Origin of the sequence: Billgrantia antri (assembly GCF_019430905.1) — a bacterium.
GTDB lineage: Bacteria > Pseudomonadota > Gammaproteobacteria > Pseudomonadales > Halomonadaceae > Halomonas > Halomonas antri.
The window spans coordinates 57,672-167,413 of record NZ_JAHYCA010000003.1 but is presented as its reverse complement, the minus strand read 5'-3'; the positions used below and the strand labels follow the sequence as shown (position 1 = coordinate 167,413).

The 109,742-nt window shown below is 64.0% G+C and carries 110 protein-coding genes and 2 tRNA genes (1 of these 112 only partly in view); 76 read left to right on the top strand and 36 right to left on the bottom strand.

Annotated features, from left to right (window positions below):
* Positions 1–42 precede the first annotated feature (42 nt).
* The 11 genes from KPL81_RS08855 to KPL81_RS08805 all read left to right on the top strand — a co-directional run bounded on the left by KPL81_RS08855 (position 43) and on the right by KPL81_RS08805 (position 9,918).
* Positions 43–327, top strand: coding sequence for a hypothetical protein (locus KPL81_RS08855; protein ID WP_209472318.1), 285 nt, complete (start codon positions 43–45; stop codon positions 325–327).
* Positions 328–408: 81 nt separating this feature from the next.
* Positions 409–1,188 (top strand): helix-turn-helix domain-containing protein, encoded by a 780-nt coding sequence (locus KPL81_RS08850; protein WP_219791515.1) that lies wholly within the window; start codon positions 409–411, stop codon positions 1,186–1,188.
* Between the two features lie 100 nt (positions 1,189–1,288).
* Complete coding sequence (dctP, locus tag KPL81_RS08845) at positions 1,289–2,362, top strand: TRAP transporter substrate-binding protein DctP (protein WP_219791514.1); 1,074 nt, start codon at positions 1,289–1,291, stop codon at positions 2,360–2,362.
* 73 nt (positions 2,363–2,435) lie between these two features.
* Positions 2,436–2,996: a TRAP transporter small permease gene (locus KPL81_RS08840; protein WP_209472315.1), complete on the top strand. Its 561-nt coding sequence runs from the start codon at positions 2,436–2,438 to the stop codon at positions 2,994–2,996.
* Positions 2,993–4,270, top strand: coding sequence for a TRAP transporter large permease (locus KPL81_RS08835; RefSeq protein WP_219791513.1), 1,278 nt, complete (start codon positions 2,993–2,995; stop codon positions 4,268–4,270). Before KPL81_RS08840 ends, KPL81_RS08835 begins: the two co-directional genes overlap by 4 nt.
* 26 nt (positions 4,271–4,296) lie before the next feature.
* Complete coding sequence (locus tag KPL81_RS08830; protein ID WP_219791512.1) at positions 4,297–5,331, top strand: histone deacetylase family protein; 1,035 nt, start codon at positions 4,297–4,299, stop codon at positions 5,329–5,331.
* Positions 5,332–5,395: 64 nt separating this feature from the next.
* Entirely contained in the window at positions 5,396–5,752 is a 357-nt protein-coding gene (locus KPL81_RS08825) for a RidA family protein (RefSeq protein WP_219791511.1), read from the top strand.
* 1 nt (position 5,753) lies between these two features.
* A complete protein-coding gene (lhpI, locus tag KPL81_RS08820; RefSeq protein WP_219791510.1) occupies positions 5,754–6,695 on the top strand; it encodes a bifunctional Delta(1)-pyrroline-2-carboxylate/Delta(1)-piperideine-2-carboxylate reductase in 942 nt (313 codons plus the stop codon).
* Positions 6,696–6,700: 5 nt separating this feature from the next.
* Positions 6,701–7,810: a class II histone deacetylase gene (locus tag KPL81_RS08815; protein ID WP_219792176.1), complete on the top strand. Its 1,110-nt coding sequence runs from the start codon at positions 6,701–6,703 to the stop codon at positions 7,808–7,810.
* Between the two features lie 29 nt (positions 7,811–7,839).
* A complete protein-coding gene (locus tag KPL81_RS08810) occupies positions 7,840–8,808 on the top strand; it encodes a branched-chain amino acid transaminase (RefSeq protein WP_219791509.1) in 969 nt (322 codons plus the stop codon).
* 90 nt (positions 8,809–8,898) lie between these two features.
* Positions 8,899–9,918 carry an Lnb N-terminal periplasmic domain-containing protein gene (locus KPL81_RS08805; RefSeq protein ID WP_219791508.1) on the top strand — a complete coding sequence of 340 codons (1,020 nt, stop codon included), beginning with the start codon at positions 8,899–8,901 and terminating at the stop codon, positions 9,916–9,918.
* Between the two features lie 226 nt (positions 9,919–10,144).
* On the opposite strand, the gene KPL81_RS08800 is transcribed toward KPL81_RS08805, so the two are convergent.
* From KPL81_RS08800 to KPL81_RS08785, 4 genes are all read right to left on the bottom strand, one after another.
* The gene (locus tag KPL81_RS08800; protein ID WP_219791507.1) at positions 10,145–10,879 is read right to left on the bottom strand and encodes an RNA methyltransferase; all 735 of its coding nucleotides are present in this window, start codon (positions 10,877–10,879) and stop codon (positions 10,145–10,147) included.
* Positions 10,880–10,990: 111 nt separating this feature from the next.
* Complete coding sequence (gene groL / locus KPL81_RS08795; protein WP_219791506.1) at positions 10,991–12,634, bottom strand: chaperonin GroEL; 1,644 nt, start codon at positions 12,632–12,634, stop codon at positions 10,991–10,993.
* Between the two features lie 58 nt (positions 12,635–12,692).
* Entirely contained in the window at positions 12,693–12,986 is a 294-nt protein-coding gene (locus KPL81_RS08790; RefSeq protein ID WP_104204123.1) for a co-chaperone GroES, read from the bottom strand.
* Between the two features lie 222 nt (positions 12,987–13,208).
* Entirely contained in the window at positions 13,209–13,727 is a 519-nt protein-coding gene (locus KPL81_RS08785; protein ID WP_219791505.1) for an FxsA family protein, read from the bottom strand.
* 236 nt (positions 13,728–13,963) lie between these two features.
* Here KPL81_RS08785 and KPL81_RS08780 point away from each other — a divergent pair, with 236 nt between their 5' ends.
* A complete protein-coding gene (locus KPL81_RS08780; protein WP_219791504.1) occupies positions 13,964–14,725 on the top strand; it encodes an SDR family oxidoreductase in 762 nt (253 codons plus the stop codon).
* An 87-nt stretch (positions 14,726–14,812) separates the two neighbouring features.
* Here KPL81_RS08780 and KPL81_RS08775 read toward each other — a convergent pair whose 3' ends face one another.
* The 3 genes from KPL81_RS08775 to phhA all read right to left on the bottom strand — a co-directional run bounded on the left by KPL81_RS08775 (position 14,813) and on the right by phhA (position 16,548).
* Positions 14,813–15,079, bottom strand: coding sequence for a ComEA family DNA-binding protein (locus tag KPL81_RS08775; RefSeq protein ID WP_219791503.1), 267 nt, complete (start codon positions 15,077–15,079; stop codon positions 14,813–14,815).
* A 245-nt stretch (positions 15,080–15,324) separates the two neighbouring features.
* On the bottom strand, positions 15,325–15,669 hold the full coding sequence (locus KPL81_RS08770; RefSeq protein ID WP_219791502.1) for a 4a-hydroxytetrahydrobiopterin dehydratase: 345 nt from the start codon (positions 15,667–15,669) through the stop codon (positions 15,325–15,327).
* Between the two features lie 45 nt (positions 15,670–15,714).
* Positions 15,715–16,548, bottom strand: coding sequence for a phenylalanine 4-monooxygenase (gene phhA, locus KPL81_RS08765; RefSeq protein ID WP_219791501.1), 834 nt, complete (start codon positions 16,546–16,548; stop codon positions 15,715–15,717).
* A 309-nt stretch (positions 16,549–16,857) separates the two neighbouring features.
* On the opposite strand from phhA, the gene KPL81_RS08760 reads away from it, so the two are divergent.
* Positions 16,858–18,420: a sigma-54-dependent transcriptional regulator gene (locus tag KPL81_RS08760; protein ID WP_219791500.1), complete on the top strand. Its 1,563-nt coding sequence runs from the start codon at positions 16,858–16,860 to the stop codon at positions 18,418–18,420.
* Here KPL81_RS08760 and KPL81_RS08755 read toward each other — a convergent pair.
* Positions 18,393–20,393: a RecQ family ATP-dependent DNA helicase gene (locus KPL81_RS08755; protein ID WP_219791499.1), complete on the bottom strand. Its 2,001-nt coding sequence runs from the start codon at positions 20,391–20,393 to the stop codon at positions 18,393–18,395. The two genes, KPL81_RS08760 and KPL81_RS08755, sit on opposite strands and share 28 nt — an antisense overlap.
* Before the next feature lie 60 nt (positions 20,394–20,453).
* Here KPL81_RS08755 and KPL81_RS08750 point away from each other — a divergent pair, with 60 nt between their 5' ends.
* The 6 genes from KPL81_RS08750 to KPL81_RS08725 all read left to right on the top strand — a co-directional run bounded on the left by KPL81_RS08750 (position 20,454) and on the right by KPL81_RS08725 (position 28,875).
* Positions 20,454–21,029, top strand: a complete 576-nt coding sequence (locus KPL81_RS08750) for an endonuclease dU (protein WP_219791498.1) — start codon at positions 20,454–20,456, stop codon at positions 21,027–21,029.
* Between the two features lie 78 nt (positions 21,030–21,107).
* Positions 21,108–21,263 (top strand): hypothetical protein, encoded by a 156-nt coding sequence (locus KPL81_RS08745; RefSeq protein WP_219791497.1) that lies wholly within the window; start codon positions 21,108–21,110, stop codon positions 21,261–21,263.
* A gap of 133 nt (positions 21,264–21,396) precedes the next feature.
* A complete protein-coding gene (locus KPL81_RS08740; RefSeq protein ID WP_219791496.1) occupies positions 21,397–22,788 on the top strand; it encodes a hypothetical protein in 1,392 nt (463 codons plus the stop codon).
* Positions 22,785–23,621, top strand: coding sequence for a hypothetical protein (locus KPL81_RS08735; protein ID WP_219791495.1), 837 nt, complete (start codon positions 22,785–22,787; stop codon positions 23,619–23,621). The genes KPL81_RS08740 and KPL81_RS08735 overlap by 4 nt, the downstream gene beginning before the upstream one ends.
* On the top strand, positions 23,618–28,531 hold the full coding sequence (locus tag KPL81_RS08730; protein ID WP_219791494.1) for a coiled-coil domain-containing protein: 4,914 nt from the start codon (positions 23,618–23,620) through the stop codon (positions 28,529–28,531). Before KPL81_RS08735 ends, KPL81_RS08730 begins: the two co-directional genes overlap by 4 nt.
* A 38-nt stretch (positions 28,532–28,569) precedes the next feature.
* Complete coding sequence (locus tag KPL81_RS08725) at positions 28,570–28,875, top strand: MTH1187 family thiamine-binding protein (RefSeq protein ID WP_219791493.1); 306 nt, start codon at positions 28,570–28,572, stop codon at positions 28,873–28,875.
* A gap of 5 nt (positions 28,876–28,880) precedes the next feature.
* Here the strand turns inward: KPL81_RS08725 and KPL81_RS08720 are convergent, their stop codons facing one another.
* Positions 28,881–29,816 (bottom strand): LysR family transcriptional regulator ArgP, encoded by a 936-nt coding sequence (locus KPL81_RS08720; protein WP_219791492.1) that lies wholly within the window; start codon positions 29,814–29,816, stop codon positions 28,881–28,883.
* A gap of 96 nt (positions 29,817–29,912) precedes the next feature.
* Between KPL81_RS08720 and KPL81_RS08715 the strand changes: the two genes are divergently transcribed.
* The 4 genes from KPL81_RS08715 to KPL81_RS08700 all read left to right on the top strand — a co-directional run bounded on the left by KPL81_RS08715 (position 29,913) and on the right by KPL81_RS08700 (position 34,042).
* Positions 29,913–30,521 carry a LysE/ArgO family amino acid transporter gene (locus KPL81_RS08715; RefSeq protein WP_219791491.1) on the top strand — a complete coding sequence of 203 codons (609 nt, stop codon included), beginning with the start codon at positions 29,913–29,915 and terminating at the stop codon, positions 30,519–30,521.
* A 280-nt stretch (positions 30,522–30,801) separates the two neighbouring features.
* Positions 30,802–31,902 carry a 4-hydroxyphenylpyruvate dioxygenase gene (gene hppD, locus KPL81_RS08710; RefSeq protein WP_209472292.1) on the top strand — a complete coding sequence of 367 codons (1,101 nt, stop codon included), beginning with the start codon at positions 30,802–30,804 and terminating at the stop codon, positions 31,900–31,902.
* A 162-nt stretch (positions 31,903–32,064) separates the two neighbouring features.
* The gene (locus KPL81_RS08705) at positions 32,065–33,525 is read left to right on the top strand and encodes a sodium-dependent transporter (RefSeq protein ID WP_219791490.1); all 1,461 of its coding nucleotides are present in this window, start codon (positions 32,065–32,067) and stop codon (positions 33,523–33,525) included.
* A gap of 139 nt (positions 33,526–33,664) precedes the next feature.
* Entirely contained in the window at positions 33,665–34,042 is a 378-nt protein-coding gene (locus KPL81_RS08700; protein ID WP_240549147.1) for a septal ring lytic transglycosylase RlpA family protein, read from the top strand.
* A gap of 13 nt (positions 34,043–34,055) precedes the next feature.
* Here the strand turns inward: KPL81_RS08700 and KPL81_RS08695 are convergent, their stop codons facing one another.
* The 4 genes from KPL81_RS08695 to KPL81_RS08680 are packed head-to-tail and all read right to left on the bottom strand — an operon-like array spanning position 34,056 to position 37,766.
* Entirely contained in the window at positions 34,056–35,129 is a 1,074-nt protein-coding gene (locus KPL81_RS08695) for an ABC transporter substrate-binding protein (RefSeq protein WP_219791488.1), read from the bottom strand.
* Positions 35,126–36,499 carry a sensor histidine kinase gene (locus tag KPL81_RS08690; RefSeq protein ID WP_219791487.1) on the bottom strand — a complete coding sequence of 458 codons (1,374 nt, stop codon included), beginning with the start codon at positions 36,497–36,499 and terminating at the stop codon, positions 35,126–35,128. Before KPL81_RS08690 ends, KPL81_RS08695 begins: the two co-directional genes overlap by 4 nt.
* Positions 36,496–37,158, bottom strand: coding sequence for a response regulator transcription factor (locus KPL81_RS08685; protein ID WP_209472287.1), 663 nt, complete (start codon positions 37,156–37,158; stop codon positions 36,496–36,498). The genes KPL81_RS08690 and KPL81_RS08685 overlap by 4 nt, the downstream gene beginning before the upstream one ends.
* Positions 37,155–37,766: an IclR family transcriptional regulator gene (locus KPL81_RS08680; RefSeq protein WP_219791486.1), complete on the bottom strand. Its 612-nt coding sequence runs from the start codon at positions 37,764–37,766 to the stop codon at positions 37,155–37,157. Before KPL81_RS08680 ends, KPL81_RS08685 begins: the two co-directional genes overlap by 4 nt.
* Before the next feature lie 189 nt (positions 37,767–37,955).
* Here KPL81_RS08680 and KPL81_RS08675 point away from each other — a divergent pair, with 189 nt between their 5' ends.
* From KPL81_RS08675 to KPL81_RS08595, 17 genes are all read left to right on the top strand, one after another.
* Positions 37,956–38,942 carry a Bug family tripartite tricarboxylate transporter substrate binding protein gene (locus KPL81_RS08675; protein ID WP_219791485.1) on the top strand — a complete coding sequence of 329 codons (987 nt, stop codon included), beginning with the start codon at positions 37,956–37,958 and terminating at the stop codon, positions 38,940–38,942.
* Complete coding sequence (locus tag KPL81_RS08670; RefSeq protein ID WP_219791484.1) at positions 38,942–39,394, top strand: tripartite tricarboxylate transporter TctB family protein; 453 nt, start codon at positions 38,942–38,944, stop codon at positions 39,392–39,394. The genes KPL81_RS08675 and KPL81_RS08670 overlap by 1 nt, the downstream gene beginning before the upstream one ends.
* The gene (locus KPL81_RS08665) at positions 39,394–40,926 is read left to right on the top strand and encodes a tripartite tricarboxylate transporter permease (RefSeq protein WP_209472283.1); all 1,533 of its coding nucleotides are present in this window, start codon (positions 39,394–39,396) and stop codon (positions 40,924–40,926) included. Before KPL81_RS08670 ends, KPL81_RS08665 begins: the two co-directional genes overlap by 1 nt.
* A 386-nt stretch (positions 40,927–41,312) precedes the next feature.
* Entirely contained in the window at positions 41,313–42,638 is a 1,326-nt protein-coding gene (gene urtA / locus KPL81_RS08660) for an urea ABC transporter substrate-binding protein (protein ID WP_219792174.1), read from the top strand.
* A 175-nt stretch (positions 42,639–42,813) separates the two neighbouring features.
* Positions 42,814–44,415, top strand: coding sequence for an urea ABC transporter permease subunit UrtB (gene urtB / locus KPL81_RS08655; RefSeq protein ID WP_240549146.1), 1,602 nt, complete (start codon positions 42,814–42,816; stop codon positions 44,413–44,415).
* Between the two features lie 3 nt (positions 44,416–44,418).
* The gene (gene urtC / locus KPL81_RS08650; protein WP_219791483.1) at positions 44,419–45,558 is read left to right on the top strand and encodes an urea ABC transporter permease subunit UrtC; all 1,140 of its coding nucleotides are present in this window, start codon (positions 44,419–44,421) and stop codon (positions 45,556–45,558) included.
* Positions 45,555–46,391 carry an urea ABC transporter ATP-binding protein UrtD gene (gene urtD / locus KPL81_RS08645; protein WP_219791482.1) on the top strand — a complete coding sequence of 279 codons (837 nt, stop codon included), beginning with the start codon at positions 45,555–45,557 and terminating at the stop codon, positions 46,389–46,391. The genes urtC and urtD overlap by 4 nt, the downstream gene beginning before the upstream one ends.
* The gene (gene urtE / locus KPL81_RS08640; RefSeq protein ID WP_219791481.1) at positions 46,391–47,089 is read left to right on the top strand and encodes an urea ABC transporter ATP-binding subunit UrtE; all 699 of its coding nucleotides are present in this window, start codon (positions 46,391–46,393) and stop codon (positions 47,087–47,089) included. Before urtD ends, urtE begins: the two co-directional genes overlap by 1 nt.
* A gap of 270 nt (positions 47,090–47,359) precedes the next feature.
* On the top strand, positions 47,360–48,253 hold the full coding sequence (locus KPL81_RS08635) for an urease accessory protein UreD (protein ID WP_219791480.1): 894 nt from the start codon (positions 47,360–47,362) through the stop codon (positions 48,251–48,253).
* An 18-nt stretch (positions 48,254–48,271) separates the two neighbouring features.
* Positions 48,272–48,574 carry an urease subunit gamma gene (gene ureA, locus KPL81_RS08630; RefSeq protein WP_219791479.1) on the top strand — a complete coding sequence of 101 codons (303 nt, stop codon included), beginning with the start codon at positions 48,272–48,274 and terminating at the stop codon, positions 48,572–48,574.
* A 172-nt stretch (positions 48,575–48,746) separates the two neighbouring features.
* Positions 48,747–49,067: an urease subunit beta gene (locus tag KPL81_RS08625; protein WP_219791478.1), complete on the top strand. Its 321-nt coding sequence runs from the start codon at positions 48,747–48,749 to the stop codon at positions 49,065–49,067.
* Entirely contained in the window at positions 49,064–50,785 is a 1,722-nt protein-coding gene (gene ureC / locus KPL81_RS08620) for an urease subunit alpha (protein WP_219791477.1), read from the top strand. Before KPL81_RS08625 ends, ureC begins: the two co-directional genes overlap by 4 nt.
* Before the next feature lie 224 nt (positions 50,786–51,009).
* On the top strand, positions 51,010–51,534 hold the full coding sequence (ureE, locus tag KPL81_RS08615; protein ID WP_219791476.1) for an urease accessory protein UreE: 525 nt from the start codon (positions 51,010–51,012) through the stop codon (positions 51,532–51,534).
* Positions 51,524–52,246, top strand: a complete 723-nt coding sequence (locus KPL81_RS08610) for an urease accessory protein UreF (RefSeq protein WP_219791475.1) — start codon at positions 51,524–51,526, stop codon at positions 52,244–52,246. Before ureE ends, KPL81_RS08610 begins: the two co-directional genes overlap by 11 nt.
* Before the next feature lie 115 nt (positions 52,247–52,361).
* Positions 52,362–53,000 (top strand): urease accessory protein UreG, encoded by a 639-nt coding sequence (gene ureG, locus KPL81_RS08605; RefSeq protein ID WP_219791474.1) that lies wholly within the window; start codon positions 52,362–52,364, stop codon positions 52,998–53,000.
* A 40-nt stretch (positions 53,001–53,040) separates the two neighbouring features.
* On the top strand, positions 53,041–53,643 hold the full coding sequence (locus KPL81_RS08600) for a HupE/UreJ family protein (protein WP_219791473.1): 603 nt from the start codon (positions 53,041–53,043) through the stop codon (positions 53,641–53,643).
* Positions 53,644–53,782: 139 nt separating this feature from the next.
* Entirely contained in the window at positions 53,783–54,001 is a 219-nt protein-coding gene (locus KPL81_RS08595) for a lipopolysaccharide assembly protein LapA domain-containing protein (protein WP_209472272.1), read from the top strand.
* A gap of 8 nt (positions 54,002–54,009) precedes the next feature.
* Here KPL81_RS08595 and KPL81_RS08590 read toward each other — a convergent pair whose 3' ends face one another.
* Complete coding sequence (locus tag KPL81_RS08590; protein ID WP_219791472.1) at positions 54,010–54,933, bottom strand: YihY/virulence factor BrkB family protein; 924 nt, start codon at positions 54,931–54,933, stop codon at positions 54,010–54,012.
* Between the two features lie 335 nt (positions 54,934–55,268).
* On the opposite strand from KPL81_RS08590, the gene KPL81_RS08585 reads away from it, so the two are divergent.
* The 4 genes from KPL81_RS08585 (at position 55,269) to dcd (ending at position 58,815) form a co-directional block, all read left to right on the top strand.
* The gene (locus tag KPL81_RS08585; RefSeq protein WP_219791471.1) at positions 55,269–55,868 is read left to right on the top strand and encodes a hypothetical protein; all 600 of its coding nucleotides are present in this window, start codon (positions 55,269–55,271) and stop codon (positions 55,866–55,868) included.
* Positions 55,869–56,038: 170 nt separating this feature from the next.
* A complete protein-coding gene (locus KPL81_RS08580; protein WP_219791470.1) occupies positions 56,039–57,184 on the top strand; it encodes a coiled-coil domain-containing protein in 1,146 nt (381 codons plus the stop codon).
* A 160-nt stretch (positions 57,185–57,344) separates the two neighbouring features.
* Entirely contained in the window at positions 57,345–58,148 is an 804-nt protein-coding gene (gene apbC, locus KPL81_RS08575; RefSeq protein WP_219792170.1) for an iron-sulfur cluster carrier protein ApbC, read from the top strand.
* Positions 58,149–58,248: 100 nt separating this feature from the next.
* Positions 58,249–58,815, top strand: coding sequence for a dCTP deaminase (dcd, locus tag KPL81_RS08570; RefSeq protein ID WP_219791469.1), 567 nt, complete (start codon positions 58,249–58,251; stop codon positions 58,813–58,815).
* A gap of 166 nt (positions 58,816–58,981) precedes the next feature.
* Here the strand turns inward: dcd and purN are convergent, their stop codons facing one another.
* Positions 58,982–59,719, bottom strand: a complete 738-nt coding sequence (purN, locus tag KPL81_RS08565) for a phosphoribosylglycinamide formyltransferase (protein WP_219791468.1) — start codon at positions 59,717–59,719, stop codon at positions 58,982–58,984.
* Positions 59,716–60,792, bottom strand: a complete 1,077-nt coding sequence (gene purM, locus KPL81_RS08560) for a phosphoribosylformylglycinamidine cyclo-ligase (RefSeq protein WP_219791467.1) — start codon at positions 60,790–60,792, stop codon at positions 59,716–59,718. Before purM ends, purN begins: the two co-directional genes overlap by 4 nt.
* A gap of 165 nt (positions 60,793–60,957) precedes the next feature.
* Between purM and KPL81_RS08555 the strand changes: the two genes are divergently transcribed.
* Positions 60,958–62,034 (top strand): AI-2E family transporter, encoded by a 1,077-nt coding sequence (locus tag KPL81_RS08555; protein ID WP_219791466.1) that lies wholly within the window; start codon positions 60,958–60,960, stop codon positions 62,032–62,034.
* Complete coding sequence (gene hda / locus KPL81_RS08550) at positions 62,031–62,732, top strand: DnaA regulatory inactivator Hda (protein WP_219791465.1); 702 nt, start codon at positions 62,031–62,033, stop codon at positions 62,730–62,732. Before KPL81_RS08555 ends, hda begins: the two co-directional genes overlap by 4 nt.
* 6 nt (positions 62,733–62,738) lie before the next feature.
* Here the strand turns inward: hda and KPL81_RS08545 are convergent, their stop codons facing one another.
* From KPL81_RS08545 to KPL81_RS08535, 3 genes are all read right to left on the bottom strand, one after another.
* On the bottom strand, positions 62,739–63,293 hold the full coding sequence (locus KPL81_RS08545; RefSeq protein WP_219791464.1) for a carboxypeptidase-like regulatory domain-containing protein: 555 nt from the start codon (positions 63,291–63,293) through the stop codon (positions 62,739–62,741).
* A gap of 137 nt (positions 63,294–63,430) precedes the next feature.
* A complete protein-coding gene (locus tag KPL81_RS08540) occupies positions 63,431–63,895 on the bottom strand; it encodes a phasin family protein (RefSeq protein WP_338035599.1) in 465 nt (154 codons plus the stop codon).
* Positions 63,896–63,932: 37 nt separating this feature from the next.
* Positions 63,933–64,934, bottom strand: a complete 1,002-nt coding sequence (locus KPL81_RS08535) for a sensor domain-containing diguanylate cyclase (RefSeq protein ID WP_219791463.1) — start codon at positions 64,932–64,934, stop codon at positions 63,933–63,935.
* A gap of 230 nt (positions 64,935–65,164) precedes the next feature.
* Here KPL81_RS08535 and KPL81_RS08530 point away from each other — a divergent pair, with 230 nt between their 5' ends.
* Positions 65,165–65,914, top strand: coding sequence for a helix-turn-helix domain-containing protein (locus tag KPL81_RS08530; protein WP_219791462.1), 750 nt, complete (start codon positions 65,165–65,167; stop codon positions 65,912–65,914).
* A 10-nt stretch (positions 65,915–65,924) separates the two neighbouring features.
* Here KPL81_RS08530 and KPL81_RS08525 read toward each other — a convergent pair whose 3' ends face one another.
* The gene (locus tag KPL81_RS08525) at positions 65,925–66,419 is read right to left on the bottom strand and encodes a hypothetical protein (protein WP_219791461.1); all 495 of its coding nucleotides are present in this window, start codon (positions 66,417–66,419) and stop codon (positions 65,925–65,927) included.
* A gap of 267 nt (positions 66,420–66,686) precedes the next feature.
* Between KPL81_RS08525 and KPL81_RS08520 the strand changes: the two genes are divergently transcribed.
* Positions 66,687–68,066: a class II fumarate hydratase gene (locus KPL81_RS08520; RefSeq protein WP_219791460.1), complete on the top strand. Its 1,380-nt coding sequence runs from the start codon at positions 66,687–66,689 to the stop codon at positions 68,064–68,066.
* A 9-nt stretch (positions 68,067–68,075) separates the two neighbouring features.
* Here KPL81_RS08520 and KPL81_RS08515 read toward each other — a convergent pair whose 3' ends face one another.
* The 3 genes from KPL81_RS08515 to KPL81_RS08505 all read right to left on the bottom strand — a co-directional run bounded on the left by KPL81_RS08515 (position 68,076) and on the right by KPL81_RS08505 (position 71,626).
* Entirely contained in the window at positions 68,076–69,146 is a 1,071-nt protein-coding gene (locus KPL81_RS08515) for an endonuclease/exonuclease/phosphatase family protein (RefSeq protein WP_219791459.1), read from the bottom strand.
* 64 nt (positions 69,147–69,210) lie between these two features.
* Positions 69,211–70,713, bottom strand: coding sequence for a glycerol-3-phosphate dehydrogenase (gene glpD, locus KPL81_RS08510; protein WP_219791458.1), 1,503 nt, complete (start codon positions 70,711–70,713; stop codon positions 69,211–69,213).
* 154 nt (positions 70,714–70,867) lie between these two features.
* Positions 70,868–71,626, bottom strand: coding sequence for a DeoR/GlpR family transcriptional regulator (locus KPL81_RS08505; protein WP_209472256.1), 759 nt, complete (start codon positions 71,624–71,626; stop codon positions 70,868–70,870).
* Positions 71,627–71,776: 150 nt separating this feature from the next.
* Here KPL81_RS08505 and glpK point away from each other — a divergent pair, with 150 nt between their 5' ends.
* The 3 genes from glpK to KPL81_RS08490 all read left to right on the top strand — a co-directional run bounded on the left by glpK (position 71,777) and on the right by KPL81_RS08490 (position 73,513).
* Positions 71,777–73,264 carry a glycerol kinase GlpK gene (gene glpK / locus KPL81_RS08500; protein WP_219791457.1) on the top strand — a complete coding sequence of 496 codons (1,488 nt, stop codon included), beginning with the start codon at positions 71,777–71,779 and terminating at the stop codon, positions 73,262–73,264.
* Positions 73,265–73,343: 79 nt separating this feature from the next.
* Positions 73,344–73,420, top strand: a tRNA-Val gene (locus KPL81_RS08495).
* A 16-nt stretch (positions 73,421–73,436) separates the two neighbouring features.
* Positions 73,437–73,513: transfer RNA gene (locus KPL81_RS08490), tRNA-Val, on the top strand.
* 79 nt (positions 73,514–73,592) lie between these two features.
* Here KPL81_RS08490 and KPL81_RS08485 read toward each other — a convergent pair.
* On the bottom strand, positions 73,593–74,078 hold the full coding sequence (locus KPL81_RS08485; protein ID WP_219791456.1) for a GAF domain-containing protein: 486 nt from the start codon (positions 74,076–74,078) through the stop codon (positions 73,593–73,595).
* 92 nt (positions 74,079–74,170) lie between these two features.
* Between KPL81_RS08485 and KPL81_RS08480 the strand changes: the two genes are divergently transcribed.
* Positions 74,171–74,470, top strand: a complete 300-nt coding sequence (locus KPL81_RS08480) for an MTH1187 family thiamine-binding protein (protein WP_209472253.1) — start codon at positions 74,171–74,173, stop codon at positions 74,468–74,470.
* Between the two features lie 77 nt (positions 74,471–74,547).
* Here KPL81_RS08480 and KPL81_RS08475 read toward each other — a convergent pair whose 3' ends face one another.
* Genes KPL81_RS08475 through KPL81_RS08465 form a run of 3 tightly spaced genes read right to left on the bottom strand, consistent with a single transcriptional unit; the run spans position 74,548 to position 77,120 of the window.
* Entirely contained in the window at positions 74,548–75,369 is an 822-nt protein-coding gene (locus tag KPL81_RS08475; protein WP_219791455.1) for a MetQ/NlpA family ABC transporter substrate-binding protein, read from the bottom strand.
* Positions 75,370–75,394: 25 nt separating this feature from the next.
* Positions 75,395–76,048: a methionine ABC transporter permease gene (locus tag KPL81_RS08470; protein WP_219791454.1), complete on the bottom strand. Its 654-nt coding sequence runs from the start codon at positions 76,046–76,048 to the stop codon at positions 75,395–75,397.
* On the bottom strand, positions 76,029–77,120 hold the full coding sequence (locus KPL81_RS08465) for a methionine ABC transporter ATP-binding protein (protein ID WP_219791453.1): 1,092 nt from the start codon (positions 77,118–77,120) through the stop codon (positions 76,029–76,031). Before KPL81_RS08465 ends, KPL81_RS08470 begins: the two co-directional genes overlap by 20 nt.
* A gap of 436 nt (positions 77,121–77,556) precedes the next feature.
* Here KPL81_RS08465 and KPL81_RS08460 point away from each other — a divergent pair, with 436 nt between their 5' ends.
* The 7 genes from KPL81_RS08460 to KPL81_RS08430 all read left to right on the top strand — a co-directional run bounded on the left by KPL81_RS08460 (position 77,557) and on the right by KPL81_RS08430 (position 83,534).
* On the top strand, positions 77,557–78,186 hold the full coding sequence (locus KPL81_RS08460; RefSeq protein WP_219791452.1) for a riboflavin synthase subunit alpha: 630 nt from the start codon (positions 77,557–77,559) through the stop codon (positions 78,184–78,186).
* Positions 78,187–78,386: 200 nt separating this feature from the next.
* Positions 78,387–79,688 carry an NCS2 family permease gene (locus tag KPL81_RS08455; protein WP_219791451.1) on the top strand — a complete coding sequence of 434 codons (1,302 nt, stop codon included), beginning with the start codon at positions 78,387–78,389 and terminating at the stop codon, positions 79,686–79,688.
* Positions 79,689–79,710: 22 nt separating this feature from the next.
* Positions 79,711–80,256 (top strand): adenine phosphoribosyltransferase, encoded by a 546-nt coding sequence (locus KPL81_RS08450; RefSeq protein WP_209472247.1) that lies wholly within the window; start codon positions 79,711–79,713, stop codon positions 80,254–80,256.
* Between the two features lie 7 nt (positions 80,257–80,263).
* Positions 80,264–80,743 carry a xanthine phosphoribosyltransferase gene (gpt, locus tag KPL81_RS08445; protein ID WP_209472246.1) on the top strand — a complete coding sequence of 160 codons (480 nt, stop codon included), beginning with the start codon at positions 80,264–80,266 and terminating at the stop codon, positions 80,741–80,743.
* A 16-nt stretch (positions 80,744–80,759) separates the two neighbouring features.
* Positions 80,760–81,458 (top strand): uracil-DNA glycosylase, encoded by a 699-nt coding sequence (gene ung, locus KPL81_RS08440; RefSeq protein WP_219791450.1) that lies wholly within the window; start codon positions 80,760–80,762, stop codon positions 81,456–81,458.
* Between the two features lie 99 nt (positions 81,459–81,557).
* Entirely contained in the window at positions 81,558–82,187 is a 630-nt protein-coding gene (gene upp / locus KPL81_RS08435) for a uracil phosphoribosyltransferase (protein ID WP_219791449.1), read from the top strand.
* 105 nt (positions 82,188–82,292) lie between these two features.
* Positions 82,293–83,534: a uracil-xanthine permease family protein gene (locus KPL81_RS08430; RefSeq protein ID WP_219791448.1), complete on the top strand. Its 1,242-nt coding sequence runs from the start codon at positions 82,293–82,295 to the stop codon at positions 83,532–83,534.
* Positions 83,535–83,592: 58 nt separating this feature from the next.
* Here KPL81_RS08430 and KPL81_RS08425 read toward each other — a convergent pair whose 3' ends face one another.
* Complete coding sequence (locus tag KPL81_RS08425) at positions 83,593–84,174, bottom strand: cupin domain-containing protein (protein ID WP_219791447.1); 582 nt, start codon at positions 84,172–84,174, stop codon at positions 83,593–83,595.
* A gap of 143 nt (positions 84,175–84,317) precedes the next feature.
* Between KPL81_RS08425 and mobA the strand changes: the two genes are divergently transcribed.
* The 6 genes from mobA (at position 84,318) to KPL81_RS08395 (ending at position 88,312) form a co-directional block, all read left to right on the top strand.
* Positions 84,318–84,953, top strand: a complete 636-nt coding sequence (mobA, locus tag KPL81_RS08420; protein ID WP_219791446.1) for a molybdenum cofactor guanylyltransferase MobA — start codon at positions 84,318–84,320, stop codon at positions 84,951–84,953.
* Positions 84,953–85,531 (top strand): molybdopterin-guanine dinucleotide biosynthesis protein B, encoded by a 579-nt coding sequence (gene mobB, locus KPL81_RS08415; protein WP_219791445.1) that lies wholly within the window; start codon positions 84,953–84,955, stop codon positions 85,529–85,531. Before mobA ends, mobB begins: the two co-directional genes overlap by 1 nt.
* Before the next feature lie 56 nt (positions 85,532–85,587).
* Positions 85,588–86,397, top strand: a complete 810-nt coding sequence (gene moaC, locus KPL81_RS08410) for a cyclic pyranopterin monophosphate synthase MoaC (RefSeq protein WP_219791444.1) — start codon at positions 85,588–85,590, stop codon at positions 86,395–86,397.
* A 5-nt stretch (positions 86,398–86,402) separates the two neighbouring features.
* Positions 86,403–86,870, top strand: coding sequence for a molybdopterin synthase catalytic subunit MoaE (gene moaE / locus KPL81_RS08405; protein WP_219791443.1), 468 nt, complete (start codon positions 86,403–86,405; stop codon positions 86,868–86,870).
* On the top strand, positions 86,854–87,867 hold the full coding sequence (moaA, locus tag KPL81_RS08400) for a GTP 3',8-cyclase MoaA (RefSeq protein ID WP_240549145.1): 1,014 nt from the start codon (positions 86,854–86,856) through the stop codon (positions 87,865–87,867). The genes moaE and moaA overlap by 17 nt, the downstream gene beginning before the upstream one ends.
* Positions 87,868–88,021: 154 nt before the next feature.
* Positions 88,022–88,312 carry an H-NS family histone-like protein gene (locus KPL81_RS08395; protein WP_209472237.1) on the top strand — a complete coding sequence of 97 codons (291 nt, stop codon included), beginning with the start codon at positions 88,022–88,024 and terminating at the stop codon, positions 88,310–88,312.
* 119 nt (positions 88,313–88,431) lie between these two features.
* Here KPL81_RS08395 and KPL81_RS08390 read toward each other — a convergent pair whose 3' ends face one another.
* Positions 88,432–90,015, bottom strand: a complete 1,584-nt coding sequence (locus KPL81_RS08390; protein ID WP_219792166.1) for a ribonuclease J — start codon at positions 90,013–90,015, stop codon at positions 88,432–88,434.
* Positions 90,016–90,259: 244 nt separating this feature from the next.
* On the opposite strand from KPL81_RS08390, the gene purU reads away from it, so the two are divergent.
* Positions 90,260–91,114 carry a formyltetrahydrofolate deformylase gene (gene purU / locus KPL81_RS08385; RefSeq protein WP_219791442.1) on the top strand — a complete coding sequence of 285 codons (855 nt, stop codon included), beginning with the start codon at positions 90,260–90,262 and terminating at the stop codon, positions 91,112–91,114.
* A 20-nt stretch (positions 91,115–91,134) separates the two neighbouring features.
* On the top strand, positions 91,135–91,806 hold the full coding sequence (locus KPL81_RS08380) for an energy-coupling factor ABC transporter permease (protein ID WP_219791441.1): 672 nt from the start codon (positions 91,135–91,137) through the stop codon (positions 91,804–91,806).
* Positions 91,807–91,810: 4 nt separating this feature from the next.
* On the opposite strand, the gene dinB is transcribed toward KPL81_RS08380, so the two are convergent.
* Positions 91,811–92,860, bottom strand: coding sequence for a DNA polymerase IV (gene dinB, locus KPL81_RS08375; RefSeq protein WP_209472234.1), 1,050 nt, complete (start codon positions 92,858–92,860; stop codon positions 91,811–91,813).
* A 16-nt stretch (positions 92,861–92,876) separates the two neighbouring features.
* Positions 92,877–93,524, bottom strand: coding sequence for a transcriptional repressor LexA (gene lexA / locus KPL81_RS08370; protein ID WP_209472233.1), 648 nt, complete (start codon positions 93,522–93,524; stop codon positions 92,877–92,879).
* A gap of 200 nt (positions 93,525–93,724) precedes the next feature.
* Here lexA and KPL81_RS08365 point away from each other — a divergent pair, with 200 nt between their 5' ends.
* The 6 genes from KPL81_RS08365 (at position 93,725) to hglS (ending at position 99,539) form a co-directional block, all read left to right on the top strand.
* Positions 93,725–94,393: a TetR/AcrR family transcriptional regulator gene (locus KPL81_RS08365; RefSeq protein WP_219791440.1), complete on the top strand. Its 669-nt coding sequence runs from the start codon at positions 93,725–93,727 to the stop codon at positions 94,391–94,393.
* Between the two features lies 1 nt (position 94,394).
* Entirely contained in the window at positions 94,395–94,913 is a 519-nt protein-coding gene (locus tag KPL81_RS08360) for a L,D-transpeptidase (protein ID WP_219791439.1), read from the top strand.
* Positions 94,914–95,026: 113 nt separating this feature from the next.
* On the top strand, positions 95,027–96,040 hold the full coding sequence (gene nagZ, locus KPL81_RS08355; protein WP_209472230.1) for a beta-N-acetylhexosaminidase: 1,014 nt from the start codon (positions 95,027–95,029) through the stop codon (positions 96,038–96,040).
* A 51-nt stretch (positions 96,041–96,091) separates the two neighbouring features.
* Positions 96,092–96,670 carry a hypoxanthine-guanine phosphoribosyltransferase gene (locus tag KPL81_RS08350; protein ID WP_209472229.1) on the top strand — a complete coding sequence of 193 codons (579 nt, stop codon included), beginning with the start codon at positions 96,092–96,094 and terminating at the stop codon, positions 96,668–96,670.
* A gap of 204 nt (positions 96,671–96,874) precedes the next feature.
* Positions 96,875–98,146, top strand: coding sequence for a 2-aminoadipate transaminase (locus KPL81_RS08345; protein WP_219791438.1), 1,272 nt, complete (start codon positions 96,875–96,877; stop codon positions 98,144–98,146).
* A gap of 1 nt (position 98,147) precedes the next feature.
* The gene (gene hglS, locus KPL81_RS08340; RefSeq protein WP_219791437.1) at positions 98,148–99,539 is read left to right on the top strand and encodes a 2-oxoadipate dioxygenase/decarboxylase HglS; all 1,392 of its coding nucleotides are present in this window, start codon (positions 98,148–98,150) and stop codon (positions 99,537–99,539) included.
* Between the two features lie 133 nt (positions 99,540–99,672).
* On the opposite strand, the gene KPL81_RS08335 is transcribed toward hglS, so the two are convergent.
* Both KPL81_RS08335 and aptA read right to left on the bottom strand, forming a co-directional pair.
* On the bottom strand, positions 99,673–101,163 hold the full coding sequence (locus KPL81_RS08335) for a CoA-acylating methylmalonate-semialdehyde dehydrogenase (protein ID WP_219791436.1): 1,491 nt from the start codon (positions 101,161–101,163) through the stop codon (positions 99,673–99,675).
* Positions 101,164–101,174: 11 nt separating this feature from the next.
* Positions 101,175–102,515, bottom strand: coding sequence for an omega-aminotransferase AptA (gene aptA / locus KPL81_RS08330; RefSeq protein ID WP_219791435.1), 1,341 nt, complete (start codon positions 102,513–102,515; stop codon positions 101,175–101,177).
* Between the two features lie 169 nt (positions 102,516–102,684).
* Between aptA and KPL81_RS08325 the strand changes: the two genes are divergently transcribed.
* A complete protein-coding gene (locus KPL81_RS08325) occupies positions 102,685–103,605 on the top strand; it encodes a LysR family transcriptional regulator (RefSeq protein ID WP_219791434.1) in 921 nt (306 codons plus the stop codon).
* A 105-nt stretch (positions 103,606–103,710) separates the two neighbouring features.
* Here KPL81_RS08325 and nhaC read toward each other — a convergent pair whose 3' ends face one another.
* Positions 103,711–105,234: a Na+/H+ antiporter NhaC gene (gene nhaC, locus KPL81_RS08320; protein WP_219791433.1), complete on the bottom strand. Its 1,524-nt coding sequence runs from the start codon at positions 105,232–105,234 to the stop codon at positions 103,711–103,713.
* A 280-nt stretch (positions 105,235–105,514) separates the two neighbouring features.
* Here nhaC and KPL81_RS08315 point away from each other — a divergent pair, with 280 nt between their 5' ends.
* Positions 105,515–106,003 (top strand): Lrp/AsnC family transcriptional regulator, encoded by a 489-nt coding sequence (locus tag KPL81_RS08315; RefSeq protein WP_219791432.1) that lies wholly within the window; start codon positions 105,515–105,517, stop codon positions 106,001–106,003.
* A gap of 5 nt (positions 106,004–106,008) precedes the next feature.
* Here the strand turns inward: KPL81_RS08315 and amaA are convergent, their stop codons facing one another.
* Together amaA and amaB are read right to left on the bottom strand one after the other, a co-directional pair.
* Complete coding sequence (amaA, locus tag KPL81_RS08310) at positions 106,009–107,289, bottom strand: L-pipecolate oxidase (RefSeq protein WP_219791431.1); 1,281 nt, start codon at positions 107,287–107,289, stop codon at positions 106,009–106,011.
* A 74-nt stretch (positions 107,290–107,363) separates the two neighbouring features.
* Positions 107,364–108,857: an L-piperidine-6-carboxylate dehydrogenase gene (gene amaB / locus KPL81_RS08305; RefSeq protein ID WP_219791430.1), complete on the bottom strand. Its 1,494-nt coding sequence runs from the start codon at positions 108,855–108,857 to the stop codon at positions 107,364–107,366.
* Between the two features lie 120 nt (positions 108,858–108,977).
* On the opposite strand from amaB, the gene gcvA reads away from it, so the two are divergent.
* Positions 108,978–109,742, top strand: partial view of a transcriptional regulator GcvA gene (gene gcvA / locus KPL81_RS08300; RefSeq protein WP_209472219.1) — the 5' portion only. 123 nt of this gene lie beyond the right edge of the window; the window shows 765 of its 888 coding nt (coding positions 1–765); its start codon is at positions 108,978–108,980; its stop codon lies off the right edge, out of view.

The following is a 109,742-nucleotide window of genomic DNA, read 5'->3' as shown; positions in this document are numbered from 1 at the left end:
CCGAAGGGGGCGTCTTCCGCTCTGCCTCGCGAGGTATATGCCATGAGAACGTCCCTGCGTCTGCTTACTCTTGCCTGCGTGCCTCTCATGCTGGCCCTGGCCGGCTGCAGCTACTCGCCGGCGCGCATCAACCCCGAACCGCTGATCGTAGTCGATGGCGGGCATCGGCACTATCACGAGGACAGGCATTATCATCACCGCGAGCGCTACGTGAAGCGCCACTACCGTGATGACCATCGCTATTATGAAGATCGCCATTATCGGGATCGACACCGTCATCGTGGCGGCTTCTGCCCGCCCGGGTTGGGTATGCAGGGTCGCTGCTGACAGGTACCTGCCGGTTTCATGATGCCGCTCGGCAGGGTAGTGTAGGAGCTTCCCTGACCGAGCGGGCATCAAGAAACCGTCATGTCTCTACTCGACCTACGCACCTCCAATCTGGGCCAGGAGCATGTCGCACATGCCCATTCGCATCACCAGTTGATCCTGGCGACCTGCGGGGTCACTGAACTTGCGATCGAGGGCGTTGGCGATCGCGTCACCGGGGGCCGCGGCTGCCTGATTCCTTGTGCCTGCCATCACGAATACAAGGGCGACGGGCGCAACCGGACGCTGGTGCTGGACGTATCGCTTGACGCTCTGGGCGACAGGCGCGACGGCGACAGCCTGCAGCGCTTGTTCGAGCGCCCGCGCTTCTTTCCCGTGTCGCCTCGCCTCAATCACCTTGCCGTCACGCTGATGGCACAGCTCGAGCAGTTTCCGGCGCTGCATAGCGAGATCGCCGCCTTGCTGCTGCGCGCGCTCTATCTTCAGCTTGAGGACGAGCTGCCCAGCAATACCTCCGCATCCTTGGCCGGCCATCGATCTGGCGAGCGCATCGATCTCCAGCGTCTCGATGAGTGGATCGATCGGCATTTGGCCGATGAGATCCGCGTCGACCAGCTGGCGGCGCTGTGCGCACTGAGTCCGGGGCATTTCCACGCGCTGTTTCGCGACATGACGGGCGTCACGCCCGTGGCCTATGTCCAGCAGCGCCGCTTGGATCATGCGCGAGCCCTGGTACAGCATAGTGGCCTGAGCCTAGGGCATATCGCTGCGTTGGTCGGCTTTCGTGATCAGGGCAGCTTCAGCCGCGCTTACCGGCGTCATTTCGACATTTCGCCTTCCATCGAGCGCCGCGATCGCTGAGCCCGGGGCAAGAAGACCGGAGTCACGGGCAAACGCAGTGGCAGGCCAGCCGCTAGGCTGAAAGGGAATCCCACAAAGCACAATCATAACGAGGTGGATCATGTTCCCGACGCCGCTGACCCGTCTGGCAGCGCTAGCCACACTCCCGCTGGCCGTTGCCAGTGCCAACGTTCAGGCGCAATCCCACGAGATGGCCATCGCCACCCTGTTGCCGGAAGATATGGGCAACAACGAGGTCTACCCGGCGCTGGTGCACTTCAAGAATCTGGTCGAGACCCGCACCGACGGCGAGGTAGAGGTCGTGATCTTCGGTGGCGGCCAGCTCGGCTCCGAAGTGGAGACGGCATCCGAAGTGCAGGGCGGGCGTACCCTGCAGTCCACGATCATCACCACCGGGGCGATGTCATCCTTCTACGACGACTACCAGCTGATGACCGCCCCTTTCCTGTTCGACAACTGGCGCCAGGCTTGGGCCTTCTTCGATAGCGAGTGGTTCGCCGACTTCATGTCCGGCACCATCGAGGAAGCCAACATGCGCTATCTGGGCACCTTCGACGACGGCGGCGGTTTCGTGGCCTTCACCAACAATGAGCGCCTGATCGAGACGGTCGAGGACCTGGAGGGGCTCAACATCCGCACCGAGGAGAACCCGGGCCACGTTGCGATCATGAAGTCTCTGGGCGCCTCGGCCACGCCGCTGCCATGGGGTGAATTGATCACCGCGTTGGAGACCGGCCTGGCGGATGGCCAGTTCAATGCACCGGTACTCAACACGACCTTCAATTTCGACGAGGTGACGGATTACACCACGCTCACTGGCCATGTCTACAACAGCGCCGCCTGGTTGATCAGTGAAGAGTGGTTCCAGTCACTCGATGAAGCGCACCAGGCTGCCATTCTCACCTCGGCGCGTGAGGCCATCGAGCTTTCCCACGGAATGTCGGGGGCGCTGGCCACCGCCAGCTGGGAGGAGTCCTGCGAGCGCTTCGAGGCGTGCTACATCATGCCGCCCGAGGAGAGAGAACGGATGGCCGAGATTGCCCGACCGGCGTGGAAGGAATGGATTGTCGGAGACTTCGGTATCGAGGCCGAGCGCGTCGACGCCTTCCTCGGCGAGGTTGCCCGGGTGGGAGAAGGGGTGGCCGAGTCCGACGTGACGGTCTATGGCCAGTAACGCACGGTTTCTGCGTGCATAACGTCGCTCCCTGGTCGGTACGACCGGCCGGGGGGATCTTCGAGGTTATCCTATGCCACTCCTCCAGCCCTTGCGCCGCCTGAGCGACACGGTCAATCAGGTGGCGATCGTGATCTGCGTGGCCTGTGTGTTGATCATGCTGGGTATTTCGTTTACGGCGTTCCTCTACAAGTTGGCCACTGGCAGCACGCTGAGCTGGACCTACTCGCTGGCGCGTCTGTTCCTGCCCTGGATCGGCTTTCTCTCGATGACCATCTCGCTGCGCTATGGCGAACACGTGGCCATGACGCTGCTGGTGCGTAGCCTTCCACGAGCGCTGCTCAAGCTGGCCGCGGCCCTGTGTCTGGTGGTGATCGGCCTGTTCGGGGCGCTGTTGCTGTGGTACGGCTGGGACTACTTCGTAGGCGCTTCCCAGGTCTACATGGTCTCGGACCGCATCCAGATCCCGGGCAAGTTCACCGCTATCGTGGTGCCTGTCAGCGGCGCGATCCTGCTGCTTCATCTGGTGCAGGGTTTCGCTCTGCTGGAGCACTTCATCGACGACGAGTCGGCCATCGACGAGCTGATAGAGACCGTCGACACTGCAGCCGTCGACACGGAGGAGCGCGCATGACGCCTGCCATCGTAACCTTCATCGTATTGTTGCTGATCGGTGCGCCGGTGGCGGTGGTAATGGCTCTCTCCGGCCTGGCCGGCGGTTTTGCCATGGGCGGAGAGCGCATGCTCGGAATCATCGCCGACCGCATGTTCTCCGGCGTCTCCGGCTTTCTGCTGATCGCCGTTCCTTATTTCATTTTCACTGCCGAACTGATGAACCAGGGCGGACTGACCCATAAGCTGATTGCCTTCAACAATGCCCTGTTCGGCCGCGTGCGCGGTGCGCTCTCACACGTCAACGTCTCGGTATCGGTGTTCTTCGCTGGCCTGACCGGGGCGGCGATCACCGATACCGTGGCGATCGGCAAGATCATGATTCCCGAGATGAAACGGCAGGGCTACGACGCCGAATACGCAGCGGCGATCACTGCCTGCTCGTCGATCATCGGACCCATCATCCCGCCCAGCGTGGTGATGGTGGTCTATGCCACGCTGCTGCGCGATATCTCGGTGATCGACCTGTTCGCCGGAGGCATCATCCCGGGAATCTTGATGGCGCTGGCACTGCTCGGGGTAAGCTTCTACCTGGCCTGGCGGCGAGGCTACCCGAAGCAGACGCCGACGCCCTTCAAGATAGCGGTGCTGTCGTTCCTGGCAGCGCTGCCGGCAATGATCGTGCCGCTGATCATCCTGGGGGGCATTCTCTCCGGTCTGACCACCATTACCGAGGCATCCGGCTTCGCCGCCGTCTATGCCATCGCCATTGGCGTGCTGCTCTACCGCAACCTGAGCTGGCAGAAGATCTGGCATGCGCTGGTGGTGACGGTACGCTTTTCCGGCGTGGTGTTCTTTCTGCTCGCCACCTCAGCGGTGCTCGGCTGGTTCGTGACCCGCTCGGGCATTGCGCGCGATGCAGCGGGGCTGATCACTACCCTGAGCGACTCGGCCTTCCTCCAACTGATGCTGGTATGCGTGCTGCTGATCCTGATCGGTACGGTAATGGACGTGCTGCCGGCATTGGTCGTGGTGGCGCCGGTGCTGGTGCCGGCGATGATCCAGCTTGGCTTCGATCCGCTGCATTTTGCCATCCTGATGATCGTGGTGCTCAATATCTCCAACGTGACGCCACCGGTGGGAATGACGCTGATGACGGCGGCACGCATCGCCAACGTACCCTATGAGCGTGCGATCGTCGCGTCGTTGCCGTTCTATGTGGCGTTCTTGTCGGTGATCGTGCTGCTCGCGGCATTCCCGGCACTCTCTACCTGGGTTCCCTCGCTGCTCAACTGAGGAATGCGAATGCAAGGACAGACACGATGAAGCTCTTCTATCATCCCGACCAGGCACATCACGCACCTGGCGCTTTCCTGGTACGCGGTCAGCTCACCTCCTCGCCGGAAGGGCCTGTGCGGGCCGAGCTGTTGACCAAGGGCCTGGAGTCAATGGGTCTCGTCCTGCACGAGCCCGAGGATATCGACAGCCCGCGGCTGCGCAGCCGCCTGGCAAGCATCCATACGCCGCGTTACCTGAATTTTCTCGAGACCATTCACGCCCGGTGGCGCGAACTTCCGGGGGCCTCCGAACTGGTGATACCCAACATCCACCCGTGTGGCGGTGGCCATCACTACCCGCGTCATCCGGTGGGGCAGGCGGGCTGGCACCTCCACGACATGGCGTGTCCCATCGGTGCCGACAGCTTCCGCGGGATACTGGCCAGCGCGGCCACGGCCCAGGCAGCGGCCGAGGCGCTGATCGGCGGCCACGGCACCACTTACGCACTGTGTCGTCCGCCGGGGCACCACGCCGGGCCGGACCGGGCGGGTGGCTTCTGTTTCCTCAACAACTCGGCGTTGGCGGCAACCGTCCTGCGCGAGCGTTTCTCGCGCGTCGCCATTCTCGACGTCGACCTGCATCACGGTAACGGCACCCAGGACATCTTCTACTATCGGAACGACGTCTGGACCGGCTCGCTGCATGTCGACCCGGCCGATTTCTACCCCTTCTTCTGGGGTGGAGCCAACGAGGAGGGCATGGGCGAGGGGTTGGGTACCAACGTCAATCTGCCGCTGCCATTGGGCAGCGATGGCGACGCTTTCCTCGAGGCGCTGGAGGCATTGATCGCGCGCCTGGAAGCGTTTCGTCCCGAGGCGGTGGTGATCGCGCTGGGACTTGACGCCCATCGTGACGATCCGCTGGCCGGCATGACGCTCGAAACACAGGACTTCTTCGCGGTGGGCAAGCGCCTGTCGCGGCTCGCCCAGCCCGCCGTACTGGTGCAGGAGGGTGGCTATCCTACCGAGCATCTGGGCGACAACCTGGCCGCCTTCATGAATGGCTTCAGCGGCAGCTGACGTCAGGCTGTAGACGTGCAAGTATTCGCGGTTCCACGCAATTCACTTTCATGAGAGAGACGATATGACTGTTCAGTACCACCACAGCAACGCCCGCATGAGCCAGATCGCCGTACACAACGGCACCGTCTATCTGGCCGGCCAGGTACCGAGCGACGCCACGGCCGACATGCGCGGTCAGACCGAGCAGGTTCTGACGCGCATCGACGAGCTGCTGGCCGAAGCCGGCAGCTCCAAGGAGCATCTGATCTCGGCCCAGGTTTGGGTGACCGACATGGCCGAGTTCGACCAGATGAACGCGGCCTGGGAAGCGTGGGTGGTGCCGGGTCGCCCGCCGGTGCGCGCCGCCCTCGAGGCCAAGCTGGCCAAGCCCGAATGGAAGGTCGAGATCATGGTGGTCGCGGCCCTGCCGGAGGCTTGATATGCGTATCGTCACCGCCGCGGAAGTCGCCGGCGCGCTGCCATGGCCGGCGCTGGTCGAACGCCTGGCACTGACGTTCCGTGAGGGCGTGGAGTCTCCGCCACGTCATCACCATGCCATGCAGCGGCCCGACGGAGAGGCCACCATGCTGCTGATGCCGGCCTGGGAACGGGCCGGCTATATCGGCGTGAAGATGGTCAACGTCTTTCCGCAAAATGCCGACCACGGCCTGCCGGCCATTGCCGGCGTCTATTTGCTCAGCGAGGGGGTCCACGGGCGCCCCCTGGCCTGCCTCGACGGCAGCGAGCTGACCCGGCGGCGCACCGCAGCGGCCTCGGCCCTGGCGGCGCGCGAGCTGGCCAGGAAAGATGCCGAGACCCTGCTGGTGGTGGGCACCGGCAAGCTCGCGCCCATGGTGATCGAGGCCCACGCCGCGGTGCGCCCGATCAAGCGCGTGCTCGTCTGGGGCCGCAACCCGGAGAAGGCACGGCGGGTGGCAGCCGACTATGCCGACCGTTTCGACTGCGAAGCGGCCGAGTCGCTGGAAACGGCAGCCCGTGAAGCCGACATCATCAGCTGCGTGACGCTCTCCAGCGAGCCGCTGATTCGCGGCGATTGGCTAACTCCCGGCACCCATCTCGACCTGATCGGCGCGTTTCGCCCCAGCATGCGCGAAACCGATGCCGAGTGCCTGCGGCGTGGAGAGGTATTCGTCGATACCTATGCCGGTGCTCAGGGTGAGGCGGGCGACATTCTCCAGGCGATCGACGAGGGGACGTTCAGCTTCGACGACATCAGCGCTGACCTGGCGGAGCTGCTGCGTGGCGAGAAGCCGGGGCGTAGCTCGGCCGAGGCCATTACCGTGTTCAAGTCGGTCGGCGCTTCGCTGGAGGACCTGGCGGCCGCTATCGAGGTCTGGGAACAGTTGGAGAGCCACGCATGAAGGAGATGCGCCGAACGGGCTTTTACTGGCACGAGCGCTGCTTCTGGCATGACCCGGGTGCCATCGGCGTGTTCTCGGCGCCCGGCGAGTTCCTTCAGCCTCAGTCCGCCTCGGAGAGCCCGGAGAGCAAGCGCCGGTTGAAGAATCTGCTCGAGGTATCGGGGCTGATCGACGAGCTCGACGTGCGCAAGGCGCCGCCGGCGAGCCGCGAAGATCTGGCACGATTTCATACCGGGCGTTACCTCGACGAACTCGAGGAGGGGGAGCTGACACGAGGCGGCGATGCCGGCGAGTGCGCGCCTTACACGCCGGGCAGCCTGGCGGCGGCGAAACAGTCGGCGGGTCTGGCGATCGCCGCGGTGGAAGCGGTGGCGAGCGGCGAGCTGGCCAACGCCTACGCCCTGTGCCGCCCGCCGGGCCACCATGCCGAAGCCGATCGTGGTCGCGGCTTCTGCCTGCTTGGCAACATCCCGGTGGCGGTGATGCGAGCCCGGGCGCTGGGGCACGCTCGGCGCGTGGCGATCCTGGACTGGGACGTGCACCACGGCAACGGACAGCAGGACGCCTTCTACGACGATCCGGATGTTCTCACCGTGTCGATTCATCAGGCCGGCAACTATCCGTTGGACAGCGGCTATTTCGAGGAACTGGGCGAGGGGGCAGGGCATGGCGCCAATCTCAACCTGCCGATGCCGCCCGGAAGTGGTATCGGCGCCTACCGCTACGCCATGCAGGAATTGGTAATGCCCGCCATCGGCGGCTTTGCCCCCGACCTGATCGTGGTGGCCTGTGGTTATGACGCTTGCGGCAAGGACCCGCTGGGCAAGATGATGCTCAACAGTGCCGCCTTCGCCGCCATGACCCAGCAACTCAAGGCCCTCGCCGAGCGCATCAGCGACGGTAAGCTGGTCATGATTCACGAGGGGGGCTACTCCGAAGGCTATGTGCCGCTGTGCGGCCATGCAGTGATCCAGACCTTGGCTGGCAGCCGCATCGAGGTGCCGGACCCGCAGAACGACGAGATCGCCGCCTGGGCCTACCAGTCGCTGCAGCCGTATCAGCGTGCCCTGATCGACAGCTGGTGCGAGGGCTGGCGGCGTGCGGCTCCGCTCTGAAACAACCTATCTGAACCGACGAGGACGATATGACGCCACTCTATGATCGAGATGGGTGGATATGGCGGGATGGCGAGTGGTTGCCATGGCGAGAAGCGCAGAGCCACCTGCTGACACACACCCTGCACTACGGCATGGGCTGCTTCGAGGGCGTGCGAGCCTATGCCGGGGCGCAGGGAACCCACTTGTTCCGCGTTGCCGAGCATACCCGGCGCCTGCTCGACAGTGCCCACGCGCTGGATATGCCGGTGGCCTTCGATGAAGCGACGCTGATCGAGGCCCAGCGCCAGTGCCTGGTGCGCAACGAGCTGAGCAATGCCTACCTCAAGCCCACCGTTTTCTTCGGCGCGGAAGGGCTGGGGTTGCGTGCCAAGGGGCTCACGGTGCACGTGATGATCGCCGCCTGGGACCTGGGCGATTACATCTCGGCCGAGGCGGCTTCGCAGGGCCTGCGGGCGCTGACCTCTTCCTGGGCACGACATCACGTCAACATCAGCCTGTGTCGGGCCAAGACCAATGGCCACTACGTCAATTCCATCCTGGCGCTCAACACCGCTGTCAAGGCAGGCTTCGACGAGACCATCATGCTCGATCCCGAGGGCTACGTGGCCGAGGCGTCGGCAGCCAACGTCTTCCTGCTGCGCGACGGCGTGCTGCATACGCCGGAAGTGACCTCCTGCCTTCAGGGCATCACCCGCGACAGCGTGATCCAGCTTGCGCGCGATGTGCTGGGCATCGAGGTGAGAGAGCGACGCATCACTCGCGACGAGCTTTATACCGCCGACGAAGCCTTCGTGACCGGCACTGCCGCCGAGATCCTGCCGCTGCGTGAACTCGACGGACGCCATATCGGCGCTCGCGCCGGTGCGCCGCTCCCGGGACAGCCGATCGCCGGGGATTCCCTGACGGCGAAGCTTCAGCACCTCTATCGTCGGGCCACGCGAGGGGAACTGGGAGATGACCTGACTGCCTTCAGGTCCTGGCTGACTTCGGTCTAAGCCATTCGTTCGAGCCTGTCGTCCGCCTTGAGGCGCGCAACGCCATGTTGACTGCTAATATGGCTCCACGTCGAAAGATAGTGGGGTGTGATGGCACAGGTAATCGGCATTCTCGTAACGCTGCTATTGACACTGGGCATGGCGTGGGGCGCCGCCGCGCTGTGGTTTCGCCTGCCCTGGTCGCGAAACCGGCGACGTCTTGCCGTGGCCGGCTGGGGGATAGCCGCGCTGGTCCTGCTGTGGCTTGGCGTGCGAGGCCAATGGCTGGCGAACGCAACCCAGCTCTTGCTGCTGGTGGGACTGACGACCTGGTGGTTTCGGCTACGCCCGGCGCATGATCGGCCCTGGTCCGATGACGTTGCCTGCCTGGCCACCGGCGAGGTCCGGGACAATCGTTTGACGATGCACCATGTGCGCGACTTCGACTGGCGAACCCGCGACGATGCCGAGGTACGCTGGGAAAAGCGCAGCTACGACCTGGATCGGCTCGACTCGGTCGACATGATCGTCTCCAGCTGGGGGCGGCCGGGCGTCGCTCATGTGATGGTCTCGTTCGGCTTCGAGGGCGAGACCTTCGTGGTTTTCTCGGTGGAGGTGAGACGCCTGAAGGGCGAGCGCTTCTCCGAGATCGGAGGCTTCTTTCGTCAGTATGAACTCGCCATCGTGGCGGCCGACGAGCGCGACGCGGTGGGCCTGCGCAGCAAGGTGCGCGGTGAGCGAGTATCGCTATTTCGGTTGCGGATGCCGCAGAGCGCCATGCGTTCGCTGTTGCTGGCGTATGTCGACGAGGCCAATGCCTTGGCCGAGTCGCCGCGTTTCTACAACACCATCACTGCCAACTGCACCACGCTCATTTTCGCCATGGCGCGTGGCATCGGGGCCCGCCTGCCGCTGGATTACCGTCTGCTGGTGACCGACAGGCTGCCGGGTTACGCGTTCAAGGTCGGCGGGCTGTGGCCCGGCTTCACCCTGTCCGAGCTGGAGGCAGGCGGGCGCATTGATGAGCGGGCACGCCGCGTGCATCGCGCACCGGATTTCTCACAGCGCATTCGGCAGAGGGTGCCAGGCTGGGAATCTCTGGACCGGGAGTCGCTGGCGCAACGGCAATAGCGTGCAATAAAGAGCGCCACGGGCGTGAGGCCTCGTGGCGCATGTCTCCCTGGGCATGGTCCTTCATGCCGACTTTCCTGCACCGGCTTCCGGCCCGGTCGCGTCCGTGTCGCAGTTCGACAGTATCCCTTGTCTGAGTGCCCTGGCGGGGCATGGACCTTTATCCCATGAACAGGTGACGGTGCCATGACAGCACGAAAAAAGGTGGGGTAAAGGTTATCGAAGCTTAGTCACCCCGGGTCGATTCTTCCAGTGAGCGAAGCAGACCGCGCAGCAGCGAGAGCTCCTTGCGACTGGGACGTGCGCGGGCGAACAGCGCCTGCAGCTGGGCCTCGGTGCGTGCGTGGGGCTGGGTCAGGAAACCGCTGGCCTGCATCACCCGGCTCAGGTGCTCGTGGAAATACCCAAGCTGTTCCCGGCTTGGCTGCCGCTCCTCGGCAGGCTGCGGGTGGCGGTAGTCGCTGTCCGGACGCTGGCGCCAAGCCTTGAACACTTCGTAGGCAAGCACCTGAACCGCCTGGGAGAGATTGAGGATCCCATAGTCAGGGTTGGCCGGAATGCTGACCTGATGGCTGCAGCAGCGGATCTCGTCATTGGTCAGGCCGAAGCGCTCGCGACCGAATACCAGCGCTACCGGATCGTCCGTCGCATGGGCGACCAGCTCACGGGCCATCGCTTCGGGTTCGTCGAAGTGGGGCAGGGGCAGGCTGCGCAGCCGGGCGCTGGCCCCGACCACCTGTACGCAGTCGGTTACCGCCTCTTCCAGCGATGCCACCACCCGGGCGGTGTCGACCACGTCCTCGGCGCCGGCGGCCAGGCGCGAGGCCTCGCTATCGGGGAAGCAGCGTGGGTTGACCAGCACCAGCTCGGTCAGGCCCATGGTCTTCATGGCCCGCGCGGAGGCGCCGATGTTGCCGGGGTGATAGGTCTGGACGAGCACGATACGGATATTGGCGAGCATGGGTCGGCTTGCTGTCGGGAAAAGCGTGATGGTAGCGCAAAAAGCACAAGCCCCGCACGAGGCGGGGCTTGCTTGGTCTTGCAGGCCGGTCAAGGCCTAGGTGGGGGTGGCTTACATCATGCCGCCCATGCCGCCCATTCCACCCATGCCGCCCATGTCCGGACCCGCTTCCTTCTCTTCCGGATCGTCGGCGATCATGCACTCGGTGGTGATCATCAGGCCAGCCACGGAACCGGCGGACTGCAGGGCAGTACGGGTTACCTTGGCCGGGTCCAGCACACCCATCTCGAACAGGTCGCCGAACTCGCCGGTCTGGGCGTTGTAGCCGAAGTTACCTTCGCCTGCCTTCACCTCGTTGAGGATCACGGAGGCTTCCTGGCCGGCGTTGGTCACGATCTGACGCAGCGGGGACTCCATGGCGCGCAGCGCGATGGCGATACCGTGGGTCTGGTCCTCGTTGTCGCCCTTGAGGTCCTTGATCTTGGTCAGCACGCGGACCAGAGCGGTACCACCGCCAGGCACCACGCCTTCCTCGACGGCGGCGCGAGTGGAGTGCAGGGCGTCCTCGACGCGAGCCTTCTTCTCCTTCATCTCCACTTCGGTGGCAGCACCGACGCGGATGACGGCGACACCGCCAGCCAGCTTGGCGACGCGCTCCTGCAGCTTCTCGCGGTCGTAGTCGGAAGAGGTCTCTTCGATCTGCGCACGGATCTGGTTGACGCGGGCCTCGATGTCGCCTTCGTTACCGGCGCCGTCGATGATGGTGGTGTTCTCCTTGGACATGGTGATGCGCTTGGCGCTGCCCAGGTGATCCAGGTTGGCCTGCTCCAGGGTCAGACCCACTTCCTCGGAGATCACGGTGCCGTTGGTCAGGATGGCGATATCCTGCAGCATGGCCTTGCGACGGTCGCCGAAGCCGGGTGCCTTGGCAGCCGCGACCTTGACGATGCCGCGCATGTTGTTGACCACCAGGGTGGCCAGCGCTTCGCCTTCGATGTCCTCGGCGATGATCGCCAGCGGCTTGCCGGACTTGGCGACGGCTTCCAGCACCGGCAGCAGTTCGCGGATGTTGGAGATCTTCTTGTCGACCAGCAGCAGGTAGGGGTCTTCCAGCTCGACCGCCATGGTGTCCTGGTTGGTCACGAAGTAGGGCGACAGGTAGCCGCGATCGAACTGCATGCCTTCCACGACTTCCAGCTCGTCCTCGAAGCCACGGCCTTCGTCGACGGTGATGACGCCTTCCTTGCCGACCTTCTGCATGGCTTCGGCGATGATCTCACCGATGCGCTTGTCGCCGTTGGCAGAGATGGTGCCGACCTGGGCGATGGCCTTGGAGTCGGTGCAGGGCACGGCCAGGGCTTCGATTTCCTTGACGGCGGCGACCACGGCCTGGTCGATGCCGCGCTTCAGGTCCATCGGGTTCATGCCCGCGGTCACGCCCTTCATACCCTCGGTGACGATGGACTGGGCCAGCACGGTAGCGGTGGTGGTACCGTCACCGGCGACGTCGGAAGTCTTGGAGGCGACTTCCTTGACCATCTGGGCGCCCATGTTCTCGAACTTGTCTTTCAGTTCGATCTCCTTGGCGACGGAGACGCCGTCCTTGGTGACGGTGGGAGCACCGAAGGATTTTTCCAGTACCACGTTGCGGCCTTTCGGGCCCAGGGTAGCCTTCACGGCGTTGGCCAGAACGTCTACGCCACGGGCCATGCGCTTACGGGCGTCATCGGAGAACTTGACTTGTTTCGCTGCCATTTTTCGTTACTTCCTGTGAGTTCGTGAACGTCTATGGGAACGGAGTAGGTGCGTTGGCTCAGCCTTCGACCACGGCGAGAATGTCGCTCTCGCTCATGATCAGGACTTCCTCGCCATCGATCTTCTGCTTCTCGACGCCAAAGCCTTCCTTGAAAATCACGGTGTCGCCGACCTTGACGTCCAGGGGACGGACGTCACCGTTGTCGAGAATCCGGCCGTTACCGACGGCGAGCACTTCGCCACGAGTCGGCTTTTCCTGGGCGTTGCCCGGAAGCACGATGCCGCCAGCGGTTTTCTGCTCTTCTTCAACGCGACGGACGACGACGCGATCGTGCAAGGGACGGATGTTCATTGCTCACGTTCTCCTGATGGTCAGTGGTGCCATGCAAGCATGGCGGTTCATCATTTCCTCCCGGCAAACCCGGAAGGTGGAGGGCGAGGACGCCTTCCTTGTTTAAGATGCCGAGCTCCACTCGGCACCGTAGCCTTGTGCTGACCGAGAAATGGGGCCGGGCAAATCCCTTTCAAGGGCCAGCGGTAAAATTTTTTTGCCTGGGCGATTCGTCGATGAAGCCTAGCGGCGTGGCTCGTTGCGACTGATGAAGTCGCCTTCCAGCGGTTGTCCGTCATCTCCTCCGGGCTGGCCTTCCTGAGTGTCGCGCACGTGCGGATCCCCCTCGGGGCGCTGCCAGTCGCGGCTGTGTCCTGTGTTGCCTGGCGAGCTGCGGTAGGCCACGCCTTGCAGGCGAAGGTTGATCAGTGCCAACAGGCGTGCGAGCAGGCGGCGCGCACCGGGCACGACGCACAGCAGGCCGAGCGCGTCGGAAAGGAAGCCGGGGGCAAGCAGCAGGGCGCCGCCGAAGATCAGCGCCGCGCCCGTCAATAGTTCACTTGAGGGCAGTTCGCCTTGCGCCATGCGCTGGCGAGCGCGTGCCAGAGTGGCGGTGCCCTCTTGGCGTATCAGGTAGAGCCCGATGAAGCCGGTGGCCAGCACCAGTATCAGCGTGGCCAGCAGGCCGATCTGGCTGCCGACGGAGAACAGGACGACGAAATCGAGAAGCGTGAACAGGGAAATGAACAGAAGTAAGGGCATGGTGACTCCGTACGCATCGGTTCACCTTGAAATGGGGGCGACTCCTCCAAGTTCAAGCGGTGGCGCGGAGGAGTGCTGACTTGCATGTGTTATGTTGCATCGCACAAAATTGTATACGACACTCAAGCTCCGTCGTTAGCTGCCGAACTAGTAAAGAGACATGTGCGGTGCGGCACTCCGTGGCCGGTTTACCGCCAACCGGCAGTGACCGCCTTTGCCATAACAGGGGACAACGAATGAAACTGGACAAGAGCGTAGTTGCGATTACCGGCGGTGCCCGCGGCCTTGGCTTTGCCATGGCGCAGCGCCTGGGGCGTCAGGGGGCCACGCTGGCATTGATGGATCTGGACACTGATGCTCTGGACAAGGCCGTCTCCGCGCTGCATGCGCAGGGCGTGGAGGCCGGCGCGTTTCGTGTGAACGTGGCGGACGAGGCATCGGTGAAGCAGGCTTTCGGTGATGTGGCGGCTACCCTGGGGCCTGTCAGCGGCCTGGTGAACAATGCCGGTATCCTGCGTGATGCCCTGCTGGTCAAGGCCAGAGACGGCAAGGTCGAGAAGACCATGTCGCTGGAACAGTGGCAGTCCGTCATCGACGTCAACCTCACTGGCGTCTTCCTTTGCGGGCGTGAAGCGGCCTCGCAAATGGTCGAGGCGGGGCACGGTGGGGTGATCGTCAATATCTCCAGCATTTCGCGGGCCGGCAACATGGGCCAGAGCAACTATGCGGCGGCCAAGGCTGCCGTGGTGGCGCTGACCACCACTTGGGCCAGGGAGCTGGCACGCTATGGGATTCGCGTGGGTGCGGTGGCGCCGGGGTTCATCGAGACCGACATGACCGCCTCGATGCGTGACGACATGCTCGAGAAGCTGACCGCCGGCGTGCCGCTCAGACGGCTCGGCGATCCCGATCATATCGCCCAGAGCGTGGCGTTCATCATCGAGAACGACTATTTCACCGGTCGGGTGATCGAATGCGACGGTGGTTTACGTCTATAGGCCATAAGAAGAAACCCTGCCCAGAATGACGGCGAGGCCGGCGGATAGCCGGCCTCGCTGCGTTTCGACCAATGCTCGATTCTGATCTTAGAATTCCACTTGGTCGCGGAAACCGTCCACGGTGGCCGATCCGATGCCGCTGACCCGGGTCAGGTCGTCGGCACTTTCGAAGTTTCCGTTGGCTTCGCGATCCTCGATGATCGCCTGGGCCCGGCTAGGGCCAATGCCGGGCAGCTCGGCGAGCAGTTCCGCATCGGCGGTGTTGACGTTGATCGGTGCCACGTCCTGGGCCATGGCCAGTGTCGCGAAGCTCAGTGTCAGCGCCAGCAGGGCGGCCTGTACGACTCCCTTCATCGTTATTTTCCTCTCGTGAAGTTGTCTTCTTGAAGTATTCGAGCCCCGAACGAGGCTCGTGCTCCAAGCTAAACGATGCCGACAGCTAACAAGAGAGGTATATCGCTACTCGCTACGTAAGAAAAAAGCGATAGTGCTTGGGAGAAATCGTCCATTTGGTTTGTAAGCAATATGGCTGCAGGGAGTCGACACGATGCCCGGCGCCGCCCGACACCTGGTGTGAGTGCCGAGCGAAGCCGGATGCGTCAGCCTTCCGCAGCCGCCTTGTCGGTACGCGCGGCGAGGATGAAGTCGTTCTTGTGCAGCCCCTTCATCTCGTGCGACCACCAGGTCACGGTGACCTTGCCCCATTCCGTCAGCAGGGCGGGGTGGTGGCCCACCTCCTCGGCGATTTCGCCGACGCGGTTGGTGAAGGCCAGGGCCTGCTTGAAATTGCGGAACTTGAACACACGCTCGAGCTGCTTGATGCCGTCGCGCTCCTCGATGTTCCATTCGGGAATGTCGCGCTTGAGCGTATCGATCTCGGCGTCGCTGACATGGGGAGCGTCCCAGCTGCACGCTTCACACTGCTGTTCGGAGAGTTCGGTCATGCTTCTTCCTCGTCGGGGTGTCGTTGGGGTGTATCGCGGTGGCGTTTACGCCTTGGCAGCCTTCTTCGGGGCCGGCTCGAAGCGGGGTTCGTGCAGGCCCAGTTCCATGGCCCGGTGCACCATGCTCATGATGTCCTGCTGGGAAAGCTCGTGCAGCCTCGAGAGATCGTCAAGCACGTAGTAGAGCGGCTGCAGGATGTCGATGCGATAGGGCGTGCGCAGCGCCTCGATGGGGTCGAACGGGAAATGTTCGGGCACGTCCGATAGTGCGTGCAGGGTCTCCTTGGGCGAGGAGATGATGCCGCCGCCATAGATGCGCCGTCCGGCCGGGGTGTCCACCAGGCCGAACTCCACGGTCATCCAGTAGAGCCGCGCCAGGTAGACCCGCTCCTTGGGCTCGGCGGCAAGGCCGAGGCGACCATAGGTGGCGGTGAATTCGGCGAAGGCCGGATTGGTGAGCATCGGGCAGTGGCCGAAGATCTCATGGAAGATGTCCGGCTCCTTGAGATAGTCGAGTTCTTCCGGGGTGCGGATGAAGGTCGCTACCGGGAAGCGTCGGTTGGCCAGCAGCTCGAAGAAGGTGTCGAAAGGGATCAGCGCCGGCACCTGGGCGGTTTGCCAGCCGGTGGCGGCGTGGAGCACGCGGTCGATGTCGGCGAGCTGGGGAATGCGATCCTCGGGCAGGGCGAGGCGCTCCAGGCCGTCGAGATACTCCTGGCAGACACGTCCCTCGAGCATGCCGAGCTGGCGCTGCATCAGCGTCTGCCAGGTGGCATTGTCCTGATCAGGCCAGTCGATGAAGCCGTTGTCGTCAGGCAAACGAGCGCGGTAGCCGGTCTTGCTGGCCACGCCGCTGAGATACGGGTTGGATGACGTCATGGCTGTCTCCGGTCGGAAGGTCTTGTGCTGATCTTGTGTTTGTCTTGCGAACCTTTGACTCGAGTCTAGGGCAGCGAATTGGTGTTTCTCCCGACGCAGTAAAGCGCTTCCGAGCACGGAACCGGGTCGAGGTGTAAAGAAATCCTTACGATTCATTCTTTCTTTGTGCCAATGGTCTTCGACCGGGTACGGTGGCGCCTTTGTACCCGAACAGCCGTCACGTTATCTTTACACCCAAGTCACGTCGTCTTGACGTGTTTTGCTGCTGGCATGACCAGTCGCGTTCCGATCATGCCGTAGAGGCCTACCATGAGATTGAGGTTTCATTGCCAGAACCGTATCGGCATTCTGCGCGATATCGTTTCGCACTTCGTCGACTACGGCCTCAACGTGGCACGCGGCGAGGTGGGCGGGGAGCACGGTAATGCCATCTATCTGCATATCCCCAACCTGCTCAATGCGCAGCTGGCCACGTTGAAACCGGTACTCGAGTCGATACCTGGAGTATTCGGTGTGCGCCGGGTCAGCCTGATGCCCAGCGAGCGGCGCCACCTGGAACTCGATGCGCTGCTGTCGTCGCTCTCCGATCCGGTGATGTCGATCGACATGGAGGGGCACATCGTGGCCGCCAACCGCGCGGCGGGGCAGCTGCTTGGGGTGCGTATCGACGAGGTGCCGGGGCTGTCGCTGAATCGCTACCTGCCCGACGTGGATCTGCCGGCGCTGGTCAGGCGCAACAATGCTCGGGTCAACGGCCTGCGCATCAAGCTGCGCTACGCGACCTTCCTCGCCGACATCGCCCCGCTGCACCGCGAGCATCACGACGACGTGGCCTCCCTGGCCGGCGCCGTGGTGACCCTGCACAGCGCCGATCGTATCGGCGAGCGCATCTACCAGGTCCAGCGCCAGGAGCTGCGCGGCTTCGATGCGCTGTTCCAGGCGAGCCCCAGGCTGGCCGCGCTGATTCGCGAGGCGCGGCGCATGGCACCTTTGGATGCGCCGCTACTGATCCACGGCGAGACCGGCACCGGCAAGGAGCTGCTGGCACGGGCCTGCCACCTTGCCAGCGCTCGCGGGCAGTCGCCGTTCATGGCGCTCAACTGCGCCGGCCTGCCGGAGTCGATGGCCGAGACGGAGCTGTTCGGCTATGCGCCCGGCGCCTTCGAGGGCGCGCGCCCCGAAGGCAAGCTAGGGCTGCTGGAGATGACCGCGGGCGGCACCATCTTCCTCGACGAGGTGGGAGAGATGAGCCCTCGGTTGCAGGTCAAGCTGCTGCGCTTCCTGCAGGACGGCGGCTTTCGCCGGGTCGGCAGTGACGAGGAAACCTATCTCGACGTGCGCGTGATCTGCGCCACCCAGCAGGACCTGCCCAAGCTGTGCGCCGAGGGCCACTTCCGCCAGGATCTTTACCACCGGCTCAACGTTCTGTCGTTGACGGTGCCACCGCTGCGCGACTGCCTCGATGGCATCGAGGCCATGGCGCTGCACTTCATCGATCGCGCCGCCCGCCAGATCGGCTGTCGCATGCCCTCGCTTTCGCCGACGGCGCTGGCCAGGCTCTCCACCTATCACTGGCCAGGCAACGTACGCCAGTTGGAGAACGTGCTGTTCCAGGCGGTATCGCTGTGCGAGGGCGATGCCATCGAGCCCGCCCACCTGCGCCTGCCGGACGTGGGCCAGGCGCCGGGGTTGTCGGGGATCGATCTCGACGGCTCACTTGCCGACATCATGGGCGACGTGGAGCGGCGTATCCTGGCCTCACTCTATCCGCAGTATCCTTCGAGCCGTCAGCTGGCCAAGCGCCTCGGGGTCTCGCATACCACCATTGCCAACAAGCTGCGTAGCTACGGCATCGGCGCCGCCGATGCCTGATCCTCGACCCCTGGAGTGCGAGCGGCCAGTTCCCTGACCTCGGCGTAACGGTACGCTTCCAGCGCGCCGAAGCCGGCAAGGCGGCGCGCCTTGAGGCGGGTGAGCAGAGGGCTGGTCAGACCGCACAGGAAGCGTGCCAGCAGGTCGGGGGTGGCGGGATGGGGCTCGCTGCTGCTGGCGAGCTGCTGCATCAGCTCGCCCGCGAGCCGTGCCACGGCCTCTCCCGACAGCGGCTCGAGCGGCTCGGGCTCAGGCAGACGGGCGATATCACCGCGACAGGCCGAACAGTGGCCGCAGCGTTCGAGTGCCCGGGTGTCGCCGAACCATTCGGCCAGCCGGCGGCTCAGGCACGCCTCGCTCTCGAACAACGCCAGCATGGCGTGCAGGCGCTCGACTTCGGCCCGTTCCTTGTCATGGAAATAGGCGTGCAGCTCCTCGCACAGGGCCGCCGGGTCGATATTGCTGCGCAGCACCTCATAGACCTCGGTCATCTGCTTGCTTTCGAGCACCATCCAGCCCTGGGCGACGAAATAATCCAGGGCAGTGAGCACGCGGGCGCGTTCGACGTTGAGACCGCGCTCTTGGCCCAGCCGTTCGAGGGCCGCGAAGTCGAGGCTGAACCAGGTGAGGGCACGCTGCGAGGCGTCGAGAATCACCTGGACGAAGGCGCTGCGCTCGCCTTCGAAGCGCGCTATCAGCACCTCTGGCTCGTCGTGCAGGCGGAAGCGGTACTCGGCGAAGTAGCTGTAGCGCGGCGCGATGATGCCACGCAGTTCGAGCTGCACCAGCAGGGTCTTGAGCGGTAGCGGGCGAATATTGCTGTGCTGGGAAAGCGTGTTGAGCACCAGTTGCCACTGGTGCCCGGTGCCGGTCGCCTCGATCAGCTCGTCGATCACCATGCGGATGCCGTGGGGTTCCGGGGTGTCGCCGTAGACGAAGTTCTCCAGCACGTTGACGTTATCGCGCCCGGCCAGCATCAGGCAGTCGGAGGGCTTTCCGTCGCGGCCTGCGCGGCCGATTTCCTGGCTGTAGTTTTCCACCGACTTGGGCAGGTCGAAGTGCACCACGTTGCGGATGTCGGCCTTGTCGATGCCCATGCCGAAGGCGATGGTGGCGACGATGCAGGGCGTATGGCCGGCCATGAAGTCGCGCTGGATACGCTCGCGGGTCTCGCTGTCGAGTCCGGCGTGATAGGCGGTGGCAACGAAGCCGGCCTTGCTCAGGTAAGCGGCCAGACGCTCGGCGGTCTGCTGCAGGGTGACGTAGACGATGGTGGGCTGGGGCGGCTCGCCGCCGAGCCTGGGCCGGAGCCACTCGACCAGGCGGCGTGGGCGCATCTCGGCCGGCACCGGCGCCACTTCCAGGTTGAGATTGGGGCGGTAGAAACCGGTGGCGGTGACGTCGCCCTCGGCAATGTCGAAGCGCTCGCGCATGTCGGCGATCACCCGCGGCGTGGCCGTGGCGGTCAGCAGCAGTACCTGAGGAATGCCGAACTCATGGCGGTAGTGGGGTAGCTTGAGGTAATCGGGGCGGAAGTTGTGGCCCCACTCGGAGATGCAGTGGGCCTCGTCCACCACCAACAGCGAGATCGGTATGCGGCGGATGAAGGCGCGAAAGCGCTCGTTCTTGAGCCGCTCCACCGAGACCATGAGGATGCGGATCTCGCCGCGCTTGACGCCCTCCATCACCGCCGCCGTCTCCTCGCGGCTCTGGCCCGAGTCGATGCCGGCGGCGGCGATACCGTGACGGGCCAGGAAGGCGAGCTGATCCTGCATCAGTGCCAGCAGCGGCGAGATGACCAGCGTCAGGTAGGGTAGGTGCAGTGCCGGCAGCTGATAGCACAGCGACTTGCCCGAGCCGGTGGGAAAGATCGCCGCCGCCGAACGGCCGGCGGAGATCGCTTCGATGACCGGGCGCTGCCCAGGGCGGAAGTCGTCATAGCCGAATACCCGCTGTAACGTCTGATCGATCATGTAGGCGCTCCCTGCTCTGTTGTTCTAAACGCTGAATTCTATCGACTCGAGGCGGAGGCCATGGCAACCACCGGACGCCCATTCTCGCATATCGTCGGTTTCGACGATTGTCCGTTCCCACGCACTCATCGCGGCGATGTGCCCATCATCGGCACGGTATTCTCGGGGTTGCGCCTGGAAGGAGTGCTTTCCGGCAAGGTGCGACGGGATGGCGTCAACAGCACCCGTGAGCTGATTCGTCTGGCCGGCAGTTCGCGCTTTGCCGCGCACCTGCAACTGATCATGCTGCAGGGCGTGGCCCTGGCCGGTTTCAACGTAATCGACGTGCCGCGCTTGCATGCCGAACTGGGGCTGCCGGTGCTGGTGGTGGCGCGCCGGGCGCCGCGCCAGGGGGCCATGCGCCGGGCGCTGCTCGAGCGCATTCCCGGCGGTGCCCGCAAGTGGGCACTGGTCGAGCGCCTTGGAGAGATGGAGCCGCTGGCGGGCGTCTACGTCCAGCGCATGGGGCTGAGCAGGGAGGAGGCGGGCGCGGCGATCCGCGCCACCACGCCCCATGGCAGAGTGCCCGAGCCGCTGCGGGTGGCGCACCTGATTGCCGGTGGGGTGGCCACGGGGGAGAGCAGCGGGCGCGTGTAGAGAGCGTGCCGACTTGGCCGGCCGGCACCTGGCGAAGGTTAAAGGCCCTCATGCTGGTGGGGGGGCCGGGACGAACCGGTGATCGACCTCAACCAGCAAGCCAGGGATCGGTTGACCGCAGTCAGCGAGTGCGAGCTGTTCATCGTGCCCGGTGCCTCACATCTGTTCGAGGAGCCCGGCAAGCTCGAGGAGGTCGAGCGCCAAGCTGCCCGCTTTTTCCTGAATGATCTCTAGCTCGGCTTTCCTCAGGCACTTCCCGAGGCAAGACCACGTCGAGCGTGGAGAGTTGGGGACAACCACGTCATGACCCGAGCAGCCGGGCTTGGCATAATGCTCCTTTTTCTTCTTCGCCCGCAGGGAAGACCCCATGACCGCCTGGAGCAAGCTGCTGATCGCCACGACGCGGCTGATCGACCTGCACGACAGCGCCCACGAGCCCGGCTCGCCCTTCGTCCAGGTGAGCCAGGAGCAGCGTCGCGGGCTGCGCGACGGCTACTGGCTCGACCTCGGTTGCCTGCTGCTCGACTACCTGCTCGACGAGGATTTCGCCACCAACAGCGCCTTCGTCTCTCAGAGCCGCTGCCTCAATCACCTGCGCGAGAGCTACCCCGGGCTGCCCCACGATGACCTGAGCTTCGTCATCAACTTGCTCGCCACCCCCAGCGAGATTCATTTCCGTCAGCCATCGCCGACGCCGGGCGACGACGCGGCGTCAGAGGAGCGCAGTCGGCGCAGCACCAAGCGCACCGCGTTGATCGAGAAACAGGGCCAGACCGGCCAGGTGCGCCTCACCCCGAGCGGGCGCCAGGCGGTGACCCTGGCCAGCCAGGTCGAGGACCTGCTCTACTCCGAATACGACGCCGCCAAGGTGCTGGCGGCGCTGGCGCGGGGCGATTTCTCCCGCATTCCCGACATCACCAACCAGATCCTGCTGGCGATCCGCGCGCTGACCCAGGAGCTGCGCCGGGTGCGCGAGAATCCCACCCGCGAGGGCAAGCTCTCCGCGCTGCTCGACAACGAGCGCCACTACCACAACGCCCTGACCAACATTCAGCAGACGCTGCTCGACGCCCGCGCCCAGCTCGCCACGCCGCGCCTGATGGAGCGCTTCGAGAGCTGGCGCGAGGCGCAGTCCGACGACTGGGACCTGCGCGTGCTCGCAAGCGCCATCGGCCGCGTGCTCACCGCCATCGAGAACCTCTCGCGGCGGCTCTCCGAGCTGCTCGCCGATATCGCCGAGGGACGCATCCAGGCCATGGGCGTGATCGACTTCCAGGACATGGCGCGCCAACTGCTCGAGGCACCTCCCGCTGGTGCGCTGCGCGATGCCGTGGTAGCGCGAATGATGCCGCTGCACGTGCAGGCCACCTTCCCGCGCCTGGCACCGCTGATACCGCTGCTCGAGAGCCGCCGTGCCGAGGTCAGCCCGGTGGCGCTGGTGTTCGACGAGGCGCGGGACGCAGCCCCCGAGGATCCGCTGCTGGCGCGCTTCCTCGAAGCGCGGGGGCCGGCGCTGCGCCAGCGCATTCAGCAGGCACCGCTGTCGCTGCCCGAGGCGCTGACCGAAGGCTGGCACCGCTTTGACGATGACGACTGTTTGGCACAGCTACTCAATACCTTCGTCGATACCGAACTGCTCGCTCCTGGGCTGACGGTGGGTATCGACGCGACGCCTTTCGAGCTTGAGCTCGACGACGGCCGCCGCATCGAGGGGGCCGTGACTCCCTCTCTCGGCTTCTTTCAGGAGCAGCACGTATGAACATGACCGAGATGGGCGAAGTGGTCGCCTACCTGCTGCGCTACCGCAGCGCCGAACGCACCCCGGGCGGCGGACGCAAGCGCCGCGCCGCCCGCGAGGGCCAGCTCTCCGAGCGCGACGTCTGCGCGCTGATCGACGACGCCAGCGAGGCCGAGCGCGAGGCGCTGCGCGACTTCCTGGCCGGGCAAGGGCTGCGGCTCAAGGCCTTCGAGTCCGGCGACTACCCCGGCATTGCGCCCGGCTCGCGCTACTACGCGCTGCTGCCCGACCCGGAACTGGAGCAGCCGCCGCTCTACACCCGCGAGCCGGTGTTCGAGGCGCTCAAGCTGCGCCAGGAGAGCCGCGCGGAGCTGGCCCAGTGGTACCTGCAGCTGTGGCTGCTGATGCACACGCTGCTCTATACCCGTTACAACCGCGCGCTCTCCGACGTCAGCCGCTACCAGGAGGCCACCTTCGCCGGGGCCGAGCTGGTCGAGCTGATGCGCGACCAACTGGAGACGCTGCGCAGCCTGGGCGAGGAGGCCCCAGAGGCCAGCCGCGTGCTGCTCGAAGAGCGCGGCGAGGACATCAGCCGCCGGGTGCGTGCCTTCATCGACCTGCAGGTGCGCGCCGGGCTGCTCGAAAGCCTGCGCGACGCTGAGGCGAGTGCCGGCGCCGAGGAGAGTGTCGGCGAGGTGTGGCAGCAGACCCTGCTTGGCGCCCTGGAGAGCGAGCAGATCGGCATTCACCAGCTCGGCCACCTGCAGGCGCTGGCTCAGGGCCGTGCCCAGGACCGCTATCAGGATGAAGCGCAAGAAGCTGTCATCGACGAGCACGAGGAGACCCAGGCATGAGCGTGATCAACCGCATCGAGGTCGCCAACCTGCTCAACAAGCACGGCGACGTGGCCTCGCCCTGGGACGCCAAGATGCGCCACCTGCTGCTCGACCTGCGCGGCCAATCGAGCGCCATCAGCATGGAGAACGGCTTCGGCAAGACCACGCTCTCCGAGGCGCTGATCGGCCTGCTATCTCGGGACCGCACGCTGCTCTCGCGCACCCGGCGCAAGTGCTCGCCCTCGGCGGTAGGCGGCACGGCGCGGAGCTGGAGCCACCTGCGGGTGGAGTTCCGCTCGCGCAGCGGCCTCGAGCGCCAGGACGACATGCTGGCTGCCGTCGGCGAAGAAGTGGCCGGCGAAACCTTCGTGTTCGGCTTCTACGGCTACAGCGACGGCAGCGGGCTCTCCTTCTACCACTATGCCGGGCGTCTCGAAGACGTGCCGGTGCATCACCTCACCCTCGACGGCAAGCTGGCGCTCTACGCCAACCGCGACGTCAAGGCGGCCATGGCCGAGCGCGGCGTGCGCTTGACCCACAACCGCGAGGAGTGGCTCGAGGCGGTGGGCGCCCACGTCTCCCGTCGCGAGCTGGCCCAGCTCGCCGCCTTCCAGAAGGAGGGTGGTGCCGACAAGAGCCAGATCTTCAACGCCATCAAGCCCCGTGCCGGCGAGAAGGCCGATCAGGCGTTCTTCTTCGAGGTGCTGGCTCCCGAGATCCTCTCCGGCGCCACCCGCGGCGAGACCGACGAGAGCGAGGAGCTGATCGAGGAGGTGATCCTCAACTCCGGCACCAACATCACCGAACTGCGCCATCGCCTGGAGGAGGCAGAGAGCGACCAGCGCCGCGCCAGCGACAAGGTGGTCCGTCTGGCCGAGCTGCGCGAGCAGGGCGAGTCGCTGCGCGACGCCCGCGCCCGCCTGATGGAGCTCGACCAGGGCCTGGCGGCCAGCGAAGCCTTGCTGGGCGGCCAGGCGCTGCTTGGCCTGCCGGGGCTGCCGCGTGCCAGCGCAGGTGATGACACCGAAGAGAGCGGGGCCGCTACGCTTGACGGCTTCGCCTGGATCGCCGGCGATACCTCGCGGCCGCGGGTCTCCACCTCGCTGCTCGCGACGCTCTCCGGCCTCTCCGAGCGGGCCGTGCGTCAGGCGCTCTCCGAGCGCGGCGCCCGGGTCGACGTCCATCGTCGGCTGATTCACCCGCCCCAGGCCGAGTGGCCGCTCAACCGCGATGTCGGTCACGTCAGCTTCAAGGCCGCCCGCGAGTGGCTGGCCGAAAGCCACGCCCTGGCCGACGATACGGCCCGCGACCGCGCTCTGAGTGCGCTGGACGAGGGCGCCGACGCCTTCGAGGCCGCCGACGGCAACCGCTTCCGGGAGGAGGTGATCGGCGACGGAGTCTATCTCGAGGAGCTGACCCGCGAACTCACCGAGCTGGACGAGCGTCGCGACGACCTGGAGCACGAGCGCGAGCGGCTGGAATCCCAGCAGCGCGACTTCGTCGACAACCAGAGCTTTTACACCCAGGCGCTGGCCGAGGGCCTATTCAGCGAGGACGAGCTGGAAACCCCCGAAGCCAGCGCCGCAGCGGCCAAGGCCGAGGCCGCCGACGCTCGCCGCGCCCTCAACGCGCACCTGGGCCGCGTCGGCGAACTCAAGCAGATCGCCGCCTGGCACGACACCTACCGCAGCGAGTGCCCGGGTATTGCTCCGGCCGAGCGGCTCGAGGAGAAGCTTGAGCGCGAGGCCGAGCTGGCCGAGTCCCTGGACGAGCTGACCCGGCGCCGCGACGAGGCGCTCGGCGCCTTCGAGACCGCCCGCGGCGAGCGTGAGCGGCTAAACGGTGAGCGTGAACGTCTGAGCGGTGAGCAGGGCCTGCTGGCCCGCGGCCAGGCGCCTTGGCGCGCTTTCGTCCAAGGCTGGCCGGGTGAAGAGGTGAGCGGCTTCTGGTCACGGCGCAAGACCGCGCTGGCCGAGCTTGAGTCGAACTGCCGTGAGGCCGAGCAGCGCCGTCAGGAGGCCGAGCGCACACTGGCCCGTCTGGCACCGCTGGCCGAGGCCGCACGTCATTACGCTGAGCTGCACGGTGACGACGAGCCGGTGCACCTGCGCGCGCGCCTGCGCGAACGGGAGCGCGAGCTGGGCGATGAGCGCAAGCGTCTGCTCGATGAAGAGAACCACATGCGCACGCTGCACCGGGCGCGACTCGACTTCGCCGAGCGCAGCGAGCTGGCCCCGGAGAAGTGGCTTGCCGATGCCCGGCGCCGCTACCCGCGGCTGCTGCGCGAAGCGGAGGCGCTGGAAGCCGACATCGCTGCCCGCGAGCGCTACCTGGAGAGCCTCTCCGGCGATCCGCTGGAGCGGCGCGTGGTGGAGGCCGAGGCCCATCGTCAACTGGACGAAGCCGGCATTGCCTGGCAGCCGCTGCATGCGGTACTCAACGTCGAGACCCATACCCCCGAGCAGCGCCGCGAGTGGCTGGTGCAGGCCGCCGGGGTGCTGTTCGCCCCGGTGATAGCCGGTCGCGAGGCGGCCGAGACGGCCGCCGCCACGCTGATCGAGGCGGGCCTGGCGGTGCCGGTATTCGAAGCCGAGGCGCTGGCCGGCCTGCTGAGCCGGGGCGAACCGCCCCTGGGCGCAGTGGCCGGCGTCGAGACCCTGGCGGTGAAGGCCGCGCTGGACCCCAGCTATCTGGAAGCGCTGCGCGAGGCCACCGAGAAGCGGCTGGCCGCCGACCGCGAGCGGCAAAAGGCGCTGGCCGTCGAGTGCGAGCGGCTCGATCCCCACGGCGAGACCTTCGCCCTGGCGCTGCGCGCACGAGAGGCCGACGAGGCGCAGGTCGAGGTGGCCCTGGAGACGCTGGCCGAGCGGCAGGCGGCGCTGGAAGCGCAAGAGACGGAGCTGGCGCCTCGGCTAACCGACGCCGCACTCGCCTGTATCGACGACTACCAGCGCTACCTGCAGGAGGGTGGCGAGATCGCCCAGCAGGAGGCCGCCGAGGCGCGGCTCGAGGCCGAGACGGCGCTGGCCGAATTCGCGCCGATGCGCGAAGCGGCGGCTCGCGAGCTGGAGGCCCATGGCCAGACCTGGCTCGCCGCCGAGCAGTTCAGCGACGCCGGCGGCGTCGAGCGGCTGCAGGCGCTGGAGGCGCGCCTCGCCGAACTCGAACGCCACCTGAGCGAGGCGAGCGTTCGGCTGGAGGCCGCCGAGGAGCAGCGCGAGGTGCTCAAGCGCCAGGTGGAAGAGACAGAAGCCCAGCTGCGCGGAATCTTTAGCGACGGAGAGCGCGACCGGCTGCGTGCCCTGGCGCGCTTCGAAGCGGAGGGCGGCGTCGACTTCATGGCCACTGCCGCCGAGGTGCAGGAGGAGCTGGAAGCCGCCCAGGCACGGGCGACCCGCCGTGCCGACTTCGACTTCACCCGCATTCGCGCTTATTTGGAGGTGCGCGACGCCGCCGGCGGCAGCCAGAAGCTCGAGCGCGAGATCGCCCGGGTGCGGCGCGAACTGGGCGAGCTGCGCGAGATGCGCAAGGCGCGGGGAGAGGAGCGCGACGCCCTGGAAGCACGCCTGGCCGAGCAGCGCCGGGCGCTGGCCTGCATCGATCAACTGGCGGTGGAGTGGCTGCGGGTGCTGCGCGACCTGCCCGAGGGCTGGCCGCGGCGCCTGGCGGCGCTGGTCGATCTCGCCGAGGCCAGCCGCTGGCCCGGGGAGGCGGACGAGCACGCGGCGCGCAACGCCGCGCTCGATGCCTGGTACGACATGGTCGCAAGCGAGGGGCATGACGAGTTCGACATCGAGGCGCTGGAAGCCTGTCAGCAGACCCTGGTCGATGCCCTAGGCGAACTCAACCTGGGCGAGCAGGCGCGCAACCGCGAGCGCCAGGCGCGCCAGGTCGAAGGCGGCGAGCGCAAGCTGGCCGAGGCCCTGGCCGAAGCGGCCCACAGCCGCATGTTCAGCGACACCGAGCGTGCCCGTCTGGCAGGGCTGAGTCATTCCAGCTCGAACCAGTCCAGCGCAGAGGCTCTGGACGACCTCTCGCGCCTGCACGATCAGCTAGCCGGCCAGCTCGACGACCACATGATACGGGTCGAACGGCTGCATGCTTCCCGCGAGCAGATCGAAGGTACCCTGGTGGAGCGCCTCAGCTCGATCATCTCGGACGCTGCCGGCAACCTCGACATTCTCAAGCGCGTGGCCAAGAGCAGCGGCGAGGGCGGCGCCTTCTTCGAGGTCAAGGCCTCGCTGATTGGCCCCGACCAGCTGCGTGACCTGATCGCCACGCTGCTGGCCGACATCGACGAGCACCAGGCCGCCATGCGCCGCCGCGCCGAGCGCGACGGCGGCATGGTCGACGGCGAGGCGCGCCGGCGCGACGACGATCTGCTGCGCCAGATCCGCCGGCGCATCTACCGCGGGCTGTTCCACGACGTGGCGATCCGCCTCAAGCACGACGCCATTCGCCCACACGGGCGGCTGTTCTCGCTCAACGAGGAGATGTCGGAGGGCCAGCGCGAGGCGGTATCGCTGATGTGGCTGGTCAAGCTCTCCGAGTTCGCCATCGAGCGCGAGCTGCGTGAACTGCCGGGGCACCATCGCCGCCGCGCGCGCACCAGCCGCGAGAGTGTGATCCTGCTCGACGGCCTGTTCTCCAAGCTCTCGCACCGCCGCCTGATCCAGGACTCGCTGGAGTCGCTGCGCAACACCCGCGGGCGCTTCCAGATGATCGGCCTGATCCACAACCCCAACTACGAGAACGACCCCGACATCTTCCCCACCTACCTGGTGGGCAGCGTGATCGGCGGTGCCCAGGGGCAGGGCGGCCACGTGATGGTGCGCGATGGCCGCATCGCCGCGCCGGAATCCCTCGGCCGCAGCGCCGGCGAGGCCAGCCTGTTCGGCATTCACGTCAGCGAGCCCGAGCCAACCTGAGCCGATTCAAGGTCCGAAACAACGGAGAGGAGAGAACCATGCACGTCATCATCGATCTCTGCGTCGTCCCGCTGGGAGTGGGCGTGTCGGTCTCGCCGCAGATCGCCGCCTGCCAGCGGGTGATCGAGGCCTCGGGCCTGGAGCATCACATGCATGCCTACGGTACCAACATCGAGGGGCCGTGGGACGAGGTGATGGCGGTGGTAAAGCGCTGCCACGAGGTGGTGCACGAGATGGGCGCGCCGCGCATCACCACCACCATCAAGCTGGGCACCCGCATCGACCGCGAACAGTCCATGGCCGACAAGGTGTCGAGCGTAGAAGACAAGCTACGCGGTTCGTGATTCGCTCATGCCGTGGATAGCGGCGTGAGCCAGGCATCGCCCAGGCGCAGCAGGTGGTCGGTGAGGGCGTCGAGCACCTTGCCGCCCTGGCGCCAGTGGTGCCAGTAGAGCGGGACGTCGATCACCTGGCCGGGTGAAAGATCGACCAGCCGGCCTTCGGCGAGGTGCGGTCCCGCGTCGATCTCCTGCAGCCGGCCTTCGCTCAGTTCGCGCTCGGCCTGACGCTCCGGCACCATGCCGTAGCCGAGCCCGGCCAGGGCCAGGCCGACGAAACCCTCCGAAGAGGGGCAAAGGTGGTGGGGGAAGGGTGGCTCGACGCCGTGCATGGCCAGGTAGCGATGCTGCAGGCGGTCGTCGGGGCCGAACACGATGGCCGGCGCCCGGCGCAGCGCCTCCGACGTCACGCCCTCGGCGAAATGACGCGCCACGAAGGCGGGGCTGGCCAGGGCGCGATAGCGCATGCTGCCCAGTGCATGACTGCGTGCGCCTTGCACTGGCGTTGGTGAGTCGCAGATGCAGCCGGCCACGTCACCGTCTCTCATGCGCTTGAGAGCTACCTCCTGATCCTCCACCACCAGATCGAACAGCACGGAATGTTCCTCGCAGAAGCGCCCGATGGCCTCCGGCCACCACGTGGCCAGGCTGTCGGCGTTGATCGCCAGGCGCAGTCGCTGCTCGCCACCACCCAGTGCCGGCACCTCGCCCAGCAGATCGCTCTCCAGCAGGCGCACCTGCTGGGCGTGGTTGAGCAGCCGTCGGCCCAGTGGCGTGGGAGCGAGGCGCGGGCTGCGTACCAGCACCGGCTGGCCCAGGCGAGCCTCGAGCAGCTTGATGCGTTGGGACACGGCCGACTGGGTCAATCCCAGGTGACGGGCCCCGCGTTCGAAGCCTCCCTGATCGATTACTACCACCAGCGCTTCGAGCAATTTGTAGTCAAGCATTAGTATTGCTAATTCCCTAGTGGCTTTATTCATTTCATTAATTACATTGTCGAGCTTAGCCTTGGCAGCACTGACTTGGCCAGGGAGGAAGATGCGATGTGGTTGTCATGGCTGAACGGGCTGTTGATCTGTGCCGGACTGATCGTGGCCATCGGGGCGCAGAATGCCTTCGTGTTGCAGCAGAGTCTGCGGCGGCAGAACGCCTGGCTAGTGGCTGGGGTCTGTGCACTTTGCGACTGGCTGCTGGTGGGGCTGGGCGTGCTAGGACTCGGCGTGTTGATTGCTCAACAAGAAGCCCTGATGGAAGGCGCGCGTTGGGCAGGTGCTGCCTTCCTGGCCTGGCAGGCGTGGCTGGCGTTTCGTCGGGTCGTCGCCGGCCAGGCACTGGCGGCGGGAGGTGGCAGGGTGCAGTCGTGGCAGGCTGCCATGGCGGCGACGTTGGCGGTGACCCTGCTCAACCCCCAGGTCTATCTGGAAACGGTGGTGTTGCTCGGCGCCATCGGTGCGGTGCAGCCGAGCCCGCTGGGTTTCTTCATCGGTGCGGCGATGGCGTCGTTCGGCTGGTTCTTCGGCCTGGCGGCGGCGGCCGGCTGGCTGGCCCCACGTCTGGCCAATCCGCTGGTATGGCGGGCCATCGACCTGGCGATCGGCATCATTCTGGCATGGGTGGCATGGAGGTTGGCGAGTGGAGCGATGATGCCTTAATCAAGCCTCCCAGAGGGTTAGGGTGTAAGGAAATATTTACGCACTGTCACGATATCGCACCGCACGGAGTGCCACAGCGCCACGATCACCTCAGGTGTAAGGATCTTCTGACACATCGATGTGCAGTTATCCCCAGCCAGCGCTCTCAAAGACGCCGGCGGGGCGTTCCTCGGGGAGGGGGCGCGCACTAGTCTGGAGTCACCAGTCGGCACCTCGAGGCGTGCCGCATCCAACGCAGACTCTGCGCTTGCATAACAATGTCCACCCCCTGGAGGAAGCAATGAACGCACCCGCCAAGACCGTGTCACCGATCTCACAAGACAATCCGATCGGTACCAACGGCTTCGAGTTCGTCGAATACAGCGCACCCAGCGCCGAAGGCATCGAGGAACTGCGTGCGCTGTTCAACCGCATGGGTTTCACCGAGACCCGCAAGCACCGCTCCAAGCAGGTGTTCCTGTTCCAGCAGGAGAACGTCAACTTCGTGCTCAACGCCGAGCCGGACAGCCATGCCGCCGAGTTTGCCAAGGTTCACGGCCCCTGTGCCTGCGCCATGGCGTGGAAGGTGGCTGATGCCAAGCAGGCCTTCGAATACGCCCTGGCCCATGGTGCCGAGGCGGTGGAGAACCCGATCGGCCCCGGAGAGGTGGGCATTCCCGCCGTGCGTGGCATCGGCGGCTCGCTGCTCTATTTCGTCGACAACAAGGTCGACAGCGAGGGGCGCACCATCTACGACATCGACTTCGAGCCGATTCCCGGCCGTTCGCCCAACGACAACAGCGTGGGCCTGAAGGTGCTCGACCACCTGACCCATAACGTCGACCGCGGCCAGATGGACAAGTGGGCCGACTTCTATACCGAAATCGCCAACTTCCGCGAAAACCGCTACTTCGACATCAAGGGCAAGAAGACCGGCCTGCACTCCCGCGCCATGACCGCACCCTGCGGCAAGATGCACATTCCCATCAACGAGTCGGCCGATGATACCTCCCAGATCGCCGAGTTCCTTCGCGAATACAACGGCGAGGGCATCCAGCACCTGGCCATGGCCACCGACGACATCTATGCCACCGTGCGGGGGCTGCGCGCCAATGGCGTGACCTTCCTCACCACGCCGGATACCTACTACGAGAAAGTCGACTCGCGGGTGCCCAACCATGAAGAGAACGTCGAGGACCTGCGTGAGCTGAGCCTGCTGATCGACGGTGGTCCGGATGAGGGCGTGCTGCTGCAGATCTTCACCGAGACCGTGATCGGCCCGATCTTCTTCGAGATCATCCAGCGCAAGGGCAACGACGGCTTCGGCGAGGGCAATTTCAAGGCCTTGTTCGAATCCATCGAGGAGGATCAGATTCGTCGCGGGGTGCTCAAGGCGGATTGATCGGCAAGCGGCTCCCATCGCGTGGATGGGAGCCGCTTTCTCATACGACTCAGGATGAAATCCTGAGCACTCCAATTAGTACAAGAAAATGTCGTTGCAATCTCGGTGTTGCACCGGGCATATTGCTGCGTCAGTTCATAACAACGACTCCCTGGTGACGTGATGACGACCGAGCAACAACCCCGCGCCCAGTGGCTAGGCCGCTGGGGCTTCGTACTGGCGGCGACGGGTTCCGCCGTCGGCCTGGGAAATATCTGGAAGTTCCCCTACATGACCGGCGAGCATGGCGGCGGCGCCTTCGTGCTGGTCTATCTCGTGTGCATTCTGGCGGTGGGTGTGCCGGTCATGATGACCGAGATCGCCTTTGGCCGGCGCGGTCGGGGCAGCCCCATCGACGCGGTGCGCCGGGTGGTGACGGAGTCCGGCAGAAGCTCTGCCTGGTCATTGCTGGGCTGGATGGCGATGCTGTGCGGCTTCATGATCCTTTCGTTCTACGTGGTCGTGGCCGGCTGGTCGTTCTCCTACCTGTGGAAGATGCTGAGTGGCGGCCTGAATGGCTCGGGCGTCGACGACATGGCGGCGATCTTCGTCGCCAACAACGAGAACCCGTTCAACCTGGGCTTCTGGAGCACCCTGGTGACGCTCGTAACCATGCTGATCGTGGGCAAGGGCGTTCAGGCGGGCATCGAGAAGAGCGTCAGCTGGATGATGCCGGGCATGGTCATCATGCTGCTTATCCTGATCGGTTACGGCGCGTTCTCGGGCGGCTTCGGCGAGGCGTGGAGCTTCCTGTTCTCGTTCAACACCGGCAGTCTGTCCAGCGAGGGCATGCTGGCCGCCTTGGGCCATGCCTTCTTCACCCTGTCGCTGGCCTCGGGTGCCATCCTCACCTATGGCAGCTACCTGCCGGAGGGTGCTTCGATCGGGCGTACCACCTTCAGCGTCGCTATTGCCGATACGCTGGTGGCGCTGATGGCGGGCCTGGCGATCTTCCCCATCATCTTCGCCAACGGCATGAGTCCGGAAGGCGGCCCGGGGCTGCTGTTCATGAGCCTGCCGCTGGCGTTCCAGGCGATGCCGCTGGGCACGCTGTTCGGCGTGCTGTTCTTCGTCATGCTCTCGATGGCGGCGCTGACCTCGTCGATCTCCATGGTCGAGGCCACCGTCTCCTGGCTGGTTGACAACAAGGGTATCACCCGGCGCACCGCGGCCTGGGGTACCGGCATCGTGCTGTGGCTGGTGAGCACCCTGGCGATGTTGTCTTTCAACCTGGGCGCCGACTGGACCCTGGGCGGCCGTCACTTCTTCGACTGGCTGGACTATCTCACCTCGCGCTGGATGATGCCGCTCGGCGGCCTGGGCATGGTGCTGCTGGCCGGTTTCGTGCTCAAGAGCGAAACCTTTCGCGAAGAGCTGGGCCTGGCGCCGCACTGGCATGTGCTGTGGCTGTTCATGGTGCGCTACGTTAGCCCGCTGGGCATCATGGTGATCTTCGTCGATGCACTGGGTATCGCGCGCCTGCAGTTCGGTCTGCACTGGCCGTGGCTGCTCGCCGTGCTGGCGCTGATTACCTTGATCGGCGAGTTGCTTAGCCCCAGGCTAAGGCGCACCCTGGCTGGCTGAGCCATGGGCTTGCCCCGCCCGGGGCAAGCCGTTAATGTCGGGCCGGGTCCGTTAGGGACGTTTCATCGGGATTGATAGGATGCTCTCACCTACGGTTTTTGGTGCCGGCCCGATTGCGCCTCGCGTGCTGCGAGGTGCATTGGCGCTTCTGATACTGCTCTTTATATCCGGTTGTGCCGGTCGCGACGGCCGAGAGGTCGTCGAGCGAGCCTCGGCGCCATCCGGCTGGCATGGCGAGCGGGGGCAGGCCTCGTTCTATGCCGACCGCTATCATGGCCGGCGCACCGCCAGTGGCGAAACCCACGACCGCAACGCGCTGACGGCGGCGCACCGCAGCCTGCCATTCGGCACCCGCGTCCGGGTGACGCGGTTGGACAACGGCCGCGAGACGGTGGTGCGTATCAACGATCGCGGGCCCTTCGTGCGCGGTCGGGTCATCGATCTTTCGCGACGTGCGGCCGCAGAACTCGACATGCTGGGGCAGGGCGTGGCGGAGGTGCAACTTTCGCCTGAGTGAAGTGCTCTGGAATTCAGCGTAGCGCCGGCACTTCGCGCTGGAATTCGCGACGCCAGCGGGCCAGCAGGGCCTCGCGCTTGAGCCGGTCCAAGGTGGCGAGCAGGCCGGGACCGATCGCTATCGGGCGCAGGGCGTCGCCGACTTCGTCGCGCAGGGCGCCGGCGGTGCCTGGACCGGACAGGGCGGGATGCATGGCCCCCAGGTGGGTCTGCTCGGCAATCACGCGCTGGCCGGCTTCGCTGAGCAGGTAGTCCATGAACAGGGCGGCCGATTCGGGATGCGGCGCCAGTCGTGGAATGAAGGCCAGGCGCTGGGTAACCAGCGCATAGTCATCGGGCACCACCATGACCAGCTGCGGGTGATTGGCCACCGCGTCGCGCACGTAGCTGCCGAGCAGGTTGTAGCCTAGCAGGTAGCGTCCCTCTTCTAGCCCGCTGAGCATCTCGCCGGTAGTGCCGGTGAGTACCGTGCGGGCGCGTCCCAAGGACGAAACCAGGTCCCAGTAACGCGGCGAGAGTCGCGACTCCTCGATGGCATAGGTATAGCCCGCGCCGCTACGTACCGGATCGTAGGTAACGATGCGGCCGGCCAAGGCGTCGGCGTGGTCGCTCAGCAGCTCGAGCAGGTCGCCATGGCTGCGCACCTCGCCGAAGCGTTCGATCAGGTCGCGATGCACCACCATCACGATCGGCTCGAAGGTGAAGGCAAACAGCTCGCCGCGCCACTGTGCCCATGCCGGCCAGCGTCGGGCCACGTCGCTTTCGAGCGGCTGGGCATGGCCGTCGTTGGCGAGATGGTACTGCCAGGGCATGGCCGAAGAGAGCACCACGTCGGCGGCATCCGGTGCGTCCAGGAAGTGCTGGTGCAGCTCCAGGGTCGTCAAGTTGCGGTAGGTCAGCTCGATGTTCGGATGGTGACGATGGAATGCCTCAAGCAAGGGGCGCGCGTGAGGCAGGTCCAGGGCGGCGTGGATGATCAACGGCTGGGCTGGTTCGGCCTCCGGGTCGGCAGGGTAGTGCAGGGTCTCCTCGGCCGTGGCGGCCAGGCTCCACAGGCCAAGGAGCAGCCAGAGCAGTGGGCGGGTCATGGGCTCTCCTCGCCGAAGCGCAAGCGTACGATGAGCCCCTGCCCGTCCGTGCCCTGGGTCAGCTCGAGCCGTGCGCCGTGGGCGCGGGCAATGCTGTCGACGATGGCCAGGCCGAGTCCGGATCCTTCACCGCCTTCCTCGCCACGGTGGAAGGGACGCAGCACCAGCAAGCGGCGCGATTCGGGGATGCCCGGGCCGTCGTCCTCGACTTCCAGAAAGGGTGGCCGGGCATGGGTGCGCAACGTGATACGCCGGCCACCGTAGCGACAAGCATTGTCGATCAGGTTGTTCAGCGCCTCCTGCAGTTGCCAGTCGATGCCCTGGATCCGGACGGGCCGTGAGGCACACTCCACGCCGAGGTCGATGCCTTGACGATGGCAGCCGGCCCAATGGTCGCGCACCGCCTGGCGGGCGAGGTCGTTGAGATCCAGCGGCGTCAGTTCGGGGCGGTACTCGGGATTGTCGAGACGCGTCAGCGACAACAGCTGCATGGCCAGCCGCGCGGTGCGGGCGCTGGTTGCCTGCATGGCGCTCAGGGCATCGCGCCAGCGGGCGGGGTCGTCGTGGCGCAGGGCCAGTTCGGCGCGGGCCGAGAGCCCTGCCAGCGGGGTGCGCAGCTGGTGCGAGGCGTCGCCGATGAAGCGTTCCTGGTTGGCGCGTACCCGGCGCATACGCGCCAGCAATTCGTTCAGGGTTTCGCGAAGCTCGGCCAGCTCGCGGGGCAGCGGCAGGTCGAGGGGAGCCAGGGTGCGCGGGTCACGGGCACGAATGGCGCGCCTCAGTCGCGTCAACGGTCGCAGTGCCGAGCGGATCGCCACCAGCAAGACCACCACGGCGACCAGAGCCATGGCGAGGATGTAGGCGAGATTGGCACGCAGCAGCTCGTGGGTCAGCGCGTCGCGACCCTCGCGACTGTGTGCCACGCGGATCTCGAAGCGCTCCCTGAGGCGCCAGTCCTCCAGGCGGGAACGGCGCACGCCCTGGCGGAGCGTCATGCCTTGCCATTCGACGTTGCGATAGAGCAGGGTGTCGCCGCTCTCGCTGTCGCCTCTCTCGTCGCCGGGCAGCTCGGCATTGCCGGTGATAAAGCGTCCATCCCGATCCACCAGGCTGTAGAAGACGCGCTCCTCGGCGTCGGTGGCGAGCATATCCAGGGCTGCCGGAGGCAGGTCGAGCCACAGCCGGTCGTCCTGCCACTGGACCTGTTCGGCGATCGCCAGGCTGGCGGCCTCGAGCAATCGGTCGAAGGCGCGGTCGGCGGTATGGCGCGCGTCCACCCACGCCTGGAATACCATCAGGCCGCCCAGTGCCAGCAGCGGCAGCAGTAGCCAGGCCAGCAGCCTGCGGTAGAGGCTGTCGCCGCGCTTCACGTTGCCTCCAGCAGGTAGCCGAGCCCGCGTACCGTGCGCAGGGCGACGTCGCTGCCGTCCAGCCGCTTGCGCAGCCGATGCACGTAGACCTCGATGGCATTGTCGCCCATGGGTTCGCCCTGGAAGGCTTCGTCGGCGAGGCGTGCCTTGTCGACGGGTTCGCCGGCGTGACGCATCAGGCAGCCGAGCAGTCGCTGCTCGCGGGGCGGCAGGGCCAGTGCCTCGCCGGCGAGGGTAAAGCGCTGTGCCAGACCGTCGAAATGCAGCGCCCCGACACGCAGCTCCTGTCCCCTGGCCCGCCGTCTCAGCAGCGCACGCACGCGGGCCTCGAGTTCTTCCAGCGAGAAGGGCTTGGCCAGGTAGTCGTCGGCGCCCAGGTCGAGCCCCCGCACGCGATCCTCCACCGCGCCTCGGGCAGTGAGTATCAGAACCGGCGTGTCGCGGTCGAGGCGCCGCAACGTCTCGAGCACATCGAGGCCGCTGGCGCCGGGCAGGTTGAGGTCGAGCAGGACCAGGGCGTGGCCGTGCTGCGGGTTCTCCAGGTGTCGGCGGGCAGCGTCACCGTCGGCCAGATGCGTCACCACGTAACCCTCCAGGGCGAGGGCGTCCTGGAGGGTCTCGGCCAGCAGGCGGTCATCCTCGACGAGCAGCAGGTTCATGTCATGGCCTCCGTCTCTCCCTCGTTACCCACGGTCGTCAATTCGTTCAGCGCCGCTTTCAGTGCGGCCTCGCTACGTGCGTCGAGACGGCTCGTCGGGCCGGAGAGAGTCAGCCAGCGCTTGGGTTCGCCGGGCGCGCTGGGCAGGGCGTGCAGCAGCATGTCGCCGCCAGGCAGTTCGGGGCGAGGGTCGTCGCCTGCGACCAGCGGCCACTGACTTCCTGGCCGCAGTTCGTGGCGCAGGGCGGCATCGGGCAGGGCGACCAGTCGGCATTCGACGTGGTGTCCATGATTCTCGAGCAGGGCGGCGGTCTCACCGGTCTTGGCGGCCAGTCGGTCCAGCAGTGGCTGTATGCGTGCGGTCAGGTGTCGGCTGGGGGGATGGCGACGTGCCAGGCGAAGCGGTGCGCTGCCCAGGCTCCAGCGCCCATCATGGCTGCGCTGCACGTAATCGAAACGAGCCAGGGAACCCAGCAATCGCAGCAGGGTGCTCTTGTAATAGCCCGTCGCCTGGGCGAGTTCAGCCAGGGTGAAGGCTTCCTGATCGGCATCGAACGCTTCCAGCACGGTCAGTGCGCGCTCGACGGCCTCGACGCGATCCTGGGCCATGCCATGGTCTCCTGAGTCTGGAGGCATTGAACTTTGGTCGCAATTGCGACCCGATGCATTGACGCTGCCTTTCGGCACGCCTAATTTCTATCCTGAAGAACGTTGTTCTGCCTTACAGAATTGTAAGGTAGCCGATGAAAGACCGCAAGTCACATTTCACAACACGCCAAGACCGGAGGGACAACAACAATGTCCACGAAAACGCCACTCAAACTCATCGCCATTGCCGCTTTCACACTGAGCGCGGGCAGCGCCATGGCTTTCGAGCCGCAGGGTAAGGTGGAATGTCTCGCCCCGGCCGACCCGGGCGGCGGCTGGGATTTCACCTGCCGCAGCGTGGGCAACGTACTGGAAGAGCTGAACCTGGTACCGCGCAGCGTGCAGACCGTGAACATGGCGGGTGCCGGCGGCGGTGTGGCTTTCGCCCATACCGTGTCCAAGCGCGCCGGTGACGAACAACTGCTGGTCGCGGCTTCCACCGCCACCACCACTCGCCTGGCCCAAGGCCAGTTTCCGGGCATGACCGCCGACATGGTCAATTGGATCGGAGCGCTGGGTGCCGACTATGGCGTGATCGCCGTGGCCGCCGACTCCGACTATGACGACCTGCCCGAGCTGATGGAGGCGCTCAAGGAAGACCCGCGTAGCGTCAAGTTTGCCGGCGGCAGCGCCAAGGGCGGCTGGGACCACCTCAAGGTATTGATCGCGGCGGATGCGGCCGGTGTCGACGAGTTGCCGCGCATTCCCTATCTCTCCTACAACAACGGTGGCGAGGCCATGACCCAGGTCGTCGGCGGGCATGTGGATGCGTTCACCGGCGACATCAGCGAGGCGCAGGGCTTCATGGAATCCGGCGACCTGCGCGTGCTAGCAGTGCTGTCAGACGAGCGTCTGCCCGGAGATTTCTCCGACATTCCCACCGCCAAGGAGCAGGGTATCGAGGCCGTCGGGCCAAACTGGCGTGGCTTCTACATGCCGGCCGACATCTCCGACGAGGCCAAGCAGTACTGGGTCGATGCCATGGATACCATCTATGCGAGCCAGGAGTGGCAGGACATCATGACCAACAACGGTCTGATGCCGTTCCATATGAGCGCCGGTGAGTTCGAGACATTCGTCAAGAACCAGATTGACGACATCGAGACGCTTTCCAAGGACATCGGGTTGATTCAGTAATGGCATTTAACGACCGTATTTTCGGTATTCTGCTGATCGTCCTGGCCGTCGCGTACGGCTGGGGCGCCAGCCAGTTTCCCGAACCGTTCGGTGGGTCCGAGTCGATCGGGCCCGATACCTTTCCTACATTGTTGGCCGTGGTGCTGGGGCTTTCGAGCCTCTACCTGATCGTGCGACCCGACCCGGATAACGCCTGGCCCTGGAGCCGTACCGGCATCGAGCTGATCGTCGCCGTGATCGTGCTAGTGCTCTATGCCATGCTGCTCGAGCCACTGGGCTTCATCATCAGCACCACGCTGGCTGTCGGTACCCTGTGCTGGCGCATGGGCGCCGCGCCACTGCGTGCCTATCTGGTCGGAGCGGTAGCGGGCGTGGTGGTCTTCCTGCTGTTCAGCTTCGCTCTTGATCTCGCGCTGCCGCTGGGCCTGCTCTCGTTTCTGGAGGTGAGCTGATGGAAACCCTTGGCTTTCTGATCGATGGCTTCGGGGTGGCGCTCGCCCCGCACAACCTGATGTTCGCCCTGCTGGGCGCCTTTCTCGGTACCCTGATCGGTGCGCTGCCTGGCCTGGGACCGGCCAATGGCGTGGCCATACTGATACCGCTGGCCTTCTCTCTGGGACTGGCCCCGGAAACCGCGTTGATCATGCTTACGGCGGTCTACGCCGGGGCCATGTACGGCGGGCGCATCTCGTCGATTCTGCTCAATATTCCCGGCGACGAGCCGGCCATGATGACCTGTCTCGACGGCTACCCCATGGCCCAGCAGGGCAAGGCCGCCGAGGCGCTGGCGATCTCCGCTATCGCCTCCTTCATTGGCAGTCTGGTTGCCACCGTGGGCCTGATTCTGCTCGCGCCGGTGCTGGCGCGCTTCGCCCTGACCTTCGGGCCCGCCGAGTACTTCGCGTTGTTCCTGCTGGCCTTTGCCACGCTGGGCGGCATCACCGGCAAGAACCCCGTCAAGACGGTGGTGGCGGCCTGCCTCGGGCTGATGGTGGCCACCGTGGGTATCGACAGTACCGGCGTGCAGCGCTATACCTTCGGCACCCTGGAGCTTTACGAGGGCATCGACTTCATCATCGCCATCGTCGGGTTGTTCGCCATTTCCGAGCTGCTTTTCTTCATCGAGGAGCGAGCCGGCGGCGGCAAGGCAAAGATGGTCGTCAATAAGCTCAAGCTCTCCTGGGCCGACATTCGCAACATCCTGCCGTCGAGCCTGCGAGGCGGCGTCCTCGGCTTCATTGCGGGTGTGCTGCCCGGTGCCGGGGCCTCGCTGGGCAGCTTCATCGGCTATACGCTGGAGAAAAAGGCAGTGGGCAAGAAAGGCTACTTCGGCGAGGGCGACCCGCGCGGTGTGGCCGGCCCCGAGGCTGGCAATAACGGTGCCTCGAGCGGTGCCCTGGTGCCCATGCTGACGCTGGGCGTGCCGGGAAGCGGCACTACCGCGGTGCTGCTGGCGCTGCTGATCTCGCTCAATATCACCCCCGGGCCGTTGATGTTCACTCAGAACGCCGACATCGTCTGGGGCGTGATCGCGGCACTTCTGATCGGCAACTTCCTGCTGCTGATACTCAACATCCCGCTGGTGGGCATCTTCGTCAAGCTGTTGTCGGTGCCGCCGATGTTCCTGCTGCCATGCGTGACGATGATCGCCTTCGTGGGTATCTACTCGATCAGCAATACCACTTTCGACCTCTACTTCATGGTGGCCTTCGGGGTTGCCGGCTATGTACTGCGCAAGTTGGATATTCCGCTGGTGCCGATCATCCTCGGCCTGCTGCTGGGACCGGAGATGGAGAAGAACCTCAGTCACGCCATGGGCATTTCCGACGGCGACTGGAGCATCCTGTGGGGAAGCGGCCTGGCCATCGGGCTGTGGGTGTTCGCCGGCCTGGGCCTGATCCTGCCCTATATCGTCGGGCCCATCCTGCGTCGCCGCATGAAGGTGACGACCGCCGCTGCGGCTGGCAATCCGGAGGGCGATTGAGACCTAGGTGTCGTCCCGGGAAGAGATGACCGGGCCAGTATCCAACCGTCACCAGGGGCGCCGAGCGATCGGCGCCCCTGTTTGCGTTCAGGGAGGCGGCATGCACTGGCTTGGTGCCTGCGAGCGGTGCAGGCGTTCCTTAGCAGCGCAACCTCGTTTCTTTCCATGCACGGCTACGGTGCGCCAGGCGGATGACCGCACGAGCAAGCCAAGCGTAATCGATTGTAGGAAAAGCATTCTTCGGATTATGTCGCACGATGGCGCAAGCGTTGCATGGGCAGGAAGCCTAGTGCTGCACGGCCACTACCGGTCGTGCATGAACTTAACAACAAGTCCCTCCCGCAGGAGGGCGCAAGGAGGTTCGAGTGAACGCTTCCCGTCGCATCATGCCTTATCCACTTCGTTCCACCGCCGCAGCGCTGCTGTCGGTTGCCACCCTTGGCTTCGCCAGCCACGCCGTGGCCCAGCAAGAGCCCATCAAGGTGGGGATCCTGCACTCGCTGTCCGGCACCATGGCGATCAGCGAATCGACCCTCAAGGACACCGTCGAGATGCTGATCGCGCAGCAGAACGAGCAGGGCGGTCTGCTGGGACGTCAGCTCGAGGCGGTGGTGGTCGACCCGGCCTCCAACTGGCCGCTGTTCGCAGAGCGTGCCCGTGAGCTGCTCGAGCAGCATGAGGTGGACGTGGTCTTCGGCAACTGGACCTCGGTGTCGCGCAAGGCCGTGCTGCCGGTATTCGAGGAGCTCAATGGCCTGCTGTTCTATCCGGTGCAGTACGAGGGCGAGGAGTCATCCGAGAACGTCTTCTACACCGGCGCGGCGCCCAACCAACAGGCCATACCGGCGGTGGAGTATCTGCTCAACGAAGTGGGCGTGGAACGCTTCGCACTCCTCGGCACCGATTACGTCTACCCACGCACGACCAATCGTATCCTCGAAGCCTTCCTCAAGGAGGAGCACGGCATCGCCGACGAGGACATCATGATCAACTACACGCCATTCGGTCACTCCGACTGGCAGAACATCGTCGCCGAGGTGCGCCGCTTCGGCAGCGAGGGCAAGAAGACCGCGGTGATATCGACTATCAACGGTGATGCCAACGTGCCGTTCTATCGCGAGCTGGCCAACCAGGGCATCGATGCCGCAGACATTCCGGTCATTGCCTTTTCGGTGGGAGAGCAGGAACTCTCCGGCATCGATACCGGCCCGCTGGTCGGTCACCTGGCGGCATGGAACTACTTCATGAGCGTGGATAGCGATGCCAACTACGACTTCATCGACGCCTGGATCGACTACACCGGCGATGAGGAAGCGGTAACCAACGACCCCATGGAAGCGCACTACATCGGCTTCAACATGTGGGCCGAGGCGGTGCGCAAGGCCGGCACCACCGAGGTCGATGCGGTCAAGGACGCCATCATCGGCGTGACCGTGCCCAATCTGACCGGCGGCTATGCGGCGATGATGCCCAACCATCACATCACCAAGCCGGTGCTGATCGGCGAGGTGCAGGACAACGGCCAGTTCGACATCGTCTGGCAGACCCCCTCCACCGTGGCAGGCGATGCCTGGTCCGACTACCTGCCCGGCTCGCGTGACCTGATCTCCGACTGGCGCAAGCCCATGGAGTGCGGCAACTTCAACGTGGCCAGCGGCAGCTGCGGCGGAAGCACCGCCGCCGAAGAGGCCGAGGCGGCACTTGCCGAGTAAGAACTGCATAGCCCCCGCTGCCATGCAGCGGGGGAGCGCGCCTTCTCTACCGATCCCGAGGAATTCCCTAATGCGATATCCCCCCATGCCCGGGCCAGCGGCGGTCGGGGCGAGGGCCGGCAGCGCTGCCGAAGACAGCGAGCCCATGCACGCTGCAACGAGGGGCTCGTGGCTGATGGTTCTCGTTCTGGCCCTCGCATTCGTGCTTGGCCTTACATTGACCGCTCCCGTCTCCGCGCAGGAGGCTGAAGCGGCCGACGATACAGCGGCACAGGCGCTTCTCGAGGCGCTGGACGTGTCGTCGTTTTCCGCCAAGGGCGAAGCCATCGAGGCCATCGTGCGCAGCGACGACCCCCGCGCACGGGATTGGCTCCAAGCCTTGCTCGATGGCCGCCTGCAGCGCACCGACGACGGTCGCTTCGTGGTCGCGCTCGACAACTCGGGCCGCCAGTGGCCGGTCGAGGACGCACTGACCGGCGAGGCGTTGGGCGAGATGTCGCGCCGTGACCTGGAGCGAATAGGCATCAACAACGCGCTGCGCAACCAGCTGCGCAGTGCCATCGCAGTGGTCGATCTCTATGCTGCCGATGTCGGGTTGCGTCGCGCTTCGGCCGAGCGCCTGCTGGGCGAGGTCGATGGCGACCTGGCCGGCCCCCTGGCCAAGGTGATCGAGGAGGAGCCGGATGCCAGGGTGCAAGAGCGGTTGATCCAGGCGCTGGCCATTTACCGCCTGGAGCAGGGCGAGTTCGCGGCGATAGACGATCTGCGCGGTAGCCTGCACCCCCGGGTGCGGGTCGCTTTCAATCGCGTACTCAACAGTGACGATCCTGCCTTGGTCGATGGCGCCCGCGAGGCGTTGAACAGCATCGAGCAGATGCTCAAGGTCAACCGCGCGGTCGAGACCCTCTACTTCGGCCTGTCGCTGGGCTCGGTGCTGGTACTCGCCGCCATTGGCCTGGCGATCACCTTCGGCGTGATGGGCGTGATCAACATGGCGCATGGCGAGCTGATCATGCTCGGCGCCTACACCACCTGGGCCATGCAGCAACTGCTGCCGGGCCAGCCGGGGCTGGCGTTGATCCTGGCGATTCCCGCCGGCTTCCTGGTCGCGGCGCTGGCGGGTATCGCTATCGAGCGCGGCGTCATCCAGTTCCTCAAGGGACGGCCGCTGGAGACGCTCTTGGCGACCTTCGGTATCAGCCTGATCCTGCAGCAGCTGGTGCGTACCGTGATTTCGCCGCTCAACCGCACCGTCATCACGCCTGAGTGGATGAGCGGCTCCATCGCCATCAACGATGCTCTCTCTCTCACGCTCAACCGCATGGTGGTGCTTGGCTTCGCCCTGGTGGTGTTCGCCGCACTGGTGCTGATCATGCGCCGCACCCGGCTTGGGCTGGAGGTGCGGGCGGTGACCCAGAACCGCGCCATGGCGCGTTCGATGGGCATTCGCGCCACGCGGGTCGACATCCTGACCTTCGCCCTGGGCTCCGGCGTGGCGGGGCTGGCCGGCGTGGCGCTGTCCCAGCTCACCAACGTGGGGCCCAACCTAGGCCAGAACTATATCATCGACTCCTTCATGGTGGTGGTGTTCGGCGGCGTGGGCAACCTGTGGGGCACCCTGGTAGCGGGGCTGTCGCTTGGCGTCATCAACCAGGTGCTGGAACCCTGGGCCGGGGCCGTAATGGCCAAGATCATCGTGCTGGTGTTCATCATCCTGTTCATTCAAAAGCGCCCCCGTGGACTCTTCCCGCAGAAGGGCCGGGCGGCGGAGGGCTGATCCATGCAATCGAGATCGTGGCTGATGCGGCCGTTCGGCGAGCGCTCGACGCTGATCTTCCTTGCTGTGCTGCTGGCAGCGATGGCGCTGGTGACGCTGATGCACCTGGCCGTGCCACCGGGGCACTCGCTTCATGTCAGTGCTTATACCGTTAACTTGTTCGGCAAGTACCTGAGCTACGCCCTACTGGCGGTGGCGGTGGACCTGGTGTGGGGCTATCTCGGTATTCTCAGCCTGGGCCATGGCGCCTTCTTCGCCATGGGCGGCTATGCCATGGGCATGTACCTGATGCGCCAGATCGGCGACCGCGGCGTCTACGGCCACCCGGTGCTGCCCGACTTCATGGTGTTCCTCAACTGGGACAGCCTGCCCTGGTACTGGCATGGCTTCGACATGGCCGGATTTGCCTTCCTGATGGTGCTGTTGGCGCCGGGAGCGCTGGCGCTGATATTCGGCTTCCTGGCGTTTCGCTCGCGGGTCACCGGGGTCTATCTGTCGATTATCACCCAGGCGCTGACCTTCGCCCTGATGCTGGCCTTCTTCCGCAACGAGATGGGCTTCGGCGGCAACAACGGGCTGACCGATTTCCGTGAGATTCTCGGTTTCAACCTGCGCAGCAGCGAGACTCGCCTGGGGCTGTTCCTGGCCAGTGGCGTGGCGCTGGCAGTGGGCTACTTGCTTTGCCGGGCGATCGTCACCAGCAAGCTGGGCCGGGTGTGCGTGGCGACCCGCGATGCCGAGGCACGCACGCGCTTCCTCGGCTACCGGGTCGAGCGCTTCCAACTGTTCGTGTTCGTGGTCTCGGCCATGCTGGCGGGCCTGGCCGGGGCGCTCTATGTGCCCCAGGTGGGGATCATCAACCCCAGCGAGTTCTCGCCGCTGTTTTCCATCGAGATCGTACTGTGGGTGGCGCTGGGCGGTCGGGCGACCCTCTACGGTGCGGTGATCGGGGCGATTCTGGTCAACTACGCCAAGACGGTGTTTACCGGCGTGATGCCGGATGCCTGGCTGTTTGCCCTGGGCGGACTTTTCGTGCTGGTCACGGTGTTCCTGCCGCGTGGTGTAGCGGGGTTGCTGTCGCTGCGGCTGCGCCGCCGTCGTGACGCTGACGCTTCGTTTTCCGCCAAGGAGGCTTCGGCATGAGCATTTTGCGTTCCCTGGCCAGCCGTGATCGGGTGTTCGATTTCCTGGTCCCCGTCGAGTCGCCGGTCGACGTGCGACACGGGCCGATCCTCTACCTGGAGGACGTGACGGTCAGCTTCGACGGCTTCAAGGCGATCAACGACCTCAACCTGACCATCGACGACGGCGAGCTGCGCTGCATCATCGGGCCTAACGGCGCCGGCAAGACCACCATGATGGACATCATCACCGGCAAGACCCGGCCCGACAGCGGCAAGGTGTGGTTCGGTAGCCGCCACGACCTGCTGGCCATGAACGAGCCGCAGATCGCCAGCCTCGGCATCGGGCGCAAGTTCCAGAAACCCACTGTGTTCGAGGCGCTGACGGTATTCGAGAACCTGGAGCTGGCAATGGCCGCCGACAAGCGCATCCTGCCCACGCTCACTGCGCGCATGAACGGCGAGATTCGCGACCGCATCGACGAGGTTCTCAAGACCATCGGTTTGGCCGAGCTGCGTGTGCGTCAGGCGGGCATCCTATCCCACGGCCAGAAGCAGTGGCTGGAGATCGGCATGCTCCTGATGCAGCGGCCGCGCCTGTTGCTGGTGGACGAGCCGGTGGCGGGCATGACCGAGCAGGAGATGGAACGCACCGCCGAGCTGCTGACCGGTCTCGCAGGAAAACAATCCGTTGTCGTTGTCGAGCATGACATGGGCTTTGTGCGCTCCATCGCGCGCAAGGTGACGGTACTGCATCAGGGCAGTGTGCTGGCGGAGGGTAGCATGGACCAGGTATCGAGCGACCCGCGGGTGGTCGAGGTCTACCTGGGTGCCGAAGCCGAGGAGGAGGTCTGATGCTCGAGATCGACAAGCTCAATCAGTTCTATGGCGAGTCCCATACCCTGTGGGATCTCGACCTGACCGTGCCGGCGGGCCTGTGCACCTGCGTGATGGGGCGCAACGGGGTGGGCAAGACCACCCTGATGAAGGCCGTCATGGGTGAGGTGCCGGTGGCCTCCGGCAGCATCCGCTATGCCGACGATGTCGAGCTGACCCGACGGCGGGTGGAGGATCGTTCGCGGCTGGGGATCGGCTACGTGCCCCAGGGGCGGCAGATCTTTCCGCTGCTCACCGTGGAGGAGAACCTGCGCACCGGTCTGGCGGCTCGCGGCGATGGCCGGCGCACCGTTCCGGAGCGCATCTTCGAACTCTTCCCGGTGCTCGAAGAAATGAGGCACCGCCGCGGTGGCGATCTCTCGGGCGGCCAGCAACAGCAACTGGCCATCGGCCGGGCGCTGGTGATCGAGCCTCGGCTGCTGATCCTCGACGAGCCGGGGGAGGGGATCCAGCCCAATATCGTCACCCTGATCGGCGAGGTGATTCGCAAGCTGATCGCCGAGGATGGCCTGACCGTACTGCTGGTGGAGCAGAAGCTACCCTTCGCCCGCAAATATGCCGATCGCTTCGCGATCATGGACCGCGGCCGACCGGTGGCCAAGGGCGCGATCGCTGAGCTGTCCGATGCCCTGATCAAGGAGCACTTGACGGTCTAGCCGTTTTGCCAAGCTGGGAATTTTTCCTGCACCGTTCTGGGCCATGGCCAAAGGGGTCGTCAGGCGCTCTTGCGCACAAACTGTGCGCCGCGCTGGCTTGTGTGCGCCAATCTGGTGCGAAGCTGACCTTTGCAGTTGTGGCTGTATACAAAATAACTCGATGAATTGTATTCATTTTTTCTACATTTCACCGTTCTGGTACAGCGGTTGCCATGAATAGGGCAAAGCCTCGACGAAGAGGCCGAACCCTGTTGCAAAAGGCCGATGCCGATGACGGCTCGTTTCGACGCCAAGACACTGCTGCCGCCCAGCGCCTCCGGTCACCGCTTCGATGCCGGCCGACGCTGGGTGGCGTCGCTGGAACTCGGCTTCGACAGCCGCCAGGACACCACCCGCCTGGTGCGGGCTCGTCACCAGGGCCCGTTGCGGGTGCAGCGGCCTTTCTATCCCGAGGGCCGCGAGGGCTCGTGTCATGTTTACCTGCTGCATCCGCCCGGCGGGCTGGTAAGTGGCGATGTGTTGCACGTCTCGGTTCGGGTCGAGTCGGGTGCCCGCGCATTGGTGACGACCCCTGCGGCCAACAAGCTCTATCGTGCCGACAGTCATGGCGTGGCCTGGTCCCAGCGTACAGAGCTGCAGGTGGCGCCGGGTGGAGTGCTCGAGTGGCTGCCCCAGGAGACCATCGCCTTCGATGGCTCGTGCGGTGAGCAGCACACGACCATCGAATTGGCCGACGATGCGCGTTGCCTGGGCTGGGAGGTGCTGGCGCTGGGCCGACCGGCGAGCCGGCTGCCCTACGTGTCGGGCCGAATCGAGCAGCGCTTTCGTCTGTTGCGAGATGGCAAGCCGCTGTGGCTGGAGCGTCAGCCGCTCGATCCGGCTCACCCGCGCTTCAAGGGACGCTGGGGGCAGGGTGGTGCCAGCGTGCAGGCCACGTTATGGGCCGTAGGTCTTGCCGACGAGTCTGGTGCCGTCGAGGTGCTGCGTAACGCAATCACGGCGAGCCCGCGCTGGGCGGTCACCGTGCGCCATGGCGTGCTGCTGCTGCGCTATCTGGGGCATGAGCGTAACGAGGCCTGGGATCTTTGCCAGCAGGTCTGGGCCCGTCTCAGGCAGCTGATGATCGATTCTCCTTCCCATCCCCCACGTATCTGGTTCACCTGACGATTCCAGGAGATTCGCATGGAACTGACCCCGAGAGACAAGGACAAGCTGCTGCTGTTCTCGGCCGCCCAACTGGCCGAGCGGCGACGGGCTCGCGGCCTCAAGCTCAACTATCCGGAGGCGGTGGCGCTGATCAGCTTCGAGATCATGGAAGGCGCGCGCGACGGTCGCAGCGTGGCCGAGCTGATGAGCTACGGCCGCGAGATCCTCGGCCGCGACGACGTGATGGAAGGGGTGGCCGAAATGGTGCACGAGGTGCAGGTGGAAGCCACCTTCCCCGACGGCACCAAGCTCGTCACCGTCCACACACCCATCCTCTAAAACTGGCTGCACTCGGCCATGCTGTGTTGGCTTCACGACAAAAAGTGCTCATTTACTAAAGTAAACTCCGCTTTTTTGTCGCTCGCCGCCTTGCCTGGCCTTCGTTCGCTCAGTTTTAGCTGTCGACGGTTCTAGCTGCTCAATGGCAGCCACAACGTAGAGGGAAGGTCCAATGATTCCCGGTGAGTATCAGTTGAAGGACGGCGAGATCGAGCTCTGCGCCGGGCGCGAGCGAATCATGGTCGTGGTGGCTAATACCGGCGACCGGCCGATCCAGGTCGGCTCTCATTACCACTTCGCCGAAACCAACCCGGCGCTGGCCTTCGACCGTGCCAAGGCGCGTGGTTTTCGCCTGGACGTTGCCGCGGGCACGGCGATTCGCTTCGAGCCGGGCCAGACCCGGGAGGTCACGCTTATTCCTTTTGCCGGCACGCGCCATATCTATGGTTTTCGCGGCGATGTGATGGGCAAGCTGGATGGAGGTGACGCATGAGCTCTGATTCTCCCAATCGCATCAGCCGGCAGGCCTATGCCGACATGTACGGCCCCACCGTGGGCGACCGGGTACGCCTGGGCGACACCGAGCTGTGGATCCAGGTCGAGCGCGACGCGACCCACTACGGCGACGAGGTGAAGTTCGGCGGCGGCAAGGTAATCCGCGACGGCATGGGACAGAGCCAGCGCTGTGACGATGCGGTGATGGACACCGTTATCACCAATGCACTGATCCTCGACTGGTGGGGCATCGTCAAGGCAGACGTGGGCATCCAGGCAGGGTGCATCGCGGCCATCGGCAAGGCGGGCAATCCCGATACCCAGCCCGACGTCGAGATCGTCATCGGCCCCGGCACCGAGGTGATCGCCGGTGAGGGCAAGATCCTCACCGCAGGCGGTATCGACGCCCACATCCACTTCATCTGTCCCCAGCAGGTGGAAGAGGCCTTGATGAGCGGTATTACCACCATGCTCGGCGGCGGCACCGGGCCGGCCACTGGCAGCAACGCCACCACCTGCACGCCGGGCGCCTGGCACATCGGCAGGATGCTGCAGGCGGTGGACGAGCTGCCGATGAACATCGGCCTACTCGGCAAGGGCAACGCCAGCCTGCCCGGGGCTCTGGAAGCGCAGCTCGAGGCCGGCGCCATGGGGCTCAAGCTGCACGAGGACTGGGGCACCACCCCGGCTTCGATCGATAACTGCCTGAGCGTGGCCGAGCGCTACGATGTACAGATCGCCATTCACACCGATACCCTCAACGAGTCGGGCTTCGTCGAGGATACCCTGGCGGCGTTCAAGGAGCGCGGCATCCACACCTATCACACCGAGGGCGCCGGTGGCGGTCATGCGCCGGACATCCTGATTGCCTGCTCCAAGCCCTACGTGCTGCCGTCGTCGACCAACCCGACCCGGCCCTACACGGTGAACACCATCGACGAGCATCTCGACATGTTGATGGTGTGTCACCACCTCGATCCCAACATTCCCGAAGACGTGGCCTTTGCTGATTCGCGCATTCGCCGCGAGACCATCGCCGCCGAGGACATCCTGCAGGACCTGGGTGTGATCTCGATGATCGCCTCGGACTCCCAGGCCATGGGGCGGGTCGGGGAGGTGGTGTGTCGTACCTGGCAGACCGCCCATAAGATGAAGGTGCAGCGCGGCCTGTTGCCTGAGGACGAGGCAATCGGCGCCGACAACTTCCGCGCCCGGCGTTACATCGCCAAGTACACCATCAACCCGGCGATCACCCACGGTATCGCCCATGAGGTGGGCTCCATCGAGGTCGGCAAGCTGGCTGACCTGGTGCTGTGGAGCCCGGCCTTCTTCGGCGTCAAGCCGGCGCTGATCCTCAAGGCAGGGATGATCGCGGCGGCGCCCATGGGCGACCCCAACGCCTCGATTCCCACCCCGCAGCCGGTGCACTACCGCCCCATGTTCGGCGCCTTCGGCCGTGCGGTGAGTCAGTCACGGCTGACATTCGTCAGCCAGGCGTCGCTGGACGGCGGCATCAAGGAGCGGCTGGGCCTGCAAAGCCCGCTGGCGGCATGCAGGAACGTACGCGGTGTGCGCAAGAGCGACATGAAGCTCAACGATGCCTGCCCCGAGCTCAGCGTCGATCCGCAGACCTACGAGGTGCGCTGCAACGGCGAGCTGCTGACCTGCGAGCCGGCCACCGAGCTGCCGTTGGCGCAGCGCTATCACCTGTTTTAAAACCATGACGATATCGCCCAGCCAGCTTGTCATCGCGAAACCTCGCGTGACCGCTGACCCCTCGGGCGAAGCGACGCGGTCGATCTTCATGGATGAAGATCGAGGAAAGCCGGCACAGGGATGTGCCGTCTTTCCGACCGCAGGAGTCCGCCCGAGGGGGCAGGGTTTCGGTCACGTGGCGTTGAGCGAGGGCGAGGCTGGCGGCCAGCGAAGAGGCAATAGCAATGCTAAAACTGACCGAACGTCTAGGACCCATCGCGGCCAGCCAGGAAGCGGACACCCTGACGCTGCCCTATGAGCTGCGCATTCGTGGCCGGCTCAAGGCGCTGAGCGACGCCGGTCGTGAGCTGGGCCTGTTCCTCGATCGCGGTCCGGTGCTGCGCGACGGCGAGGGCCTGCGCGCCGAGAGTGGCGAGACCGTGCGCATCCGGGCTGCTGCCGAGCCGGTGGTGACCGCCAGGCTCGCGGCGGGCCTGCCGCTGGCGCGGCTTGCCTATCATCTGGGCAATCGCCACGTGCAGCTGGCGTTGGGCGAGGACGAGCAAGGAGGGTACGTACGCTTCCCGCCGGACCACGTACTGGAAGAGCTGGCCGAGCTGCTGGGAGCGAACCTGGAAAGGCACGAAGCTCCTTTCGATCCCGAGCCCGGCGCCTACAACCAGATCGGCCATTCTCACGCTCACGGTCACGACCACGACCACGTCCACGACCACAGCCACCATCAACATGGACACCGCCATGCCCATTGAGGGGGCGCCCAAGGCGGTATTGCCACAGGGCGATGACCTGGCTTTGCTGGGACTGATGCAACTGGTCAGCCCGGCGCTGCCGATCGGCGCCTTCGCCTTTTCGCAGGGGCTCGAGAGCGCCTTCGAGCTGGGCTGGGTGGATGACGAAGCGAGCCTGGGCGAATGGCTTGCCGGTGTGCTCGATGACGGCCTGACGCGCTGTGAGCTGCCGGTTCTGGCGCGTTTGCAGCAGGCCTGGGCGAGGGGAGACGGCGAGGCGATAGACCAGTGGGACCGTTGGCTCGCCGCCAACCGTGAAACCGCCGAGCTGGCGGCGGAGGACTCGCGGCTGGGGGCGTCGCTGGCACGGCTGCTTGGCAGCCTGGAGCTGTTGCCCTCCAATTTTTCCGCTGAGGCTACCGCGCTGCCGGAGCGGGCGGGTTACGTGACCGTATTCGCCTGGGCCGCCCAAGTGCGTGGGGTGGCGCCGCGCCAGGCCATGCTCGGCTTCGCCTGGGCCTGGCTCGAGAACCAGCTCGCCGTGGCCTGCAAGGCACTGCCGCTGGGGCATACCGCGGCCCAGCGACTGGTCGAACGGCTGCGTCCGGCGCTGGTGGCAGCGGTGGATGAAGCACTCGAACTGAATGACGACGAACTCGGCCCGGCGCTGCCTGGGCTGGCATTGGCCAGTGCACTGCACGAAACGCAGTACTCGCGGCTTTTTCGGAGTTGATTGCGATGAACCGTGGCGTCAGGTGAATGAATACATGACGCAGCAGGGACATGGTGAGCCGGCGTGTTCCCATGTCCAGGCATGCTGCATTCAAGAATGAACGAGGAGTAACGACATGACACATTGCCTACGCGTCGGTGTCGGCGGCCCGGTTGGCTCCGGCAAGACGGCCCTGCTCAAGCAGCTGTGCCTGGCGCTGCGCGACCACTATGACATCGCCGTGGTCACCAACGATATCTACACCCGCGAGGATGCCGATTTCCTGCTGCGCCACGAGGCGCTGCCGGCCGACCGTATTCTCGGCGTGGAGACCGGCGGTTGCCCGCACACGGCGATTCGCGAGGATGCCTCGATGAACCTCGCTGCCATCGACGAGCTGCAGGGGCGCCATCCGGGCCTCGAACTGGTGCTGGTGGAGTCCGGCGGCGACAACCTCTCGGCCACCTTCAGCCCCGAGCTCTCCGACCTGACCCTCTACGTGATCGACGTCTCCGCCGGCGACAAGATCCCGCGCAAGGGCGGGCCCGGCATCACCAAGTCGGATCTGCTGATCATCAACAAGATCGACATCGCCGAGCAGGTTCACGCCTCGCTGGAGGTGATGGAGCGCGACTCGAAGACAATGCGCGGCGAGCGCCCGTTCGTCTTCACCAATCTCTACGACGGCGTGGGTCTCGAGGAGATCATCCGCTTCATTCTCGACCGCGGCATGCTGCCTGAGCGCCGACCCCAGACCCAGCCTGCCAACGCTTGAGCTCAAACCCGTTTTCCTCATCGGCAAGGAGATCGCCACCATGAAGAACCGTCCTTCTACCGCTGCGCGCCTGGCACTGGCCGGCGCCCCCCTCATGCTGCTGGTCGCGGGCCTGGCCGTTGGCCACCCGGGCCATGACCATACCCATGGCAGCGGCTTTGCCGCCGGTCTGGCCCACCCGTTGCTGGGATTCGATCATTTGCTGGCGATGCTGGCAGTGGGGCTTTGGAGCCTGCGCCAGGGTCGTGCCTTCAGCCTTGTCGCGCCACTGCTCGCCGCGGGCGGCATGCTACTGGGGGCTGGCCTGGCCTGGGGCGGCTTCGCGCTTCCGGGGGTGGAATTCGGCATCGCCCTGTCGGTACTGCTGGCCGGCGTATTGGTCGCCGCACTGGTCAAGCTGCCCTCTGCCATTGGCGCCGGCGTGGTGGTGCTGTTCATGCTCTTCCACGGCCATGCCCATGGCAGCGAGATGCCACATGGCGCCTCGATGCTGGCGTACCTGGCTGGTTTCACCTTGGCGACACTTGCCATCGCCTATGCGGGTCGTGCGACGGGGGCGTTGCTGATGGCTCGTGAGAATCGCTTCCTGCGGGCGCTGGGCGCTCTGATAGCCGCTGCTGGTGCACTGTTCGCTTTCGGCTGATTGCGAACCGCCAATGCTCCCTCCTGCATGCCCGGCGTTAGCCGGGCGTATCGTCCTGGCAGCCACCGCTAGTTGGCTCAAGTTGACAGGCAACCTTCCACTGCCCAGCTTGAATAAGCAACACGATAAAGGAGTGCGCATGGATACGCTCATGCTGGCGGTCAAGATCATCATCACGCTACTGGTCGCGATTCTCTTCGTGCAAAACATCGCCTTGGTCGAGGTGCGTTTCTTGACCTGGAGTGCCCGCATGCCGTTGGCGTTGCTACTGCTCGTCATCTACGTGCTTGGCATGGTCAGCGGCAAGGCGCTGTTTCAGTTGTTGAGCCGACTGCGCAGGCGTCGCCCCCATCATTGAGATTGTATCTAATCCACATGGGTCACAGCCTGCCGCCGCGGATCGACATACCACGGCAGGCCGCGGCGGGCATTGTACTCGAGCTCGGCGATGATCTGGGCGCCAAGCAGCACGATGACGGCACCCGCCTCGAGCGTGAGTAGTATCACGATCAGCGTGGCCAGCGAGCCATAGACCACGTTGACCAGCGAGACGTTGAGAAAATAGAACATCAGCAGGAAACGGATCCCTTCCCACAGCAGGGCAGCGACGAAGCCGCCAACCAGAGCCCTCTTCAAGGCTATCTTCACGACGGGCAGGACCTTGTAGATGGCGCTGAACAGCAGGAAGACTCCGAGGAAGCTGAAAAGGTTGAGTAGCGGCTCGGAGAGGCCGGAAAAGGGCATGTCGCGGCCAAGTACCAACCGCCACAAGGTGCCGATTGCCTCGGCCAGGGATACCATCAAGGTGAGAGCCAGCAACCCCGCCCCCAGCACCAGCATGAACAGGTAGGGCAGCAGCACCGATACCCAGATCCGGCGTTTGGGGTGCGCTTCCGGCGTGTGGAAGATGATCGCTAGTGCATCCTCCAGCATGCGAAAGACGAAGGAACTGAAGATCAACAGCGTCAGGATGCCGAACAGGCCGATCACGTCACGCGACTCCAGCAGGGCGCGCACTGCCTCCATCAATGCCTCGGCATGGGCGGGTGCGAGGTGAGCTACCTGAACGCTCAGCACTTCCAGCAACACGACTTCATCGACGATCTGGGTCAGCAGTACGGCGAGTAGAGCAAACAGCGGTACGATGGAGAGCAGGATGTTGTAGCCGACGCCACCAGCCAACAAGATACCTCGGTTGCGCAGGAAAGCGCACAGGACTCGCCACAGGAAAGCCGCAGTATGCGGGAACAGCGTGACCATGTCCCGCTGCACCCTGTGATCTCGAGACATGGCGAGGTTCCCTCCGTGTACCGGTTGGCGTCCTGCTGGTTAAGGTATTCGGGCTGGCCGATAGCGACAAGTCTATAGGTTCACTGGATGCCTGGCACACGTCCGCTACACTGGAGCTGACGGTACCCGCTGACTGCCGTGTCCCTTCTGAAACGAACAGCAAGGAGAGCTGTATGCGCAATATCATCTATATCATTGGTTTGATCGTGGTGGTGCTTTTCATCTTGTCGATGCTGGGATTGCGCTAGGCCCAATGCCCACTGTTGGGCGACATTGTGAAGCCTCATCCCATTTGAGGCCTAGCCTTGCAGCATGACCCCGGGGAAAAGCAAGCGATGGGCAATCGACGCGGTTGGCTACGCTGGCTGGGGGCGGGGTTGAGCATGCTGCTGCTGGCCGGCTGCTTCGCTCGTGTCATGCCGCCCGAGCCCCATTCGCTTACCCGTCCTGTCGATGTCTATTTGCTCGATCACGGTCGCCACTCCAGCCTGGTTCTGCCGCGCGAGGAGGGTGGTGTGGTCCGCTACAGCTACGGAGAATGGCGTTGGTACGTCGAAGGGCATCGCCACTTTTCGGCCGGGATCGCAGCCATGCTGTGGCCCACCGCGTCAGGTTTGGGGCGTGGCGAATATCCACGGATAGAATCGCCCGATCAGTTTCATCGACTGGCACCGGAGGGACTGGACGAAGTCTACCCTCTGCGGGCCGAGGCCAGGCGAGTCCTGAGTCTGCGGCGGCGTCTCGATCGGCACTTCGAGCGAGCCGGCGTCGAGCCCGTGTCGAGTGAAGAGTTCGGACTCGAGTTCGTGCCCTATCCGCGCCGCTATTCCGCCGTTCATCAGTCGAATCTGGTCGTAGCACGCTGGCTGCGTGCACTGGACATGGAGGTGCTGGGCTCATCCTGGTGGTCCCGTTGGCGGCTCGAGACGCCCTGAACAGGAACGGGCTCGGTTGATGCAGTGTGCGGGGCCGAGCCCCGCTCAGCCGCTTCCTTTCGCCTCGGGGGATCGCTATGTATGCTGAGGAGGGAGCGGAGGTCAGCACTTCTATACGCGGCTGTCGCCTTCCGGCGGCGGCACTGACGGACCATCTGGAGGTCTAGCCCATGTCGGAGACACCCGAGAGCCCACTCTACAAGGATAAGCGCGTCATGGCCCTGGCTGCCGTGGCAGTGCTTGCCATCATCTGGGCAATCTTTGCTCACAACAGTGCGAGCGATCATCGCGAGCGCAGTCAAGCGCTCGAAGAGCAGCTGTCGTCGGTCGAGGGTGAACATCAGGACCTGCTTGCAGAACTCAATGAGCGCAATCAGGCCGGAGAGAATGTCGAGACGTTACAGAGGCGCTTGACCGAACTCGAGGAGGAGCGCCAGTCAGTGGAGGCCGCCATGGCAGAGGAGCGACAGGCGGCTCGCGACGAGATCGATCGTCTCGAGGCCGAGGCCGGCGAAGCGGAAAGCCGACTCGCGGATCTGCAGGAGCAGCAGGCGACGCTGGAGAGCGAGCTCGAGTCGCGCCGCGGCGAGCAGGCCGAGATGGAGGAGAATCTCACGGCGCTGCGCGATGACTACCAAGCCGTGCAACAGGCACGCGAAGAGGCCGAAACGGCTCGCCAGGAGGCCGAGCAGCGGCTGCAGGAAACCGAGGCCGCCCAACAACAGGCCGTTGAAGAGCGCCAGCAGGCCGAGGCCGAACGCGAACAGGTTACCAACGAGTTGGGCCAATTGCGTGAAGAGGCCGAGTCTGCCGAACAGCGCCTCGATACGCTCACGCAGGCGATCGACGAGCGCCAGCAGACGCTCGATGCGCTAGAGAGCGATATCGAAGCCCTCCAGACCTTGCGTAGCGAGGTGGAAAGCGAAGTCGGCGATTTGCAAGATGAGCGCGACAACGTGGTGACCGAAACGGAAGCTGCGCGCCAGGAGCATGAACAGCTGACTGCCGAAATCGAGTCGGGACGCAAGGAACTCGAAGAGCTCCAGTCTCGCCTGGAACGGCGCCGGCAGCAGTTGCAGCAGATCGAATCGCAGCTGGTTCAGTGGCGTGAGGCCCTTGCCGAGCTGGAGCTGCAGAACGAGCCTTCTGAGCAAGGCCAGGCGCAACAAGAGGGCCAGCAACGCGAAGGCCAGGCGCAGCAGGAGGGCCAGCATCGCGAAGGCCAGGCGCAGCAGGAGGGACAGCAACGCGAAGTCCAGGCGCAGCAGGAGGATCAACCACAACAGGAAGCCCCTGCCGACGCCGAAAGGAACTGATCGCATCGGAGGCGGCCATGCGGCGAGCTACGGCTCGCCGCATGCGGTTTCAGGCATGCGTGGTGTCGGATATACCACTCGATCACCGACATCGAGGCGTATACTGTCGTGACAGGTGCAAGTGCGCTGCCATAGGTAACCATGCAAGGAGACAAACGTGATCGAAGGGGTCAAGCATATCGTGGCCGTGGCATCCGGAAAGGGTGGGGTAGGGAAATCCACCGTCACCGTGAACCTGGCGCTGGCCATGGTGGCCGAGGGCTTTCGGGTGGGGATCCTCGATGCCGACATCCATGGCCCCAGCCAGGCCCAGATGTTGGGCGTGCCGGAAGGCGTGAAGCCTCAGCAGGCCGGCGAGAACAAGTTCCGGCCGCTGGAAATGCACGGCGTGCAAGCCATGTCGATGGCCTTCATGGTCGATACGCGCGAACCCATGGTGTGGCGCGGGCCGATGGTGGCAGGAGCCTTCCAGCAATTGCTGACCCAGACGGCCTGGAACGATCTCGACGTGCTGTTCATCGACATGCCACCGGGTACCGGCGACATCCAGTTGACGCTGGCGCAGAAGGTGCCGGTGGATGGAGCCGTGATCGTGACGACGCCACAGGACATCGCCCTGCTCGATGCGCGCAAGGGCATCGAAATGTTCCGCAAGGTGAACGTGCCGGTGCTGGGTGTGGTCGAGAACATGAGCCTGCACGTATGCTCTCAGTGCGGCCATGCCGAGCCGATCTTCGGTGAAGGCGGCGGTGAGCGCATCGCGGGCGAGTACGAAACTCGCGTGCTGGGTCAGCTGCCGCTGGCCCTGTCGATTCGCGAGCAGGTCGACGGCGGCCGGCCGACGGTGGTCGCCGAGCCGGAGGGCGACGTGAGCGCTACCTTCCGCAACATGGCGCGACAGATCGCCGAAGCACTGAGTGTGCAGTCGCCCGACGAAGGGCCGAGCATCTCGTTCAGCGATTGAGGGCGACACGGCCGGGAGCGTTGGCCGCTGGTCGTGACGAGTGCACCTAGGGCCGCTATGATAGCGGCCCTACGCTATATAATTTCTCTCAGGACGCCCCATGAGCATCAAGCCCGACAGTTGGATCCGCCGCATGGCCGAGCGGGAAGGCATGATCGAACCCTTCGAAGCCGATCAGGTGCGCTACGTGAACGATCAGCGGGTGATCTCCTTTGGTACCTCCAGCTACGGCTACGACGTTCGCTGTGCCGACGAGTTCAAGGTATTCACGAATATCCATTCGGCGGTGGTCGACCCCAAGGCCTTCGACGAGAAGAGCTTCGTCGACATCAAGGGCGATGTCTGCATCATTCCGCCCAACTCCTTTGCCCTGGCGCGTACCGTGGAGTACTTCCGGATCCCGCGCAGCGTGCTGACCATCTGCCTGGGCAAGTCGACCTATGCCCGCTGCGGCATCATCGTCAACGTGACGCCACTGGAGCCCGAGTGGGAAGGGCACGTGACGCTGGAGTTCTCCAACACCACCAACCTGCCGGCCAAGATCTACGCCAACGAGGGCGTGGCGCAGATGCTGTTCCTGGAGTCGGACGAGGAGTGCGAAACGTCCTACAAGGATCGCGGCGGCAAGTATATGGGGCAGAGGGGGGTTACCTTACCCCGCACCTGAGAAAGCGTCGATTAATTGCTGCGCTCGACATCCTGACCGCCGGCGGTGCTCAAAATCCTCATGTAGCAGGCTACACTCCGGTTTATGCGCTCCGGCGGCGATCAGCCTGCCATCGCTCGCGACATAAATCGCCAGCTTTCTTACAATTTTTTTTGCGCTTCACCTATCATGCGTCGTCATGATCTTCATCCAGTTCTTCGGCGGCGTCGGCGTGGGAGAGGCGCAGCCCATGGGGCGGAAGCGGGGTGCCGTCGAGCACAGCGGTCTCGCCCACGAGGCGCAGCCGCCCTTCGAGGAACCATTTCACCGCGATGGGGTAGATCAGGTGTTCGCGGGTGTGCACCTTCTCCTTGAGGCTGGTCTCGGTCTCATCCCCGCTCACGTTCACCACGGCCTGGATTGCCACCGGGCCGCCATCGAGCTCCTCGGTGACGAAATGCACGCTGCAGCCGTGCTCGGCCACGCCGTCGGCCAGTGCCTTGGCGTGGGTGTTGAGTCCGCGATAGGCGGGCAGCAGGGAGGGGTGAATATTGAGCATGCGGCCGTGAAAGCGCTGCACGAAGCGTGAGCTGAGGATACGCATGAAGCCGGCCAGCACCACCAGGTCCGGCTCGTGGCGCTCGATCACCTTGATCAGGGCGCCATCGTAGGCTTCACGGCTGTCGTATTCTCCGTGGGGCAACACCACAGCATCGATGCCGGCATCGCGAGCCCGCTGCAGGCCGTAGGCATCCGCGACGTTTGAGATCACCGCAACGATCTCACCGCCCAGGCGGTCGTGGGTCTGTTCGTCTATCAGCGCCTGCAGATTGCTTCCGTTGCCGGAAATCAGCACCACGACCCGGCGCGCGCCGGTCGGCTCCGGCGTCAGGTCGTTGAGAGTGTCGCTGGCGTAGTCGCTCATGCCTCGAGGTTCTCCAATTGCACGGCTTCTTCATCTTCGCTGCGAACAATGATCTCGCCGATGCGGTAGACCGTCTCGCCCTGTGCCTGCAGGTGGGCACGGGCCTGGTCGGCCTGGTCAGCAGGAACGACGACGACCATGCCGATGCCGCAATTGAGCACGCGATACATCTCGTGCTCCGAGACGTTGCCCTGCTGCTGCAGCCAGTCGAACAGCTCCGGGCGGGTCCAGCTGTTCACGTCGATGCGTGCAGCCAGCGTTTCCGGCAACACGCGCGGCACGTTTTCCAGCAGTCCGCCGCCAGTGATGTGGGACAGAGCGTGAACGGTTACGCCGCTCTCCTTGATCAGCGACAGCAACGGCTTGACGTAGATGCGGGTGGGGGCGAGCAGGGCATCACCCAGGGGTTGGCCATCGATGGAGGTGTCCAGTGAGGCGCCGCTCACCTCGAGGATCTTGCGGATCAGCGAGTAGCCGTTGGAATGGGCTCCGGTAGAGGCGATGCCCAGCAGCACGTCTCCTTCGCCGACCTTGCTGCCGTCGAGGATCTCGGTCTTCTCCACCACGCCGACACAGAAGCCGGCCAGGTCATAGTCGCTGCCTTCGTACATACCGGGCATTTCGGCTGTCTCGCCGCCGACCAGCGCACAGCCGGCACGCTCGCAGCCTTCACCAATCCCGCTCACCACGTCGGCGGCGATGTCCACATCGAGCTTGCCCGTGGCATAGTAGTCGAGGAAGAACAGCGGCTCGGCGCCGGCCACCACCAGATCATTGACGCACATGGCGACCAGATCGATGCCGATGGTGTCATGCCGTCCCAGGTCCATGGCCAGACGCAGCTTGGTGCCTACGCCATCGGTGCCGGAGACCAGTACCGGTTCGCGATAGCCGGAGGGCAGCTGGCACAGTGCGCCGAAGCCACCCAGTCCGCCCATCACCTCGGGGCGCATGGTGCGCTTGGCAACGCCCTTGATGCGGTCGACCAGGGCATTGCCGGCATCGATGTCAACGCCGGCATCCTTGTAGCTCAGCGAAGCCTTGGCGTTGTCGGGAGAGGTGGAATCGGTCATGGCCTGTCCTGTAGGAAATACGCGGTTAGTGGTCCGTTGGCCGGCGCCTGGCGGCGAGTCGCCAGGCGGCCAAAGCAGTGGGCAAGATCGGGCCGGAATTGTAGCATCACGAAACACGGCTCGCATCGCCGTGAACGCCGTGAACGATGAACGCAGGGAGGTGTGATGCGCAGAGAGTGGTGGATCCTGATCGGCGTGGTGGCCTTGGTATGGCTGCTGTTCCAGTTGGAGACAATGTTGATGCCGTTCATTGCAGGCATGATTCTGGCGTACCTGAGCGACCCCTTGGCCGATCGACTCGAGCGGTTGGGATTGTCGCGCACATTGGCGGTATGCGCCGTGTTTCTGCTCATGTCGGTCCTGCTGGCGATCGCCCTGCTGATACTGATTCCCTTGCTCATGCAGCAGATTCGCCAGTTCAACCTGATGATTCCGGGCATCTTCGCTTGGGTCCAGACGGTGCTGGCACCGCAGCTACAGGACTGGGTGGGGCTCGACGTAACGGCCGATCTCGATGCCATCCAGCAGACGCTGGCAAGCAACTGGCAGAATGCGGGGGAGTATGCGGCGCAGCTGCTGGGTCGGGTAGGGCGCTCTGGCATGGCCTTCATCACCTGGGTGACCTACGTGGCGCTGATTCCGGTGGTGACGTTCTACCTGCTGCTCGACTGGGACAGGATGATGGCCAACCTGCGCGACCTGCTGCCACGTCAGTGGGAGCCCGATGCAGTGCGCCTGGGGCGTCGTTGCGACGAAGTCCTGTCGGCTTTCCTGCGTGGTCAGTTGCTGGTCATGCTGTCGCTCGGCGTCATCTATGCGCTCGGGTTGACGCTCGTCGGCGTACGCTTTGGCCTGCTGATCGGCATGGTCGCCGGGCTGGCCAGCATCGTGCCGTTTCTGGGCTTCATCGTCGGTATCAGTGTGGCGCTGCTGGTGGCCTTCTTCCAGTTCGGCACTTGGCTCGCGCTGGTGGGCGTCGTGGTGGTGTTCGCCACCGGGCAAGCTCTCGAAAGCACCCTGTTGCAGCCCAAGCTGTTGGGAGACCGTATCGGTCTGCATCCAGTGGCGGTCATCTTCGCCGTGCTGGCGGGTGGCAACCTGTTCGGTTTCACCGGGGTGCTGCTGGCGCTGCCGGCTGCGGCGGTGATCATGGTACTCTTGCGTGAGCTCAACGATCGCTACAAGCGAAGCACCTTGTACGGTGTCGATGGCTCCGAGCATCGCAACGAGGATTCACCATGAGCCGAGCGCCTGCGCAGCTGCCACTGGGGGTGGGGCTGCGCGACGATGCGACTTTCGACAACTTCCTGCCGGCAGCGAATGCCAGCCTGGTGGACCACCTCGCACGTCAGTTCGACGATGACGGCGAGCCGTTCCTCTATGTGTGGGGGGCTTCCGGCAGCGGTCGCAGCCACTTGCTGCAGGCGGCCTGCCACGCTGCCTCGGATCGTGACCTGCGAGCCCTCTATCTGCCGCTTCGGGACCTGGGGCACTTCCCGCCCTTGATGCTCGAGGACGCCGAACGGCTCGACTTGGTGGCCATCGATGACGTGGACAGTGTCGTGGGACGACGGCGCTGGGAAGAGGGGCTCTTTCATGCCTTCAACCGGCTGCGCGATGCCGGCAAGCGGCTGCTGGTGGCTGGAGCCGTGGCACCTCGCCAGCTGCCGGTAAAGTTGCCGGATCTGGCCTCGCGCCTGACCTGGGGCGTGACCTTTCATCTGCAGCGGCTCGACGATGGTGAGCGGTTACAGGCCTTGCAGCTTCGTGCCCGGGTTCGTGGGATGCAGCTGCCCGATGAGGTGGCGCGTTACATCCTGCATCGTGGCCCACGTCGTCTCGACGAGCTGTTCGAAGCGTTGGCGGTACTCGACCGCGCATCGCTTTCCGCCCAGCGCAAGCTGACCATTCCCTTCGTCAAGCAGGCGCTGGGCTGGTAGCGTGGTTCAGCGGTTCAGGTTGACCTCGAGGCGCTGGCCGTTGCGCAACGATACCTGGCGCAGAATGACCTGACGCTGCCCGTTGGCGGGATTCACCACGCTGCCCGAAACGTAGAACTCGCCGGGCGGAAGGCCCCGCAGCGTAAAGTTGCCGTTGCCATCGGTGCGTGTCGTGTGGGTGTACTCGCGCGCGCGAGGATCGGCAGGCTCGACTGCTCTCCCAGCGAGTGCTTGCTCGGCGGCTTCTGCCGAGTAGGTGGTAACGGGAGCCACGGCAATGGTCTCCCCGGCACCCGGCCTGCCATTGAGACTGAGGCGACCGGACAGGATGGCGCTGCCCGTCTTGGGCAGTGCAGCATATTCTTCGGCGGGAAATGCCACCTGGCGGGGTATGCGGGGTGCTGCAGGAGCGGTGCGCCGCTCGTCGGGCTGCTCGGCATCGGGACGTTGTGGCTCGCCGATCTCGATGACTTCGATACGCTCCGGGGGCGGCCCCGGCTCCATCATCTGACAGCCGGCCAGCAACAGGCTCAGCAGCACCAGGGGAATCCAGGCTTTCATTCGATCGCTTCCTCGCGGCCATGCTCATGTGCCTCGAGCATAAACGAAGAGCGCTGGCTGGTCACAGTTCGGAGACAAGGAAAAGGCCCGTCGAAGCAAGTTCGACGGGCCTTACGAGACGATGAGGCGAGGTTGCGTTACGCCTTGTCGGCCTGCCCGGTGGAGGCCTGCTGAGCCTGCTGAGCCTGCTTCAAGCTGCTTTCGGCGAGCTTCTGGCTCTGCTGCATGAAATCCTGATTCAGAGAGACGACCTTCTCGGCATCACCCTTGATTCGCTCGGCCATGTTCTTGGCGAATTGCTGCTGACCCTCGATGTAGTTACGCAGGCCATCGGCATCGCGCACGTCGAGAAGTACACGGGCCTGGGCAAGGCCGGTGTCGGTATACGCCTTAGCGGTATCCAACTGAGTGGCGACGAGCTTCTCGGTGTAGTCAATACTGAGAGCGGCATAGGCGCGGGCCGGGCCGAGAAGCATGGCTTCGAACGGTTTGGTATCGAAGCTGAATGTCTTCATCATGTCCTGTGAACCTCCAGGGTCGCGATAGGTGACGAACGGGTATCCGTCCTGCTGCGTTGCAACATAGCAAAGATGCTTTTGCACTGCAATATTAGATTCGGTAAGCCTGTGTCGCTTCTTGTCAAGCAGCGCATTCGATGCGATTGCGGCCGTTGCGCTTGGCCTGCAGCAGCATGGTGTCGGCGCGATGAATCAGGTCGACGACGAAATGGTCGGAAGGCTCCAGGCTGGCGATCCCGATGCTGATCGTGAGTGGTGTTGTCTGGGTCATCGTCCGCCGCAGGCGCTCGGCGATCTCGCGTGCTCCGGTGGCCGTGGTTTCAGGCATCAGGATGAGAAACTCGTCGCCGCCATAACGGCCTACCAAGTCGCACTCCCTGACGGTGGCCAGTATCGTACGGGCAACACGGCGCAGGGCTTCGTCGCCCGCGAGGTGACCCTCGATATCATTGATTTTCTTGAAATGATCGATATCGAGCATCATCAGGCAAAGCGGCTGCTCGTAGCGCGAGGCGCGGCGAAGCTCCAGCTCGGCCAGTTCCAGCAGGTAGCGGCGATTGTAGATATCGGTGAGGGCGTCATGTGTCGCCAAGTGCGTCAGATGTTCGTTGGCGGCGACAAGTTCCGCTGTGCGTTCGTGTACCCGCCGTTCGAACTCCTTGCTTTCGGAGTAAGCGCCGACAGGCTGTTCGGGGAGCAGCGACATGTCGCGGGACACGCCGAACAGGTGGGTGACGGCGCCTTCCTGGTTGGTAATCGGCACCAGCAGGGTCTGCCAATGCCCTTGCTGGCAAATACCGTCACGGTCGAGATAGCCGCCTTTCTCCTCGTAGCGAATCGGGCTGGCACACTCGACGCAGCGGTGCAAATTGGCAATTACCCCATGGCACAAGGGTGGGGGCAGTAACTGCTCGATGCGCTTGCCGGTGTACGTGGCTTCATCGCCGAGCATGGCCTGACGCGTCGGGTTCATGGCCTCGATGACGAAATCGGCGGGGCCTTCGACGCGAACGATGAACATGTGTTCCGGACAATAGTCCCATAAACTGCGTACCAGCAGCATGCCGGCGTTGGCACTGAGCCGGTTGAGGATGGTCGACGTCATCCAGGATGTCTGGTGCATGGCTGGGTTCCCTTCAGTGGCGTTCCTCTTGTCCCAGAGGTGACGCTGAGCCTGCGGCATCGCAGCATTAACACTAGGACGGCGCATTTCTTCGTGCAGCATGAATTTGTTCATGCCAACGCTGGAGCTGCCGTTCGCCTTGCTCCATCGTTGGCATGAGGCAACTCAAACTGCGGTCAAGACAGGCGCTTCTATACTGAAGCTTGTGTGTCCAGGAAGAGGGCAGCGCCATGTCGAATCCAGGGAAAGAGGTTGGTGAATCAACGGTTTCCCAATGCCTGTCGTGCTATCTGAAGGCTCTGTGCCTGCCCCCCGACCTTTCACCTGACCAAGCCGGAGCCCTTGGTCGTATCGTCGATACTCCCGTCAGGCTGGAGAAGCGGGAGTCGCTGATCGAGCAGAAAGCCGTCTTTCGACATCTATTTGTCGTGCGCACCGGCAGTCTCAAGCAGCTCACCACAGATGCCCGCAGCGAGATGTTGGTGACCGCATTGTACTTGCCTGGCGACATGATCGGATTCGATGCCATCGGCCCTGGCTACTACCCCGGAACGATCATTGCTTTGGAAACGTCCTCTCTCTGCCGCCTTCCTTTCCAGTACTTGGATGAGTTGAGCTCCCGCTTGCCCATTCTGCGCCACCATTTGCAGCGCAACATCAGCAAGACGATGCAGGAGGAGCGAGTTCGCCTGCATCAATTGCTGTCCCGCACGGCAGAGGCCCGTCTGGCGTATTTCCTGCTCGGCATCGCCGACTCCTTCCGTCGTCGCGGATTCTCGGCGCGCCACTTTCGTCTGGCGTTGTCGCGTGCCGATATCGGCAGCTACCTGGGGCTGACTCACGAGACAGTGGGGAGGACGCTGGCTGCCTATCAGGCTCAGCAGCTGCTGTATGTGAGCGGACGCGATTATCATCTGCTCGACATCGTCGGCTTGGAGCGGCTGGCCTCTTCTACCGGCAGGCGGCAGAAGAGGGCATGAAGTCTCTGTCTCAGGCGTGACGCAAGGCGATGGGCGCCCACTGGTGCTCGCGGAACTCGAGCAGCACGCGAGACTCGGCTTCCTTTTCCGTGACGAAATCGATGAAGGCCTGGTGCAGCTCCGGCGTGGCATTCGTTTCGAGCAGCCAGGTGAAGAAACGCTTCGACTCCACCGCCGCGAAAATGGCCTGATCGAGCAACTGGCCAGCCATGCCGTCGTCTGCCACGAACATGTGACGGTGAGTCAGCTCGAAGCTGGGTGAGTCCATGGGCGGCGCGTCGACACAGGCTTCGAGTTCCAGCCGAACCGCGATACGGCGCAAGGTGTCCATCCGCTTTTCGCATTGCAGACCCAGGCTTGCCATCAGCCGACTTACCTGGGGGGCCTGGGGCAGGAAGCTGAGGGCCAGCCGGCGGTAGCGATTGAGTTCCGCGCTTTCATGGGCATTGGCGAGCGTCAATTGCTCCTGAGGAATCAGCAGTAAGGAAGCGGTCTTGTTCAGCATATCGTTGATATACCTTTATTTTTTAATGTTTACGAGTGAGGTTGCCTTTCCTTCGTTTGGCGAAGTTATCTTAGAGATGGAGCGGTGAGCGAAACAACGATAACTGTCACAAAGAAGGCGGTTAGCGCGACGATCTGGGTAGGGCCTTGATAACTGTCGCCCTGTGCAACAACCGGGAGTGAACTGGGTGGCGTAGCTGCCGTTTGCCTTGCATGTGGCCAGTCCCGGCATCATGGTGGGAGTAGGAACGACAAGCGAGGGAATGACATGAGCGAACATCGTATCGAGCGTGACAGCATGGGCGAGCTACGAGTGCCGACATCGGCGCTCTATGGGGCGCAGACCCAGCGAGCCGTGGAGAACTTTCCGGTTTCAGGCCAGTCGATGCCGGCGGCATTCATCCACGCCATCGCCCGGATCAAGCTGGCCGCGGCCAAGGTGAATCACGACCTGGGGCTACTGTGTGGCGAGCGAGCCGAGGCCATCATGGCGGCCGCGCAAGAGATCGTCGACGGCAAGCACGACGACCAGTTTCCCGTGGACGTGTTCCAGACCGGCTCTGGCACCTCGAGCAATATGAACGTCAATGAAGTCATCGCTCATCTGGCCAGTCGTGACGAACTGAAGGTCGGCCCCAACGATCACGTCAATATGGGCCAGTCGAGCAACGACGTGATTCCCACCGCCATCCATCTGTCGGCGGCATTGGAAGTTACCGCACGGTTGCGCCCTGCACTGGTGCAGCTGCGTGCCACGATCGACGAGCGGGCGCTGGAGCTGGACAGGGTGGTCAAGACCGGGCGTACCCACCTCATGGATGCCATGCCGTTGCGAATGGGGCAGGAACTGGGAGGGTGGTCGAGCCAGATCGGCCAGGCCATCGAGCGAATCGACAGCGCCATGCTCAGGATCTCGCGGCTGGCCCAGGGAGGAACAGCGGTAGGTACCGGTATCAATGCGCACCCTGAATTTGCGGAGCGAATGGCAAACGAGCTCAGTACTCAAACCGGTCTGGCACTGAGCCCCAATGATAGCTTTTTCGCCAGCCTGGGGGCGCAAGACGCCGCCGTGGAGCTGTCGGGACAGCTCAAGGGGTTGGCCTGCGCGATCATGAAGATCGCCAATGATCTACGCTGGATGAATTCCGGCCCCCTGGCCGGGCTGGGCGAGATCGAACTCGAGGCGCTGCAGCCCGGCAGCTCTATCATGCCGGGCAAGGTCAATCCGGTGATTCCCGAATCGGCCGCGCAGGCCGCTGCGCAAGTGATCGGCCTGGACGCGGCGGTCACGGTGGCGGGGCAGAGCGGCAACTTCCAGCTCAACGTGATGTTGCCGCTGATTGCCAACAACTTGCTGACCTCGATCACGTTGATGACCAATACCGCGCGATTGCTAGGCGAGCGGGCCATTGCCACTTTCCGGGTACGGGAGGACAGGCTTGCCGAGCCGCTGGCGCGCAACCCCATTCTGGTAACGGCGCTGAACGGCGTGATCGGCTACGATGCGGCGGCAGCCATTGCCAAGCAGGCCTACCAGGCCGGGCGACCGATCATCGAGGTGGCCGAGGAGCAGACCGACTTGAGTCGCGAGGAACTCGAGCGCCTGCTCGACCCGGCACAGTTGACCTCTGGGGGCATACCGGAGTAAGGCGCGGTCTCACGATTCCTGCTCCCGGGAACGGGCCTCGCGAATCGTCTTGCGTGCCCAGGCGCGCTCGTCGCCGTCGGCCTCGGGATTGTCGTGCTCGTCGCTGCGAGACGGGCGAAAGCATAGTGTGGCCAGGATCGGAAAGTGGTCCGAGCCAAAGGCGGGCAGGCGCTCGAGTCTCTTCAAGGTGAAGTGCTCGCTGGTGAAGATATGATCCAGCGGCCAGCGTAGCAGCGGGTAGCGGGCATGGAAGGTACTGTATCTACCTCGTCCCTGGCGGGGATCGAGCATACCGCTGATACGACAGAACAGGCGGGTGGTTCGCGACCAGGCAACGTCGTTGAGGTCCCCGGCGACGACGGTGGGCTTGGGATGGCGATGGATCTCCTTGCCGACCAGTAGCAATTCGGCATCGCGCCACAGCGATTCCTCACTTTCGTTGGGTGCGGGTGGGCGCGGATGCAGGGCGTGCAGCGTCAGCTTGTCGCCACTCGCGAGCACGATGTCGGTATGGATCGAGGGGATGTCATCCTGGATCAGCCATTCGACACGAGTATCGACCAACGGCAGCCGAGAGTAGAGGTGCATGCCATAGAGGTTGTCGAGGGGAATCTTGACGCTGTGAGGCCACTTCTCCTCTAGTGCCTGATCGAGTCGCTCCTGCCACCAGTCATCCGACTCCAGGGTCAGCACGACATCGGGGTCTTGTCGCTGGATGATCCCGGTGAGTCGCTCAGCCTGACGATTGGGGGTCAGCACGTTGGCGACCAGCAGAGTAATGCAGCGCTCCTGCTGGCCAGGTTCGGCGTCCTGTACCTGGACAGGCCAGAGTCGTGTCCAAGGCAGGATGAAGCGCGCCTGAAGCACTACCACGAGCAAGCTCGAGGCGAGCAACGGCCAGCGCCAAGGCGGGTCGAGAGGTAGGCAGAGCAGAGCGGTGAGCAAGGCGGCGAAAGCCAGCTGCAGGCGCGGGAATTCGCAAGCACGTATCCACCACCAGCGAAGCGGCAGCTTGGCGACGAGCGTGGCAGCGACCAGCATGGCCACCATCGCGGTGAGCGCGGCTGTATAAAAGGGCATAGGCTCCTGCCTGAAGGCAAAGCGATAAGCGCATTTACTCTTCCGAGCCTAAGCGATGTGAGCCTCATGCAGCCAGTCCGTGGCGGTGCTTTTCGGTATATTGCTTCAGGGCATCGACCTGGCGTGGCGTGAGTCGCAGGCCGAGTTTGGTTCGCCGCCACAGGATATCCTCGACATCGATTGCCCACTCTTGCTCGATGAGGTAGTCGACCTCGGCTGCCGTCAAGCCTGCACCGAACGCTGCTCCCAGATCCTCCGGTTTCTCGGCGCCCCCGAGAAAACGCAGGCACAGGCTGCCATAGGTACGGGCGAAGCGGCGCGCGCGTGACTCACCGAGCCAGGGATAGTCGCTAAGCAGCTGCGCCATGAAGGGGGCCTGACCCTCGATGTCGCCTCCAGGCAAGGCGGACGTGGCCGTCCAGCTCGGTCCCATGTCGGGCAGGGCGGGAGCAAGCTGCCTCAGTGCGGCTTCCGCCAGCTTGCGGTAAGTGGTGATCTTGCCGCCGAACACCGAGAGGAGCGGAGCGCCGGTTTGGTCCAGGGCCAAGGTGTAGTCGCGGGTCATGGCCGAGGGGTCGGCCGATTCGTCGTCGCACAGCGGGCGTACGCCGGAGAAGCTCGTAATGACGTCGCGGCGATCGAGCTGGCGCCGAAAATGCTGGTTGACGACACCGAGCAGGTACTCTGTTTCCGCCGCGCTGATCGATGCCTGGGACGGGTCGCCCTGATAACGGTGGTCAGTGGTACCGACCAGGCTGAAGTCGTCCTCGTAGGGTAGTACGAAGACGATGCGTCGATCGCTGTTCTGCAGGATATAGGCGCGATCGTCGGCGTTGAGGCGCGGTACGACGAGATGGCTGCCCTGAATCATGCGAATGGAGTAGCGTGAAGGGCGCGCCACCTGCTCGCGCACCACCTGTTCGACCCAAGGCCCTGCGGCATTGACCAGGGTTCGTGCATGGCGTTCGAAGCGCTCCCCGCTGCGGGTGTCTTCCAGCTCGATCCGCCAGGTGCCGTTCTCCTCCCGAGCCCTCGTGCAGCGCGTACGTACCAGGATTTCAGCTCCCTTCTCGCGCGCCTGAAGGGCGTTGAGCACGACGAGTCGGGCATCATCGACCCAGCAATCTGAATATTCGAAACCGCGCATCATCTCCGGTTTCAGCGGCGAGTCGGCAGGGAAGCGAACACCGCGCGAGCCGGGCAGGGTCTTGCGCTTGCCCAGATGGTCGTAAAGGAACAGTCCCGCGCGGATCATCCAGGCGGGGCGTAGATGAGAACGATGCGGCAGGATGAAACGCAGCGGCCAGATGATGTGCGGTGCCTTGCGCAACAGGACCTCACGCTCGCGCAGGGCTTCACCGACGAGGCGGAACTCATGATGTTCGAGATAGCGCAGGCCGCCATGGATCAGCTTGCTGCTTGCCGACGAGGTGGCACCGGCCAGATCGCCCTGTTCGCACAGGCCGACCGTCAACCCACGGCCGGCGGCGTCATTGGCAATGCCGGTACCGTTGATGCCGCCGCCGATGATGAACGTATCGAGTAGCTTGCGGGACGTCTGCGCCATGGAGAGAAAACTCCGAACTTGGGGCCGCCGGAGCGGTGCCGGTTGAATCGCTGATGGTTGAAAACGAAAATAGAGCAATCACAACCGAACATCAAGGGTTCGCAGACAACACTGCCGTCACCGGGGGTGTCGGCAGTGTCTGAGCGGCTAAGAGTCAGGCGATATGCAGGGCGACGCCGTTGACCTGCATGAGATGCACGATGCGCTCGGGGGGCTGGCGATCGGTGAACAGGGCGTCCAGCTGGGCGATGTTACCCTGGCGTACGACGGGGTTGCGGTGGAACTTCGAATGATCGGCGGTCAGGTAGACCTGGCGGGAATTGAGGATGATGGCTTGGGCGACGCGGGCTTCCTGATAGTCGAACTCCAGCAGTGAGCCGTCCTCGTCGATGCCGCTGATGCCGATGATGCCGAAGTCCACCTTGAACTGATTGATGAAATCGATCGTCGCCTCGCCGATGATGCCACCATCGCGTGAACGAACCTGGCCGCCGGCGATAATGACGTTGAAGTCCTCCTTGTGCTGGAGAATGGCCGCCACGTTGAGGTTGTTGGTGATCACCTCGAGACCTTGATGATCGAGCAGGGCCTCCGCGACCACTTCGTTACTGGTGCCGATGTTGATGAACAGCGAAGCGTGATCGGGAATGTGCTTGGCCACCAGGGCCGCGATGCGCCGCTTGGCATCGAGGTTGAGGTTCTTGCGCGTGCTGTAGGCGGTGTTGACGGTACTCGACTCGAGCCCCGCCCCGCCGTGCACGCGGCGGATCATGCCCTCTTCCGCCAGTGCATTGAGGTCGCGACGTATGGTCTGGGGGGTGACGGAGAAATGCTCGGTCAACTGCTCGATGCTGGCATAGCCCTGACGGCGCACCAGGTCAATGATGGCATCTTGGCGCTGTTGCTGGTTCATGTCGGCTCCCTTTCGATCACGCGAGTGTAAGCGATTCGGCGCGCCGTCGGCAGGCGGTTACGGTTTTATTCTACGAAAGTCGTAAAGCAATGCGAACATTCTCCAGTACTCTTGGTGATCATAAACGAACATACAACGACGAGGCGTAACATGGCCGACTATCTTCTCGCCATTGACCAGGGCACCACCAGTTCTCGGGCCATTCTCTTCGACCGCGGCGGTCATGTGGTTCGTGTTGCGCAGCGAGAGTTTCCCCAGCACTTCCCTCGCGATGGCTGGGTCGAGCATGATCCGGAGGATATTTGGGAGACGGTGCTAGCGACGTGCCGGGAGGTGGTGGAGCAGGCGGGGATCACGCCTGACGCCTTGGTCGGTATCGGCATGACCAACCAGCGCGAGACTACGCTGCTGTGGGACCGTGCGACGGGGCGTCCGCTCTACAATGCCATCGTCTGGCAGGATCGACGTACCGCCGATTTCTGTCAGCAGCTGCGCGATCTAGGCCATGCCGAACTCGTCCAGTCACGCACCGGCCTGCTGGTCGACCCGTACTTCTCGGCAACCAAGCTGGCATGGCTGCTGGACAATGTCGAGGGCGCCAGGGAGCGCGCCGAGCGCGGTGAGCTGGCCTTCGGCACGGTGGACAGTTTCCTGCTGTGGCGGCTGAGCGATGGCCGTGTGCACGCCACCGACGCTACCAACGCCTCGCGCACGCTGCTGTTCAACATTCACACCCAGCAGTGGGATGACGACCTCCTCAAGCTGTTCGACATCCCACCCAGCCTGTTGCCGGAGGTGCGCGACAGCAGTGACGACTTCGGCGCCGCGGATGCCCAGTGGCTCGGAGTCGAGCTGCCAGTCGGAGGTATCGTGGGCGACCAACAGGCCGCGCTGGTGGGGCAGGCCTGCTTCGAGCCGGGCATGGGCAAGAGCACCTATGGCACCGGCTGCTTCATGATCGTCAATACCGGCGACACGCCGGCGGCGTCGCGCAATCGGCTGCTGACCACGGTGGCCTATCGGCTGGGTGGCAAGACCACCTACGCCATGGAGGGCAGCATCTTCGTGGCCGGGGCAGCGGTGCAGTGGTTACGCGATGGTCTCAAGCTGTTCAAGGAGGCCGCCGAGACCGAGGCCTTGGCCAAACAGACCCGCGACGGGCATAGCGTTTACCTGGTGCCGGCCTTTACCGGCCTGGGGGCGCCGCATTGGGATCCCAAGGCCAGGGGCGCGATCCTCGGGCTGACCCGGGATACCGGGATCGCCGAGATAGTTGCCGCCGGGCTGCAGTCGGTGTGCTACCAGACACGTGATCTTCAGGTCTGCATGAGCGATGACATGGGGGTCCCGCCGGGCACGCTGCGCGTCGATGGAGGCATGGCGGCCAACTCGTGGCTGGTGCAGTTTCTGGCCGACATGTTGGGCGTGCAGGTGGATCGTCCCACGGTGCTCGAGACGACGGCGCTGGGAGCTGCCTACATGGCAGGGCTGCGCTTCGGTTGGTATCGCGATCTGGAGGAGATCGCCGAGCTGTGGCGTTGTGAGAAAAGCTTTATCCCCAGTATGCCGGAGGTCGAGCGTGAACGGCTTTATCGAGGCTGGCTCGAGGCGGTCGAGCGTGTAAAAAGCCAAGCTTGAAGCTTGCAAAATGCAGCGATATCGGTAAGATATGCATCCGTTGCCGCAGCGCAGATTGGCGGCAATGAAAGCCGGAAGCAGGACCATAGCTCAGTTGGTTAGAGCGCCACGTTGACATCGTGGAGGTCGGCGGTTCAAATCCGCCTGGTCCTACCAGCTCTCCTGATTATCCAGGACCATAGCTCAGTTGGTTAGAGCGCCACGTTGACATCGTGGAGGTCGGCGGTTCAAATCCGCCTGGTCCTACCAGAATTCCGAAACGCCCCGTGGCATATCATCGCCACGGGGCGTTTCTTATTTCTGCATCGCTTGTTTTCGTGCCGCATGGTTATGGCGCAGCAAGCCAATCTGGCAGGCTCGTGCGCTCGAGGAAGACTTTCACCAGCCGCTCGATGCCCGCCTGATCCTCTTCGCTGAAGCGTGCGCGGCGGGGGCTGTCCAGGTCGAGCACGTCCCACAGCGTTCCCTCCCGCATGAGCGGGATCACCAGCTCCGAGTTCGATGCGGCGTCGCAGGCGATATGATCGGCGATGGCATGAACGTCGTCGATGCGCTGCGGTTGGCGGCTACGGGCAGCGGCACCGCACACGCCTTTATCGAACGGGATAGGGTTGCAGGCAGGCTTGCCCTGGAAGGGGCCAAGCGTGAGCAGCTCGGGCTGGCGCTGCAGGTAAAACCCCACCCAATTGAGTTCATCCACCTGCTGCATGATAAAGGCGGTGATCTGGGCGGCATTGACCAGCCAGTCGGCACTATCCATCAGGGCGTCGAGCTGTCGGGCGAGCAGTGCGTAATCGGGAGTTTTCGATGCCATGGAGTCTCCTTTTGCCTTGGGTTTGAACAATGGTCGGGGCGGCACTAGGTTTCGGGTAGGGATTGCCGTTTGACCGATCAGGAGGATTGAGTATGCGCGTGGTTGCCGATGTCAATGTCACCCCAATCGGGGCCGGAGCTTCGCTGTCAGCCCATATCGCCGCCTGCGAGGAGGTGATCGAAGAGGCAGGGCTCAAGTATCGCCTGCATGCCCACGGTACCAACCTGGAGGGGTCATGGGAGGAGGTGATGCAGGTCGTTCAGCGCTGCCATGACGTGCTGCATGAGCGCGGTGCGCCGCGGGTCGACAGTGCAATCCGCCTTGCCACGGCCACCGACAAGGATCAGAGCCTGGAGGGCCGAATCGACAAGGTCGAGCGCAAGATCGGCTGATCCGACCACATTGCCAAGCAAGCGGGCCGACGCATGGCGTCGGCCCGTTGTCGTTCAGTCGGTGACAAGTCTCGGCATTACTTCCAGCCGGGCACGGCGCCACCGTCGAACAGTTCCTGGGCCTTTGCGGCAACCTCTTCGCTCTGGTAGGCGGAAACCAGCTGCTCGATCTCCTCGCGGTCTTGATCCCCTTCGCGCACGGCGATGATATTTACATAGGGAGATTCCGGGCCCTCCTTGAGCAGGGCGTCATCCAGATGCAGGCCGGCCGGTTGGGCGAAGGTATTGTTGATGAAGGCCAGGTCGACGTCCGGCAGCACGCGTGGAAGCTGGGCCGCCTCGATTTCACGGAACTGGAAGTCGTGGGGATTCTCGACCACGTTGACCGGCGTGGCCTCGAGGTTCTCGTGGTCGTCGAGGGTGATCAGGCCGGCGTTGTGCATCAGAATCATGGCGCGCCCGCCGTTGGTCGGGTCGTTGGGCAGGGCGACGATGGCGCCGTCGGGCAGGGCCTCGATGCTGTCATGTTTCTCCGAGTAGGCGCCGATCGGATAGACGAAGGTGTGGCCGGCCACGGCCAGCTCATAGCCGCGATCCTCGACCATGCTCTGCAGGTATGGCTCGTGCTGGAAGGCGTTGGCATCGAGGCTGCCGTCGGCAAGTGCGGCATTGGGCGAGACGTAGTCGGTGAACTCGACGATCTCGACCTCGAGGTCGTAGCGCTCCTTGGCGATCTGGACCGCGACTTCCATCACCTCCGACTCGGGGCCGGACATGGTGCCGACCTTGATCGTGCGCGATTCGGCATCGTCGTTGCCGCAGCCGGCGAGCAGGCTGGTGGTGGCGAGAGTGCCGACCAGGGTGGCAGCGCCGAGCAGGCGGGTCAGGGTTGCTTGCATTGGGTCATTCTCCTTGGGTGTGGCGTCACTTGCGATCCGACTTGCGTACCAGGGTGTCCCCCAGGCTCTGGAAGCCCTGCACCATGACCACCAGGATGGCCACGGTGATCAGCATGATGGTGGGGTTGAAGCGGTTGTAGCCGTAGCGAATGCCCAGGTCGCCCAGGCCGCCACCGCCAACGGCGCCGGCCATGGCCGAGTAGCTCACCAAGGTGACGATGGTGATGGTCAAGCCGGTAATGATGCCGCCGCGGGCCTCTGGCAGCAGCACCTTGGTGATGATCTGATGGGGCGTAGCGCCCATCGACTGGGCCGCTTCGACCAGCCCGGGGGGAATCTCGTTGAGTGCACCCTCCACCAGGCGGGCGACGAAGGGGATGGCGGCCAGGGTCAATGGCACGATGGCGGCGTTGGTGCCGATGGAGGTGCCGACGACCAGGCGTGTGAAGGGGATGATCGCCACCATCAGAATGATGAAGGGGATCGAGCGGCCGATGTTGGTCACCATGCCGAGCACCTGGTTGAGTACCGGACGTGCGAGGATCTGGCGTGGCCGGGTGACGTAGAGCATCACGCCCAGCGGTACGCCAAACAGGGCCGAGATCACGCCCGATACGGCGACCATGTAGAGCGTGTCCAGGGTCGCCTGGAGAATCAGGTCAATCATCGCGCTGGACATGGCCAAGCACCTCCACGTGAAGATCATGGGTTTCGAGGTAGTCGATGGCGCGGCAAGTCTGCTCGGGGGAGCCGAGCAGTTCGGCGATCATAAGCCCCAGGGTGCGCTCCTGGATCGATTCCACCTTGGCCTGCAGGATGCTCACGTCCACGCCGCACTCACGTGCCAGGCGGGAGATCAGCGGGGTCGAGACCGCGTCGCCCGAGAACGCCAGGCGCACCACGGGGTGGGTATGCTCGCCTGGCTCCTCCTCGAGTCTTTCCACCAGTGCCTTGGGCGGTTCGAGCTGGAGAAAATCATTGAGGAACTCGCGTCCGAGCCGGGTGCGCGGGGCGGTGAAGAAGTCTCCGACCTCGGCTTCTTCGACCAGCTCGCCGTCGGAGATCAGGCTGACCCGGTGGCAGATCGACTTGACCACCTCCATCTCGTGGGTGATCAGCAGAATGGTCAGGCCGAGCTTCTGGTTGATCTCGCGCAGCAGGGTGAGGATCGAGCCGGTGGTTTGTGGGTCCAGCGCCGAGGTCGCTTCGTCACATAGCAGTACGCGAGGTTCGCTGGCCAGCGCCCGGGCGATCGCCACGCGCTGCTTCTGGCCGCCGGAGAGCTGGGCGGGAAACTGGCGAGCCTTGTCGGCCAACCCGGTGAGTTCCAGCAGCGGCAGTACGCGTTCGCGAATGGCGCCACGCTTCAGGCCCATCAGCTCCAGCGGCAGTGCCACGTTGTCGAAGACATTGCGCGTTGTCAGCAGATTGAAGTGCTGAAAGATCATGCCGATGCGATGACGTGCCTGGTTGAGTTCGGTGGCGGAGAGGTCGGTCATCTCCTGGCCGTCGACCACGACGCTGCCGCTGGAGGGGCGCTCGAGCAGGTTGACGCAGCGAATCAGCGTCGACTTGCCGGCCCCGGAGAGGCCGATGACACCGTGAATGCTGCCCTGAGGAACGTGGAGGTCGACGCTCTTGAGCGCCTCGATAGTTCGCGGCGGCGTATCGCGCCGGCGGGCGGCGAACGGTAGCCGGCTTTTTGTGCCGGTGAGGTGGTAGGTCTTGGAAACGTTGCTTAGCGTGATCATCTGGCTTCCTGAGAGGCCGTCCCCCGGTGGAGCGGGTTCAGCGGCAGCCAGGAGGATGGCCGGAACGAAAAAAAGGCCACCCTGGCGGGTGGCCATCAACGCTGGACACACCCTTTTAGCTGCACTTCACGCCGCTGGGAATGGAGCTTTCCATTTCCCCTTGGCGTGGGCGCCCGCAATCCGGGTACAAATCGGCGCCTGAAATGTGATGGCGAATGGTAGGGTCAATGAAGCGCTCTGTCAATGCATTGGTGTATGTTTGTAGCCTTCGGTTCGATTGCTAGCAAAATGTTCTGTTGGCGGTGTGTTCGGCATGGCATCGTTCTGGTGAAGGGGCGTCGCCTGATGTTCATGCCAATGGACGTTGCGGTCGCGAATTCTTACACTGCGAGCCCTAACACATTCTCACCATTGTCGGGACTGCCCAGGAGGCGTCATGTTCACAGGCATCGTTCAGGGGACGGCCGAGATCGTCGCCATCCAGGAGGCGGAGGCATTTCGTACCCACGTGGTGAGCTTGCCAGCCGCCCTGCGCGAAGGGCTCGAACTCGGGGCTTCGGTGGCCCATAACGGCGTTTGCCTGACCGCGACCGCCATCGAAGGCGAACGGGTCAGCTTCGATCTGATGCGCGAGACGCTACGGGTGACCAACCTCGGTGCGTTGCGTGAAGGGGATCGCGTCAATATCGAGCGAGCGGCGCGCTTCGGTGACGAGATCGGTGGGCACGCGATGTCCGGACATGTCATGGCCATGGCCGAACTGGTGGAGTTGGATCAGGCGCCCAACAATCGTCGCCTCTGGTTCGAGGTGCCCCATGCGCTGGGGCGCTTCCTGTTCGACAAGGGCTACATCGGCGTAGACGGGATCAGCCTGACGATCGGTGAAGTGGGGCGAGCCACGCCCGAGCACGGCCCGCGCTTCTGCGTCGACCTGATTCCCGAGACGCTCGAGCGCACCATTCTCGTCGATCGCGTGCCGGGCGATTGGGTCAACATCGAGATCGATCCCCAGACCCAGGCCATCGTCGAGACGGTAGAGCGTGTTCTTGCCTCGCGTGGAGTCTGAGGCACGCTTCAAATGACCGTTTCGTCAAGTCTGCGTTGGCAACCACGCTGGCGCATGGCGTAGAGTTTGCTTATACAGAGCGAACCGTGCCGTGGCATGGCTCCCAGGGTGGCCTCGCATCGCCGACGGCCTTTGGGTACCATGTGCGGCTTTTCTCGCTCCCTGGCCGAACACAGCCCTTGTGCGCAGGAATGCCAAAAATGAAGAACCTCCTCGAAAGACGCTTCAAGCTGACAGAACACCAAACCAGCGTAAAGACAGAGGTCATCGCCGGGATTACCACTTTCCTGACCATGGCCTACATCATCTTCGTCAACCCCAGCATTCTCTCCGAAGCCGGCATGGATTACGGCGCCGTGTTCGTCGCCACCTGTCTGGCTGCTGCCGTCGGCTGTCTGATCATGGGGCTATGGGCCAATTACCCGATCGCCCAGGCGCCCGGCATGGGGCTCAACGCCTTCTTTACCTACGGCGTGGTGCTTGGCATGGGCTATACCTGGGAGGCGGCGCTGGGCGCCGTATTCCTTTCCGGTTTCACCTTCTTCCTGTTAAGCGTGTTCAAGATCCGTGAATGGATCATCAATTCCATTCCGCTCTCCCTGCGCCTGGGCATCGCTGCCGGTATCGGCCTGTTCCTGGCCATGATCGCGCTGAAGAACGCCGGTATCGTGGTATCGAATCCGGCCACCTACGTGGCGCTGGGCGATCTTTCCGAGCCGTCCGCGATCTATGCACTGCTGGGTTTCTTCGCCATTACTGCCATGGCCTATCTACGTGTCACCGGAGCGGTAATGATCGGTATCCTCGGCGTGACCGTGCTGGCCATGATTCTGGGGCACAACGAGTATGGCGGCCTGATGTCGATGCCGCCCTCCATCGCGCCGACCTTCATGGCGTTGGACCTCGCCGGCGCGCTCGACGTAGCCATGCTCAGCGTGATCTTTGCCTTCCTGTTCGTCGACCTGTTCGATACCTCGGGCACGCTGGTGGGCGTGGCCCACAAGGGCGGCCTGCTCGACAAGGACGGCAAGCTGCCGCGGCTGGGTCGCGCCATGATGGCCGACAGTGGCGCCTCCATGGCGGGTGCGGTGCTGGGTACCTCGACGACCACCAGCTACATCGAGTCCACCGCGGGCATCGTCTCAGGTGGTCGTACCGGGCTGACTGCCGTGGTAGTGGCCGGGCTGTTCCTGGTCAGCCTGTTCTTCGCCCCGCTGGCAGGCTCGATTCCAGCCTACGCCACGGCGGGTGCGCTGCTCTACGTGGCGGTACTTATGGCGGGTAGCCTGTCCCACGCCAACTGGGACGACCCGACCGATGCCGCTCCCGTCTTGATCGCTGCCCTGGCCATGCCGCTGACCTTCTCCATCGCTGAGGGTATCGCGCTGGGTTTCATCAGCTACGCTGCTATCAAGACCCTCTCCGGCCGCTTCCGCGACCTCAACCCGGCTGTGGTCGTGTTGGCGATCATGTTCGTGTTGAAGTTCCTCTTCCTAGACTGACATTTCCTCACCGAGAGCTGCGATGAGCATTTACGGCGACTACATCAAGTCCGTGATCCGAACCGTCCCCGACTGGCCGCAGCAGGGGGTCAACTTTCGCGACATCACGCCGCTGCTGCAAAACAGCTCGGCCTTCCGCAAGCTGATCGACAGCTTCGTGCACCGTTATCAGGACATGGAGCTCGATGCGATTGCCGCCATCGATGCGCGCGGTTTCATCATCGGTGCACCGGTGGCCTATGAGCTTGGCTGCAGCTTCGTGCCGGTGCGCAAGAAGGGCAAGCTGCCGTTCCGCACCATCAGCGAGACCTATACGCTGGAGTACGGCCAGGCTGAGGTGGAGCTGCACTCCGATGCGTTCCGCCAAGGCGACAGGATCCTGATCATGGACGACCTGATCGCCACCGGTGGCACCATGCTGGCCGCCGCCAAGCTCATCACCCGCTCCGGCGGGCAGGTGGTGGAGACTGCGACCATCATCGACCTGCCGGAGATCGGCGGGTCACACAAGATTCGCGAGGCCGGCTTCAGTGTCTTTGCGGTCTGCTCCTTCAATGAGGACGAGTGACGAAATCATGAGCAACGCCCGCTATCATCAGCACTTCACCGTCTCCTGGGATCAGCTTCATCGTGACGTGCGCGAGATGTGTCATCGCCTGGTCGAGCGCGACTTCAAGGGTATCGTGGCGATCACCCGTGGTGGACTGATTCCAGCGGCGCTATTTGCTCGTGAGCTCAACGTGCGCCTGATCGACACGGTCTGCATCAGCAGCTACGACCACATGGAACAGGGCGGCCTCGACGTGATGAAGGGCGTCGACCACGATGGTGATGGATGGCTACTCGTCGACGATCTGGTCGATACCGGCAAGACTGCACGCAAGGTACGTGAGATGTTGCCCAAGGCGCATTTCGTCACCGTATATGCCAAGCCAGAGGGTCGCCCCCTGGTGGACCAGTACCTGACCGAAGTGGCCCAGGATTGCTGGATCCAGTTCCCGTGGGACATGGGGGTGGCTTACGTGGAGCCCCTGGTCGATCAGGTCAAGCGATAGGCGAGACGAGGGCGACATGAACTGTCCTTTGCCGGAGAGTTGGCAGCGCTGGTTGGGAGGCGAGTTCGAGGCCTCCTACATGCAGGCGCTGCGTGATTTCCTGGCGGCCGAAAAGGCTGCCAGGAAGGTCATCTACCCCCACTCCTCGAACTGGTTCCGGGCCTTCGAGCTGACGCCGCTGGAGCAAGTCAAGGTGGTGATCCTGGGGCAGGACCCCTACCACGGCCCCAGCCAGGCCCATGGATTGTGCTTCTCGGTTCGCCCTGGCGTACCGACGCCGCCCTCGCTGATCAACATCTACAAGGAGTTGGCCGCCGATGTCGGGTTTCAGCCGGTGGATCACGGCAACTTGGAGTACTGGGCTCGACAGGGCGTGCTGCTGCTCAATACCTCGCTGACGGTGGAGCAGGGCAATGCTGGTTCGCACCGAGGCAAGGGCTGGGAAACCTTCACCGACCGTGCAATCGAGACGGTCAACGCTCATGCGCCGCCGTCCGTCTTCCTGCTGTGGGGAAGCCACGCGCGGCAGAAGAAGGCATTGATCGACACGACGCGACACTTGGTGCTGGAGTCGCCGCACCCGTCGCCGCTCTCGGCTCACCGAGGCTTTTTCGGCAATCGCCATTTCTCCCGCGCCAACGCCTATCTCGAAGCGAAGGGACGCGAGCCGATCGACTGGCAGCTGCCTGCTACCCCCGAAGCGCCGACCGTGTAGCGGAGATGCCTTAACCTGCTCGCGGGTTGCAGGTAAAATGCGCGCGACTCGTCCACAAGACACACGTCGCCACTTCCACCCCACGCCGAGAGGTCCGTCATGAGCGTCCACGCCATTCAACATCCGCTGGTCCAGCACAAGCTGGGTCTGATGCGCGAAGCCGGCATCAGCACCAAGAGCTTTCGTGAGCTGGCTGGTGAGCTGGCCAAGTTGCTCACCTACGAGGCGACCAAGGACCTGGAATTGGAGGAGCAGAACATCGACGGCTGGAGTGGCAAGCCGATTCCGGTGAAGTTGCTCAAGGGCAAGAAGGTAACCATCGTACCGATACTGCGCGCCGGACTGGGCATGCTGGATGGCGTGACCGACCTGATTCCCAGCGCCCGAATCAGCGTGGTGGGGCTCTACCGCGACGAGGAGACACTCGAGCCCGTGCCTTACTTCGCGAAGTTCGCCGGCGATCTCGACGAGCGCATGGCGATCGTCATCGATCCCATGCTGGCGACCGGCGGTACCATGGTGGCGACGCTCGACATGCTGCGAGAGCGTGGCTGTCAGCAGATGAAGGTGATCGTGCTGGTGGCGGCTCCCGAAGGGATCAAGCGAGTGCAGGACGTCTATCCCGACATCGAAATCTATACTGCGGCGGTGGACGACCATCTCGACGAGCATGGCTATATCGTCCCCGGTCTGGGCGATGCGGGGGATAAGATCTTCGGTACCCGGTGAGCCATACGATACGGATAATACGCCCCTGAGATTGCGATCCAGGGGCGTTTTTCTGGGCAGGATGCCTTCATATGAACCAATGACACAAAAGAAGGATAGCTTCCCATGAATGAACACGTGGCGACGGCGCAGGTGCCGGTCGAATCCTTGCCCAGGGTAATTCTGACCGGGGCGCAAATGCTCTTCGTCGCCTTCGGTGCGCTGGTGCTCGTACCCTTGCTGACCGGCCTCGATCCCAGCGTGGCACTGTTCACCGCCGGTATCGGTACTTTGGTATTCCACGGCGTGACGCGGGTCACCGTGCCGGTTTTCCTGGCCTCGTCCTTTGCCTTCATTGCCCCGATCCAGGGCTCGGTGGCTAACTTTGGCGTGCCCGCCACCATGGGGGGGCTAATGGCGGCGGGACTGGTCTACGTGGCGATCTCCCAGGCAGTGCGCATGAAGGGTACGGCCTGGTTGCATCGCCTGCTGCCGCCAGTGGTGGTGGGCCCGGTGATCATGGTGATCGGTCTGGCCCTGGCCCCGGTAGCGGTGAGCATGGCCACCGGCGAGACCAGCGACCATATCGACTATGGTCCCGCCATCCTGCTGTCGATGGCCAGCTTGCTGGTCACGCTGGTATTGGCAGTGTTCGGGCGCGGTCTGTTGCGCCTGGTGCCGATCATGGGCGGCATCCTGGTAGGTTATGCCATGGCGTTGATGATGGGCGTGGTGGACTTTGCGCCGGTGCATGAAGCCGCCTGGCTGGCCTTGCCGTCGTTCACGGCGCCGAGTTTCCATTGGGCGGCGATCCTGTTCATGATTCCGGTGGCCATTGCTCCCGCCGTCGAGCATATCGGCGACATGATCGCCATCGGCTCGGTCACTCGCAGGAACTACCTGGAGAAGCCCGGGCTGCACCGCACCCTGCTGGGCGACGGCCTGGCGACCTCCGCGGCGGCATTGTTCGGCGGCCCGCCCAACACAACCTATTCGGAGGTAACCGGGGCGGTAACCCTGACCCGTGCGTTCAATCCGAAGATCATGGTCGTGGCGGCTTGCCTCGCCGTTGGCCTGGCCTTCGTCGCCAAGCTCGGGGCGCTGCTGCAGACCATTCCAGGCCCGGTAATGGGCGGCATCATGACTCTGCTGTTCGGTTCCATTGCAGTGGTGGGCATGAATACGCTGGTGCGCGCCGGTCAGTCCCTGACGGCGCCGCGCAACCTCGTGGTGGTGTCACTGATCCTGGTGTTCGGCATCGGCGGCATGCAGTTCGGCGGTGGTCAGTTCACCCTGCAGGGCGTGAGCCTGGCGGCCCTGGTGGGTATCGTGCTGAACTGGGTGCTGCCCGGCGCCGAAGAGGAATAACGGACAGCCTTGAGCATCGTTCGCAGCGTAGGCGAGTGCAGGCGGTTCCGTATCGAGCTCAAGCGTGATGCAACTCTCTGCCGCCCTCCGAGAAGGTCGGCGGGGAGTTGGCGCTGACGATCACGCACTCACCGTCCCCGACGTTGCGAAAGCGGTGGGGCAGGCGGGAATCGAAGTAGTAGGCGTCGCCCGCGCGCAGGATCTGGGCCTCGCCTGCCACCGTGAGCTCTATCTCCCCGGAAATCACAACGCCGCCTTCCTCGCCGTCGTGCTCGAGCATGTCGGCGCCGGTGTCGGCTCCAGGCGGGTAGCGTTCATGAATGATCGACATGCTGCGATCGGGGCGACGTGCCGCCACCAAGCGCCATGACAAGTTGCCATCGCCGATCTCGGTGAGTTCTTCGGCGGGATAGAAGGCGCGCGGTGACGAGGGTTCGTCTCCGGCGAAGAAAGCGCTGATCGAAACCGGCAGCGCATCGAGTATTTTCTTCAACGAGCTGACCGAGGGGCTGACGCTGTTCTGTTCTATCAGCGAGATGGTGCTATTGGTGACACCGGCTCGCTTGGCCAGCTCGCGCTGGGATAGCTTGCGCGCCTTGCGTAATTCGCGCAGGCGGCTTCCCACATCAAATCCATCCATTGTCAGGTCCAGGGTGCGTTCGATTTGTTTGACGCATGATACCCTCGCTGCCGCCGTCGTGCATGAGCTGATCCGGATCATGGCGCATGCACATTGGCGCACTCGCCATGGCACCGGCGTGCAGGCTGAGGCATCATGGGGACATGACCGATCGATCAGAAGCCCGCGCCCTGGATCCCTTGACCGATGTCACCGGCCTGATCCTGGCCGGAGGGCAGGGCAGCCGCATGGGCGGCCGCGACAAGGGCCTGGAGCGGCTGGGTGGGGTGGCTCTGGTGGATCATGTCCGGGCGCACCTGGCCGGTAACGTGGCTGAGGTTTTGATCAGCGCCAACCGGCATCTCGAGCGCTATCGGACCTTGGTTGATCGTGTCGTAACCGACACCGAGGGCGGCTTTCAAGGGCCGTTGATGGGTATCTACAGTGGGCTGTGTGCCGCCACAACCCCGTGGGTGCTGGTGGTGCCCTGCGATACGCCGCTGCTTCCGGACGACCTGGTGACCAGAATGACGGCCGGTATCGGTCATCATCGTATCGCCGTGGCCCATGACGGCGAGCGTTGGCATCCTGTGGTGATGCTGTTGGAGCGTGCCTTGGCGGGTGACCTTTGCACCGCCCTCGCCGCAGGGGAGCGTAAGGTCGGTCGCTGGATCGAACGCCACGCCTGGACCTGCGTGGATTTCAGCGATTGCCCCGGGGCTTTCGGCAACCTCAATACCGAAGAGGACAAGCGGCGTCTGGAGGCGCGTATGCATAGCAAGAGGAGGGGAGGACCCTAATGACATCTGCGGAGCCTGCCCATCTCGATTTCGACGATGCGCTGCCGCTGCTCGGCATCGCCGCCTGGAGCGGCACCGGCAAGACAACGCTGCTGGAGCGCTTGCTGCCACGACTGACGGCACGCGGGTTGCGTGTTGCCGTGATCAAGCATGCCCATCACGGTTTCGATGTCGATCAGCCGGGGAAGGACAGTCATCGCCTGCGACAGGCCGGTGCCGCGCCTATGCTGGTTGCCTCCCGTGCCAGGTGGGCCATGATGATGGAAACCCCCGGACAAGAAGAGGCCGACCTGGCACAACTTATCGAGACGGTGCGCGGTCAGCGCCCCGATCTGGTGCTGGTGGAAGGCTTCAAGGCCTGGCCCCTGCCCAAGCTGGAACTGTACCGCGAGGAGCTAGGCAAGATGCTGCGCGTGGCCGAGGACCCCTGGGTCAAGGCGGTGGCCAGTCAGCCTCCCGTCAGTGTGCCGGAGGGGGTCGATTGGCTCGATCTGGACGACCTGGAGGCGATTGCAGAATGGGTCAGTGAATGGCCGACTCGCTGGTCGTCGGCGCGGGCACCGCGCAGCCTGGTCTGAGCTTACCTTCCTGCCATGAGCATGCATTCATATAACCGAATTCGAGGCTGCTCCATATGAGTCTGACCCATCTCAACCAGCGCGGCGAGGCCCACATGGTCGACGTTGCCGACAAGGCGGAAAGTCGTCGTGAGGCGACCGCGTCCGGCTTTATCCAGATGAAGCCCGAGACGTTGGCACTGCTGAACGAAGGCGGATTGCCAAAGGGCGATGTCCTGGCCACGGCGCGTATTGCCGGTATCCAGGCCGCCAAGCGAACCCATGATCTGATCCCGCTGTGTCATGCACTGCCGTTGTCCAAGGTGGCAATCGACTTTCATCTGGACGAAGCGAATTGCCGGGTCGAAGTGATAGCCACTTGCCGCCTCAACGGGCGAACCGGTGTGGAAATGGAGGCATTGACGGCGGTCTCTGTGGCCTGCCTGACGCTTTACGACATGTGCAAGGCAGTGGACAAGGACATGGAGATCGGCGCCATCCATGTCGATGCCAAGCGTGGTGGCAAGTCGGGCGATTATCAGCGTCAGACAAGCGTAACGGCGGCTCCGATCGTGACCGGCGAAGGTGCGGCGGGGGAGGTCTCGGTGGGTAGTCGTTGCGATACCGACTCGCCCTGTGTTCGGGTCAAGTTCCTCGCCGAGTTGCGAGAACGGCTTGGCGTGAGCGAGTTGACCCTGCCTCTCGATACCCTGCCAAGTACCGATGTCGGAGGCTTGAAGAGCGCACTGCTCAAACGCGATGCACGCTTCGCACGACTGGGCGAGGGGCGGGTGCTGTGCGCTGTGAATCAGGTCATGGCATTGGACGCGACCCCGATCACCAATGACGATGAAGTGGCATTCTTCCCGCCGGTAACGGGAGGGTGAGTGACATGATTCGGGTTCAGCAGGCCGCATTCGATGCGGGCAGCGAGCAACGCCAGCTGCTGGAAGGGCGGACGGACATCGGCGCCGTGGTCAGTTTCACCGGGCTGGTACGTGACTTCAACGAACGCCCCGACGTGAATGCGCTGACGCTCGAACACTACCCTGGCATGACCGAGGTCGCGCTGGGCGAGATCGTGGCGGAGGCAGAGTCGCGCTGGCCGTTGCAGGGCGTGCGCTTGATACATCGGGTTGGACGTCTTGCTCCCGGAGATCCTATCGTATTGGTTGTGGTTGCCAGTGCCCATCGTCGTGCTGCCTTCGAGGCATGTGACTTCATCATGGACTATCTCAAGACTCGTGCGCCTTTCTGGAAAAAGGAACATAGCATTACCGGGGATTACTGGGTTGCCGAGCGCGAGTCGGACCACCGGGATGCCAGCCGCTGGGAGAGCGACAATGACAAAATCCCCTGAGACCCTGCCAGCTGAACTGGTCGATGGCTTCGGCAGGAAGGTTCGCTATGTGCGGATCTCCGTTACCGATCGCTGTGACTTTCGTTGCGTCTACTGCATGAGTGAGGAGATGACCTTCCTGCCGCGGGCGCAGATCCTCACGCTCGAAGAGTTGGGTTTGGTCGCGCGGGCGTTCGTCGAGATGGGTGTGGAAAAGATTCGCCTTACCGGTGGCGAACCTCTCGTGCGGCGTGGTATCGATCAGCTCATCGAACAGACCAGCTCGCTTCCCGGGCTGCGCGATCTGGCAATGACCACCAATGGTGCGGGACTGGTCAAGCATGCCCGGCGCCTGCGTGAGGCGGGCCTCGACAGGCTCAACATCAGCCTGGATACGCTTGATTCCGAGCGTTTTCGACGCTTGACGCGCACCGGGGATCTGTCTCGTGTGCTGGAAGGATTGCAGGCAGCGCAAGAGGCCGGCTTCGAGCGTATCAAGCTCAATGCCGTAATTCTCAAGGGACGTAATGACGACGAGGTGCTCGACCTGGTCGAGTTTGCCAGATCCCGAGGCGTTGATCTGAGCTTCATCGAGGAGATGCCGCTGGGGGATGTTTCCGATCACTCCCGCGCCGAGACCTTCTGCTCGAGCGATGACGTAAAGTCCATGATCGAACGCTACCATGAGCTGATTCCGACGGCCGAAACGACACTCGGGCCTTCACGCTATTTTCGCATGCCGGATAGCAGCAGTCGCATCGGCTTCATTTCACCGCATAGCCACAACTTCTGTGCCAGCTGCAATCGTGTGCGTGTCACTGCAGAGGGGCGGCTATTGCTTTGCCTGGGCAATGAGCACTCCGTAGACTTGCGTGCGGTGTTGCGACAATACCCCGGGGACCTCGATGCCTTGAAGCATGCCATTGTCGCGGCGCTGCCGCTCAAGCCCGAACGCCATCATTTCACTACCGATGGCGATGTCCAGATCGTGCGCTTCATGAACATGACCGGCGGCTGAGCAACAGCGAGAGAGGGGTTCTTTCTCTCCATTGTTTGGCGATATTCTGCCTTGCGTTGGAATGGACTTTTCTTGCCAATTCGGCAAATCGGCATATACTTTTGACGAGTGAGCCTTGTGGCTGACTCGTCTTTTTCTTGCATGGAGGAGGCCAATGTCCAGCGAAACCCTGGAGCGTATCGCCCGTAACAAGAACGTGGCTCGTGCTGCGGCCCGCCAGTTGAGCATGGAACAGCTGCACAAGCTGTCCGATGTGATCGGCGAGGTCATCGAGCAGAAAAATGAAGAGGAGAAGCTCCGCAAACAGGAAGAAGCGGACAAGGAAAAGAAACTGGCTGAGATCCGCGAGGCCATGAATGATGCCGGTCTCTCCGTGGAAGATCTCGTAGGGGAACAGCCGCGCCGTCGGCGTGGTCGTCCGCCCAAGAATGCCAGCGGTTCGTGAGCCAGTTGTCCACGAATCGTCTGCTCGCGCAACTCGGGTCGGGGGTGATGCATGAGGTGTCTCCCCCGGCCTGTTGACTCATCTCGGCTGAATGCCGCTCCGCTATGACCGATAGGTACTCAGCGGTAGGCAGGTACCTCCACGGCCACCAGTTGAAGGTGTACGTCCGGTAATTGGCGCAAGTGCTGACCCAGCCAGGAAGTGACGAGAGGCTGCAGGGCGGTACGCAATTCGGCCAAGGTGTCCGCCTCGACTTCCTCCAGACGCTCATCAAGCCAATCGGTAAAGCTATCTTCGTCCATGGCGCTGACTCGATGGGCGTCCATCATCAAGCGACCGATGCGCGTCCAGCCGGTTTTCGTCGAGGCGACCGACAGTGCAAGATGCAGGATGCCATGGCGTGGCGATCCGCGCTCGGCAGTCAATCCCGGCAAAGGGGTGACGGCATCCTGACTGACGATGCAGGGTCGCTGTGGATGACGCGACTCCAGGCTCAAACCCTCGCCATCGAGTCGAACGAGATCGCCATTGATCGGCGCCAGCGGTGCCTGTATTCCCATCGACTCCGCAAGTTCCTGATGGGCCTGTTGATGACGGCGTTCACCATGTACCGGCAGTAGATGGCGTGGCTTTATCCAACCATAGAAGGTACGCAGCTCGTCCTGGGCGGGATGCCCCGAGGCATGAAGCTCGGGGTGGTTGAACTCGTCCCACACTGCAACGTCGAGATGTCTCAGGGCATGTTTGAGTCGTTCGATCTGACGCTCGTTGCCGGGAATCGCCTTGGCTGAAAAGATCACGGTGTCGTCGGCCATGAGCTCGAGGCTGTGGTGGCGGCCGTTAGCCAGGCGGCTGAGGGCGGCGCGAGGTTCGCCCTGGCTGCCGGTAGCAATGACCAGCACTTCCTGCGGCGGGAGGTAGCCGAGGTCGCTGACCGGCACCAGCGGTGGCATGTCGTCCAGGTAGCCGAGGCCCCTGGCCACGGCCACCATGCGCACCATGGCCCGTCCCATCAAGCTGACCCGACGACCGCAGCGTTCGGCGGCTTGGGCTACGGCCAGGACCCTGGCCAGGTTGCTGGCAAAGCAGCTCACCACGACCCGGCCTGAACACTGGCTCAAGCGCTGCTCCAGCGCCCTGGCTACTTCGCCTTCACTGCGCGAATGACCCGGCATGGGAGCATTGGTGGAGTCGCCGACCACCAGGTCAACCGGCGCCAGGGCGCGAAACAGCGAACCTTTCACCGGCGGGCCGATCAGCGGTTCTGGATCCAGCTTCCAGTCGCCGGTGTGCAGCACGCGATAGTCCCCGGCGGCGATCAGCAGGGCGCAGCTTTCCGGTATCGAATGGGTCAGTGGCAGGTAGCGCAGGGTGAAGGGGCCATTCTCCAGCGCCTCGCCCGGCTCGATTACCTGGATGGCGTCGACGGCGAGGCCGCGTTCGACGAACTTGACCCGCAGCAGGCCGGCCGCCAGGGGCGTGGCATATACAGGGCATTGCCACTTGGGCCATAGCCAGGCGGCGGCGCCGATATGGTCCTCATGGCCATGGGTAATGACCAGGATCCTGGGGCGAATGCCGAGCGCCTCGGGCGTCTCGAGGCTGGGTACCTGGAGCGGTGCATCCGGCAGGTCCTGGCGAATCATCATGCCGCAATCAACGGCAATCCACTCATTCTCGTGCCCGTAGAGCCCCAGGTTCATGCCGATTTCACCGCAGCCTCCCAGTGGCAGGAAGTGAAGCGGGGAACGGCGGCGGGGGCGTATCGTGGCGTGAGTCGAATGCATCGGCAAATCATGACCAGACAATGGAAACTTCACTATACGGGAACGTCGCGACCCAGAACAATGCGATGCCGGTGGCGAGTACGAGGTTGAGCGTGTTCCCACTCTGTCGAGTTCGCTACAATGCGTGCTCTCCGAACAGCGTTCCGCACCAGGTTGGCCCATGTCTCACTATTATCGTCTCGTCGTCTCCTGCCCCGATCGCCGTGGCATCGTGGCCCGCGTTTCCGGTTTCATCGCTGGTCACGGCGGCTCTATCACGGAGGCCAGTCAGCACTCCGACCTCGAAGCCGGGCGCTTCTTCATGCGCTACGAGATCCTGGCCGATTCTATCGGCATGACCGCCGCCGAGCTCAAGGAGGCGTTCGAGCCTGTGGCCCGCGAATTCGACATGGACTGGGCGTTGCGCGATACGCGTCGCCGACCGCGGGTAGTGATCATGGTGTCACGCGAGTCGCATTGTCTCGTCGATCTGCTGTATCGCTGGACGGCTGGTGAGCTGGAGGGCGATATCGTCGGGGTCATCTCGAACCACGACGACATGCGCAGCATGGTGGAATGGCATGGCTTACCCTACCATCACGTGCCCATCACAAGCGACGGCAAGCAGGCGGCATTCGAGGAGGTGGAGCGTCACGTCGAAGCGCTGCAGGCCGATACCGTAGTGCTGGCCCGCTACATGCAGATCCTGCCGCCGCGGCTGTGTGAGCGCTATTCCGGGCGGGTGATCAACATCCACCATAGCTTCCTGCCGTCATTTGCCGGGGCGCGGCCCTACCACCAGGCTCACTCTCGAGGTGTCAAGCTGATCGGAGCCACCTGTCACTACGTCACTGAGGAACTGGATGCCGGGCCGATCATCGAACAGGACATACATCGCGTGAGCCATTGCCATACGCCCCAGGATCTGGTCCGCTTCGGTCGCGATGTCGAGAAGGGGGTCCTGGCGCGAGGCTTGCGTTGGCATCTCGAAGACAGGGTGCTGATCCATGGTAACAAGACCGTGGTCTTTGCCTGACAAGTACAGGTAGGGCGGCAATGACATTTTCCGAGCCGATTCTTGCCCCATGGCTGCTGTTCGCCTGTGGGCTTGCCTCGTCGCTGGGGCTGGTCCTGGCGCTGCGTCAGCGTCCGTGGCAGGTCCTGCTGGCAAACCAAGGCCTGCAACATCGCTGGCTGGCGGCTAGCGTGGCGGTCGTACTGCTGTGGCAGCTCAGGGCTCAATCGGTCGATTGGCTGGCGCTTCAACTGATGCTGACGGCGCTGCTGACGCTGGTCTTCAAGGCGCCACTGGCACTGACGACCAATCTGTTGGCCAATCTCTCGCTGGTCGCGTTGGGCAAGGCCGGCTGGCCACTGCTCGGCGTCAACGTGCTGATCACCGGATTGGTGCCTGTGCTGGTCATGGTGGCGATATGGCGTATCGTGGATCGCTACCTGCCGGACAACCTGATGGTCTTTCTCTTTCTGTGCGGTTTCTTCGGCGCCGCGTTGGCGACGCTGGGGACTGGGCTCGCCGGTTTGGGATTGGTCATGCTCGGTGCCAGCGACCCGGATGCCATCCATCTGGCAAAGGAGTACGCCCTGTTCCTGCCACTACTGATGCCCTCGGAGGCCTTTCTCACCGGAATGCTGCTCAGCGTGCTGATGGTCTATCACCCCGACTGGGTCGCTACCTTCAACGACCACCGCTATATCGATACCAAATGAAGCTTCAGAACGGCAGGCTGAGCTGACGCCGCGCATCGTCCGTCACCAGCCTGACTCCTACGCCGAGCAGCCGTACCGGGCGCGCGCGGCGTGCCCAGGCCTGTTCCATCAGGGCAGCGAAGTTCTCCAGATTAGGCAAGCCGCCTCGTGAGTCGAGGGTGGTGAGGGAAAAGTCGTCGAAGCGTACCTTGACGAAAATGCCGGCCACGGGCGGATGTCCGTGCCGGGCGAGCCGGGCGTCGAGACGCTCGCACAGGGGTGCCAGCTCGGCATGGCAGAGCGAGAGGTCGGGCAGGTCGCTGGCGAAGGTGATCTCCGCGCTCACCGACTTGCGTTCGCGCTCGATGCGCACCGGCCTGTCGTCGATTCCCCTGGCCAGTTCGAACAGGCGCCGCCCGAACTTGCCGAATTCCTGCAGCAATCGGTCGAGCGGTATCCGCTGCAGATCGCTGCAGGTCTCGATGTCGAGGGCCTGCAATCGCTTGGCCGTGGCCGGGCCTACGCCGTGCAGCTTGTTGACCGGAAGCTGGCACACGAAGTCGTCCACCTGGGACGGAGAAATGACGGTAAGGCCGTCGGGTTTATCCCAGTCGCTGGCGATCTTGGCCAGAAATTTCGACGGAGCGGCACCCACTGACACCGTGATGCCGACGCGCTTCAGGCACTCCTCCTTCAGCCAGCGTGCCATCCAGGTGGCACTGCCCGAGAAGCGCGTAACGTCGGTGACGTCGAGAAAGGCTTCGTCCAGCGACAGCGGTTCCACCAGCGGGGTGAGTTCGTGAAAGATCGCCGATATCTGGCGTGACGCTTCGCGGTAGCGATCGAAGTCCCCGCGCAGCAGGGTCAGGTGGGGGCATAGGCGCAGCGCGCGCGCCGTGGGCATGGCGGAGTGAATGCCGTAGGCGCGGGCAGGGTAGTTGCAGGTGGCGATGACCCCGCGCCCCTCCGCACTGCCACCGATGGCTAGCGGCACATCGCGCAGCGTCGGGTTGTCACGCATCTCCACCGCGGCATAGAAGCAGTCGCAATCGGCATGCAGAATCTTGCGGCTCATGGGGATTCGCCAGCTCTCACCCCAAAGCTTGGCCGTTGCCGCCGCGTATCACTCCCACACCAATCCCCTCGATGTCGAGCTCCTGTCGGCGCAGGTCCACCTCGATCGGGGCGAAGTCGGCGTTCTCGGCTTCCAGCACCACACGATGCCCCTGGCGATGGAAGCGCTTGACCGTCACTTCGTCCTCCAGGCGTGCCACCACGATCTGGCCGTCGCGCACACGGTCGGTGCGATGCACGGCCAGCAGATCCCCCTCGAGAATGCCGATGTCTTTCATCGACAGGCCGCGTACCTTGAGCAGGTAGTCGGCGCGCGGAGTAAAGAAGTCGGGTGGCAGGGGGCAGTAGCGGTCAATGTGTTCGGCGGCAAGGACAGGGCTGCCGGCGGCCACTTCACCGATGATGGGCAGGCCTTCGGCGCTAGGTTCGCTGACGAGGCTGTCGGCTTCCTGCGCGGGCAGGCGAATGCCGCGGGAGGTGCCGCGTATCACGCGGATCACGCCTTTGCGCTCCAGGGCGCGCAGGTGCTCTTCGGCGGCGTTGGGCGAGCGAAAGCCCAGTGCACGGGCGATCTCGGCGCGAGTGGGCGGGTAGCCGAATTCGTTCATGGTCTTGACGATAAAGTCATAAACGTTCTGCTGGCGCGATGTGAGAGGGCGGGTCATGGCGAACTCCAGAGGCGTGACTGCCGTATTGGTCAAGTATACAGCATGGAAGCCCATACAGTAAAAGGGTCGCTGACCGTCTTGCGTCGTATCGCAAAAAGCGTTTAAAACGCTTTAGATCATCGACACATTGAGGCACAAGATGTAATGGCGTAGACTTTTGTAATGTTTAAAACAGTTGTTTTCAGTGGGAACTGATCATGGCCCAGACCGATACCGTCACGCGCATCCTCGATACCGCCGAGGTGCTGTTCGCCGAGCGCGGCTTCGCCGAGACCTCGCTACGTACCATCACCAGCAAGGCTCGCGTCAACCTCGCCGCGGTCAACTACCATTTCGGCTCGAAGAAGGCGCTGATCCAGGCGGTCTTCTCGCGCTATCTCGACCCTTTCACGGTACGCTTTCATCACGCTCTCGATGAACTCGAGGCGCAGCACGCCGGCGCTGTCATCCCGTTGGAGCAACTGCTCGAGACCATGGCCCGAACGGTGCTCGAGGTGCCCGCGGAGAAGCACAGTCTCAAGGTCTTCATGAAGCTGCTGGGACTCGCCTACAGTCAGGCCCAGGGCCACCTGAGGCGGCATATTCAGGAGGAGTACGGTAGCGTGTTCACCCGCTTCACGGATCTGGTGCGCCGCGCCACGCCTGAGTTGCCCGATGCCGAGCGCTTCTGGCGCCTGCACTTCGTGCTGGGGACGGTGATCTTCACCCTATCCGGTCTCGACGCACTGCGTGACATCGCCGAGAAGGATTATCATGAGCACGTTTCGGTACGTGATTTGATTCGGCGCCTGCGCCCCGTGGTGGTGGCGGCCATGAATGCGCCACTGCCGCCGCCGCCCGCCGCCCAGCCGGCCAAGGCGAGCTGAAATGCGTACTCCGCAACTGGAGGCCCTGCCACCCAGGGAGGGGCTGTGGTTCGAGGTGGACATCGGTCGTCAATGCCTCGTCCAGTGGCAGGGTAAGCAGCGCCAGGCGGAGTGGCCGGTATCGACGGCCGCGGCGGGGGTGGGCCAGCGTGAGGGCAGTGGTTGCACGCCGCGGGGCTGGCACTACGTGCGGGCAGCGATCGGTCAAGGACAGCCGCCTGGCGCGGTGTTTCGTGGCCGACGTCCCACCGGTGAAGTGTACAGCGCGGCGCTGGCCGAGGCGCATCCTGGGCGAGACTGGATCCTGACCCGTATCCTTTGGCTGTGCGGGCTCGAGCGGGGCGTCAATCGTGGCGGCGACGTCGACTCCCAGAGGCGCTATATCTATCTACATGGCACTCCGCCCGATCAGCCGATGGGGGAGCCCCGCTCGCATGGCTGCATCCGCATGCGTGACGAGGCGCTGCTGCAGCTCTTCGCACTGGCCCAACCGGGCACTCCCTTCTGGCTGCACGAGTGACGAGGCGGGAAAGGCACGCCAGGACGGGCATTGCGCGGTGTGCCCTGTATGGCTGTTGCCATCGGCGCCTTTAGTCTAGAATCAGCTCCCTTTCATGCCCAAGGACTCCGATCATGACCCAGACCCTCGGCCCGGTGATGCTCGATCTGGAAGGCACCGCATTACGTAAGGAAGAGCGCGAATTGCTCAAGCGTCCCGAGGTGGGCGGCGTCATCCTGTTCGGCCGCAACGTCGAGCATGCGCGACAGGTGCGGAAGCTTTGCCATGACATACGGCGTGTGCGCCCTGAGCTGCTGCTGGCTATCGACCAGGAGGGCGGCCGTGTCCAGCGCCTCCGGCAAGGGGTGACGCGCTTGCCGGCCATGGGGCGTATTGGCCGGGACTACGAAGTGTCGCCGGAAGTGACCCTTCGGCTCTGTCTCGATGCCGGCTGGCTGTTGGGCATGGAGATGGCCGCCTGCGGGCTCGATCTCAGCTTTGCTCCGGTGCTCGATATCGACACTGGCGTCTCCAGCGTGATCGGCGATCGCAGCTTCTCCTCCGACCCGCAGGCGGTGGCGGCCATGGCCGGTGCGTTCATCAGCGGGCTGCACGAAGCCGGTATGGCCGCAGTGGGCAAGCACTTCCCCGGCCACGGCAGCGTGGCGGCAGACTCCCATCTGGAGCTGCCGGTCGACGATCGCCCCCTCGCGGCGTTGCGCCAGCACGACCTGATACCGTTTACGGAACTGGCTTCCCGGCTCGATGGCGTGATGCCGGCTCACGTCATCTACTCCGCCTTCGATTCGCGTCCCGCAGGGTTTTCGGCAAGTTGGTTGGGCCTGCTGCGCGAATCGCTCGGCTTCAAGGGCACCATCTTCTCCGATGATCTCGGCATGGCAGGCGCCGGCTTTGCCGGTACCCCAGGCGAGCGAGCCCTGGCCGCGTTAAAAGCCGGCTGCGACATGGTATTGGTGTGCAACGACCGTGCGGCCGCGCTCGAAGCGCTGGACGCCTGCCAGGGTCGGACCACGCGTCTGACGGCGCGCTTGCGTTACGGCCGGGCACGCCCCGACATCGAGGCGCTCGAAGCCCTGGGGCGCTGGCGTCGGGTGCATGCGCGTCTCGAGGCCATGGCGTCGCTCTGATCTGTCATATCGTTTTTCATATTCGTTTACCTGCGTTGATACGAGCCACTCATGCCCAAACTCGAAGCCGATTTTCACGAATCCCTGGCCACCATGCGCGATGTCATGGAGAACGCCGACTGCCTGATCAGCCATGAGGAGGTCGAGCGCGCGCTGGATCGCATGGCCGAGCAGATCACCGCCGATCTGGGCGACAAGCTGCCGGTCTTCTACTGCGTTATGAATGGCGGCTTGATCACCACCGGCCATCTGTTGACTCGCCTGGGCTTCCCGCTTGAGGTCGATTACCTCCATGCAACGCGCTATCGCGGTGGGTTGCGCGGTGGGGAGCTGTTCTGGCGGGTTTCGCCCGAAATCCCCATGGCCGATCGCCATGTAGTAATCGTCGATGACATTCTCGATGAGGGCGCGACGCTTGCCGCCATCCTCGATTACTGCCGCGAAGCCGGTGCGGCAAGCATTTCCACCGCCGTGCTGGTAGACAAGCGACACGATCGCAAGGCGGTGCCGGACCTCAAGGCCGATTATTGCAGCCTCGAAGTGGTCGACCGCTACGTGTTCGGCTTCGGCATGGATTACAAGGGCTACTGGCGCAATGCGCCGGGGATATTCGCTCCTAAAGGTCTCTAGCTCGCGAATGCTTCATTCGCGATAGATTTCGGAATGCCAACGCAAGCTGTGCGTGCAGAATGCTGAAAGTTCGGTGGAAAAACTATAAGACGCCTTGTTTCATGACTTTATGGAATTCATAGGCGTCTTTTTTTCGTTTGAGCATGCCCTTGGCCATCTGCTCTCATTGAGCCACTGATCTCTCATGCTTGCGGGACATTGTTCATGGATTTACCTCACGTCAGCCAGGGCCTGGGTATCGTGCATCCCATCTGTATTGAGCGGGGGCGTAATGCCGAGGTGTGGGACGAGCGTGGCACGCACTACATCGACTTCATCGGCGGTATCGGCGTCCTCAACCTGGGGCATTCGCATCCTCAAGTCGTCGAGGCCGTGAAGTCTCAGGCCGATACGCTGTTGCATTCGGCGTTCAATGCCGTACCGCACCGCGGCTATCTGGAAGTCGTCGAAGCGCTGGATGCCTTCGTGCCCGTCTCCTACCCGCTCTCCTGCATGCTCACCAACAGCGGTGCCGAAGCCACCGAGAACGCCTTGAAGGTGGCGCGTGCGGCGACCGGGCGCCAGGCGGTCATCGCCTTCGACGACGGCTTTCATGGGCGCACGCTGGCGGCGTTGAATCTCAACGGCAAGGTGAAGCCCTACAAGAACCGCTTGGGCGCCTTGCCGGGCCCGGTGCACCACGTGCCTTTTCCCAGCGGCGACAGCGATGTCGATGCTGAACAGGCCATGGCCGCTCTGGAGCGACTCTTCGAGGTCGAGACGCCTGCCGATGAAGTGGCGTGCATCATCGTCGAACCGGTCCAGGGCGAGGGTGGTTTCCGCGTACTGTGTGCCGACTTCGCCAAGCGGCTGCGCGCCCTGTGCGACAGACACGGTATCGTTTTGATCTTTGACGAGATCCAGTCGGGGTTCGGACGTACCGGCACCCGCTTCGCCTTTACACGGCTGGGCGTCGAGCCCGATCTGCTGCTGATGGGCAAGAGCATGGCGGCGGGGCTGCCATTGGCGGCGGTGGCGGGTAGGGCGGAATTCATGGACACCGTGCCCAAGGGCGGGCTGGGCGGTACCTACTCGGGCAACGCCCTGGCCTGCGCCGCGGCGCGTACGGTGATGGCTCTGATGAGCGAAGAGGCTCTGGCGAGCTGGGGAGCGCGCCAGGAGGCGCTGATCGTCGAGGCCCATCGACGCTGGCAGACCAGTGGGCGCTTCCCGATGCTGGGCAATCTCACCGGCGTGGGGGCCATGCGCGGGATCGTCTTCGAGGATACCGACCGGGCCAGCGGCGCCGAGCACCTGGCTGCGCTGCTGACGTCGGCGCGCGAGGCCGGCGTGCTGCTGATGCCAAGCGGCCGGCGGCGCAACGTGCTGCGCTTGCTGGCGCCACTGACCGCCGAGCCCGACACCTTGCAAGAAGGACTCGGGCGCATCGAGCGCGCCCTGGATTCGCTCTTTCAACCCAATACCGAGGAGGCCTGAATTGCCTGCCAACTATCTTCCTTGCGATGAAATCCGCGACCGTTTTTCCCGGGCCATGTCGGCGATGTATCAGGCTGAAGTTCCGCAGTACGGGGCGCTGCTCGATCTGGTCGAATGCGTCAACCGGCAAATTCTGGAGGCCGACCCCACCCTGGCCGAGCGCCTTGCCGCCCATGGCGAACTGGAACGCCTGGGTGCCGAGCGTCATGGCGCCATTCGCGTGGGCACGGCCCAGGAGCTGTCCATGCTGCGTCGCCTGTTCGCCGTCATGGGCATGCATCCGGTGGGCTATTACGACCTCTCCGAAGCCGGCGTACCGGTACACTCTACGGCCTTCCGCCCGGTGGATGACGCGGCGCTGGCGCGCAACCCTTTCCGCATCTTCACCTCGCTGTTGCGCCTCGAGCTGATCGAGAGCCCGGCGCTGCGGGAGCGGGCGGCAGCCATCCTTGCCGGCCGCGATATCTTCACCCCGGACTGTCGCCGGCTGATCGAACTCCATGAAGCGCAGGGCGGGCTCGATGAAGAGCAGGCCGAGCGCTTCATCGGCGAGGCCCTGGAGACGTTCCGCTGGCATCGCGATGCCACGGTGGATCTGGAAACCTACCAGGCGCTGCATGCCGAGCATCGGCTGATCGCCGATGTGGTCTGCTTCCGCGGCCCGCATATCAATCACCTCACGCCGCGCACGCTCGATATCGACGAAGTGCAACGGCGCATGCCCGATGCCGGCATGCAGCCCAAGGCGGTAATCGAGGGGCCGCCCCGTCGCGCGTGTCCCATCCTGCTGCGTCAGACCAGCTTCAAGGCGCTGGAGGAGGGTATCCGCTTTGCCGGTGAGCGGCAGGGGACCCACACCGCCCGCTTCGGTGAAATCGAGCAGCGTGGCATGGCGCTGACCCCCAGGGGGCGTGAGCGTTACGATAGCCTGCTTGGCGAAGCACGGCGCCGCGCCGCCGGCCTCGACAACGAGGCGCATCAGCGCGTGCTCGATGAGGTCTTCGCCGACTTTCCCGATGACGAAGCCACTTTGCGGCGTGAAGGCCTGGCCTTCTTCCAGTATCGCCTTACCGACGCCGGCACGGCGGCGGTTCGTGTGAAGAGTGACTCCAGCACGGCGGCAGGCCGAGTAGAGGGTGCTGGCCTGGAGACGCTGATCGCCCAAGGCTTGGTGGAAGCGTTGCCACTCACCTACGAAGATTTTCTGCCGGTCAGTGCGGCAGGAATCTTCCAATCGAATCTGGGTGGCGGGCAGAACGGGGCCTATGCCGGCAACGCCAATCGCGAGGCCTTCGAGCAGGCCTTGGGGGCTCCGGTCAGCGATGAGCTGGCGCTCTATGCCGAGCGTGAGCGGGTTTCCCGCGAGGCGGTGCTTCAAGCCCTGGGGCGCTGAGTAGCGCCTGTCACCCGGGCGCTCAACTCTTGAGAATAGCGAAAATCAAAAGCCGAACCAGGAGACCTGGTTCGGCTTTGCCATGCTGGCGCCTAACGCCTAACGCCTAACGCCTAACGCCTAACGCTTGGCGTCAGGAGGGGAAGGAGAACTGCGCGCCCTCGCGTACCCCGGCTGACGGCCAGCGCTGAGTGACGGTCTTGCGCTTGGTGTAGAAGCGCACGGCATCCGGTCCGTAGGCGGCGAGATCACCGAACAGCGAGCGCTTCCAGCCGCCAAAGCTGTGGTAGGAGACCGGTACCGGCAACGGCACGTTGATGCCGACCATGCCCACCTGGATATTGTCGCTGAAGTAACGCGCCGCTTCGCCGTCACGGGTGTAGATGCAGGTTCCGTTGCCGTACTCGTGGTCGTCGATCAGCTGCATGGCTTCCCGCATCGAGCCGGCGCGAACCACGAGCAGCACGGGACCGAAGATCTCCTCCTGGTAGCAGGTCATCTCGGGGGTCACCCGATCGATCAGGGTGCCACCGACATAGAAGCCGTTTTCAAAGCCCTGCACCTGCACGCCACGGCCGTCCACCACGATCTCGGCACCCTGGACCTCGGCGCTGTCAATGTAGCCGCAGACCTTCTCCTGGTGAGCCTTGGTGATTACCGGACCGAAGTCGTTCCCGGCGTCGGCGAAGTGGCCAACCTTGAGAGCCTTCATTCGCTCCTGCATCTTGGCGACCAGGGCGTCGGCGGCGGCATCACCCACGGCGACCGCCACCGATAGCGCCATACAGCGCTCGCCGGAGGAGCCGAAGGCGGCCCCGGTTAGCGAATCGACCACGTTGTCCATGTCGGCATCGGGCATCACGATGGCGTGGTTCTTGGCACCCCCGAGGGCCTGGCAGCGCTTGCCGTTGGCGCTGGCGCGGCCGTAGATGTATTCTGCGATCGGTGTGGAGCCGACGAAGCTGACGGCCTGCACTCGCGGGTCGTCGAGCAGGGTGTCGACGGCCTCCTTGTCGCCATTGACGACGTTCAGCACGCCGGCCGGCAGGCCCGCCTCCAGTGCCAGCTCGGCGATGAACAGTGTCGAGCTCGGGTCGCGCTCAGAGGGCTTGAGCACGAAGGTGTTGCCGCAAGCGATAGCCATCGGGTACATCCACAGCGGAACCATGGCCGGGAAGTTGAACGGTGTAATACCGGCGACCACACCGAGCGGCTGGAACTCGCTCCAGGAGTCGATGCCCGGGCCGACGTTCTTGCTGTGCTCGCCCTTGAGCAGCTCCGGCACGCCGCAGGCGTACTCCACGTTCTCGATGCCGCGCTGCAATTCCCCCTTGGCATCGTGGACGATCTTGCCGTGTTCCTGGCCGATCAGCCGGCAGATCTCGTCGGCGTGCTCTTCGAGCAACTGCTTGAAGCGGAACATGACCCGGGCGCGCTTGGCCGGCGGCGTGTTGCGCCAGGCCGGGAAGGCGGCCTGGGCGGCGGCGATGGCCTCCTCGACGGTGGCCTTGCTGGCGAGGCTGACCTGGCCGCTGACCTCGCCGATGGAGGGATTGAAGATATCCTGGGTGCGTCCTTCGTCGTTGACGCGTGTACCGTTGATCAGGTGGCCGAGCGTGGTCATTGCGTTACCTCTCAATTCAATTCGCCGATGGCCTCACCCAGCACATTCACCAGGCGGTCGATCTCGTCGCGCTCGACGATGAAGGGCAGGCCGAGCTGAATGGTGTCGCCGCCGTAGCGCACGTAGAAGCCCTTGTCCCAGCACTTCATGGCGATCTCGAAGGGGCGCCGTGCCGGCTCGCCGGGGTAGGGCTCGATCTGCAGGGCCCCGGCGAGCCCGTAGTTGCGGATGTCGCTGATATGGCGGGTGCCCTTGAGCCCATGCAGGGCCTCCTCGAAGACTGGACTCATCTCACGCACGCGATCGATCAGGCGGTCGTTCTCGAGTACGTCCAGGGCTGCGAGGGCGGCGGCGCAGGCCACCGGATGGCCGGAGTAGGTGTAGCCGTGGGGCAGCTCGAGCATGTAGTCGGGCCCGCCCTGTTCCATGAAGGTCTGGTAGATCTCGCCCTGCACGATTACCGCACCCATGGGCACCGCGCCGTTGGTCAGTTGCTTGGCCACATTCATGATGTCCGGCACCACGCCGAACTCCTCGGCGCCTGTCATGGCACCCATGCGGCCGAAGCCGGTGATGACCTCGTCGAAGATCAGCAGGATATCGTGCTGATCGCAGATCTCGCGCAGTCGCTTGAGGTAGCCCTTGGGTGGCGGGATGACGCCAGCGGACCCGGCCAGCGGCTCGACGATCACCGCGGCGATGTTCGAGGCATCGTGCAGGGCGATCAGCTCCAGCAGTTCCTCGGCCTTCTCGGCGCCGCGCTCGGGCATGCCGCGGTTGAAGGCGTTCTCGGCAAGCAGGGTATGGGGCAGGTGGTCGGCATCGACGCCCTGGCCGAACAGGGCGCGATTGGCGCCGATGCCGCCCAGGCTGATACCGCCGAAGTTGACCCCGTGATAGCCCTTGGCGCGACCGATCAGCTTGGTCTTGGTCGGCTTGCCTTTCTTGCGCCAGTAGGCGCGGGCGATCTTCAACGAGGTATCGGCGCTCTCCGAGCCGGAACCGGTGAAGAAGACGTAATCGAGCCCCTTCGGTGTCAGGCCGCGAATGCGATGGGCCAATTCGAACGCCTTGGGGTGGCCGAATTGGAAGGCTGGGGAGTAGTCCAGCTCACCGATCTGGCGGCTGACCGCCTCGGCGATTTCCGGGCGACAGTGACCCGCCCCGCAAGTCCACAGCCCGGAGAGGCCGTCGAAGACTTGCCGGCCCTGGGCATCGGTCAGGTAGCTGCCCTTGGCACCGACGATGATGCGTGGATCGTGCTTGAACTGGCGGTTGCCGGTGTAAGGCATCCAGTAGGCGTCCAATTGCTCCTGGCTCAGGCCGGCGTGCAGGGTCTCTTGAGCTGTCATGGCAGCACCCTCTGTTGGCTTTGCTGTTGTTGATGATATGAAGGCAGGCTAGTTCGGCTAGAAGCTAAGTTAAATGCAAGTTTTTTTAAGCTTACGCAAGCTACTGCTTAACTTTCTTTCCCCGCAGCGATACCCTCGAAATCGAACGTCCTGAGAAAAGGAAATGTACATGTCACGCCGCAAGCAGGCCCTCTCGGCCCAGCCCAGCGATGCCGACCTGCGCCTGCTGAAGATCTACCGCAAGGTGGTGGAATGCGGTGGCTTTTCCGCTGCCGAGGTGGAGCTGAACATCAGCCGTGCCGCCATCAGCATGGCGATGAACGATCTCGAGACACGTCTCGGCTTGCGGCTGTGCCAGCGTGGGCGTAGTGGCTTCTCCCTGACCGATGAAGGCGCGGAAGTCTACCAGGCGACGTTGCAACTGCTGGCTGCGGTGGAGGGGTTTCGCACCCGGGTCAATGGGCTGCATGCCTGGCTCAAGGGTGAGCTCAACATCGGCATCACCGACAACCTGGTGACCATGCCCCAGATGCACATCACCAATGCCCTCAGCGCGCTCAAGGAGCGCGGTCCGGAAGTGCGCATCAACATCCGCATGATTCCACCCAGTGATATCGAGCTGGCAGTGCTGGACGGCCGCCTGCATACCGGGGTAATCCCTGCGCTGAAGTGCTTGCCAGGGCTCGATTACCTCTCGTTGTATGCGGAGACGTCCCAGCTTTACTGTGCCTCCGGCCATGCCCTGTTTGACAGCGAGGGAGTGACCGAGCGTGAACTAGCGAGCTGTGATGCCGTGGTACCCGCCTATGCCCAGACGCCCGAGGTCAAGGCGCTGCACGAGCCGCTCAGGGCCGCAGCCTCGGCCACCGACCGGGAAGGAATCGCCTTTCTCATTCTCTCCAACCGCTATATCGGTTACCTGCCGACCCACTATGCCGAACGCTGGGTTGGGAGTGGCCGGATGCGGGCCCTGGATCCCGGACGTTGGCACTATCTTACCCACTACAGCGCGATCACCCGCAAGGGGGCTCCGCCCAACCTGGTGCTGGAAACCTATCTTGAGGAGCTCCGCGGCATGATAGGTGAATAAGAGCGACAGAGTACCGGGTGCAATGGCAGTGACAACTAACGCACAACCCAGCAGGCTTGGCCTGCTGGGTTGGTAGCATGGCCCGGCCGATGTCGGGGCGCTGATTCAGCTGGTTCGTGTTGCTGGGGTAGCGCTTATGGAGGCTTCACCTGCGGCGCCCAAGTCGGTCGCGATAGCCTCTCCCTGTTCCTGCCAGAGCTGCCGCTCTTCGTCGGTTGCACGAGGTGAGAACAGGCCGAGCTGAGCATAGACAAGGCCGAAAACCGGCGACAGCCAACAGGCGAAGGCCAGCGGAATGTACAGCAGGTTTTCGACGTTGCCGTCGGCGATGCCGAGCGCCAGGGCGCTGATCACGAAGGCGCCACCAGCATTCCACGGAATCAGCGGCGAGATGAGGGTGCCGCCTTCCTCGATGGCGCGCGACAGGTTCAGGGTCGAATAGCCCATGCCACGATAGGTGGGGGTGTACATACGGCCGGGCAGGGCGATGGAGAGGTAGGGGTCGCCGGCGACCAGGTTGGTGGAAACCGAGGTCAGCACGGCTGAGGTCTGCAGCCCGGCGAAGCTACGCACCTTGGTCATGATGGCGCGGATGATTGCCTCCAGGCAGCCGGTCTTTTCCAGCGCTCCACCGAAGCCCAGCGCGATGAGCACCAGCGAGATGGTCCACATCATCGACTGGATGCCGCCGCGATTGAGTAGGCTGTCCATGGCCGCAACGCCGGTATCGATCGAGTAACCGCTGTTGGCATAGGTCAGCACGTCATGCACGCCCGCCCCCTGAACGAGCATGGCGGTGATCGCACCGGCCAGGGCGCCGGCGAACAGCGAGGGGATGGGCGGCATGCGCTTGACTGCGAGCACGATGACCAGCACCGCCGGCAGCAACAGCCAGGCCGAGATGGTGAAGTTCGCCTGAAGCGCGGAGGTAATGGCGTCGATCCGCTCGAAGGAGGCAGAGTTGTCGTCGATCAGGACGAAGCCGGCACCGAGATAGATGGCGAAGGCGATCAGCATGGCGGGGACAGTCGTCGGCATCATGTTCTTGATGTGCGAGAAGATGTCGGTGCCGGTGACCGCCGGGGCGAGGTTCGTGGTATCCGACAGCGGCGAGACCTTGTCGCCGAAGAACGCGCCCGAGACCACCGCGCCGGCGGTCCAGTACATCGGAATATCGAAGCCGGCGCCGATGCCCATCAGGGCCAGGCCCACCGTGCCGACGGTGCCCCAGGAGGTACCCAGTGCCAGCGACACGATCGAGCACAGCAGCATGGCTGCGGCCAGGAAGATGGTCGGCGAGAGGATCGTCAGGCCGTAGTAGATCAGGGTGGGCACGGTGCCGCTGGCAATCCATACGCCAATGATCATGCCGACGCAGATCAGTACCGAGACGGAGGGCAGCGACACGTGAATGACGTGGAAGATCCCTTCTTCTATCTGCTTCCAGCGGAAGCCAAGCTTGACGCCTACCAACGCCGTGATGGCCAGACCGATGGCCAAGGGGATATGCGGAGTGAAGTCGCCGAAGTAGAACAGCTGCACTGCCAGTACCAGCAGTGTCAGGACGACGGGAGTCAGCGCCAGCGCCAGACTTGGCTGCTGATGCTGGATGGGCGTTGAACTTCTCATATTAACTTTACCTTGGGACAAGTGTGCGTTTGTTCTTGGGTTGCTTATTACTTGATAAGCACTACGCTGCTTCCCAACCCTCATCGCCATGACAGGCGACCAAGGCCGATGACTGGGTTCTCCGGGTATCGTCGTGGGATCACCTCCTCTGGTCGTTGTCGCTTGTTGTCAGGAGCACCGTCACTAAAGCCTAATTGTTGGCCAATTTAGATAGGAATTGGCTCCAAATAACGCTAGATTGTTTTACCTTTGTCCTTAAAAACAAAAAATGGTAGGCAATATGGCTAACAAACTGGACCGCATAGACCGCCGTATCCTGAACCAGTTGCAGGAGAACGGGCGTCTTTCCATCGTGGAGCTTGCCAGCCGGGTCAATCTGACCAAGACGCCTTGCGCTCAGCGTGTACGCCGGCTCGAGCAGGCCGGCATCATCCGCGGCTACCGTGCCGACCTTGACCCCGAGCAGTTGGGGGCGGGCCATGTGCTGGTGGTGCTGGTGACGATGGAAAAGACCAGCGAAGACGCCCTGGACCGTTTCAACGAGGCCGTGCGCCTCATTCCCGAAGTGCAGGGCTGCTACATGGTGGCGGGTAACTTCGACTACCTGCTCAAGGTGAGAACTCACGATATCTCCCATTACCGGGCCGTGCTGGTCCAGCAGATCGGCCGGTTGCCGAATGTCCATCAAACGCACTCCTTCGTGGTGATGGAGCTGGTGAAAGACGAAGTAACTGTGCCGGTTCCCATCGATGCCTGCTTCCAGCCGTAAGTTGCTCAACCCAGCACTCTCAGGCACTGTCCCGTGTGATAGAGCGTGAAGCCGCTTTCATAGCCGGAGCTGCGTAGCGATCTGGCGCGTATCGGCCGGGGTGTGCGAATCGGCAGGGGCAGGGCATCGTCCTCGCCGGTCATCAGGTATCGAGCGAAACCCTTGCCCACCACGGTGCCAGTGGTGATACCGCGCCCGTTGTAGCCGGAGACGCCAAGCACGCCCGGGGCAAGCTCGAAGAGGCGCAGCGTATGATCGGGCGTGAAGCCGATGCGTCCCGTCCAGCTGTATTCCCATTCGATGCTATTCAACCGAGGGAAGTAGTGACGCTGGATGCGGTTGGCCCAGCAGCGCAGGAAGGCGGCGGGCTTGCCTTCCCCCTTGCCGAGGCTGCCAAGGATCAGTCGGCCTTCGGCATCGCGGCGCAGGCTGCTCAGCACCATGCGCGTATCCCAGGCACCATGGCGCTCTGGCAGGACCTCATCGGCAGCCCCGCCGGACAGTGGTCGGGAGGCAACCTGGTAGAAGTGGCCGACGAAGAAATGGCGGCGGACCTCGTTCCACCGATCCTCGGTATAGGCGTTGGTGGCAAGCACCATGCGCTGGGCCTGGATGCTGCCCTGAGCAGTGGTGACCCGCCAGTCGTCTCCCGCTCGGGTGACGCCGGTGGCGGCGCTGTGGGTATGCAGGCGTGCGCCGGCCGCCTGCGCGGCACGCGCCAGGCCACGGGTGTAGGCGCTGGGATTCAGTGTGCCGGCGCGGTGGTCGAGCAGGGCGCGGTGGATGCGCCTGGTGCCCACGAGTCTCTGGCACTCGTCAGCTGCGAGCAGTGCCACCGGGGCGCCGCGTCGTTGCAACTGCTCCGCTCGTCGTGCCAGTTCCTGCTCGCCCTTGCCATTGTGTGCCATGTGCAGGGTACCGGTGCGGGTTGCCTGGCATGCGATACCGTGCCGCTCGATCAATGAAAAGACGACTGCAGGGGCGCCGCCGAGGATGGTATTGGCGCGCTCGCCGATCTCCTCGCCAAGCACCGTCTCGATGTCGTCAGGTGGAATCCACAGTCCCGCGTTGACGAGGCCGACATTGCGTCCTGAAGCGCCGCTGGGTACGTCGCCGGCTTCGATCAGGGTCACGCTCACGCCAGCCTCGGCCAGGTGCAGGGCGGTGCTGAGACCGGTAATCCCTCCACCAATCACCAGCACATCGGTGCTGTGATCGCCCTGCAGCATGGGCAGCTCCAGGGGCGGCTCCGGAGAGGTGTCGTGCCAGAGACAGCGTTCCTTCATTGTGCCTCCCGTACATCGGGTGATGGGGAAGGCCTCGGCGAGCCGCTGCGCCGAGGCCGAGGATACCTAACCGGTCAGTCGAACTTGATGCCCTGGGCGAGCGGTAGCTCCCGGGAATAATTGACCGTGTTGGTCTGGCGGCGCATGTAGCTTTTCCATACGTCAGAGCCTGACTCGCGGCCGCCACCGGTTTCCTTCTCGCCACCGAAGGCGCCGCCGATCTCGGCGCCGCTGGGGCCGATGTTAACGTTGGCGATACCGCAATCGCTGCCCACCGCGGAAACGAAGGTTTCCGCCTCGCGCACGTCGGTGGTGAAGATGCAGGAGGAAAGGCCCTGGGGCACGTCGTTGTTGAGTGCGATGGCCTCGTCGAGCGCTTCGTAGTCGATCACGTAGAGGATCGGTGCGAAGGTTTCGTGCCGCACCAGGTCGCTCTGGCCTTCGACCTCGACGATGGCCGGCGCCACGTAGTAGCCCTCGGGATACTGCTCGGCGAGCTGGCGCTGACCGCCGAATACGTTGGCACCCTGTTCGCGGGCCTGGGTCAGCACTACCTGCATGGTGTCGAAGGCCTGGCGGTCGATCAGCGGGCCGATCAGATTGCCTTCGAGCGGGTCGCCGATACTGATGCCGGTATAGGCCTGCTTGAGCCGGGCGACGACCTCTTCCTTGATGGAGCGATGCACCACCAGGCGGCGCAGCGTGGTGCAACGCTGGCCAGCGGTGCCCACCGCCGAGAAGAGGATGGCGCGGACGGCCATGTCCAGGTCGGCGCTGGGCGTCAGGATCATGGCATTGTTGCCGCCCAGTTCGAGGATGCTGCGACCGAAGCGGGCGGCCACGCGCGGCCCCACTTCACGGCCCATGCGCGTGCTGCCGGTGGCGCTGATCAGGGGGACCCTGGCGTCGTCGGTCAGTTGCTCGCCTGCGGCACGTTCGCCGATGATCACCTGGCTGAGGTATTGGGGCGCGTCATCGCCGAACTCGGCCATAGCGCGCTCGAGCAGCGCCTGGCAGGCCAGGGCGGTGAGCGGTGTCTTTTCGGAGGGCTTCCACAGCAGGCTGTCGCCGCATACCAGGGCCAGTGCCGCATTCCAGGCCCAGGGGGCGACCGGAAAATTGAAGGCGGTGATCAACCCGATCGGGCCGAGCGGATGCCAGCTCTCACGCATATGGTGCCCGGGACGCTCGGAGGCGATGGTGAGACCATAGAGCTGGCGGGACTGACCCACGGCAAGATCGCAGATGTCGATCATCTCCTGCACTTCACCGAGCCCTTCCTGGAGGATCTTGCCGCACTCCCAGGTGACCAGTGCGCCCAGGTCCTCCTTGTGGCGGCGCAGCTGATCGCCGAACAGGCGAACCAGTTCGCCGCGACGCGGAGCGGGCACCTGGCGCCACGCTTCGAAAGCGCGCTGGGCGTTGGCGATGGCCGTGTCGATCTCTTGGGCAGTGGCCGTTCGTACACGACCGATTTCGCTGCCGTCGATGGGAGTGGCGACCGCGATATCGCCGTCTCGATACTGTTCAGGCGCCACGCCGAGGCGCTGCATCAGGGAGTCGATCATTCTTTCTCCTATCGTTATCATCCGAGAATGTCGTGGCGCCAGTATCGCTAGCGCTGCCAAAAGGCAACAAGCGACGATTACGATACATATCATTCCTTAATTTCATGCTAGGCGGGCGAAATGAGTCGTCGACACCTTCCTTCCCTGGCCGGGTTGCAATGCTTCGAGGCGGCGGCCCGCCATCTGAGCTTCACCCGTGCGGCAGATGAGTTGAGCTTGACCCAGAGCGCCGTGAGCAAGCAGGTCGCACAGCTGGAGTCGATCCTGGAGCATCCGCTTTTCCGGCGTATTCGTCGGCGCTTGCACCTCACACCCGAGGGGGCGATCTACTTGGGCGAGGCGCGCAAGATCCTCGCCCAGGTGGAGATGTCGACGCGCTACATGCAGTCATACGGCGGCGAGGCGGACGTGCTCAACGTGGCGACCCTGCCTACCTTTGGCGCGCGCTGGCTTATCCCTCGGCTCAACGGTTTCCGCTTTCGCCATCCCAACATCAACCTCAACATCAGCAACCGGGTCGAGCCGTTCGACATGCAGCAGGAACGGGTGGAGGTGGCGTTCTTCTTCGGCCACGGGGCCTGGCCCAAGGCCGAATGCATCAGGCTGCTCGAGGAGGAGATCGTGCCGGTCTGCTCGCCGCAGGCGCTGGAAGGCATGAGGGTGGAGGAACCGCTGGCACTGACGCGGCTCGTGCTGCTGCAGAGCGCCACCCGGCCGGAGGCTTGGCACGACTGGTTCGATGCCCAGGGCCAGTACACCGAGCACAGCTACCATGGGCCGCGTTTCGATACGTTCTACATGGCGCTGCGGGCGGCGCAGGCCGGCTGCGGCGTGGCGCTGGTGCCGCGTTTCCTGGCCCAGGAAGAGATCGACGAGGGCAAGCTG

What these genes read in the sequence shown, in the direction of transcription:
- KPL81_RS08780 (WP_219791504.1), top strand. Translation starts at nt 13,964, where the DNA reads ATGAAACTGGACAAGAGCGTAGTTGCGATTACCGGCGGTGCCCGCGGC.
- KPL81_RS08535 (WP_219791463.1), bottom strand. Translation starts at nt 64,934, where the DNA reads ATGCACCAGACATCCTGGATGACGTCGACCATCCTCAACCGGCTCAGT.
- KPL81_RS08555 (WP_219791466.1), top strand. Translation starts at nt 60,958, where the DNA reads ATGCGCAGAGAGTGGTGGATCCTGATCGGCGTGGTGGCCTTGGTATGG.
- dinB (WP_209472234.1), bottom strand. Translation starts at nt 92,860, where the DNA reads ATGAGCCGCAAGATTCTGCATGCCGATTGCGACTGCTTCTATGCCGCG.
- KPL81_RS08485 (WP_219791456.1), bottom strand. Translation starts at nt 74,078, where the DNA reads ATGGCATCGAAAACTCCCGATTACGCACTGCTCGCCCGACAGCTCGAC.
- KPL81_RS08530 (WP_219791462.1), top strand. Translation starts at nt 65,165, where the DNA reads ATGTCGAATCCAGGGAAAGAGGTTGGTGAATCAACGGTTTCCCAATGC.
- KPL81_RS08665 (WP_209472283.1), top strand. Translation starts at nt 39,394, where the DNA reads ATGGAAACCCTTGGCTTTCTGATCGATGGCTTCGGGGTGGCGCTCGCC.
- KPL81_RS08790 (WP_104204123.1), bottom strand. Translation starts at nt 12,986, where the DNA reads ATGAACATCCGTCCCTTGCACGATCGCGTCGTCGTCCGTCGCGTTGAA.
- KPL81_RS08785 (WP_219791505.1), bottom strand. Translation starts at nt 13,727, where the DNA reads ATGCCCTTACTTCTGTTCATTTCCCTGTTCACGCTTCTCGATTTCGTC.
- KPL81_RS08315 (WP_219791432.1), top strand. Translation starts at nt 105,515, where the DNA reads ATGGCTAACAAACTGGACCGCATAGACCGCCGTATCCTGAACCAGTTG.
- KPL81_RS08580 (WP_219791470.1), top strand. Translation starts at nt 56,039, where the DNA reads ATGTCGGAGACACCCGAGAGCCCACTCTACAAGGATAAGCGCGTCATG.
- KPL81_RS08350 (WP_209472229.1), top strand. Translation starts at nt 96,092, where the DNA reads ATGCCCAAACTCGAAGCCGATTTTCACGAATCCCTGGCCACCATGCGC.
- ung (WP_219791450.1), top strand. Translation starts at nt 80,760, where the DNA reads ATGAACTGTCCTTTGCCGGAGAGTTGGCAGCGCTGGTTGGGAGGCGAG.
- ureA (WP_219791479.1), top strand. Translation starts at nt 48,272, where the DNA reads ATGGAACTGACCCCGAGAGACAAGGACAAGCTGCTGCTGTTCTCGGCC.
- KPL81_RS08390 (WP_219792166.1), bottom strand. Translation starts at nt 90,015, where the DNA reads ATGAACCTGGGGCTCTACGGGCACGAGAATGAGTGGATTGCCGTTGAT.
- KPL81_RS08735 (WP_219791495.1), top strand. Translation starts at nt 22,785, where the DNA reads ATGAACATGACCGAGATGGGCGAAGTGGTCGCCTACCTGCTGCGCTAC.
- KPL81_RS08520 (WP_219791460.1), top strand. Translation starts at nt 66,687, where the DNA reads ATGAGCGAACATCGTATCGAGCGTGACAGCATGGGCGAGCTACGAGTG.
- KPL81_RS08590 (WP_219791472.1), bottom strand. Translation starts at nt 54,933, where the DNA reads ATGTCTCGAGATCACAGGGTGCAGCGGGACATGGTCACGCTGTTCCCG.
- KPL81_RS08725 (WP_219791493.1), top strand. Translation starts at nt 28,570, where the DNA reads ATGCACGTCATCATCGATCTCTGCGTCGTCCCGCTGGGAGTGGGCGTG.
- mobB (WP_219791445.1), top strand. Translation starts at nt 84,953, where the DNA reads ATGACATCTGCGGAGCCTGCCCATCTCGATTTCGACGATGCGCTGCCG.
- lhpI (WP_219791510.1), top strand. Translation starts at nt 5,754, where the DNA reads ATGCGTATCGTCACCGCCGCGGAAGTCGCCGGCGCGCTGCCATGGCCG.
- groL (WP_219791506.1), bottom strand. Translation starts at nt 12,634, where the DNA reads ATGGCAGCGAAACAAGTCAAGTTCTCCGATGACGCCCGTAAGCGCATG.
- KPL81_RS08810 (WP_219791509.1), top strand. Translation starts at nt 7,840, where the DNA reads ATGACGCCACTCTATGATCGAGATGGGTGGATATGGCGGGATGGCGAG.
- KPL81_RS08730 (WP_219791494.1), top strand. Translation starts at nt 23,618, where the DNA reads ATGAGCGTGATCAACCGCATCGAGGTCGCCAACCTGCTCAACAAGCAC.
- KPL81_RS08610 (WP_219791475.1), top strand. Translation starts at nt 51,524, where the DNA reads ATGCCCATTGAGGGGGCGCCCAAGGCGGTATTGCCACAGGGCGATGAC.
- KPL81_RS08425 (WP_219791447.1), bottom strand. Translation starts at nt 84,174, where the DNA reads ATGGATGGATTTGATGTGGGAAGCCGCCTGCGCGAATTACGCAAGGCG.
- KPL81_RS08460 (WP_219791452.1), top strand. Translation starts at nt 77,557, where the DNA reads ATGTTCACAGGCATCGTTCAGGGGACGGCCGAGATCGTCGCCATCCAG.
- KPL81_RS08600 (WP_219791473.1), top strand. Translation starts at nt 53,041, where the DNA reads ATGAAGAACCGTCCTTCTACCGCTGCGCGCCTGGCACTGGCCGGCGCC.
- purM (WP_219791467.1), bottom strand. Translation starts at nt 60,792, where the DNA reads ATGACCGATTCCACCTCTCCCGACAACGCCAAGGCTTCGCTGAGCTAC.
- KPL81_RS08750 (WP_219791498.1), top strand. Translation starts at nt 20,454, where the DNA reads ATGGCAACCACCGGACGCCCATTCTCGCATATCGTCGGTTTCGACGAT.
- urtC (WP_219791483.1), top strand. Translation starts at nt 44,419, where the DNA reads ATGCAATCGAGATCGTGGCTGATGCGGCCGTTCGGCGAGCGCTCGACG.
- hda (WP_219791465.1), top strand. Translation starts at nt 62,031, where the DNA reads ATGAGCCGAGCGCCTGCGCAGCTGCCACTGGGGGTGGGGCTGCGCGAC.
- KPL81_RS08775 (WP_219791503.1), bottom strand. Translation starts at nt 15,079, where the DNA reads ATGAAGGGAGTCGTACAGGCCGCCCTGCTGGCGCTGACACTGAGCTTC.
- nagZ (WP_209472230.1), top strand. Translation starts at nt 95,027, where the DNA reads ATGACCCAGACCCTCGGCCCGGTGATGCTCGATCTGGAAGGCACCGCA.
- glpK (WP_219791457.1), top strand. Translation starts at nt 71,777, where the DNA reads ATGGCCGACTATCTTCTCGCCATTGACCAGGGCACCACCAGTTCTCGG.
- KPL81_RS08705 (WP_219791490.1), top strand. Translation starts at nt 32,065, where the DNA reads ATGACGACCGAGCAACAACCCCGCGCCCAGTGGCTAGGCCGCTGGGGC.
- KPL81_RS08325 (WP_219791434.1), top strand. Translation starts at nt 102,685, where the DNA reads ATGTCACGCCGCAAGCAGGCCCTCTCGGCCCAGCCCAGCGATGCCGAC.
- KPL81_RS08805 (WP_219791508.1), top strand. Translation starts at nt 8,899, where the DNA reads ATGGCACAGGTAATCGGCATTCTCGTAACGCTGCTATTGACACTGGGC.
- KPL81_RS08770 (WP_219791502.1), bottom strand. Translation starts at nt 15,669, where the DNA reads ATGACCGAACTCTCCGAACAGCAGTGTGAAGCGTGCAGCTGGGACGCT.
- urtB (WP_240549146.1), top strand. Translation starts at nt 42,814, where the DNA reads ATGGTTCTCGTTCTGGCCCTCGCATTCGTGCTTGGCCTTACATTGACC.
- moaC (WP_219791444.1), top strand. Translation starts at nt 85,588, where the DNA reads ATGAGTCTGACCCATCTCAACCAGCGCGGCGAGGCCCACATGGTCGAC.
- urtD (WP_219791482.1), top strand. Translation starts at nt 45,555, where the DNA reads ATGAGCATTTTGCGTTCCCTGGCCAGCCGTGATCGGGTGTTCGATTTC.
- KPL81_RS08825 (WP_219791511.1), top strand. Translation starts at nt 5,396, where the DNA reads ATGACTGTTCAGTACCACCACAGCAACGCCCGCATGAGCCAGATCGCC.
- urtA (WP_219792174.1), top strand. Translation starts at nt 41,313, where the DNA reads ATGCCTTATCCACTTCGTTCCACCGCCGCAGCGCTGCTGTCGGTTGCC.
- KPL81_RS08830 (WP_219791512.1), top strand. Translation starts at nt 4,297, where the DNA reads ATGAAGCTCTTCTATCATCCCGACCAGGCACATCACGCACCTGGCGCT.
- KPL81_RS08835 (WP_219791513.1), top strand. Translation starts at nt 2,993, where the DNA reads ATGACGCCTGCCATCGTAACCTTCATCGTATTGTTGCTGATCGGTGCG.
- KPL81_RS08675 (WP_219791485.1), top strand. Translation starts at nt 37,956, where the DNA reads ATGTCCACGAAAACGCCACTCAAACTCATCGCCATTGCCGCTTTCACA.
- ureG (WP_219791474.1), top strand. Translation starts at nt 52,362, where the DNA reads ATGACACATTGCCTACGCGTCGGTGTCGGCGGCCCGGTTGGCTCCGGC.
- KPL81_RS08850 (WP_219791515.1), top strand. Translation starts at nt 409, where the DNA reads ATGTCTCTACTCGACCTACGCACCTCCAATCTGGGCCAGGAGCATGTC.
- gpt (WP_209472246.1), top strand. Translation starts at nt 80,264, where the DNA reads ATGAGCAACGCCCGCTATCATCAGCACTTCACCGTCTCCTGGGATCAG.
- KPL81_RS08760 (WP_219791500.1), top strand. Translation starts at nt 16,858, where the DNA reads ATGAGATTGAGGTTTCATTGCCAGAACCGTATCGGCATTCTGCGCGAT.
- KPL81_RS08695 (WP_219791488.1), bottom strand. Translation starts at nt 35,129, where the DNA reads ATGACCCGCCCACTGCTCTGGCTGCTCCTTGGCCTGTGGAGCCTGGCC.
- KPL81_RS08855 (WP_209472318.1), top strand. Translation starts at nt 43, where the DNA reads ATGAGAACGTCCCTGCGTCTGCTTACTCTTGCCTGCGTGCCTCTCATG.
- ureC (WP_219791477.1), top strand. Translation starts at nt 49,064, where the DNA reads ATGAGCTCTGATTCTCCCAATCGCATCAGCCGGCAGGCCTATGCCGAC.
- nhaC (WP_219791433.1), bottom strand. Translation starts at nt 105,234, where the DNA reads ATGAGAAGTTCAACGCCCATCCAGCATCAGCAGCCAAGTCTGGCGCTG.
- glpD (WP_219791458.1), bottom strand. Translation starts at nt 70,713, where the DNA reads ATGGCGCAGACGTCCCGCAAGCTACTCGATACGTTCATCATCGGCGGC.
- KPL81_RS08450 (WP_209472247.1), top strand. Translation starts at nt 79,711, where the DNA reads ATGAGCATTTACGGCGACTACATCAAGTCCGTGATCCGAACCGTCCCC.
- KPL81_RS08470 (WP_219791454.1), bottom strand. Translation starts at nt 76,048, where the DNA reads ATGTCCAGCGCGATGATTGACCTGATTCTCCAGGCGACCCTGGACACG.
- purN (WP_219791468.1), bottom strand. Translation starts at nt 59,719, where the DNA reads ATGAGCGACTACGCCAGCGACACTCTCAACGACCTGACGCCGGAGCCG.
- KPL81_RS08595 (WP_209472272.1), top strand. Translation starts at nt 53,783, where the DNA reads ATGGATACGCTCATGCTGGCGGTCAAGATCATCATCACGCTACTGGTC.
- KPL81_RS08465 (WP_219791453.1), bottom strand. Translation starts at nt 77,120, where the DNA reads ATGATCACGCTAAGCAACGTTTCCAAGACCTACCACCTCACCGGCACA.
- dctP (WP_219791514.1), top strand. Translation starts at nt 1,289, where the DNA reads ATGTTCCCGACGCCGCTGACCCGTCTGGCAGCGCTAGCCACACTCCCG.
- phhA (WP_219791501.1), bottom strand. Translation starts at nt 16,548, where the DNA reads ATGACGTCATCCAACCCGTATCTCAGCGGCGTGGCCAGCAAGACCGGC.
- KPL81_RS08715 (WP_219791491.1), top strand. Translation starts at nt 29,913, where the DNA reads ATGTGGTTGTCATGGCTGAACGGGCTGTTGATCTGTGCCGGACTGATC.
- KPL81_RS08475 (WP_219791455.1), bottom strand. Translation starts at nt 75,369, where the DNA reads ATGCAAGCAACCCTGACCCGCCTGCTCGGCGCTGCCACCCTGGTCGGC.
- KPL81_RS08545 (WP_219791464.1), bottom strand. Translation starts at nt 63,293, where the DNA reads ATGAAAGCCTGGATTCCCCTGGTGCTGCTGAGCCTGTTGCTGGCCGGC.
- KPL81_RS08365 (WP_219791440.1), top strand. Translation starts at nt 93,725, where the DNA reads ATGGCCCAGACCGATACCGTCACGCGCATCCTCGATACCGCCGAGGTG.
- aptA (WP_219791435.1), bottom strand. Translation starts at nt 102,515, where the DNA reads ATGACAGCTCAAGAGACCCTGCACGCCGGCCTGAGCCAGGAGCAATTG.
- KPL81_RS08720 (WP_219791492.1), bottom strand. Translation starts at nt 29,816, where the DNA reads ATGCTTGACTACAAATTGCTCGAAGCGCTGGTGGTAGTAATCGATCAG.
- KPL81_RS08670 (WP_219791484.1), top strand. Translation starts at nt 38,942, where the DNA reads ATGGCATTTAACGACCGTATTTTCGGTATTCTGCTGATCGTCCTGGCC.
- KPL81_RS08430 (WP_219791448.1), top strand. Translation starts at nt 82,293, where the DNA reads ATGAATGAACACGTGGCGACGGCGCAGGTGCCGGTCGAATCCTTGCCC.
- moaE (WP_219791443.1), top strand. Translation starts at nt 86,403, where the DNA reads ATGATTCGGGTTCAGCAGGCCGCATTCGATGCGGGCAGCGAGCAACGC.
- KPL81_RS08740 (WP_219791496.1), top strand. Translation starts at nt 21,397, where the DNA reads ATGACCGCCTGGAGCAAGCTGCTGATCGCCACGACGCGGCTGATCGAC.
- KPL81_RS08685 (WP_209472287.1), bottom strand. Translation starts at nt 37,158, where the DNA reads ATGAACCTGCTGCTCGTCGAGGATGACCGCCTGCTGGCCGAGACCCTC.
- KPL81_RS08480 (WP_209472253.1), top strand. Translation starts at nt 74,171, where the DNA reads ATGCGCGTGGTTGCCGATGTCAATGTCACCCCAATCGGGGCCGGAGCT.
- KPL81_RS08635 (WP_219791480.1), top strand. Translation starts at nt 47,360, where the DNA reads ATGACGGCTCGTTTCGACGCCAAGACACTGCTGCCGCCCAGCGCCTCC.
- hppD (WP_209472292.1), top strand. Translation starts at nt 30,802, where the DNA reads ATGAACGCACCCGCCAAGACCGTGTCACCGATCTCACAAGACAATCCG.
- purU (WP_219791442.1), top strand. Translation starts at nt 90,260, where the DNA reads ATGTCTCACTATTATCGTCTCGTCGTCTCCTGCCCCGATCGCCGTGGC.
- KPL81_RS08680 (WP_219791486.1), bottom strand. Translation starts at nt 37,766, where the DNA reads ATGGCCCAGGATCGCGTCGAGGCCGTCGAGCGCGCACTGACCGTGCTG.
- KPL81_RS08395 (WP_209472237.1), top strand. Translation starts at nt 88,022, where the DNA reads ATGTCCAGCGAAACCCTGGAGCGTATCGCCCGTAACAAGAACGTGGCT.
- KPL81_RS08840 (WP_209472315.1), top strand. Translation starts at nt 2,436, where the DNA reads ATGCCACTCCTCCAGCCCTTGCGCCGCCTGAGCGACACGGTCAATCAG.
- KPL81_RS08815 (WP_219792176.1), top strand. Translation starts at nt 6,701, where the DNA reads ATGCGCCGAACGGGCTTTTACTGGCACGAGCGCTGCTTCTGGCATGAC.
- amaA (WP_219791431.1), bottom strand. Translation starts at nt 107,289, where the DNA reads ATGAAGGAACGCTGTCTCTGGCACGACACCTCTCCGGAGCCGCCCCTG.
- KPL81_RS08800 (WP_219791507.1), bottom strand. Translation starts at nt 10,879, where the DNA reads ATGCTCGCCAATATCCGTATCGTGCTCGTCCAGACCTATCACCCCGGC.
- KPL81_RS08345 (WP_219791438.1), top strand. Translation starts at nt 96,875, where the DNA reads ATGGATTTACCTCACGTCAGCCAGGGCCTGGGTATCGTGCATCCCATC.
- KPL81_RS08455 (WP_219791451.1), top strand. Translation starts at nt 78,387, where the DNA reads ATGAAGAACCTCCTCGAAAGACGCTTCAAGCTGACAGAACACCAAACC.
- upp (WP_219791449.1), top strand. Translation starts at nt 81,558, where the DNA reads ATGAGCGTCCACGCCATTCAACATCCGCTGGTCCAGCACAAGCTGGGT.
- moaA (WP_240549145.1), top strand. Translation starts at nt 86,854, where the DNA reads ATGACAAAATCCCCTGAGACCCTGCCAGCTGAACTGGTCGATGGCTTC.
- KPL81_RS08515 (WP_219791459.1), bottom strand. Translation starts at nt 69,146, where the DNA reads ATGCCCTTTTATACAGCCGCGCTCACCGCGATGGTGGCCATGCTGGTC.
- KPL81_RS08625 (WP_219791478.1), top strand. Translation starts at nt 48,747, where the DNA reads ATGATTCCCGGTGAGTATCAGTTGAAGGACGGCGAGATCGAGCTCTGC.
- mobA (WP_219791446.1), top strand. Translation starts at nt 84,318, where the DNA reads ATGACCGATCGATCAGAAGCCCGCGCCCTGGATCCCTTGACCGATGTC.
- KPL81_RS08505 (WP_209472256.1), bottom strand. Translation starts at nt 71,626, where the DNA reads ATGAACCAGCAACAGCGCCAAGATGCCATCATTGACCTGGTGCGCCGT.
- ureE (WP_219791476.1), top strand. Translation starts at nt 51,010, where the DNA reads ATGCTAAAACTGACCGAACGTCTAGGACCCATCGCGGCCAGCCAGGAA.
- dcd (WP_219791469.1), top strand. Translation starts at nt 58,249, where the DNA reads ATGAGCATCAAGCCCGACAGTTGGATCCGCCGCATGGCCGAGCGGGAA.
- KPL81_RS08380 (WP_219791441.1), top strand. Translation starts at nt 91,135, where the DNA reads ATGACATTTTCCGAGCCGATTCTTGCCCCATGGCTGCTGTTCGCCTGT.
- lexA (WP_209472233.1), bottom strand. Translation starts at nt 93,524, where the DNA reads ATGACCCGCCCTCTCACATCGCGCCAGCAGAACGTTTATGACTTTATC.
- urtE (WP_219791481.1), top strand. Translation starts at nt 46,391, where the DNA reads ATGCTCGAGATCGACAAGCTCAATCAGTTCTATGGCGAGTCCCATACC.
- KPL81_RS08335 (WP_219791436.1), bottom strand. Translation starts at nt 101,163, where the DNA reads ATGACCACGCTCGGCCACCTGATCAACGGTACACGCGTCAACGACGAA.
- KPL81_RS08755 (WP_219791499.1), bottom strand. Translation starts at nt 20,393, where the DNA reads ATGATCGATCAGACGTTACAGCGGGTATTCGGCTATGACGACTTCCGC.
- KPL81_RS08525 (WP_219791461.1), bottom strand. Translation starts at nt 66,419, where the DNA reads ATGCTGAACAAGACCGCTTCCTTACTGCTGATTCCTCAGGAGCAATTG.
- amaB (WP_219791430.1), bottom strand. Translation starts at nt 108,857, where the DNA reads ATGATCGACTCCCTGATGCAGCGCCTCGGCGTGGCGCCTGAACAGTAT.
- KPL81_RS08360 (WP_219791439.1), top strand. Translation starts at nt 94,395, where the DNA reads ATGCGTACTCCGCAACTGGAGGCCCTGCCACCCAGGGAGGGGCTGTGG.
- KPL81_RS08585 (WP_219791471.1), top strand. Translation starts at nt 55,269, where the DNA reads ATGGGCAATCGACGCGGTTGGCTACGCTGGCTGGGGGCGGGGTTGAGC.